Source organism: Bradyrhizobium nanningense, assembly GCF_004114535.1.
Taxonomy (GTDB): domain Bacteria; phylum Pseudomonadota; class Alphaproteobacteria; order Rhizobiales; family Xanthobacteraceae; genus Bradyrhizobium; species Bradyrhizobium nanningense.
On record NZ_LBJC01000020.1, the window covers coordinates 449,533 to 564,875 of the forward strand.

Annotated in this window: 96 protein-coding genes, 1 tRNA gene, 2 pseudogenes and 1 riboswitch (2 of these 100 only partly in view); of the genes and pseudogenes, 48 read left to right on the top strand and 51 right to left on the bottom strand. The window is 59.9% G+C overall.

All coding sequences use genetic code 11. The annotated features are described in order from the left end of the window. The 6 genes from XH84_RS15100 to XH84_RS15125 all read right to left on the bottom strand — a co-directional run. Positions 1 to 495, bottom strand: partial view of a hypothetical protein gene (locus tag XH84_RS15100; protein ID WP_181769499.1) — the 5' portion only. The gene continues 267 nt to the left of window position 1, outside the view; the window shows 495 of its 762 coding nt (coding positions 1-495); the start codon lies at positions 493 to 495; its stop codon lies beyond the left edge, outside the window. A 77-nt stretch (positions 496 to 572) separates the two neighbouring features. After that, the gene (clpS, locus tag XH84_RS15105) at positions 573 to 878 is read right to left on the bottom strand and encodes an ATP-dependent Clp protease adapter ClpS (protein WP_025034645.1); all 306 of its coding nucleotides are present in this window, start codon (positions 876 to 878) and stop codon (positions 573 to 575) included. A 43-nt stretch (positions 879 to 921) separates the two neighbouring features. Beyond that, entirely contained in the window at positions 922 to 1,263 is a 342-nt protein-coding gene (locus tag XH84_RS15110) for a DUF190 domain-containing protein (RefSeq protein WP_128916784.1), read from the bottom strand. 2 nt (positions 1,264 to 1,265) lie between these two features. Further along, a complete protein-coding gene (gene crcB / locus XH84_RS15115) occupies positions 1,266 to 1,691 on the bottom strand; it encodes a fluoride efflux transporter CrcB (protein ID WP_128916785.1) in 426 nt (141 codons plus the stop codon). 146 nt (positions 1,692 to 1,837) lie between these two features. Further along, on the bottom strand, positions 1,838 to 2,227 hold the full coding sequence (gene crcB / locus XH84_RS15120; RefSeq protein WP_245471729.1) for a fluoride efflux transporter CrcB: 390 nt from the start codon (positions 2,225 to 2,227) through the stop codon (positions 1,838 to 1,840). A gap of 16 nt (positions 2,228 to 2,243) precedes the next feature. Further along, positions 2,244 to 3,455 carry an MFS transporter gene (locus XH84_RS15125; protein WP_128916786.1) on the bottom strand — a complete coding sequence of 404 codons (1,212 nt, stop codon included), beginning with the start codon at positions 3,453 to 3,455 and terminating at the stop codon, positions 2,244 to 2,246. Between the two features lie 101 nt (positions 3,456 to 3,556). Then, a riboswitch (Fluoride riboswitch) is annotated at positions 3,557 to 3,634 on the bottom strand. A 271-nt stretch (positions 3,635 to 3,905) separates the two neighbouring features. Between XH84_RS15125 and XH84_RS15130 the strand changes: the two genes are divergently transcribed. Next, positions 3,906 to 4,769: a DUF1194 domain-containing protein gene (locus tag XH84_RS15130; RefSeq protein WP_128916787.1), complete on the top strand. Its 864-nt coding sequence runs from the start codon at positions 3,906 to 3,908 to the stop codon at positions 4,767 to 4,769. Between the two features lie 165 nt (positions 4,770 to 4,934). After that, positions 4,935 to 5,570, top strand: a complete 636-nt coding sequence (locus XH84_RS15135; protein WP_128916788.1) for a hypothetical protein — start codon at positions 4,935 to 4,937, stop codon at positions 5,568 to 5,570. A 3-nt stretch (positions 5,571 to 5,573) separates the two neighbouring features. Here XH84_RS15135 and XH84_RS15140 read toward each other — a convergent pair whose 3' ends face one another. Continuing rightward, a complete protein-coding gene (locus tag XH84_RS15140; protein ID WP_181769501.1) occupies positions 5,574 to 5,789 on the bottom strand; it encodes a hypothetical protein in 216 nt (71 codons plus the stop codon). A gap of 200 nt (positions 5,790 to 5,989) precedes the next feature. On the opposite strand from XH84_RS15140, the gene XH84_RS15145 reads away from it, so the two are divergent. Next, complete coding sequence (locus XH84_RS15145; protein ID WP_128916789.1) at positions 5,990 to 6,607, top strand: hypothetical protein; 618 nt, start codon at positions 5,990 to 5,992, stop codon at positions 6,605 to 6,607. Here the strand turns inward: XH84_RS15145 and XH84_RS15150 are convergent. Together XH84_RS15150 and XH84_RS15155 are read right to left on the bottom strand one after the other, a co-directional pair. Then, a complete protein-coding gene (locus XH84_RS15150; RefSeq protein WP_128916790.1) occupies positions 6,604 to 7,698 on the bottom strand; it encodes an Acg family FMN-binding oxidoreductase in 1,095 nt (364 codons plus the stop codon). The genes XH84_RS15145 and XH84_RS15150 overlap by 4 nt on opposite strands. An 85-nt stretch (positions 7,699 to 7,783) precedes the next feature. After that, positions 7,784 to 8,692, bottom strand: a complete 909-nt coding sequence (locus tag XH84_RS15155) for a GntR family transcriptional regulator (protein WP_245471730.1) — start codon at positions 8,690 to 8,692, stop codon at positions 7,784 to 7,786. Between the two features lie 90 nt (positions 8,693 to 8,782). Here XH84_RS15155 and XH84_RS15160 point away from each other — a divergent pair, with 90 nt between their 5' ends. Genes XH84_RS15160 through XH84_RS15180 form a run of 5 tightly spaced genes read left to right on the top strand, consistent with a single transcriptional unit; the run spans position 8,783 to position 13,717 of the window. Then, positions 8,783 to 9,718 carry a hydroxymethylglutaryl-CoA lyase gene (locus XH84_RS15160; protein ID WP_128916791.1) on the top strand — a complete coding sequence of 312 codons (936 nt, stop codon included), beginning with the start codon at positions 8,783 to 8,785 and terminating at the stop codon, positions 9,716 to 9,718. Next, positions 9,715 to 10,929 carry a CaiB/BaiF CoA transferase family protein gene (locus XH84_RS15165; protein ID WP_128916792.1) on the top strand — a complete coding sequence of 405 codons (1,215 nt, stop codon included), beginning with the start codon at positions 9,715 to 9,717 and terminating at the stop codon, positions 10,927 to 10,929. The genes XH84_RS15160 and XH84_RS15165 overlap by 4 nt, the downstream gene beginning before the upstream one ends. A gap of 42 nt (positions 10,930 to 10,971) precedes the next feature. After that, positions 10,972 to 12,018: an ABC transporter substrate-binding protein gene (locus tag XH84_RS15170; protein WP_128916793.1), complete on the top strand. Its 1,047-nt coding sequence runs from the start codon at positions 10,972 to 10,974 to the stop codon at positions 12,016 to 12,018. Then, a complete protein-coding gene (locus tag XH84_RS15175; protein ID WP_128916794.1) occupies positions 12,015 to 12,863 on the top strand; it encodes an ABC transporter ATP-binding protein in 849 nt (282 codons plus the stop codon). Before XH84_RS15170 ends, XH84_RS15175 begins: the two co-directional genes overlap by 4 nt. Before the next feature lie 2 nt (positions 12,864 to 12,865). Continuing rightward, on the top strand, positions 12,866 to 13,717 hold the full coding sequence (locus XH84_RS15180) for an ABC transporter permease (RefSeq protein WP_128916795.1): 852 nt from the start codon (positions 12,866 to 12,868) through the stop codon (positions 13,715 to 13,717). A 3-nt stretch (positions 13,718 to 13,720) separates the two neighbouring features. Here the strand turns inward: XH84_RS15180 and XH84_RS15185 are convergent, their stop codons facing one another. From XH84_RS15185 to XH84_RS15230, 9 genes are all read right to left on the bottom strand, one after another. After that, complete coding sequence (locus XH84_RS15185; protein WP_128916796.1) at positions 13,721 to 14,968, bottom strand: class I SAM-dependent RNA methyltransferase; 1,248 nt, start codon at positions 14,966 to 14,968, stop codon at positions 13,721 to 13,723. Then, a complete protein-coding gene (locus tag XH84_RS15190) occupies positions 14,961 to 15,695 on the bottom strand; it encodes a TlyA family RNA methyltransferase (protein ID WP_164935906.1) in 735 nt (244 codons plus the stop codon). Before XH84_RS15190 ends, XH84_RS15185 begins: the two co-directional genes overlap by 8 nt. Before the next feature lie 39 nt (positions 15,696 to 15,734). Beyond that, complete coding sequence (locus tag XH84_RS15195; protein ID WP_128916798.1) at positions 15,735 to 16,289, bottom strand: nucleoside 2-deoxyribosyltransferase; 555 nt, start codon at positions 16,287 to 16,289, stop codon at positions 15,735 to 15,737. A gap of 212 nt (positions 16,290 to 16,501) precedes the next feature. Next, positions 16,502 to 18,430, bottom strand: coding sequence for a 1-deoxy-D-xylulose-5-phosphate synthase (gene dxs, locus XH84_RS15205; RefSeq protein ID WP_128916800.1), 1,929 nt, complete (start codon positions 18,428 to 18,430; stop codon positions 16,502 to 16,504). Positions 18,431 to 19,026: 596 nt separating this feature from the next. Further along, entirely contained in the window at positions 19,027 to 19,278 is a 252-nt protein-coding gene (locus XH84_RS15210) for an exodeoxyribonuclease VII small subunit (protein WP_008132970.1), read from the bottom strand. Between the two features lie 74 nt (positions 19,279 to 19,352). After that, a complete protein-coding gene (locus XH84_RS15215) occupies positions 19,353 to 20,282 on the bottom strand; it encodes a histone deacetylase family protein (protein ID WP_128916801.1) in 930 nt (309 codons plus the stop codon). A 132-nt stretch (positions 20,283 to 20,414) separates the two neighbouring features. Next, positions 20,415 to 22,070, bottom strand: coding sequence for a bifunctional metallophosphatase/5'-nucleotidase (locus XH84_RS15220; RefSeq protein WP_128916802.1), 1,656 nt, complete (start codon positions 22,068 to 22,070; stop codon positions 20,415 to 20,417). A gap of 279 nt (positions 22,071 to 22,349) precedes the next feature. Next, positions 22,350 to 23,108 carry an enoyl-CoA hydratase-related protein gene (locus XH84_RS15225; protein WP_128916803.1) on the bottom strand — a complete coding sequence of 253 codons (759 nt, stop codon included), beginning with the start codon at positions 23,106 to 23,108 and terminating at the stop codon, positions 22,350 to 22,352. Positions 23,109 to 23,469: 361 nt separating this feature from the next. Next, complete coding sequence (locus tag XH84_RS15230; protein ID WP_128916804.1) at positions 23,470 to 25,248, bottom strand: acyl-CoA dehydrogenase family protein; 1,779 nt, start codon at positions 25,246 to 25,248, stop codon at positions 23,470 to 23,472. Between the two features lie 254 nt (positions 25,249 to 25,502). Here XH84_RS15230 and XH84_RS15235 point away from each other — a divergent pair. After that, positions 25,503 to 25,577, top strand: a tRNA-Gln gene (locus XH84_RS15235). Between the two features lie 7 nt (positions 25,578 to 25,584). Here the strand turns inward: XH84_RS15235 and XH84_RS15240 are convergent. Beyond that, entirely contained in the window at positions 25,585 to 26,820 is a 1,236-nt protein-coding gene (locus tag XH84_RS15240; protein WP_128948396.1) for a beta-ketoacyl-[acyl-carrier-protein] synthase family protein, read from the bottom strand. A 591-nt stretch (positions 26,821 to 27,411) separates the two neighbouring features. Here XH84_RS15240 and XH84_RS15245 point away from each other — a divergent pair. From XH84_RS15245 to XH84_RS15260, 3 genes are all read left to right on the top strand, one after another. Next, positions 27,412 to 28,329 carry a DUF6088 family protein gene (locus XH84_RS15245; protein ID WP_245471731.1) on the top strand — a complete coding sequence of 306 codons (918 nt, stop codon included), beginning with the start codon at positions 27,412 to 27,414 and terminating at the stop codon, positions 28,327 to 28,329. Beyond that, positions 28,326 to 29,387 carry a nucleotidyl transferase AbiEii/AbiGii toxin family protein gene (locus XH84_RS15250; protein WP_128948397.1) on the top strand — a complete coding sequence of 354 codons (1,062 nt, stop codon included), beginning with the start codon at positions 28,326 to 28,328 and terminating at the stop codon, positions 29,385 to 29,387. The genes XH84_RS15245 and XH84_RS15250 overlap by 4 nt, the downstream gene beginning before the upstream one ends. Before the next feature lie 801 nt (positions 29,388 to 30,188). After that, on the top strand, positions 30,189 to 30,776 hold the full coding sequence (locus tag XH84_RS15260; RefSeq protein ID WP_128948398.1) for a helix-turn-helix transcriptional regulator: 588 nt from the start codon (positions 30,189 to 30,191) through the stop codon (positions 30,774 to 30,776). 414 nt (positions 30,777 to 31,190) lie between these two features. On the opposite strand, the gene XH84_RS15265 is transcribed toward XH84_RS15260, so the two are convergent. The 5 genes and pseudogenes from XH84_RS15265 to XH84_RS41875 form a co-directional block, all read right to left on the bottom strand. Continuing rightward, positions 31,191 to 31,520: a PilZ domain-containing protein gene (locus tag XH84_RS15265; RefSeq protein WP_347338879.1), complete on the bottom strand. Its 330-nt coding sequence runs from the start codon at positions 31,518 to 31,520 to the stop codon at positions 31,191 to 31,193. 12 nt (positions 31,521 to 31,532) lie between these two features. Continuing rightward, a complete protein-coding gene (locus XH84_RS15270; RefSeq protein WP_128948399.1) occupies positions 31,533 to 32,699 on the bottom strand; it encodes a nucleotidyltransferase family protein in 1,167 nt (388 codons plus the stop codon). 229 nt (positions 32,700 to 32,928) lie between these two features. Beyond that, positions 32,929 to 33,507 (bottom strand): hypothetical protein, encoded by a 579-nt coding sequence (locus XH84_RS15275; RefSeq protein WP_128948400.1) that lies wholly within the window; start codon positions 33,505 to 33,507, stop codon positions 32,929 to 32,931. A gap of 70 nt (positions 33,508 to 33,577) precedes the next feature. Beyond that, complete coding sequence (locus tag XH84_RS15280; RefSeq protein WP_128948401.1) at positions 33,578 to 33,766, bottom strand: hypothetical protein; 189 nt, start codon at positions 33,764 to 33,766, stop codon at positions 33,578 to 33,580. A 451-nt stretch (positions 33,767 to 34,217) separates the two neighbouring features. After that, positions 34,218 to 34,544, bottom strand: a pseudogene (locus tag XH84_RS41875) (transposase); the annotation flags it as partial. 133 nt (positions 34,545 to 34,677) lie between these two features. Between XH84_RS41875 and XH84_RS15290 the strand changes: the two are divergent. Genes XH84_RS15290 through XH84_RS15305 form a run of 4 tightly spaced genes read left to right on the top strand, consistent with a single transcriptional unit; the run spans position 34,678 to position 41,438 of the window. Next, the gene (locus XH84_RS15290) at positions 34,678 to 36,207 is read left to right on the top strand and encodes a Wadjet anti-phage system protein JetA family protein (protein ID WP_245471732.1); all 1,530 of its coding nucleotides are present in this window, start codon (positions 34,678 to 34,680) and stop codon (positions 36,205 to 36,207) included. Then, positions 36,197 to 36,835 carry a DUF4194 domain-containing protein gene (locus tag XH84_RS15295; protein ID WP_128948403.1) on the top strand — a complete coding sequence of 213 codons (639 nt, stop codon included), beginning with the start codon at positions 36,197 to 36,199 and terminating at the stop codon, positions 36,833 to 36,835. The genes XH84_RS15290 and XH84_RS15295 overlap by 11 nt, the downstream gene beginning before the upstream one ends. Continuing rightward, positions 36,835 to 40,266 (top strand): SbcC/MukB-like Walker B domain-containing protein, encoded by a 3,432-nt coding sequence (locus XH84_RS15300; protein WP_283811950.1) that lies wholly within the window; start codon positions 36,835 to 36,837, stop codon positions 40,264 to 40,266. The genes XH84_RS15295 and XH84_RS15300 overlap by 1 nt, the downstream gene beginning before the upstream one ends. 2 nt (positions 40,267 to 40,268) lie before the next feature. Further along, entirely contained in the window at positions 40,269 to 41,438 is a 1,170-nt protein-coding gene (locus XH84_RS15305; RefSeq protein ID WP_128948405.1) for a Wadjet anti-phage system protein JetD domain-containing protein, read from the top strand. Positions 41,439 to 41,574: 136 nt separating this feature from the next. Here the strand turns inward: XH84_RS15305 and XH84_RS15310 are convergent, their stop codons facing one another. Continuing rightward, a complete protein-coding gene (locus XH84_RS15310; protein WP_128948406.1) occupies positions 41,575 to 41,907 on the bottom strand; it encodes a hypothetical protein in 333 nt (110 codons plus the stop codon). 397 nt (positions 41,908 to 42,304) lie between these two features. Between XH84_RS15310 and XH84_RS15320 the strand changes: the two are divergent. Beyond that, positions 42,305 to 43,306, top strand: a pseudogene (locus XH84_RS15320) (IS3 family transposase); the annotation flags it as partial. Here the strand turns inward: XH84_RS15320 and XH84_RS40800 are convergent. From XH84_RS40800 to XH84_RS15335, 4 genes are all read right to left on the bottom strand, one after another. Further along, the gene (locus XH84_RS40800) at positions 43,276 to 44,547 is read right to left on the bottom strand and encodes a recombinase zinc beta ribbon domain-containing protein (protein ID WP_245471733.1); all 1,272 of its coding nucleotides are present in this window, start codon (positions 44,545 to 44,547) and stop codon (positions 43,276 to 43,278) included. The pseudogene XH84_RS15320 and the gene XH84_RS40800 sit on opposite strands and share 31 nt — an antisense overlap. 56 nt (positions 44,548 to 44,603) lie before the next feature. Continuing rightward, on the bottom strand, positions 44,604 to 45,344 hold the full coding sequence (locus XH84_RS40805) for a recombinase family protein (protein ID WP_245471734.1): 741 nt from the start codon (positions 45,342 to 45,344) through the stop codon (positions 44,604 to 44,606). Then, complete coding sequence (locus tag XH84_RS15330; RefSeq protein ID WP_018273965.1) at positions 45,334 to 45,504, bottom strand: hypothetical protein; 171 nt, start codon at positions 45,502 to 45,504, stop codon at positions 45,334 to 45,336. The genes XH84_RS40805 and XH84_RS15330 overlap by 11 nt, the downstream gene beginning before the upstream one ends. Positions 45,505 to 45,648: 144 nt before the next feature. Then, positions 45,649 to 45,993, bottom strand: coding sequence for a hypothetical protein (locus tag XH84_RS15335; protein ID WP_128948408.1), 345 nt, complete (start codon positions 45,991 to 45,993; stop codon positions 45,649 to 45,651). A gap of 118 nt (positions 45,994 to 46,111) precedes the next feature. On the opposite strand from XH84_RS15335, the gene XH84_RS15340 reads away from it, so the two are divergent. The 9 genes from XH84_RS15340 to nolL all read left to right on the top strand — a co-directional run bounded on the left by XH84_RS15340 (position 46,112) and on the right by nolL (position 56,155). Continuing rightward, on the top strand, positions 46,112 to 46,462 hold the full coding sequence (locus XH84_RS15340) for a hypothetical protein (protein ID WP_128948409.1): 351 nt from the start codon (positions 46,112 to 46,114) through the stop codon (positions 46,460 to 46,462). 348 nt (positions 46,463 to 46,810) lie between these two features. Further along, on the top strand, positions 46,811 to 47,377 hold the full coding sequence (locus XH84_RS15345; protein WP_128948410.1) for a hypothetical protein: 567 nt from the start codon (positions 46,811 to 46,813) through the stop codon (positions 47,375 to 47,377). 498 nt (positions 47,378 to 47,875) lie between these two features. Beyond that, entirely contained in the window at positions 47,876 to 48,103 is a 228-nt protein-coding gene (locus XH84_RS39785; RefSeq protein ID WP_164937381.1) for a hypothetical protein, read from the top strand. Between the two features lie 59 nt (positions 48,104 to 48,162). Further along, on the top strand, positions 48,163 to 48,426 hold the full coding sequence (locus XH84_RS15355; RefSeq protein ID WP_128948411.1) for a hypothetical protein: 264 nt from the start codon (positions 48,163 to 48,165) through the stop codon (positions 48,424 to 48,426). Between the two features lie 20 nt (positions 48,427 to 48,446). After that, positions 48,447 to 48,812 (top strand): hypothetical protein, encoded by a 366-nt coding sequence (locus XH84_RS15360; RefSeq protein ID WP_128948412.1) that lies wholly within the window; start codon positions 48,447 to 48,449, stop codon positions 48,810 to 48,812. Between the two features lie 225 nt (positions 48,813 to 49,037). Continuing rightward, the gene (locus tag XH84_RS15365) at positions 49,038 to 50,333 is read left to right on the top strand and encodes a glycoside hydrolase family 28 protein (RefSeq protein WP_128948413.1); all 1,296 of its coding nucleotides are present in this window, start codon (positions 49,038 to 49,040) and stop codon (positions 50,331 to 50,333) included. 252 nt (positions 50,334 to 50,585) lie between these two features. Beyond that, positions 50,586 to 51,626, top strand: coding sequence for a pectinesterase family protein (locus XH84_RS15370; protein WP_128948414.1), 1,041 nt, complete (start codon positions 50,586 to 50,588; stop codon positions 51,624 to 51,626). Positions 51,627 to 52,073: 447 nt separating this feature from the next. Further along, the gene (locus tag XH84_RS15380) at positions 52,074 to 54,332 is read left to right on the top strand and encodes a hypothetical protein (RefSeq protein ID WP_245471735.1); all 2,259 of its coding nucleotides are present in this window, start codon (positions 52,074 to 52,076) and stop codon (positions 54,330 to 54,332) included. Between the two features lie 743 nt (positions 54,333 to 55,075). After that, positions 55,076 to 56,155: a nodulation factor fucose acetyltransferase NolL gene (nolL, locus tag XH84_RS15385; RefSeq protein WP_128948416.1), complete on the top strand. Its 1,080-nt coding sequence runs from the start codon at positions 55,076 to 55,078 to the stop codon at positions 56,153 to 56,155. A gap of 238 nt (positions 56,156 to 56,393) precedes the next feature. On the opposite strand, the gene XH84_RS15390 is transcribed toward nolL, so the two are convergent. After that, positions 56,394 to 58,001, bottom strand: coding sequence for a carbohydrate porin (locus XH84_RS15390; RefSeq protein WP_245471736.1), 1,608 nt, complete (start codon positions 57,999 to 58,001; stop codon positions 56,394 to 56,396). Positions 58,002 to 58,442: 441 nt separating this feature from the next. After that, positions 58,443 to 58,877, bottom strand: coding sequence for a hypothetical protein (locus tag XH84_RS39790; RefSeq protein WP_164937382.1), 435 nt, complete (start codon positions 58,875 to 58,877; stop codon positions 58,443 to 58,445). Positions 58,878 to 59,293: 416 nt separating this feature from the next. Here XH84_RS39790 and XH84_RS15405 point away from each other — a divergent pair, with 416 nt between their 5' ends. Further along, the gene (locus tag XH84_RS15405; RefSeq protein ID WP_128948418.1) at positions 59,294 to 59,812 is read left to right on the top strand and encodes a hypothetical protein; all 519 of its coding nucleotides are present in this window, start codon (positions 59,294 to 59,296) and stop codon (positions 59,810 to 59,812) included. 407 nt (positions 59,813 to 60,219) lie between these two features. On the opposite strand, the gene hemN is transcribed toward XH84_RS15405, so the two are convergent. Beyond that, positions 60,220 to 61,557, bottom strand: a complete 1,338-nt coding sequence (hemN, locus tag XH84_RS15410) for an oxygen-independent coproporphyrinogen III oxidase (RefSeq protein WP_128948419.1) — start codon at positions 61,555 to 61,557, stop codon at positions 60,220 to 60,222. Positions 61,558 to 62,834: 1,277 nt separating this feature from the next. After that, positions 62,835 to 63,551 (bottom strand): sulfite exporter TauE/SafE family protein, encoded by a 717-nt coding sequence (locus XH84_RS15420; RefSeq protein ID WP_128948420.1) that lies wholly within the window; start codon positions 63,549 to 63,551, stop codon positions 62,835 to 62,837. A 1,083-nt stretch (positions 63,552 to 64,634) separates the two neighbouring features. Here XH84_RS15420 and XH84_RS39795 point away from each other — a divergent pair. After that, a complete protein-coding gene (locus XH84_RS39795) occupies positions 64,635 to 64,772 on the top strand; it encodes a hypothetical protein (RefSeq protein WP_164937383.1) in 138 nt (45 codons plus the stop codon). Next, positions 64,769 to 64,930, top strand: a complete 162-nt coding sequence (locus XH84_RS15430; protein ID WP_128948422.1) for a helix-turn-helix domain-containing protein — start codon at positions 64,769 to 64,771, stop codon at positions 64,928 to 64,930. Before XH84_RS39795 ends, XH84_RS15430 begins: the two co-directional genes overlap by 4 nt. Positions 64,931 to 65,284: 354 nt before the next feature. On the opposite strand, the gene XH84_RS15435 is transcribed toward XH84_RS15430, so the two are convergent. The 9 genes from XH84_RS15435 to nodD1 all read right to left on the bottom strand — a co-directional run bounded on the left by XH84_RS15435 (position 65,285) and on the right by nodD1 (position 75,181). Continuing rightward, positions 65,285 to 66,010, bottom strand: a complete 726-nt coding sequence (locus XH84_RS15435) for an outer membrane protein (protein ID WP_128948423.1) — start codon at positions 66,008 to 66,010, stop codon at positions 65,285 to 65,287. A 770-nt stretch (positions 66,011 to 66,780) separates the two neighbouring features. After that, entirely contained in the window at positions 66,781 to 67,062 is a 282-nt protein-coding gene (locus XH84_RS15445; RefSeq protein ID WP_128948424.1) for a hypothetical protein, read from the bottom strand. A 1,024-nt stretch (positions 67,063 to 68,086) separates the two neighbouring features. Continuing rightward, entirely contained in the window at positions 68,087 to 68,449 is a 363-nt protein-coding gene (locus tag XH84_RS15455) for a NolY (protein WP_128948425.1), read from the bottom strand. A gap of 1,142 nt (positions 68,450 to 69,591) precedes the next feature. Further along, the gene (locus tag XH84_RS41395; protein ID WP_271526449.1) at positions 69,592 to 69,948 is read right to left on the bottom strand and encodes an ABC transporter substrate-binding protein; all 357 of its coding nucleotides are present in this window, start codon (positions 69,946 to 69,948) and stop codon (positions 69,592 to 69,594) included. Further along, positions 69,948 to 70,601, bottom strand: coding sequence for a branched-chain amino acid ABC transporter substrate-binding protein (locus tag XH84_RS41400; RefSeq protein ID WP_283811949.1), 654 nt, complete (start codon positions 70,599 to 70,601; stop codon positions 69,948 to 69,950). Before XH84_RS41400 ends, XH84_RS41395 begins: the two co-directional genes overlap by 1 nt. A 417-nt stretch (positions 70,602 to 71,018) precedes the next feature. After that, complete coding sequence (locus tag XH84_RS15470) at positions 71,019 to 71,732, bottom strand: MerR family transcriptional regulator (protein ID WP_208757090.1); 714 nt, start codon at positions 71,730 to 71,732, stop codon at positions 71,019 to 71,021. A gap of 122 nt (positions 71,733 to 71,854) precedes the next feature. Next, positions 71,855 to 72,064 (bottom strand): hypothetical protein, encoded by a 210-nt coding sequence (locus tag XH84_RS15475; RefSeq protein ID WP_164937384.1) that lies wholly within the window; start codon positions 72,062 to 72,064, stop codon positions 71,855 to 71,857. Positions 72,065 to 72,615: 551 nt separating this feature from the next. After that, positions 72,616 to 73,608 (bottom strand): transcriptional regulator NodD2, encoded by a 993-nt coding sequence (nodD2, locus tag XH84_RS15480; RefSeq protein ID WP_128948426.1) that lies wholly within the window; start codon positions 73,606 to 73,608, stop codon positions 72,616 to 72,618. 628 nt (positions 73,609 to 74,236) lie between these two features. Further along, entirely contained in the window at positions 74,237 to 75,181 is a 945-nt protein-coding gene (gene nodD1, locus XH84_RS15485; RefSeq protein WP_128948427.1) for a transcriptional regulator NodD1, read from the bottom strand. Between the two features lie 789 nt (positions 75,182 to 75,970). Between nodD1 and XH84_RS15495 the strand changes: the two genes are divergently transcribed. The 14 genes from XH84_RS15495 (at position 75,971) to XH84_RS15575 (ending at position 94,315) form a co-directional block, all read left to right on the top strand. Further along, complete coding sequence (locus XH84_RS15495) at positions 75,971 to 76,603, top strand: NodA family N-acyltransferase (protein WP_128948428.1); 633 nt, start codon at positions 75,971 to 75,973, stop codon at positions 76,601 to 76,603. Beyond that, positions 76,600 to 77,259 (top strand): chitooligosaccharide deacetylase NodB, encoded by a 660-nt coding sequence (gene nodB, locus XH84_RS15500; RefSeq protein WP_128948429.1) that lies wholly within the window; start codon positions 76,600 to 76,602, stop codon positions 77,257 to 77,259. Before XH84_RS15495 ends, nodB begins: the two co-directional genes overlap by 4 nt. Positions 77,260 to 77,274: 15 nt before the next feature. Beyond that, entirely contained in the window at positions 77,275 to 78,648 is a 1,374-nt protein-coding gene (nodC, locus tag XH84_RS15505) for a chitooligosaccharide synthase NodC (RefSeq protein WP_128948430.1), read from the top strand. A gap of 11 nt (positions 78,649 to 78,659) precedes the next feature. Then, the gene (nodS, locus tag XH84_RS15510) at positions 78,660 to 79,289 is read left to right on the top strand and encodes a nodulation methyltransferase NodS (protein ID WP_128948431.1); all 630 of its coding nucleotides are present in this window, start codon (positions 78,660 to 78,662) and stop codon (positions 79,287 to 79,289) included. Positions 79,290 to 79,302: 13 nt separating this feature from the next. After that, positions 79,303 to 81,012 (top strand): nodulation protein NodU, encoded by a 1,710-nt coding sequence (gene nodU / locus XH84_RS15515; RefSeq protein ID WP_128948432.1) that lies wholly within the window; start codon positions 79,303 to 79,305, stop codon positions 81,010 to 81,012. Position 81,013: 1 nt separating this feature from the next. After that, on the top strand, positions 81,014 to 81,934 hold the full coding sequence (nodI, locus tag XH84_RS15520) for a nodulation factor ABC transporter ATP-binding protein NodI (protein ID WP_128948433.1): 921 nt from the start codon (positions 81,014 to 81,016) through the stop codon (positions 81,932 to 81,934). Positions 81,935 to 81,937: 3 nt separating this feature from the next. Continuing rightward, positions 81,938 to 82,726: an ABC transporter permease gene (locus XH84_RS15525; protein WP_128948434.1), complete on the top strand. Its 789-nt coding sequence runs from the start codon at positions 81,938 to 81,940 to the stop codon at positions 82,724 to 82,726. 324 nt (positions 82,727 to 83,050) lie between these two features. Further along, a complete protein-coding gene (locus XH84_RS15535; protein WP_128948435.1) occupies positions 83,051 to 85,078 on the top strand; it encodes a carbamoyltransferase family protein in 2,028 nt (675 codons plus the stop codon). Between the two features lie 167 nt (positions 85,079 to 85,245). Further along, the gene (locus XH84_RS15540; protein ID WP_128948436.1) at positions 85,246 to 86,358 is read left to right on the top strand and encodes a nodulation protein NodZ; all 1,113 of its coding nucleotides are present in this window, start codon (positions 85,246 to 85,248) and stop codon (positions 86,356 to 86,358) included. A 692-nt stretch (positions 86,359 to 87,050) separates the two neighbouring features. Next, on the top strand, positions 87,051 to 87,887 hold the full coding sequence (locus XH84_RS15545) for an SDR family NAD(P)-dependent oxidoreductase (RefSeq protein WP_128948437.1): 837 nt from the start codon (positions 87,051 to 87,053) through the stop codon (positions 87,885 to 87,887). Positions 87,888 to 88,141: 254 nt separating this feature from the next. Continuing rightward, positions 88,142 to 89,893, top strand: coding sequence for a nif-specific transcriptional activator NifA (gene nifA, locus XH84_RS15550; RefSeq protein ID WP_430641901.1), 1,752 nt, complete (start codon positions 88,142 to 88,144; stop codon positions 89,891 to 89,893). Positions 89,894 to 90,430: 537 nt separating this feature from the next. After that, entirely contained in the window at positions 90,431 to 91,297 is an 867-nt protein-coding gene (locus XH84_RS15555) for an electron transfer flavoprotein subunit beta/FixA family protein (RefSeq protein ID WP_128948439.1), read from the top strand. A 1,192-nt stretch (positions 91,298 to 92,489) separates the two neighbouring features. Then, positions 92,490 to 93,650: a GFA family protein gene (locus tag XH84_RS15570; protein ID WP_245471739.1), complete on the top strand. Its 1,161-nt coding sequence runs from the start codon at positions 92,490 to 92,492 to the stop codon at positions 93,648 to 93,650. Further along, a complete protein-coding gene (locus tag XH84_RS15575; RefSeq protein ID WP_128948441.1) occupies positions 93,638 to 94,315 on the top strand; it encodes a 2OG-Fe(II) oxygenase in 678 nt (225 codons plus the stop codon). Before XH84_RS15570 ends, XH84_RS15575 begins: the two co-directional genes overlap by 13 nt. Positions 94,316 to 94,601: 286 nt before the next feature. On the opposite strand, the gene XH84_RS15580 is transcribed toward XH84_RS15575, so the two are convergent. The 3 genes from XH84_RS15580 to trpD form a co-directional block, all read right to left on the bottom strand. After that, the gene (locus tag XH84_RS15580) at positions 94,602 to 95,912 is read right to left on the bottom strand and encodes a preATP grasp domain-containing protein (RefSeq protein ID WP_128948442.1); all 1,311 of its coding nucleotides are present in this window, start codon (positions 95,910 to 95,912) and stop codon (positions 94,602 to 94,604) included. Positions 95,913 to 96,771: 859 nt separating this feature from the next. Further along, positions 96,772 to 97,035, bottom strand: a complete 264-nt coding sequence (locus XH84_RS15590; RefSeq protein WP_128948443.1) for a hypothetical protein — start codon at positions 97,033 to 97,035, stop codon at positions 96,772 to 96,774. 1,351 nt (positions 97,036 to 98,386) lie between these two features. After that, entirely contained in the window at positions 98,387 to 99,400 is a 1,014-nt protein-coding gene (gene trpD, locus XH84_RS15605; protein WP_128948444.1) for an anthranilate phosphoribosyltransferase, read from the bottom strand. A 1,809-nt stretch (positions 99,401 to 101,209) separates the two neighbouring features. On the opposite strand from trpD, the gene XH84_RS15615 reads away from it, so the two are divergent. From XH84_RS15615 to XH84_RS15625, 3 genes are all read left to right on the top strand, one after another. Continuing rightward, complete coding sequence (locus XH84_RS15615) at positions 101,210 to 101,416, top strand: hypothetical protein (protein ID WP_208757086.1); 207 nt, start codon at positions 101,210 to 101,212, stop codon at positions 101,414 to 101,416. 1,753 nt (positions 101,417 to 103,169) lie between these two features. Then, complete coding sequence (locus tag XH84_RS41880; RefSeq protein ID WP_430641902.1) at positions 103,170 to 103,577, top strand: DUF7694 domain-containing protein; 408 nt, start codon at positions 103,170 to 103,172, stop codon at positions 103,575 to 103,577. A 711-nt stretch (positions 103,578 to 104,288) separates the two neighbouring features. Continuing rightward, the gene (locus XH84_RS15625) at positions 104,289 to 104,981 is read left to right on the top strand and encodes a YopT-type cysteine protease domain-containing protein (protein ID WP_245471752.1); all 693 of its coding nucleotides are present in this window, start codon (positions 104,289 to 104,291) and stop codon (positions 104,979 to 104,981) included. A gap of 1,469 nt (positions 104,982 to 106,450) precedes the next feature. Here the strand turns inward: XH84_RS15625 and groL are convergent. Together groL and groES are read right to left on the bottom strand one after the other, a co-directional pair. Then, positions 106,451 to 108,091 (bottom strand): chaperonin GroEL, encoded by a 1,641-nt coding sequence (groL, locus tag XH84_RS15630; RefSeq protein WP_128948449.1) that lies wholly within the window; start codon positions 108,089 to 108,091, stop codon positions 106,451 to 106,453. A gap of 81 nt (positions 108,092 to 108,172) precedes the next feature. After that, positions 108,173 to 108,487 (bottom strand): co-chaperone GroES, encoded by a 315-nt coding sequence (gene groES / locus XH84_RS15635; RefSeq protein ID WP_128948479.1) that lies wholly within the window; start codon positions 108,485 to 108,487, stop codon positions 108,173 to 108,175. Positions 108,488 to 109,583: 1,096 nt separating this feature from the next. Between groES and XH84_RS15640 the strand changes: the two genes are divergently transcribed. After that, a complete protein-coding gene (locus tag XH84_RS15640) occupies positions 109,584 to 110,231 on the top strand; it encodes an FkbM family methyltransferase (RefSeq protein WP_128948480.1) in 648 nt (215 codons plus the stop codon). A 322-nt stretch (positions 110,232 to 110,553) separates the two neighbouring features. After that, entirely contained in the window at positions 110,554 to 110,787 is a 234-nt protein-coding gene (locus XH84_RS15645) for a hypothetical protein (RefSeq protein WP_128948450.1), read from the top strand. 460 nt (positions 110,788 to 111,247) lie between these two features. On the opposite strand, the gene XH84_RS15650 is transcribed toward XH84_RS15645, so the two are convergent. The 4 genes from XH84_RS15650 to XH84_RS15665 all read right to left on the bottom strand — a co-directional run. After that, on the bottom strand, positions 111,248 to 112,414 hold the full coding sequence (locus XH84_RS15650; RefSeq protein ID WP_208757088.1) for a flavin-dependent monooxygenase: 1,167 nt from the start codon (positions 112,412 to 112,414) through the stop codon (positions 111,248 to 111,250). A 94-nt stretch (positions 112,415 to 112,508) separates the two neighbouring features. Then, the gene (locus XH84_RS15655) at positions 112,509 to 112,697 is read right to left on the bottom strand and encodes a hypothetical protein (RefSeq protein ID WP_128948452.1); all 189 of its coding nucleotides are present in this window, start codon (positions 112,695 to 112,697) and stop codon (positions 112,509 to 112,511) included. Between the two features lie 1,654 nt (positions 112,698 to 114,351). After that, positions 114,352 to 115,095: a carbonic anhydrase gene (locus tag XH84_RS15660; RefSeq protein ID WP_245471741.1), complete on the bottom strand. Its 744-nt coding sequence runs from the start codon at positions 115,093 to 115,095 to the stop codon at positions 114,352 to 114,354. Positions 115,096 to 115,103: 8 nt separating this feature from the next. Continuing rightward, on the bottom strand, positions 115,104 to 115,343 hold the final stretch of the coding sequence (locus XH84_RS15665) for a thermonuclease family protein (RefSeq protein WP_245471742.1). Its footprint extends 516 nt past the window's final position; only the last 240 of its 756 coding nucleotides appear in the window; its start codon lies beyond the right edge, outside the window; its stop codon occupies positions 115,104 to 115,106.

Consider the following 115,343-nt stretch of genomic DNA (forward strand, 5'->3'; position numbering starts at 1 on the left):
CAGGGCGACCCTGCCGTTATCGCGTTCGGCGCGAACGATCATGAGCAGCACGATGGCAGCGATCCATGCGCTCCAGAATCGCCCGGGATGGGTGAACTGGTCGAACGCCATGCCGTCGAGGCCCGCCAAGAGATGATACGAAGTCTCGTAGCCGGCCGCTGCGGCGCCGAGCGCCGCCGCGATCATCACGAGCATGATCCGCCACAGGATCGAGAAGGAAAGCTTGAACTGCTCGCCCAATGTCAGCGTACCGAGCGAGGATTGGCCACCCGCCGCCTCGATCGATTGTTGTGCCGTCGCAAAGAAGGCCAGCAGCACCGCAATGTCCGCAACGATGATCGCGGGCAGCGCCGTCGCGCCGCCGCCGAACGCGATCACGCGCATCGCAGCCGCCAGGATCAGCCAGGGTAGGGCGTGCAGGAGCCTGAACGGACCGAACGAGGTTTCGGGGCGGGCCGGCTTGAGCGCGAGCTGTTTGCGTAGTGCGACCGTCATTGCATCGTGGTGACACAGGAGATTAAACCTGCGGTAGTGCGGATCGCTAAAATTGTCCCGAAGCGGGCAGGCGGCGCCTATTCCTCCGGCTCGGTCGTGAACAGCAATGGGTAGCCCTTGGCGCGGCCGGCGTCGGTGGCGCGCGTCGCCTTGGTCTCGGCGACGTCCTTGGTGAACACCGCGACAACGCAGGCACCCAGCTTGTGCGCGGTGATCATGACCTTATAGGCCTGATCCTCCGTCATGCGGAATTCGGCCTTGAGCACCATCGTGACGAATTCGCGCGGCGTGTAGTCGTCGTTGATCAGGATGACCTTGTGCAGCTTCGGCCGCTCGACCTTGGTCTTGGTCCTGGTTTTCGGCTTGGTGACGGTGTCGTTCATTCCGCCTCCTGGAATCGGCGGGCTCGGTTCCCAGCCGCGGCGATCAGCTCGCGGCCTTCGCACCATATTGCAGGACCTGGACCTTCTCCAAGGTGATCAGCCCGCTCGACATCATGCCGTCCAGGATGGGCAGGAATGCGTTGATGTTGTCTTCGCTGTCGACGATCTCGATCAGCAGCGGCAGGTCTTCCGAAAGCCGCAGGATCTTCGAGGTGTGCAGCCGGCTCGATTTACCGAACCCCATCGGCCCGCGCAGCACGGTGGCGCCCGCAAGGTGCCGCTCGCGCGCCGTCATCACGATGGCTTCATAGAGGGGCTTGCCGTCGAAGTGATCGCTCTCGCCGATGAAGATCCGGAGCAAAACGGCCTGATTGGGAATTTGCATGCTCAGCTCCTTGTCAAGCGGTTGTAGCGGCTCGCCATCATATGGCCGATCCAGACCGACACCAGCCAGCAGATCACGGATGCGACGATGTAGGCGAGCGCCGTGTATTTCATGCCGCCGTGGAACAAGCGGAAGGTCTCCAGGCTAAAGGTCGAAAAGGTGGTGTAGCCGCCGCAGAACCCGGTCATGACGAACTGCCGGTGCTCGGGCCGCGCCAGCATGCGGCCGTCGGGGCCGGTCAGCGTCGCGTAGAAACCGATGATCAGCGATCCCATCGCGTTGATGAACAGCGTCGCGACGGGAAAGCCCGGTCCGGTATCGAGCGCAAGCCCGACCAGATAACGCGTCAAGCCGCCGACGACGCTGCCCGCGGCAACCCAGGCATAGAGCATCGCAGTGCGCCAGCGCTCGGCGGAAGGGAAGTTCATCAGCCGCGGCCTGTTCTCCCTCTCCCCGCGCGCGGGGAGAGGGTCGGGGTGAGGGGGGCTCTCCGCGAGGGAGGTGAGAGTCGGACGCGCGGAGAGCCCCCCTGGTGAAGGCGCCGCACTGCCGATACGTCTCCAAATTCCATCCGCTAGCCTCCCAGACGATCCGCAAGGAGGAAGCCGCAACTGACGGCGGCAAGGCACAGCCCGACCGAGAACACGATATTGCCGAGCGCATGCGTCGGCTCGCCGCTCCGCGCGAGCGTCAGCGTTTGCAGGCTGAACGAGGACACCGTGGTGTAGCAGCCGAGAAAGCCGGTCACCGCGAACAGCCACGGCGTGGGCGCGGCGAAGGCCGAGCCGGGATGGGTCGCCAGCGCGCCAAAGATGCCGATCACGAAGGCGCCGGTGACGTTGATGGTCATGGTGCCCCACGGGAACGTTTCGCCCAGCCGCCGCGCGATCACACCGGAGACGAAATAGCGCGCGCAGCCGCCCAGGGCGCTGCCGATCATGATCGCGATTGCCCCGCTCAGCACGACGAACGCCCCCCCGTCATGATTTGTCCTCCGGCGCGAGACCGTCGCCGACGGCGAGCAACCCCAGTAGCGAGACCAGCGCGAAGCCGAGCCCCGCAAGGAACGTTCCCGCCGGACCATAGGCATCCCACAGCGCGCCCGCGATCACGCTCGCGGCCAGCAGGGCAAGGCCGGTGAACAGGTTGAAATAGCCGAACGCGGTGCCGCGCAGGCTGGGCGGCGCGGCGTCGGCGACGAGGGCCGAGAGCAGGCCTTGCGTCAGTCCCATATGCAACCCCCACAGCACGACGCCGAGTGCAAGGCCTCCCAGATTCGGCAGCAGCGCAAGCGCGAGATCGGCACCGGCGAGGAAGACGAGCCCGAGCGCGAGCAGGCCGGTCCGGTTGATCCGGTCAGAGAGCACGCCGGCCGGATAGGCCGACAGGGCGTAGACGATGTTCATCAGCACCAGCACCGCCGGCACCCACATCGCATTGAGCCCGATGTTCTGTGCGCGCAGGATCAGAAAGGCCTCGCTGAAGCGCGCCAGCGTGAAGACGATTCCGACGGCCACGACGCGCCAATAGATCGCTCCGAGCTGCCGCATTGCGGCGAGGTTGAGCGGATTCTCTGCGGGCTGCCGGCTCGGATCCGGATCCGGCTCGCTCACCGCGAACGCGATCAAGCCGAAGGACAGGAAGGCCGGCAGCACCGCCACCCAGAACACGGCGGTGAAATTGTCGGCGGTCCACCACATCAGGCCGATCGCCACCAGCGGCCCGACGAAGGCGCCGATGGTGTCGAGCGATTGCCGCAGGCCAAAGCTCGCGCCGCGCAGGCCGACGGGGGCGATATCGGCGATCAGCGCATCGCGCGGCGCGCCGCGAATGCCCTTGCCGACGCGATCGACGAAGCGCGCGGCCACCAGCCATCCGACGCTGGGCGCAAGCGGGAACAGCGGCTTGGTCAAGGCGGCGAGGCCATAGCCCAGTGCGGCGAGCAGCTTGCGGCGGCCGAGCCAGTCCGACAGCGCGCCGGAAAAGATCTTGGTGATCGAGGCCGTCGCCTCCGCAATGCCCTCGATGAAGCCGACGGTCAGCGTCGAAGCGCCGAGCACGGTGACGAGATAGACCGGCAGGAGCGCGTGGATCATCTCGGAGGAGATGTCCATCAGCATCGAGACGAAGCCGAGCACCCAGATTCCTCTGGGCAGCCCCGCACTCGCGGCATTCGGTGTCGTCGTCGTCACGTCTTCGCCTTCTCCGGCCTTCGTCGCCGGACAACAAAAAACCCGCCACGGGCGGGTTTGTCCAGGCTCCCGCCGAAGGCAGAGGCTCAAAGATTGCCCCTCCTCAAGCAGGAGTCATCAGCCCACAAGGTCATCGACCGCCGGGCGGTTATCGGGGAGACTCCTTCCCCATCTGTGCGGCCAACCTAGCACGGAAATCGCTTCGGACAAGTGGGCGGGGAGTTCTGTCCCCGTGCGCGTCGCTCCCGCTTCGCGCATCACGAGCCCGATGGCGCGAGCGCACGAGCGTGTTCCAGCGGCGCAAGCGCGGCAACACGGCGGCAGCATTGCGCAAGGCGCGTGTACGCCTAAGCCGCAGATCCTTAACTCGAATGTGAAGCGCAGGCGATCTTCGCGCTTTGCGGCAACGCGATTGCATGTCACCATCACGTCATACGACGGGAGGCTGCGATGCGCTTGCTGTTCTCGATCGGGGCTGTGCTGGTGGCCGGCATGTTTGCCGGAGGGGACGTCGCGGGCATCGCGGCACCAGGACCAAAATTTGAATCGCCCAAGAATCAGCCGCAGCGGCCAGCGGCCGACAGAGACGCGCAGACGGTCGATGTCGAGCTGGTTCTCGCGGTCGACGTGTCCTACTCCATGGACATGGACGAGCTCGCGATCCAGCGCGAGGGCTATGCGCAGGCGATCCAGTCGAAGGAGTTCCTCCAGGCGCTGAAGCTCGGTCCGAACGGCCGGATCGCGGTGACCTATTTCGAGTGGGCTGCCTCCAGCGACCAGAAGATCATCATCCCCTGGCGGCTGATCGATGGTCCCGAGACGGCGGATGCGGTCGCCGCCGAGATCCTGAAGACGCCGATCCGGCGCGCCTCGCGCACCTCGATCTCGGGTGCGATCACTTTCGCGATGCCGCTGTTCGACGAGGATCCCTATCGGGGCCTGCGCCGCGTGGTCGACATTTCCGGCGACGGTCCCAACAACAATGGCGGCCCGGTCACGGTGGCGCGCGATGCCGCGCTCGAGAAGGGCATCGTCATCAACGGCCTGCCGATCATGGTCAAGGAGCCGTCCTATTCGACCATGGATATCGACAATCTCGATTTCTACTACGAGGATTGCGTCATCGGCGGCCCCGGCGCCTTCGTCATCACGATCAAGGACCGCGGCCAGTTCAAGGAGGCGATCCGCACCAAGCTGCTGATGGAGGTCGCCGGCCGCACGCCGGAGCGTCCCGTGATGCGGGTCGCCGACAAGGAGCCGCGCGTCAGTTGCCTGATCGGCGAGAAGATCTGGTCGGACCGCTGGGGCCGCTGAGGCTCCGGCTGAGACCTTTTGCCCGTCCGTCCGATGCTCGAGCTTAACGGCTCGTTAACCGGTGCGTGGCCCTAATCGCATGGTTTCTGTTCGTTTCCGGTCGGCATCCTGACATTGCCGAAGCGAACGAAAGCGGGTTTGTCAGGCCCGTCTCCGAGCAATCCAATGGCCATCGTCTCATCGAGCACCAACCAGATTTCGCCCGCCAACGAGCGGCTGTATCACCAGAGTGCTCTGGTCGGCGACTGGAAGGGCAATTGGGTGGGCAACAACCAGCCCGTCGAATTCAAGGTCGTGAACATCCGCGGCGCCCGGGCGCAGGTCGAGTACACCCATAACGGCCACACCGAGCGCGGCTTCGCCGAGGTCAAGGGCACGCTTATCAACTTTGGCGGGCTCACGGTCGGGACCAAGGACGGCAAGAACATGGTGATGCTGTTCTCCTTCGGGGGCGCCGGCAAGCAGACCGCGAATCTCGAGAAGCAGGACCCGCCGGTCTCCGACAGCCGCCTGATGGGAAGCTGGGGCGGCTATTCCAGCGCCAACGGCAAGAGTGCGAGCTTCAAGGTGCTCTCGGTCGATGGCAAGGAAGCTCAGGTCAGCGTCACCACCGACGGCGTCACCCGTAAGGGCACCGGTTACGTCTACAAGAATGTCATCATGTTCGGGCAGGCGCAGATCGCGACCGATGACGGGCAGAACGGCAAGATCATCTACCAGGTCGGCACGAAATCCTTCATGGTGCCGGTGACGAAATATCCGCCGGCCGATTCATCGTCCTCCGTGGACCGGACCGCATAACTTTCACGACCTCGGTCCACCGGGCTGCGTCAGTGCCTTCAACTGCCGGTCGACCTGTCGCAGGATCGCGCAGGCCTGTGCGAAGCCGCCAACACCGATCAATCGCCAGATCTCGTCGGATTGCTCCACAAGGCGCGGGATCGTCAGCGGCAAGAGGGCCGCTTCGTGCAGCGCGCCCTTTTCGTTGATGAGATAGCGTTCGTTGAGCGCGAACAGCACCTGTGCGATGCACGCGATCGATCTGTAGAGAGATCCCGCGATGTGGGTTCGGTCACCGCGCGCAATGGCGAGCTCGGCGTTCGTGCGGCATCGGGTTCGGTTATCGGGGAGGCCCGTGGGCGTAACGTTGGCGCGGCCGCTGCGCTGGCATTGATGATATCAGGGGAGTATAATCTACAAAAGTGTTGACGGTAGCTTCAATGTCCAGCCTCGCCCGTTCTCCCGTTCTTGCAGCTCTGCTCTCTGTACTGTGCCTGACCGCAGCACCGGCTCACGCACAGGTCGCGCCGCTGAGATATTGGATCCCCGGCGGGCCTTTCGGCCTCAGCGGCGGCGCCGGCCAGAGTTCCGATACTTACGGCAATTTCACCAGCTTCAATGCCGGCGATGCGGACCGGCGCGGCGGCGCGACCAACGGCTTCTTCGTCGGCAGTCAGCGCGGCAGCCTCAATTGGAGCGGTCTCAGTCAGACCGGACTCAGTCAGACCGGACTTGCCGGCAATTTCAGCGCGCTCTCCTATGACAGCACGCAGTTCGGCTACACCACCAAGACCGCGGGCGGCTTGCCGGTGACGTTCTTTGCCGGTTTCGACACGTTGAAATATGGCAATGGCATCGGCAGCTCGGTTGCACCCCTGACCTCCGGCGCGGCACCCGGCTACAGCGCGTTTGCGGGTGTCGAATTCAAGCCGACCTCGAATCTCAGCCTGTCGTTCGGCGCCGGTTTCATCCAGCAGCAATCGGGGCGCATGGACAGCGATATCAACTCGTCGATGCTGCCCGGGGAGTCACCGGCATTGAGCGGTCTGCGTCGTTAGAGCTGCATCACGAGCTCCGGCGGACGCCGCAGCGATTTCGGCAGATCCGGGCCGGTTCCGAAACGCATCACGATATCGCACCGCCGTTCGCCGAGTCCGAGTGAGGTCGCAAATTGCGGCCTCAGCGTCGCCACCTCGACCGGTTGGTTGACGAAGGAATATTTGAGTCCCAGCGAGGTCGCCTGCAAGCCGAAGCGCTGGCAGGCGCGGCCGACAGCGATCCAATGCGACTTGTCACTGCGCTCGGCAGCGAGCACAACGACACCCGCGGAGCTGGCGAGCTGCTCGCGGTATTTCTTGTTTTCCCCGCTCTCGGTGAAGACGAGACCCATAAGCGGTCGCGCCAGCCATGACGGCAGGGAGGGATTTCCCGAGGCGGGCGCGAACAACCCGTCCATGGTCGCGAGCGCCTCCGCCTCGTTGAAGCGAATCCAGCTCACGAGCTCGCGCATGAAGGCCTTGTCGCGCATTTGCGCCGAGTTGCCTTCGAGCACGTAGTCGGTGACGCCGGCGATGGCGGCGCGCTCCGTCATCAGGATGGCCGTGACGTTGGGTTCGCGACAGGCGTTTTCGAGCCGGCGCAAGGTCTCCGGCGCGACCGGCCTGCCGTCGAACGCCGCGCGGGTGCATTGCCTGACCGGAATCGCGGCCGCCAACGCTGATGCCTCCGGCGGGGCTTGCTCGAGCGCGATCACGATCCGGTCGCCGTCGATGACCGGGTCGGCGTGCCAGCCCAGCGTGGAGGCAGCGAAGATGAGGTTTTCGGCGGCGCAGCCAAGACTGACAAAGAGGTGATGGTCGTCCGGATCGACGGCCGGACAGCGGCGCGAAAAATCCGGCGCAATCGCGATTTCGTTGCCACGAGCGGAGAACATCCACGGCTGGGTGTTATGGCTGTTGGCGGCGAGGGTGGCAAAGCGCACGAGCTCGCGATCCCGCGGCACGGTCCGCAGCGGAGCCCGTGACGCCGTCACCGCCTCGTCGTAGGTCATCGTTGTAGCAGCAGCAGGGAATCCGCTGACACCCGCCGCGGACAATCCCAGCGCGGTCGCGATGAACTGTCGTCGGTCAACCACAGGCGTCCGCTCCATGCCGTTGCGCAGGATACGTTTAAAGCAACGGACTTCAGAGCGATTGACCGGAATCAAAACCGGGTGGCGAATCCTGGTTCGGGTATCACGACAGACCCGCCACCAGCGGCCGTTGCAGGTGCCGGGCCATCAGGTCGGCCGCCTCGGTGTAGCGTCGCGTCTCCAGCACGTCGAGCAGGCGCAAATGCTCGCGCACATGCCGCCGCATGCCGTCGCGGTCGGCGAAGCTGCGATAGGCGAACAGACGTCTGATCGAGTTCACGCGCCTGAGCGCTTCGAGAAAGAATGGATTGCCAGCGCCGCGAATGATCTCTTCGTGGAATTCGCAGCCGGACTGAAAGATCTCGCCGATTGTCATCTTCTCGATCTCGTCTTCGAACACGCGTTGCTGGCGCTCGCGCAGGCGTATGATCACCTCCTGCGTCAGCGCAAAGCCGGGCTGCGCAATTGCCGCCGGCTCGATCACCGCGCGAAATGCCTTGGCCTGCGCCTGAGCCTCGGGACTTGAGACCGTCTCCGCAAAGCGCCAGCCATAGCCCGGCAGGCGCGCGATCCAGCCCTCGGCGGCGATCCGATCCAGCAGCCGCTGCAGTTCGGCGCGCGTGACGTCGTATCGGCGCATCAGCTCCGCCTCGGTGACGTCGGCCGGCAGCCGTGTTGCGAGCACGTCGCCGGCGATGGTCGCATAGACCTGCTCGTTGCGCCTGACCGCGGCGAGCGCGGGTTGGGCCGCGATGCTGGTTGGATTCTTCGCCAGCACAAAGCCGCGATGTGGCTCGCCGCGCGCCAGCCCTGCCGCTTCCAGCGCCTTGAGACCGAGCCGGATCGGCGCGCGCGAAAGGTCCAGCGCATCCGCAAGCCTTTGCTCGATCAGGCGGTCCCCGGCTTTCATGCCTTCGCGTCGGGCAAGCGCCATGATCAGGCCGGCGAGATGTTCGGCGCGTTCGGAACCGTTCTTGTCGCTGCGTGGTCGGGAACTGTCGGGTGGGCTCATTGCAGTGCACGCAAGTTTTAGGGCTTGACAGACTGTCCCACAGATTGTTCTTTTGTGCAACAATATACAATCGACGCAGGGAGAGAGCCGATGGCGCGCGCGCCCGATGTCTACATTTGCGAGGTTGCTCCGCGCGATGGTCTCCAGAATCTGGACATCTTCGTTCCGACCGAAGCGAAATGCGCGCTGATCGACGTGATCGCTGCCGCCGGCGTGCGCGAGATCGATGCCGGATCGTTCGTGCCGCCAAAGGTGGTGCCGCAGTTCGCCGACGTCGACGCGGTGATGGCGCATGCGCTCACGCACGAGATGACGACCATCGGCGCGCTGGTCCCGAACCCGAAGGGCGCCGAACGCGCCATCGCGGCAGGCGTCGACGCCGTCTATTTCGTCATCTCGGCGAGCGAGACGCACAACCAGGCCAACGTGCGCCGCTCGGTCGACGAGCAGATCGAAGCATTTCGCGCGGTCCGCGCCGCGATCGACGCCCGGCCCGTGGGCCAGCGACCGCAATTGATGGGCGCGATCTCAACCTCCTTCGGCTGCTCGTTGGAAGGTGAAGTGAGCGAAGCGGCCGTGTGCCGTGTGGCGCGCGCTTTTGCCGAGGCCCGCGCCGACGAGATCGGGCTTGCCGACACCGTCGGTTATGCGACGCCAAAATCGATCGGGCAGATCGTCACGGCGGTACAGCGCGAGGTCGGATCGCACATGACGCTGCGGCTGCATCTGCACGACACGCTCGGCGCCGGCCTCGCCAATGCGGTCGCCGGTCTCGAAGCCGGCATCCGCCGCTTCGACGCCGCGGTGTCCGGCCTCGGAGGCTGTCCCTTTGCTCCCGGTGCGCGCGGCAACATCGTCACCGAGGACCTCGTGTTCATGCTGGAGCGCATGGGATTGTCCACTGGCATCGACCTCGATCGCCTGATGCAGACGCGCGAGATTCTCGCCCGCCATATCCCGGCGAAACATTTGACCGGACATCTGCACGAGGCCGGCATCCCCAAAGTCCTGCGGAGCGCGGCATGAACAATGCTGCGCGTGAGACGGCTTCGGAGCTTCGTCCGCTGGCAGGCGTTCGGGTCATCGAATTCAGCCAGATGGTGATGGGACCGAGCTGCGGCTTGATCCTCGCCGATCTCGGCGCCGACGTGATCAAGGTCGAGCCGCCCAAGGGCGACCGCACCCGCACCTTCAAGGGACCTGCCGCCGGCTTCTTCGCCACCTACAGCCGCAACAAGCGCAGCATCGCGCTGGATACGTCGACCGCGGAAGGCCAGAGCGTCGCACGCAGGTTGATCGAGAACAGCGACGTCCTGATCGAGAATTTCCGGCCGGGCCTCTTGAAGCGGATCGGCCTCGACTACGAGAGCGTCGCGGCCTTCGCACCGCGCCTGATCTATTGCTCGCTCAAGGGGTATCTGCCGGGGCCCTACGAGAACCGCCTCGCACTCGACGAGGTCGTGCAGATGATGGGTGGCCTCGCCTACATGACCGGCTTGCCCGATCGTCCCATGCGCGCCGGCGCCTCGGTCAACGACGTCATGGGCGGCATGTTCGGCGTGATCGCGATCCAGGCTGCGCTCGCCGAGCGGCAGCGGACCGGGCGAGGTCGTTACATCCAGAGTGCGCTCTACGAAAACAACGTGTTCCTGATGGCGCAGGCCATGATGTGCGAGGTGGTCAGCGGCCAGCCGTCGATCCCGTATTCGATCAAGGACAGCCCGTGGCCGGTCTACGATCTGTTCGACACAAGGGACGGCTCGAAGCTGTTCGTCACCATCGTCGGCGAAGAGCAGTGGGAGGCATTCTGTCGGGCCTTCGATCGCCAAGCCTGGCTCGCTGATCCGCGCTTTGCGACAAGCAACGACCGCGTCGATCATCGCAGCTGGCTGATCCCCGAGATCGCGAAGATCTTCAAGCAATGGGACAAGGCCGATCTCGCCGCCCGTCTCGAGCAGCTCGATCTGCCCTACGCGCCGGTGAACAAGCCCGGCGATCTCTTCGATGATCCGCATCTCAACCAGTCGGGCGGCCTGACCGACATTCGTCTGCCTGACGGCAGAGAGGCCAAGACGCCGCTGTTGCCGATTTCGATGGACGGAAGGCGCCTGCTCAACCGCTACGATCCACCTGGGATCGGCGAGCACAGCGACGAGATCCTGAGCGAGATCGGCATGTCGTCGAATGAGATCGAAGCGCTGCGACAAGCAGGGACGGTCAAGGTCGCGCCGTCCTGATCGGTCGGCGCTATCGAACAAGAACCAAGGGAGGAGGAGCACATGAGCATCACCAGGCGCCAGGCGCTGATCGCGGGCTCCGCATGGGCCGGCGCATCGCTGCTGCCGGGACAATTGCGCGCCGAGGCCAAGCAGGTCTCGCTCGCTTTCGGACCGGTATCGCCGGTCTACGCCATCGGCATGATTGCGGAGCTGAAGGGGTACTTCAAAGACGAAGGGCTCGATTCCAAGCTCGTCACCGGCAATGCCGGCACATTCGGTCGCCAGACGCTGGCGGCAGGGCAGGCGCTGTTTGCCCATGGCGATGCCAGCCACCCACTCCAGCTCGGTGCGCGCGGCAAGCCCTGCAAGATCCTGCTCGCGACCGAGATGGTGTGCTCCTACGCCAACATCGTGGTCCGGCAGGACCTCTACGACAGCGGCATCAATTTGGTCGAGAAACTCGCCGACTACAAGCGCCCCGATGGCGCCAAGCCGATCGTCGCCGCGACCGCGATCGGGTCCGGCACCTGGGTGTTCGGCACTTATGTGTTCGAAGCGCGCGGGCTGGGCAGCAAGGTGAATTGGGTCGCCGGCGGCGGGCCCAACACGATGTTCCCTTCGCTCCAGACCAAGCAGTTTGACGCCATCATGGCGCCGCCGAGCTGGATCGTCGAGGTCGAGAAGAAGGGCTTCGGCAGGACGATTTACGACACGTCCAAGCCGGGCGTGTTCGAGAAGGATTTCGGCGGGACGCTGCCGGTTCTGGTGATCTACACGCTCCAGGACACGGTCGAGCAGGACAAGGCGATGGTGCAGGCCTATGTCAACGCGATCTACCGCGCCATGGCCTTGGTGAAGGCGACGCCGCTCGCGGAAGTACAGGCGCTGGTCACGCCGAAATATTTCTCAGGGATCGATCCCGACGCGGTCAGTGCCGAACTCGGCTTCGACAAGTCGACCTGGGCCTACGACGGTGTCATCGACAAGGCCGCGTTCGAACGCGGCGCCAAGGCCTGGTACCGCAAGGGCACGGATATTCCCGAGACCAAATACGAGGATGTCGTCGATATGAGCTTCCTCCAGGCGGCCAGGGCGAAATACAAATGATCGCCGCGCCAGGCCAAGGCCTTGCGATCGCGCGCGAGGAGGATCGAACATCGGCAGCGCGCACCCGCATCGCCGTGCAGCGTCTTGCCAAGCGCTTCAACGCGTCCGGCCGCGAGTTCGTGGCGGTGGATGACGTCTCCTTCGAGGTCAAGCAGGGCGAGTTCGTTGCGCTGCTCGGTCCATCCGGCTGCGGCAAGAGCACCATCCTCAACATGGTCGCGGGGCTGCTGCCGCGCTCCGGCGGACGCATCCTAATCGACCAGGACACGGTCGAGACCGGCAAGGTCAACCCCAGGGTCGGCTACGTCTTCCAGCGCGATACGCTGTTTCCCTGGCGCACCGTGGAGCAGAACATCGGCTACGGGCTGGAGATCGCCGGATTGCCCAAGACTGAGCGCACGCGGCGCGTTGCTTCGGCCGTCGAGAAGGCTGGTCTCTCGGGTTTTGGGCAGAGCTTTCCGCGCATGCTGTCTGGCGGCATGCGCCAGCGCGTCGCCTTGATGCGCACGCTGATCCTCGAACCTGAGATCCTGCTGATGGACGAGCCATTCGGCGCGCTCGACACCCACACCAAGCTGGAAATGCACAAGACGCTGCTGGAGATCTGGGAACGCGAGCGGCAGACCGTGCTGTTCGTGACGCACGATCTCGGCGAAGCCTTGACCTTGGCGAGCCGCATCATCCTGCTCTCGGCGCGGCCCGGACGTCTCAAGGAAGACTTCGACGTCGCTATCCCGCGTCCGCGCGACCCCGTTTCCGTGCGCGAGACCGCGGAATTCGGCCGCCTCTATTCGCACATCTGGCATTCCCTCGGCGAAGAGTTCCGCCGCACCAGGGCTGACTGACCATGTCCAACAGCCGCGCCGTCATCCTGTTCTGGCAACTGGCCATTCTCGCAGCTATTCTCGTCGTCTGGCAGTGGGGCTTCGAGTGGAGCAGGGCGCTGCTGCCGAAGGCCTACGTGCCGAAGGTCCTCGATCCTTATTTCGTCGCGAAGCCGTCGCTGATCTGGCAGAGTTTTTTGCGGCTCGGCTGCTTCGCCGATGCAGGCGGTTTCGCCACCTGCATCAAGAGCAACGACAACAATCTGTGGCTCGCCACGCTCGTCACCTTGAAGAACACCTGGTGGGGCTTTCTGTTCGGCGCGGCGAGCGGCATCGCGGCGGGCCTCGTCCTTGGCCGTTCGGATTTCCTTGCCCGCGTGTTCGGGCCCTACGTCGTGGCGCTCAACTCGATACCGCGCATTGCGCTGGTACCGCTCGTCATCCTGATCTTCGGCCTCGGCGACCTCTCCAAGATCGCCACCGCCTGGCTCGTCGTCTTCTTCGTGGTGTTCTTCAACACCTTCGAAGGGACGCGTGCGGTCGACCGCGATCAGATCGCCGCTGCCCGTCTGCTCGGCGCCAGCGAATTCACGGTGCTGCGCACCGTCGTGATCCCGTCCGCGCTGGCCTGGGTGTTCGCTTCGCTGCTACCGGCCGTGTCTTTTGCGCTGATCGGCGTCATCGTCGGCGAGTTCATCGGCGCCGAGCGCGGCCTCGGCAAGCTCATCATCGAGGCCGAGGCGCGGGCCAATGCCAGCGAGATGATGGTTGCCATCTTCGTCATGATGTTCGTCGGCATCCTGCTCGCGATCGCGGTGCGCTCGCTGCAATCCTATCTGCTGCGATGGCAGCCGCAATTTGAGCCGTCGGCGTAGAAGTTACCGGCTGAACCGCGCCACCAGCTCCACATGCGGCGTGTGGCGGAACTGATCGACCGGCACCACCGCCTCCAGCCGGTAGCCGCCGTCGATCAGCAGTCGCGCGTCGCGAGCGAAGGTCGCGACATTGCAGGACACCGCGACCACCACTGGCATTTTGCTTGCAGCGAGCTTCAGGGCCTGCGCCTGCGCGCCCTGGCGCGGCGGATCAAAGACCACGGCGTCGAAGTCGCGCAGCTCGGGAGGCACCAGGGGGCGGCGAAACAGGTCGCGCGATTCGCACTTGATCGGTTTCAGGCCTGGTGTGCGCGCTGCTTTCGCCAGTGCTGCGACGGCGCCGGCGTCGCTGTCGTACGCGGCGATGCGCGCCTTCTCGGCGAGCCGTAGCGCGAACGGGCCGACGCCGCAGAACAGATCAGCGACCTCCTTGGCCTTGCCGACGCGTTCGACAACGAGTGCGGCCAGCGTGTCTTCGCCCGCGACGGTTGCCTGCAGGAATGAGCCCGGCGGCAGCGTCACCTCGGCGCGGCCCATCTTCACAATTGGCGGCAAGCGTTGCAGCACCAGCTCGCCATGCCGCGTCAGCCGTGCCAGGCGATGCTGCTCGGCGACGCGCGACAGCGCAGTGACCAGCGGCGTCGGCAGCGGCCCGGAGCCGCGCACGTCGATATCGAGGCCGTTGGCGGTGGCGGTAACCTGGATGTCGAGCGGCTTGGTCACCGGCATCTTCGACGTCAGCGGTTCGGCGATCGCCCAGGCTGCATCGAGCGCGCCGTCGAGCGCGGGATCGAGGATCGGGCAGCGATCAATGGGAATGACGTCGTGCGAGCTCGTCGCGGAGAAACCGACCTTGAGGATGTCGTGCGTGCCGAACCGGCCGTGCAGGGTGATGCGCCGGCGGCCGGCGCCGTGGGCGTCGACCAGCGGCGCCACCTCACAATCGATGCCGGCCTGTGCCAGCGTCTCCACCACGATGCCGCGCTTCCAGGCGTGATAGGGCTCTGCCGCCCAGTGCTGGATCGCGCAGCCGCCGCAGACGCCGAAATGCGGGCAGAACGGTTCGATGCGTTCCGGGCTTGCGACCTCCACCGCGAGCAGCTTGCGGCGGTCGGGATGATGCCCCACGACGTGGTCGACCTCGACGGTCTCGCCGCCGAGCGTGTAGGGCACGTAGATCGCATCGCCCGCGGTGAGGCAAACGCCGTCGCCGCGATGACCGACATGATCGATGGTCAGACGCTCAACCACGGCGCGCGCCCAGGAAGAATTCGATATTGCCGTCACCGCCCGCGATCGAGGAGGGAAAGACCTCGATATCGGTGCAGCCGAGCGACGCGGCAAAGGCCGCGATGTCGTCGCAGATCTCCTGGTGCACGGCGGCGTCGCGGACGATGCCCTTCTTGTTGTGCTTCCTGTCAGCCTCGAATTGCGGCTTGATCAGCGCCAGCAGGCTCATCGGCGCGGCGGCGAGGGACAGTGCCACCGGCAGCACCGTCTTGAGCGAGATGAAGCTGACGTCGATGACGACGACATCGGGCCGCGCCGGCAGCCGCTTGCCGTCGTAGCTGCGGATGTCGGTCTCCTCCATCGACACGATCTTGGGATGATCGCGCAGCGAGGGATGCAGCTGGCTGGTGCCGACGTCGATGGCGAACACCAGGCTCGCGCCGTTGGCCAGCAGCACCTCGGTGAAGCCGCCCGTGGACGCGCCGACGTCGAGGCAGACATGATCCTCGATCTCGATTCTGTAGCGTTCCAGTGCGCCGGCGAGCTTGACGCCGCCGCGCGAGACGTAGGGGTGCGCCGGTTCGGCCTGGATCACGGCGTTCTCGGCAATCGTCTCCGACGGTTTTGAAACCTGCTTGTCGTCGGCCGTGACGAGGCCGGCCTCGATCGCCGCGCGCGCCCGCGCCCGGCTCTCGAACAGGCCGCGCTCGACCAGCAATACATCTGCGCGCTTGCGGGCAGGGGACATCACGCTCTCATGGTCCGCTTCTTGGGACGGTTGATGGGCTTATGTAGCCATCAATCGCGCGGCCGCCATCCGGACGCAAGCCTCGAACGCGGCCAGATCGTGCCAGACGTCGATCGGCATCACGGCCGGCGTCACCAGGGGGCAGCCATGCAGCTCCAGCGCATGGATCATCATGAGATTGTCGACGAGGCCGAAATCCTCGACGATCAGCCCCTGCGCGTCGACCAGCCGCCCGTCCTCGGACGTCACGTCCATGAAGCGGCCCACGCGGTCGGCATAGGTGGCGCCGTCGTTGGAATAGGCGAGACAGAACTTGCGGCGCCCGGCCATGTAGCCCAGCTCGTAGACGGTGCCGGGATCGGCGCCGGCGCCGCGGAACGGGGTGAGGTTGGCGATGATGGCATCGGCCTCGTCCATCATCGCCTCGTTGCCGCAGAAGATCTGCCGTGCGGCATCAGGCGCGGTGAGATCGATGGCGTTGTCGAGGGGATAGAGGCCGGTGAGGCCATGAGCCGCGCAAATCGCGACCTTCCGTCGGCCGATCTCGATCGCATCCGGCAGGAACACGTCGGGACCTGCCAGATAGATTTTCATGCGTCAGTACCGGAAAATCTGGGTCGAGGAGCAAGCCGGAGGGTGCCCGGTCTGCTCCCTCCCCCGCTTGCGGGGGAGGGGTGGGGAGAGGGTGTCTCAGCTAGCGAGACCCCCAAAGAAGAGAAAACCCTCACTCGGATCGCACTGGACGATGCTTCGCATCGCCAGGAGCGATCCGACCTCTCCCGCAAGCCGGAGAGGTGAACTCACTATCAGGCCAACTTGACCGTCTCGGCCTTCACGTCCTTGCCGAGCGCTTCGAACACCTTGGCGACGATGCCCTTGGCGTCGAGACCGGCACGGCCGTACATCGCGGCGGGCGTGTCGTGGTCCTGGAACACGTCGGGCAGCACCATCGAGCGGAACTTGACCATGCCGCTGTCGAGCACGCCCTGGTCGGTCAGGAATTGCGCGACATGCGAGCCGAAGCCGCCGACCGAGCCTTCCTCGATCGTGATCAGGATCTCGTGGTCACGGGCGAGCTTGAGCACCAGTTCGGTGTCGAGCGGCTTCATGAAGCGCGCATCGGCGATCGTGGTGGAAAGGCCGTGGGCGGCGAGCTCGTCGGCGGCCTTCTCGCATTCGGCGAGGCGCGTGCCGAAGGAGAGCAGGGCGATCTTGCTGCCCTGGCGGATCATGCGGCCCTTGCCGATCTCGAGCGGAATGCCGACCTCGGGCATCTCGACGCCGCGGCCTTCGCCGCGCGGATAGCGCAGCGAGCTCGGACGGTCGTCGATCGCGACCTGGGTCGCTACCATGTGGACTAGCTCGGCCTCATCGGCCGCCGCCATGATCACCATGTTCGGCAGACAGCCGAGATAGGCGTTGTCGAACGAGCCGGCATGCGTGGCGCCGTCGGCGCCGACGAGGCCGGCGCGGTCGATCGCGAAGCGGACGGGCAGGCTCTGGATCGCGACGTCATGCACGATCTGGTCGTAGCCGCGCTGCAGGAAGGTCGAGTAGATCGCGCAGAACGGCTTGTAGCCTTCGGTCGCAAGACCTGCTGCGAAGGTCACCGCGTGCTGCTCGGCGATGCCGACGTCGAAGGTGCGGTCGGGGAAGGCCTTGTTGAAGATGTCGACGCCGGTGCCCGACGGCATCGCCGCGGTGATGGCGACGATCTTGTCGTCCTTCTCGGCTTCCTTGACCAGGCTCTGGCCGAACACGTTCTGATAGGCCGGCGCGTTCGGCTTGGCCTTGGCCTGGGTGCCGGTGGCAACATCGAACTTGACGACGGCGTGGTACTTGTCGGCGGAGGCTTCCGCCGGGCCGTAGCCCTTGCCCTTCTGGGTCACGACGTGGACCAGGATCGGGCCGGTCTCCATGTCGCGGACGTTCTTCAGCACGGGCAGCAGATGGTCGAGATTGTGGCCGTCGATCGGGCCGACATAGTAGAAGCCGAGCTCCTCGAACAGCGTGCCGCCGTCCATCATGAAGCCGCGGGAATATTCCTCGACGCGGTTGGCGCGGTTGGCGATGATCTTGGGCAGGCGCTTGTTGATCTGCTTGGCCGCATCGCGCAGCGTGCGATAGGTCTTGCCGGAATAGAGGCGCGACAGATAGGCGCTCATTGCGCCGACCGGCGGCGCAATCGACATGTCGTTGTCGTTGAGAATGACGATCAGGCGCGAGTTCATCGCACCCGCATTGTTCATGGCCTCATAGGCCATGCCGGCCGACATTGCGCCGTCGCCGATCACGGCGATGACGTTGTTCTTGCCGCCGGAGAGGTCGCGCGCCACCGCCATGCCGAGGCCGGCGGAGATCGAGGTGGAGGAATGTGCGGCGCCGAACGGATCGTAATCGCTCTCGCTGCGCTTGGTGAAGCCGGACAGGCCGCCGCCGGTGCGCAGCGTGCGGATGCGGTCGCGCCGGCCGGTGAGAATCTTGTGCGGATAGGCCTGGTGGCCGACGTCCCAGATCAGCCGGTCGCGCGGCGTGTCGAAGACGTAATGGATCGCGGTGGTGAGCTCGACCACGCCGAGGCCCGCGCCGAAGTGACCGCCGGTCACCGAGACGGCATCGATGGTCTCCTGCCGCAGCTCGTCGGCGACCTGGCGAACCTGCTCGATCTTGAGCTTGCGCAGGTCGTCCGGCGTCCGGATGGTGTCGAGAAGCGGCGTTTTACTGTATGCGTTCACGGCGATTTCCAATTTGTCAGCCCCGGAAGGTCATTCCGGGGCGCGATGGGTTTGCACAATATCGGCGCAGCGCGAGTCCTAACCGTCGGAGCCACCTGCATGGGGCAAAGCCCCGTCTTCAAGCTTAGGTAAGCTTAAGTGCGCTCCGGTTCAGTCTCTGTGATCCCTGTCACTTAGATCGGCTTCGTCCGTCCCAAGCCAATTTCATTAGCAGTTTGAAGCGCTTGTCGTCGGTATTCAGTGCCCACGCAAGGCTTGCAAAAAGCCACACTCGGCGCAGCTTTACACCAAAGCTGGGGCCAAAGCCAACCCGCTGGACCGATTAGGGGTATGCAGATGCAACCGGCGGGCCAGAGTGGTTAACCGTGGCGCAGGACGTCTGGTTCCAGGCTTGCCTGGTGCTTGGTCAGGCTTTTTTGTGCAATTGGGGCCTCCCGGTGCCGATTCGGAGCCGGCCAATTCCCGATCCACAGCAATGGAACCGCGGCCCGTCGCAGAAGCGGCGCCGTGCGATCCTGAAAGCAATGGCAGACGCCGCGCTCCTAGCGAAGACGTTCCATGGGAGTGCGGTCAGAGACGGAGCGGGGGACCTCGGCCTACTGGACGTCGAGCGGAGCCGTGCCGGTGGCCTGGCCGCTGGCATCAGTGGTGATCTTGTCGACGCGCGCCTCGGCCTGGCGCAGCAACTCCTCGCAGCGGCGCTTCAGCGCCTCGCCGCGCTCGTAGATCGTCACGGATTCCTCGAGCGGCACCTTGCCATCCTCGAGCCGCTTCACGATCGTTTCGAGTTCCTCGATCGCGCGCTCGAAGGTGAGCCTGGAGACGTCGACTTGGGTGTTTTCGGCCATATCCGTTTCCGATTGCCCGATTCGCTTAGCCCACAATGAAGGCGGGTTTTGCGGGCTTTATGTGGCGAGTGCTTTCAAGCGCCCATCAGGGCGCCGACATGCGCCGTAACAGATTCTTTCAGTCCTTGCAGGTCATAGCCGCCCTCGAGCACCGAGACAACACGCCCTCCGGCGGTCTTGTCGGCGAGATCCACCAGCTTGCGCGTCACCCACGCATAGTCCTCCGCGCGCAAATTCAGCGAGGCCAGCGGATCGCGGTAATGCGCGTCGAAGCCGGCGGAGATGACGAGCAGCTCGGGGCTGAATTTTTCGAGCTGCGGCAGGATCAAATTCTCGAAGGCGGAGCGGAATTCCGGCCCGCCGTCCTCGGAGGCGAGCGGCGCGTTGACGATGGTGTCGTGATCGCCGCGCTCGCTCTTGGCGCCGGTGCCCGGAAACAGCGGCATCTGGTGCGTCGAGCAGTACATCACGGTCGGGTCCGACCAGAAGATGTCCTGGGTGCCGTTGCCGTGATGCACGTCGAAATCGACGATGGCAGCGCGTTTGATGCCGTATTTGCGCTGCGCATGGCGCGCGGCGATGGCGACATTGTCGAAGAAGCAGAAGCCCATCGGCTTGCCGATCTCGGCGTGATGTCCGGGCGGGCGCACCGCGACGAAGGCGTTGCGGTGCTCGCCCGCCATCACCGCTTCGGTCGCCGCGACCGCGCCGCCGACGCCGCGCATCACAGCTTCCCACGTGCCTGGCGACATCGACGTGTCGCCGTCGACATAGACCTGCCCACTGGTCGGCGCGATGTGGCGCAGTTCGGTGACGTAATGCTCGTTGTGACAGAGCGTGACGAGATCGAGATCGCCTTCCGGCGCCTGGTCGCGCGCCAGGAACTGGAAGCGCTCATGCGACAGCGCTTCCTCCACCGCACGCAGGCGATCGGGCCTTTCCGGGTGTCCCGGTGGGGTGACATGGTCGAGGCAGGCCTTGTGGGAAAGGAGAAGCGTGCTCATCAGGTCGGCCTCACAAGAAACGGGCTTTCGTCGTCGCTTGGCGCATCCGGCGCCAAAACGCAATGCAAAACCAATCTATGCCCTTGGGCGGCAATGGCAAAGGGGCGTGCGGGCCTGGTCGTTTGATCCCGATCAATTCACCCGCAGGATGCGGCTGGGCGGTAGCGGACCAATCGGTCCGTGGGCCCGGAAGAACGCGAACAGCGCGTCCGCGTCGTAACCGCCATATTGCGGCGAGGTGCCCTGTTTGGCGACGGAAAAACCGTCGCCACCGACGGCAAGGTAGTCGTTGAGGGTGACGCGGTAGCCGCTCCCAGGCTCGATCGGCCTGCCGCCCAGCGTCATCTTCTCGGGGATCACGCGCTCGCCGAATGGCTTCGACGCATCCCAGGCATAGCTGAATCCGTTCGAGACCTGGAGGATCCGCGGCCGCTTCGGGTCCAGCCATTGCTGCTCGAGCATGTCCTTGAGTTGGCTGCCCGTCAGCGTCATCGTAACGAGGCGGTTGCGGAACGGCTGGCTGGCGAAGACGTCGCCGAAGGAAATCGCGCCGTTCTCCTTCGGCACGATGTCGGTGCGGATGCCGCCGGGATTGGTGAGCGCGATGACAGCGCTGCCATCCTTGGCGTCTTTGGTCGCGGCGAGCTGCGCATCCGCGATGACGTCGCCGAGCGCGCTCTCGCCGGCCTCGTTCGGTACGCGCGACAGCGTCTGGGTCACCGATCCGGCAGGCCGGTTGGCGATCGGCGCCGAGAGCCTGTCATAGGCCTCGATCAGCGCGGTCTGCTCCGGGTCTCTCGCCAGCGAGGCATTGGCGACAAGTACGTTCTCGCCCCTTGCGCTGACGATGTCACGCGTTGCAGGATCGAGCTTCAGGTCGATTGCGGTGACCAACGTGCCGTATTTGTCACCGCTGGTGACGAGCCGCCCGTCGATGTCGCAGACATAGGCGCGGTGAGTATGACCGCTGACGACGACGTCGACGGCGCGGTCGAATTTCTTGACGATATCGACGATCGGCCCGGTGATCGCAGGGCATTCATTGTAGTCGCCGGCGGGCTCGCCGCCCTGGTGGATCAGCACCACGATCGCCTCGACGCCGCGCGCCTTCAGCTGCGGCACCAGCGCGTTCACCGTCTCGGCTTCGTCGCGGAATTCGAGCCCCTTGATGCCGGATGGCGAGACGATGCCTGCGGTCTCCTTCAAGGTCAGCCCGATGAAGGCGACCGGGATGCCGTCGAATTCCCTGATCTCGTAAGGCGGCAGCACGCTTCTACCGGTCGCGGTCTCGATGGTGGAGGCCGCGAGATAGCGGAATTTGGCGCCGGTGAAGGGATGCGGGCCCTGGCAGCCGTCGACCGGATGGCAGCCGCCATTCTGCATCCTGAGCAGCTCGGCCTTGCCCTCGTCGAATTCGTGATTGCCGACCGAGGTGATCGCAAGCCCCATCGTCGAGAGCGATTCGATCGAGGGCTCGTCGTGAAACATCGCCGACAGGAACGGGCTCGCGCCGATCAGGTCGCCGGCGGCGACGAAGATCGTGTTCTTGTGCCCTTCGCGTAGCTGCTTGACCAGCGTCGCCATGTACTCGGCACCGCCGGCCGCCACCATCACTTTTTTGCTTTTGTCCTCGGGATCTCCGATGCGGATGCCACCCGGCGGCGGCCGCAGATTGCCGTGGAAATCGTTGATCGCGAGCACGCGCAACTCGACGGGGGCTACGGTCTGGGCCGCGGCGGGGAGGGCGAAGGTGAGGGAGAGTGCGGCAAGGATGGATCGGTATCGCATGGAACCAAGATTAATCGTTCCGCGCGAAGTTTTCACGAAGCATTGTCGTGAACGCGCCGCGGCCGGATGAGGTTTCTGTGCCCGACCACGGTCTCGTACGGTGGGCAAAGCGACTTGTCCGCCGAAGCTCAAAGAGCGAAGGCGGAAGCGTGCCCACGTCTTTCGCCATCATCGGCAGAGGGTGGGCACGGCGCAAGTGCGCCTTTGCCCGCCCTACGATTCCGGACTCGCGGAGAAAGCTTTGATGCGTCTCCCGCACGGTGAGACGCAAAGTGCATTCTACCGCTTCTTCCTGTTCGCGAACGCGTTGAATGCCGCCACCGCCTCGTTCGACTTGAGCCGCTCGCCGAACAGATGGCCTTCCTGATCGATGCGGCGGGTGAGTTCTTCGGCCGGGGCGCGCAGCAGCTTGCGGGAGGTCGCGATCGCCTCGGCCGGCAGCCGGCAGATCTCGCGCGCCACCTTGCGCGCCTCGACCTCGGTATGTCCCGGCGACACCACGGTGTTGACGAAGCCGGCGGCATGCGCCTCGGCGGCGGAGAAAGTCCGCCCCATCACCAGCATGGCAAAGGCGCGCTGATATCCCATCGTGTTCGGCATCAAGAGGCTGGCTGCGCCGACCGGCACCAGCCCGAGATGAATATAGGGCGCGGAGAAGGTAGCAGCGTTCGAGGCCAGCACGTAGTCGCAGTGGAACAGCATCACCGTGCCCATGCCGATCGAGGCGCCGTCCACCGCCGCGATGATCGGCTTGACGTTGAGGGCGAGCGAATAGAGGAACTTGGCACCTTCGGACAGCATTTCGGGGCGTGAGGCGTCGGCGTGGAGAAAATCGTCGATGTCGTCGCCGGCGGTGAACACGCCGGAGCCGCCGGTGATGATCATGCAGCGGATATCGGAATTGTTCTGCGCGGTGTCGATCGCGCGGCTCATCTCCCGGTACATGTCCTGGGTGATCGCGTTCTTCTTGCCCGGGCGGCGCAGGGTGATCACGCGTGTTCCGCGCTCTTCGGTGACGATGATATTGCCATTCGGCATGACAGTCCCCTGCACTCGCCGCGATGCTCGCCGCGTCGCGAGTCCTCGCCAAGCATCAGCCTACATCATCTCGCAGGCGTGCCAATGCGCTGGGTCAAGCTTTTCGGCGCCGTTCCCGCATGGCACCATCGCGCATCGCGACAATTGGCGACAAAAGTAAAGAAAACCGGTGGTTGCCGGGGGATTACCTCTCGTGCCCCGGACGCAGCGCGGCGCTCCCCCGGCGCTGCGAAGCATCGTCCGGTTCAGCGCTGTGCTGCAGAGCCGGGGCCCATATCACCGCGATAGGCTCTTTTGGCCTGGGTCCCGGCTCTGCGCAGCGACGCTAAGCGTTGCAGCGCGTCCGGACACGTGGAGCAGCCTACCCCAACAGCACCGCATCCGCCGCTGCGACCGATTCCGCGCTCTCCGTCACGGTGCGCTCCAGCGCGCCGGCCTGCACGGTGATGTTCTCGGCGAAGAAGCGCGCGAGGGAGACGTAGCGCGCGGCGTCCGTGTTGCCGTCGGCTTTGGCGGCGAGCGCCTCGGCGGCGAGCAGGCAGCCGCCGAGCGTGGCGCCGAACTGCTGCAGATAGGGCGTCGCGCCGGCCAGCGCCTCGTTCGGTGCGGAGGTCACGCGCTCCAGCAGCCATTTGCTGCTGCGCGTCAGCGCCTCCAGCGCCTCGCGCAGCTTCGCCCCGGTGGTGCCGAAGGCGGGGTCGTTGGACGCCTCGACCTGCTTGACGGTTGCCGACAGCTCGTCGAGCAGCGCCCACACCGAGGCGCCGCCATTGGCCGCGAGCTTGCGCGTGACGAGGTCGATGGCCTGGATGCCGTTGGTGCCCTCGTAGATCGCGGTGATGCGGGCGTCGCGGTAGTGTTGCGCCGCGCCGGTCTCCTCGATGAAGCCCATGCCGCCATGGATCTGCACGCCGAGATAGGCGACTTCGTTGCCGATGTCGGTGGAATAGGCCTTGGCCATCGGCGTCAGCAACGCCGCGCGCGCGGCGGCATCGGCTCGCACCTTCGGGTCCTTGGCGCGTGTCGAGACGTCGATCGCGACCGCGGTCGCATAGCAGATGGTGCGCGCGGCGGCGGTCTGCGCCCGCATCCGCATCAGCATGCGCTTGACGTCGGGATGGACGAAGATGGCGTCCGAGCCGTCGCCCTTCTTGCCGACCGCGCGGCCCTGCTTGCGCTCCTGGGCATACGACAAAGCCTGCTGGTAGGCGCGATCGGCAACGCCGACGCCCTCGAGGCCGACGCCGAGGCGGGCCTGGTTCATCATCGTGAACATGCAGCGCATGCCCTGGTTCTCTTCGCCGATCAAAAAGCCGATCGCGCCGCCATGATCGCCCATAGTCATGGTGCAGGTCGGGGAGGCATGCATGCCGAGCTTGTGCTCGACGCCGCTCGCAAAGATGTCGTTGCGTGCACCAAGCGAGCCGTCGTCATTGACCATGAACTTGGGCACGAGGAACAGCGAGATGCCCTTGGTGCCGGCGGGCGCATCGGGCAGGCGGGCCAGCACGAAATGCACGATGTTGTCGGTCATATCGTGCTCGCCATAGGTGATGAAGATCTTCGTCCCCTTGATGCGATAGGTGCCGTCGGCCTGCTTCTCGGCGCGGGTGCGCAGCGCGCCGACGTCGGAGCCGGCCTGTGGCTCGGTGAGTTGCATCGTGCCAGTCCATTCGCCGGAGACGAGTTTTTCGAGATAGATCTTCTTCAGCTCGTCGCTGCCATGCGCGTCCAGCGCCTCGATCGCCGAGGCCGTCAGCAGCGGGCAGAGGCCGAAGGCGACATTGGCGGCGCTCCAGATCTCGGTGCAGGCGGCGTTGATCGCGATCGGCAGGCCCTGGCCGCCGAAATCCTCGGGGCCGGATACCGCATTCCAGCCGCCCTCGGTCCAGTGCTTGTAGGCGTCCGGCCAGCCCGGCGCGGTCGTGACCTTGCCGTCGTCGAGCTTGATGCCGTGCTGGTCGCCGACCTTGTTGAGCGGCGCCAGCACGTCGGATGCGAACTTGCCGGCTTCCTCCAGCACGGCCGCGACGATGTCCAGGTCGAAATCGCCGTAATGACCGGCCTCCACGGCAGCCTTGAGGCCGGCGCCATGGTTGAGCGACAGCAACATGTCATTGATCGGCGCGCGGTAGGTCATGGCTCACTCCCGAGGACAAATATTGGCGCCGTATTCTCATGAAACGGGGGCGGTCTCAATGGCCGTAAGGCCGGGCGGGCGCCCGCCCGGATCCCTCCGGGTTTCTCTATAAGAGTGAGACGCGGCGGATCGCCGGGGCCGTGTGGTATTTTGACCCTCCAGGCGGTTGAAATGCCGCGCCCATCCCTATAGACCGGCTGCGACCGAAGGGAATCTGCGGGTGCCAGTTCTTCCGTCATTCCTCGGTCGCCTGATGGGGCGTAGCCAAGCGGTAAGGCAGCGGATTTTGATTCCGCCATTCGGAGGTTCGATCCCTCCCGCCCCAGCCAATTGATATCACTCAACAATCGCGCTTTGTTCAGGGGGCTCATTCTGAACGCTGTTTTGCTGGTCATTCTGATTGTCTGTCGCTATTTCGTTCGCCAGCCTGTGCGCGTGCCGTTTGCGGGTTGCCGCCAGAACGCGTTTCTCGGTGCGCTTGGCGTAGCCGATGTAGCTCTGCTGCGTCCGGTGCGCTGATAGTGCGCGCCCCTGTCCGTCGGTTAGCTCTGCCTCTTCCAATTCGGTCATGCCGCCGTGCCGGCAGGCATCGAAAGTGAAGTGTGCCGGCAGCCCAAGCTTCACACGCATGCGCTGCACCTTGTGCTGCATCGTGCTGAAGGCGAACGGCTTAGCCTTGCCCGTTTCAACCTCGTAGAGGATCATAGGTGTGCCGAGGCGCTTCAAGTGCGAGAGCACCTCCTCGGCTTCCTCGTAGAACTTCACATTACCATCCTCGAGCGGATGATCGACGATCTCGCCGGTCTTGTGGTGCTCGATGCGGATGGTCGGGTTGGCCCCGGTGCGATAGCCGCTCCACTTGATGTGGCCAGCGATGACGTTCTCAGGACGCTGCAGCCACTCGAAGCAGATCACGGCAACGGCAGCCGCCTCGACCTCGCGGTGTTCGATACATCCATGCGCAAAAGCGTAGACCTCGTCTCGCGTCACGGCCGGCTTTTTCTTTTTTACACGGGTCTTCATGGTCACGCCGACCCAGGGGTTCGGAACGTCCTTCGGAAATTCGTCTGGGAATAGGCGACGGACGACACGCCACGCCTTGCGACAGAGCACGACCAGCTTTTCACCGGTCCGCAAGCGCTCTCCCTCCTCACGCTTGATAAACTTGTCGTATAGCTTGTCGGCGGCGCGGGGAGTGATCGTCTTCACAAGCCGATCGCCGATGCGATCCCCCTTGTTCGTCAGCGTGTTACACACCTGATCCATTGCCCATTCATAGTCATCGCGCGAGCGCACTGCGACCTTGTCGAGATAGGCCCTGCTGATCTTGTATTCGCGGAATAGCCAATCAACCGTGCCGTGCTTCGGCATGTTGGACGCGCTGATCGGGAGTCCTTTCCGCTGTGTATCCCACTCATCGAATTGGCCGTTCAAGACGCCAGCCCGCTTCGACATCAAGACGAAGTCTTTACCGAGCGGCTCGTTCTCGACCGGGCACTTCAACTTTCGGTATTTTGTTGGCACATTGTAGTAGTAGGCCGTCTCGCCGCCCGCGAGCGTTTTGGGGATCACGTGGCGCGGTAATTGCTCGGCTACAAATCCTCGGCGAGATCGCTTGGGACTATGTTTTGCGCTATCGCTGCGTCCAGATCGTCTATCAACCATAGCCGTCTACGCCCTTCTGCCACACGAGGCAGAGGATACTCCTTCCCGACTCGTTTGAGGAAGGCGTCTACCGTCGCCTCACCGCAATAACCTGCTGCCATTGCGGCGGACATACGGCGTGGCCACGAGCCCGCCGGAATGACTGACGAACGATTTTTGCGTGTCAAACCAACTGAACCTCTTGCGTCCTATCTCAGCGAGGGAGTTGCCCTGTGCACTTCGATGGTGTCCTGTCGGGTCCTTCAACAAAAACCGATTCGTGACACTCTCGATCAACGTGTTCACGCAAAATGCGCGTGTCGCATTGGCTTCCGTTCTAGAGAAAAGCTCCAGTCGCCTGATAGGCGGAAACACCAGAGGTGAAAAATCTACCGGTTGGAAGTTCATTTTTGGCTGAGACGGCATTTGGCGCCCTTGGCGCGGGAAAGGATTGTTGAGCCAAAAAAGCGAATGGGGAGGGAACCGGCGGTTCCAGGGGAGACTGTCCGAAATTTGTATATGAATTTCGGACCCTCGGCTTGCTCTTTGTCCGAAAAAGAGCTACAAATTTCGGACATGAGCAGCGACTCTGATGTGAAAGCAGCCATGCTCGAGCGCATCCGTGCGGATGCGCCGCGCAAGGTCTGGACGCCCAGCGATTTCGTCGATCTTGCCTCGCGGGACGCTGTCGACAAGACGTTGCAGCGGCTGACAAACGCCAAGATCCTCAGGCGGATCGATCGCGGGCTCTATGATCACCCTGGCTTCAACAAGCTCACCCAAAAGCCTACCCCGCCAGATCCGCGCTCGGTCATCGAGGCCGTCGGGCGCCGCGACCAGACCCGGATGCTTGTCGACGGTATGACCGCTGCGAACGATCTGGGCCTGACTGACGCGGTACCCGCGAAAATTGTGGTGCACACCGACGCCCGTCGTCGCGCGATCAAGCTCGGTAACGTGACGATCACCTTCCGCCCCACCGCGGCCAGCAAGCTGTTCTGGGCGGGGCGACCGGCGATGCGCATCGTCCAGGCGCTTTACTGGCTGCGCGATCTCCTGGCCCGTGAAGGCGAGAGCGATCAAGTCAAGCGTAGGCTCGCACGGCTTTTCGAAGATCCGACGGCGGGACCGCTCCTCACAGCCGATCTCGCTGCCGGTATGACAGCGCTTCCGACATGGATGTGGGTGTTTCTCAAGCCGCTCGTCGAAGGAGGTACCGGTGCTCGTCTTCGCCACGTCGATAACAATCGTGCTGCCGCCGATGATGCCGATGATGATGCTGATCATGTGAGCGCCAACCATGATCGTCGTCGACAACGAAGGGACGGTGATGATGATCAGCATCGCACTGCCGCCGCCCGTCCCAAGCGGAAATCGCTCTCCACCAGAAAGACACGAACCGTCAAGCGCAATGCAACCCGGAAGACGAAGACATGAATCCGGCTTTCGATGAGGTTCTCGAGGCCGGCTCGGACGCAATGTTGAGCGCCTTCGATACGACGGCACAACGTCTGGGCACAGCATCGCAGAATATCGAGAAGGACTTCTGGGTCTGCTGGACGCTTGATGTCCTTTTCAATGGCCTGAAAGAAGGAGGTCCCCGGCTCCTTTTCAAAGGTGGAACGGCATTGTCCAAGGGGGTCGGTCTGATCAACCGTTTCTCGGAAGATATCGACGTCACGGTATTTCGGGACGACATCGGTCAGCCAGCGACCATCGAGGAACTCGATGCGCTCGGCAAAAAGAAACGTCGTGCGCGCCTCGATTCGATCAAACACGCCTGCCAAGCCTATATCAATGGCCCACTGCGCGCTGAGTTGACGCAAATCCTGCAGGGCCGGCTCCAGGCGGCCGGCCGCGATGCCGGCGCGGCACGGGTGGATGCCGACGACGCGGATCCTGATGGGCAGACGCTGCTGATCTGGTATCCCGCGGCGACGCCGCGATTGGACTATGTGAGGGCGGCGATCAAGATCGAGTCCGGCGCGAAATCGGCCCTTGACCCAAACAGCGAAGTGCCGATCAAACCCTATGTCGACGATGATCTGCCGGCTCTCGATCTGACTGTGCCGGCTGTGCGCACAGTCGATCCCGAACGTACCTTCTGGGACAAGGTCGTTATTCTTCACGGCCTGCGGCGCTGGTTCGATACGCGCGGCGAGTTGCGCGGCGGCGGACAGCGGGTATCGCGTCACTACTACGATCTGCACCAGCTCGCCGCAGCACCTGTCGGGGCCGCTGCCGTTGCCGATACGGCACTCGGTGCGGACTGTGTCGCGCACGCCCGGATGTTCTTCAATAGGCCGGACTTCGAACTTGAGAGCGCCGCGCATGGCTCGTTTGCGCTCGTTCCGCACGATGAGATGATCGATAAGTTACGCGTCGACTACAGGGCGATGCAAGGCATGATCTTCGGCGATCCGCCGCCCTTCGAGGCCGTGCTCGACAGCATCAAGTTGCTCGAGAACCGCCTAAACGATAATGGCGCGGAGTGAAGTAGGGCAGGGCGATAAGCCATCAAGAACGCGATCAGTCCGTTGCCGATCTTGAAAAGGTTATCCTCAAACAGGGCTGCTCGATTTCCAAGGTCTGCTGAAAGACAAGCGTTTGCAAAGAAGTTCTCACGGCAGTGGGCGGAGAGGTCCCCGAAAGCCTCTTGACCATCCCTACTAACCTCCGCCGCGCGGTCAGCTGACCACGCTTTCTATCAGCCCCTAGCAAATCAGGGCTGAGGACTAAAAGGGCGGCAACGGCACGTTCTTCCGGACCGGAGCTGTCGGTCGCTCGATCGAGAGCTCTGTGGAGGGCGGAAGCGCCCCGATGTGCAATTGAGAAGCGCGCTCGTCGAGCTCTGCGCTCGTGCAACGTTGGTTGAGCCGCAGAAAATCGGCCCAGGTCGCTGTGCGGAATGCTTCAGCCTACCGAGAAGGGTCTAGAAGGTTGCGTAAGAGGGGCCACTGACGTGCGCCGATCCGACTTTGAGCGCGCCGGCGCTCGGATCGCTGACTTTGTACGGCGAGAAAAAGCGTGCCTGCTTCCTGCGCGACCGCGGCCCCAACGGCGTCGTGATCGTACGATCCGTACCGTCTTTCGATATCTATCTGGATGAGAGAGTATTCCGCGACTTCCCAAATGGGACTATCACTAGCGCTGCGTTTCACTAAAAGTTGACGCAATATGCCGACATTGGTGTCGCTTTCAGCCATGTGAAGCTTGGAGGAGGCGAGCACCAACTGATTTGTTGGATCTCAAATGCTCGATGCTCGCCAGGAAGCGTCCCTATCTACCAGTCGGCGATGACTCTCAAGGAGTACTCGAGCGTCCTCATTGCGCTCGACTTGATAAACCACCCCGCAATTTTGCTTGATCGAGACGGCGCAGTGTTGGCTGTGAGCGGCAAGGCCTCAAAGGTCTTTGACAGTGAGTTTTCCGTGCGTGGGCGGCGGCTCTATGTGGCAGACGGTCAATCGCGAACGAAGCTGGAAGCGCTGCTGGATCGCGCTCGGCTGGTCTCCGACAAGCAAGTGCCCTCAGTTTCACATCTCGCAGTCAATCGTGCCAGTCGTCGACCGATCGTGGTGGAAGCCATCCTGCGAAGTTCTGGATCGAGCAGCCTTCCTTGTGACGTGAGCCTTGTTCTTCTCCTGACGGACTTGGATGAAATGCCTGTCATTTCACGGGCGTCTCTCATGGAAGTCTTCGGCTTGACCCCGGTTCAAGCGCAACTGGCATCGTTGTTGGCAAAGGGAAAATCGGTGGAGGAAATCGCCCGCGAGATGAACATCTCTCCAGGAACTGCCAGAAACCACCTCAAGGCTGTATTTCTTCGCACCGCGACCAGGCGCCAGGGCGAGTTGGTCTCGCTGCTATCTCGGTTGCGATAAATACCTCAGATTCTGGCCACAACATAAAGCACACATATGCTGACCTACGGATAATGTCCGAGCGGAGCCGATGGCGGTTCCGACCTATGCCGACCAATTTATCAATTTCTTGCGCCGGGCGTCTCGTCTGTCCAGGGGGCCATGAACAAGCCGATTGATGGGGAGGAGCGTTCGCCTCCGGAGGACGACGAGTGGCACGATTGGCGTGATGGCTAACCGTGCGCGGGCCAGCGCCCGTCAGCTCACGCCGAACTTCGACACCGAGGCACTGACGCTCATTGTACTATTCAGCACAGCCGGCCTGTGTCGGTCGCTCGCCCTAGCTCTCTACTGGCCGGAAGTTACTGCCGGTTATCTAGGGCTGATCCCTCAGGGCGGCACCCGTGGTTGGAAGGCACACGGAAGAACGCGCTTTTATGGGGGGTGAGAATCAATGAACATGACGCCGATCCGTCTCTCTTTTCGCCAGACTATGCGGCAAGGCCGGCGAAGATGTTCAGCCTGAATAACTAACGCGAAAGTGTTCGGGAACCAGAGAGGACTGGCAATCTCGAAAGCAGCGCCGGTTTCGGAAAGGTTGCGGATCACGCAAGGCACGCTGCTACCTGAGAATTCGATAGTACCCGATTTGAGAACTCGACGCCTGAAGGAAATTCGATGCTCGTCCATGTGGGCATGCCGACGTGTCAGCAGCAGCACCGGCACGCCCGTCGCCGATGATGCGCGAAAGAGCCTCATCGACATGTCGAATTGGCATCACGGCCTTGGCGACGCCGTCGGTTTCGCAATTGAAACGCGCGCCAGAAGACCTTCCTTGCCTCCCGTAAGCCCGTACTCCTCTGCCGGCTTGCCGTCGAGTTTGGCCGCTTCGGCTACGCCCTTCGCGAGCATGTCGAAAGTATCGTCCGAAAGACGCAGGGCACCAACCCCAAGCCGTCGTCGCCATCTGGCTCCGCGTTCCCACGCTTCCATCCACGCAAAGCCTAGGTCGCTACTACGTTTGACGGCGTTGAATGCTTGAATGAGCGCGCCAGCCTGGTTGATGTCCTTTTTGGCCTTATCCGCAAAGAACACATTCCGTTTGGTTGCGATGATCAGTTTGTGGACGGCGTAGCGCTCCGGGGCCGGTACAAGGACCGGCACGCCGGCGTCGTGCAAGACCACAGCGCGGATGGGCTCATGGATCAGGTAGTCTAGGAACCGCAAAACCTGCGCCCCTACAGACGGCCCCAATGAAGGCATCTGCGTCAGTCTGGAGGAGTAGTCCTCGTCGCCACGGTTTGGTGTAAGGAATTCGACCTTGAAGCCGGTGGCATTGACAAAACCGCTGAACAGCTTGGTTTCATCAGGAGAGAATGAGGGCGCAAATGTCGGATCCACCTTTTTCAGGATCTCTTCGAGGTCGGGCATGCTTTCATCGATCGAGATCGAGATGCCGTAGAATTTCGCGATGTCCAAATCCTCGGTCGTCACGAGCTCGTCGGGCAGCTTGACGCCGAGTACGCCGCTGTATGTCTGATAGGCCATCGAACCGACGAGCGTGGCGCGAAGCCGGAAAAGTCCCGCGCGCGCGAGTTCGTTGACGACGAGACCTTCCATGTGGGGAGGGGCAGGGTAGCCGGCCCGCCTCAACTTCGCTGCCAGCTCGCGTCGCGCGCGATAGCCAATCTTGGTGCGCTGGAAAGCTTCCGCGCGTTTGGCAATCTCGGGATCATCGGCCGGACCGACATATTTGAGGGTCGTCTTCGTCGGTCCGTCGCCACCGGAGGGCTCGTAGGCCTTGTAGTAATAGTATTCGCGGTTGGCTCGCTTCTGTTTGAGAAAGGTCCCGTTTTCCGGGAAGTTCTCGTCGAAATCCGCGTCCGTCGCCTTTTGAACCAGGTCGGAGAACATGACTTGGTCGATGTTGGAAAACTGCTTCATAGGTGTTTGTTACCATTTTGGCGAAGTGGTAACAATGACTTTGTATCCATCCTGCCAAAATGGTAGCAAAGCCTTTGTATCCCTTTCGTCATAATGGTAACAATAATGAATTCAAGGGCTTGAGCCGATTGTTCCGCTTCCAGGGTCCGAAATCTACCGTTGGAGCCTCGACAGGGATCGAGCTGCCAAGCTATGGTGCTGTCCTAATTAGGACACCCGCGAGGGCAGATTAGGACACTGAATCCCGAATATAGAGGGACTTCAGAATCAGGAACATCGCCATCGGATCGCGCCGTTCGGACAACAGCCATACCATGATGTCATGCTCCAAATCCGAAGTCAGGCGGAATTCGAATTTTTGGCATTTATCGTCGCGTGAGATCTCAAAGGAATTGATTACGGCGACTACAAACTGGAAGGCAAAAAAGGTTCCGCGCCCCGCGTTGATGTCCAGCCGCGTTTCTCGCATGGCGTCCGAGGAGCCCGCAAATTCACCCTCATCATGTCCGCCGGTAGGGTCATATTCTTCCAGTTCCTGCACCCATTCGACGGATGCCAGGCTAACCAATAGGATCGACATGATCTTGAGGTGAGAAAGACCATTAGAGTCTTTCATCACGTAGTTACTTTCCCAGAGCTGACACTCCGCGCACCAACCTGCATGGGCTATTTTCAGCTTAGGGAAATCAACGTGCGGGTAGTATCCGCACCCCTTGGAGAGGAAATAGACATAATGCAAAAAGTCGTCCTTGAAAGCATCGTAGCTTCCAAGCCAATTCCCCAAACAATTTTCATCTAAATTAAGCATGACGATAATTCGCCTTTTCGACGAGTCGTCATGCCTACACGTCAGCGTTGCGCAATGCTAGTGCGGGAACCTACTTTTCCTCACATCGCAGCGCGGTAATGCGCTCACTGATCAGCACGCGAGTAGGCTGCGTGGAGACAGGCGCAAGCTTCCCGCCCGGAATGTGCGGGCGGCCATTGGTAAACAATAATTTAAAGCGCTCAGTATCCCGAGGCACCGCACGGGAAACAGAGCTATCAATATGCATTTTCTCGGCCATTTTGGCCTCTCCGACGCGTGACCCTTGACAGAGTCCGGATTGATCCTCGTTCCTTCCGCTCAACAAACGCTTAAGACTTCCAAACAAATTACCACGGAAGGCGTTCCTCCCCTGCGGTTTTTTCTCGATTCTTTGGCTGTCAAGCCTTGACAAAAAATATTCCCCGTGACCGTGACAGGAAAATCGGCGTTGCAGGTTGCCGTTCTTCCCATCAGAGCCACGCTAAGTCAAGGTCGGAAGCCCTTGTGGAATCGCGTCTTTTAGGCCCTCTGACGCGCTTCATCTTCGCTAACTGTGCGTAAACATGGGAAGATTTAGGAACTGAACAAGAATCCAATAAATAAAATTTCCCACACCTTTAGATAGTGGATTCTAGGCTTCTGTTGCAGGTTTCACACAATATCTAGTGGTTCCGAATCGCTCCGAAAAATATTTTCAATGATTCGTGATTCTACCGCTTCCCACCCGTAATTACACGGAATTTGCGCGTTACCCGAACCGGCCGGTTCGGCTCCAGCGGGAGCACCGCATCAATTAGGTCCCCAATCGTCCAGACCCGATCAGCGACACCAAGTGCGACGGCTGGCGTGGTCCGCAGCGCCTCATGAACGCGGCAGAGGTTGTAGTGGGACACGTAAAGGCTGACCGCCGCCGCGTGATTAGTGAGCTTCTTTGAGAAACCGTTGGTGAGGCGGGCGAACCGACGCTGCGTCATCCGCAGGGGTCAAGTTCTGGCGCGCTCAACGTGGCTGGTCGAGATATGGGCCGGGATGCCGCTCTATATTAGAACATACTAGGAACAGACCTTCCGGTTGTATTTTCAAGACCCACTCTCAATAACAATGTTGTCCGGCACATCATGCGTTTAGTGTCGCCAACTCAGGATAAAGTCGGGCCCAGGAGCCGCGTCATTGACCTTGTTTCGCCATTTGCATGACGACGCGTTTTTGGCCTTTTCGCGCGATCACAAGCACCTGTACGCGGCCTGTCTGCTCGACCTCCATGAACGCTTCTTTTCAGGCGCGCCGTCGTTTCCGACCCCGCAGCAGGTGGTCCATGCCATGTACGACGTCATGCGCGCCAACCCCGCCCTCTGGAATGAGGGCGATGATTTCGGCAGCCTGCCGGAAATGATCTCCGCGGGCCGCCGCCGCATCCGGAAGGCCGACGTCGCGCTCGCTTCCGAGAAGGGCGACAAGGCGCTCGGTCTTGCCCGACAACTGTACGCCCGGCTGCTCGCCTGGGGATGGCTTGAAGAGGAGGAATACGGGCTTCGCGTCACTGTGGACATGGCTATGGGACCGCTGCTCGTCATCCAGCGGCTCGCGAGCCTCAACAAGGATCTCTCGCAGCGATTCGGCGGCTTGATCGTGCAAATCCGCCTCAACCTAGAGGCCGTCGAAAAACTGAGGCCCGAGATCACCGACCGCAAACAGCGCGAAGCCGCGCTCGCCGTCCGCGAGGCGCGCAATCAGGCCGACCGGTTCACTAAGAGCCTGCGGGCCATTCTGGCCGACCTGAAGCGCGTCCGACGGACCGTCATGGAGTCGAAAACAGTCGCTACCCGGCTGGAAGCCTTTTTCGAGGAGTTCGTCGAACAGCTTCTGCTGAAGGATTTCGAGTCCATCCTCACCGTCAACCATCCGTACCGCTTCCGCGACGCCATCGTCGATCTCGCGCGGAGGATCTCCTACACCCCGGAGACCATGCAGGTCCTTGCCGAGGAGTACACAGCTTCCAGCATGGCAGCCGACATCGAGGACGGTCGAATGGCCGCGGCCGACGACCTGCTGGCCATCGAAAGCATCTTCGATCAGATCGGGGAGATGTTTGATAGGATCGAGGCCTTCCGCAGGCAGCTCGAAGCCAGGGTCCGCAACACCATTAAGTACGCCGAGCGGGGCGGCCAGGGACTCGTCGGCCGGGCCAGCGACCTGGTGCGGCGGCTGGATGCCCTATTGCGGGACGGCAGACACCACAACGCGACAATCGAATGGAGCATCGAGCCGCTGCGGTCGCCCTGGTCGGAGCACCATCAGGCGCCGGCCAGGCAGCCGCGCCGTCCCGTCGAAGCAAGGGAGCTCGCCGAGCCGCCGTCGGACCCGCTGTACGAACTGCGCAAGAAGCTCCGCCTCGAGTACATCGCGCGCATCGCGCCCCGCCCGGAGGATGTCAGACGATTCCTCGAGGGCCAGGTGCCTCCCTTCGCGACCAGGGAAGCCCGCTTCATGGAAATCGATACCGTGGACGACTTTCTCGCCTTCGATTGCGCCCGCCGATATGCGCTGACGGGCGAGATTCCGGTGCAGGTCGCGGCCGGGTTCGAACTCGAACCGTGCCCCGACACGCCACCACACGACAGCGAATGGCTCCGTTGCGCAAACTTCCTGGTCAAGCGATCGGGCGCACTCCGGAAGGCGAGGGTGGCTCATGCTCAGTGAATTCGAAAACGTCGAGCGCTCCCTCGGCGCGGAAAAGGCAGCCGACCTCCGCAAAGCGCTGCACTTCCTGCTACGGCGGCAGTTCGTGTTCGCGGGAGACCCCCGGACCGGGACAGTCTACAACACGATCATGGACGGCCGCTTCCGCGACGTGGTCGATGGTTTCTTCGATAGTTGCGGATACCGCGTCCATCGCGATCCGGAGGCGCAGTGGGCCGGCATCGTCGCCATAGACGAGGACGTGCCGCTGCCCCGGATGAAGCTCGACGAAACCATCGTCATGCTGGTGCTGGCGGCATACTGGCAGCAGGAGGTGAACGTCGGAGCAGTCGAGGACCGGGCTGTCGTTGTCGCCACCTTGAACGACCTGTTCGACCGGTACCGCGAGATGGCGCAACACGGCGGCGGAGGCGCGATCTCACCCGCCCGCTTCCGAGACATCCTGCGCGAGGCCGCCCAACGCAGTTTGGTCGAGATCGGTGATTTTGACGACGAGCAGCAGGACTGCGAGATCAGGATCCGTCCGATGATTAAGCTGATCAGTGGCGGCGATGCCCTCCAACGGCTTGAGCGCTACGTCCGTAGCGAGGAGGCGCGGTTTCCGCAGCCCGCAGGAGACGAGGCATGATGGAGCTACGCCACCTGACGATGGTGAACTGGCACCTGTTCGACGTCGCCGACATCGACGTGACAGGACACGTCGGGGTCCTGGGCGAGAACCGGTCCGGCAAATCCACAATCCTCGACATGGCGCAGGTCGTTCTCACCGGCGCGAGCCGGCGGTTCTTGCGCCTGAACGCGGTCGCCGGCGACAGCGGAAAATCGCGCAGCGGCTCGAAGCGGAGCGTCGTCGATTACTGCCTTGGGACGCTCGGCGAAGACCAGCGCCGGCGCGACGAGGCGCGCACCTACATCGCGCTAGGTTTCGAAGACACGGAAGGCGCCCGGCCACCGGTCACGATCGGCATGGCGCTTGAGGCGCGCAAGTCCGACAGCAGGGAGACCGTGCTGGCACTGTTCGTCGCCGTCGGGACCGTTCTGAGCTCCAAGGACTTCATCGAACAGCGAGGAAAGTCGCAATTCCCGGCGCCGTGGGAGGACGTGCGCGCCCGGATCGTCGCGGCGGTCGGCGAAGGGAACTTCGTCAATCATCGCGACCGGGCGAGCGACTACGTCCGAGAGTACATGCGCCATCTTCTGCCGCATTCGCCCTATGGCGAGCAGAACGCCAGCGCCCTGCAGAAATCAATCGTCAACGCGATGACGCTCGACCACAACCAGACGGCGACGCAGTTCGTGCGGAACTACATCCTCGAGGACAGTCCGATCGGCATCAAGGAGCTGCGCGAGTCGATCCAGACATACCGCAACATCAGCGAAACCATCCGAAAGATGCGCCTCAGGCTCGAAGCCCTGAGGGCGCTTCGGGTCGTCCTCGGCAAGCTTGAAGAGGCGCTCGAGACCAAGTTCAGGGAAGAGTGGATCGCAAAACGCGCGACTTGGCTCGCGGCGCGCGCGACAAACCTGGACTTCAAGACCAAGCGGCGTACCGAGATGGCGCGCCGGGACGCGGCAGCAAAAGAACTCGAATTCATCGACGGCGATGTCAAGGCCATCGATAACGAGATCGAACGTCTCACGGCCGCGATCGCCGAGCACGATGCCAAGACCGGCAGAAAGTCCCTGCAGCAGACCGCCGATGTGGCCGGGCAGGCGGCGCACCGCGCCTCGGCGGACTTCAACGCTCGCATGGAGAACATCCGTCGCCTGGAGCCGCTACGCGCAATGTGCGCGGACGGTTTCGAGGACTTCGTTCCTGCTCTTGAGCGTCTTGTGACCGCCACCGCCGGGGCCGACATCGGGGGCGTCTCCAACGAGGTCACCGCGGCCGAGAAGTCCTTCGCGGCAAGGGGCGCCAAATGGCTGCCGAAGATCGACGAAGCGCGTCAGACGATCATCGCGGAGCTTTCCGGGCTCCGAGGCCGGCGCGACGAGGTGCTCGAACGCATTCGACAGCACGCGGCGGGAGGGGCGCGCGCCTATCTTGGCGACGACACTGAACTTCTCTGCCGCAGGCTGCGGCAGAGGGGAATGGTCCCGCGCGTGCTCTGCGACATCGTCGAAGTCGCCGAACCCGAGTGGGTGGGAGCCGCCGAGGCGCTCCTCGGCCGCGACCGGGAAGCTGTGTTCGTGGACAGAGCGGATATCAGCGCCGCCACGTCAATCTTCAAGGAAGGTCGCCGCGAGTTTCGCCACGCATCGCTCGTGAGCCTAAACAAGCTCGAGCAGTTCAGGGCCAAGCCGGAGCGCGGCACTTTCCCCTCGATCTTCCGGAGCCAGGATCCGGATGCGATGGCCTTCATCATGCGCCGCTACGGCACGGTCCGCCTCGCGGACACGCTCGACCAGTTCAACAGGCCCGGCCGGGCTATCATGAAGGACGGCCTCTACGATGACGGACTCGTAAGGACCCATCGCTGGATCGAAGCCTCGCAGCACAAGATTGGAAAGGCGGCCCAGGCGAACGCCCTGCGCTCCCTGCAGGATCAGGCCGACGAACTGGATCGGCTCCAAACGGAAAAGAGCAAGCAGGCCCAGGCGGCAGAGCAGGCCTTCGCCGCTCTGAAGAATATCTGCGAGGGACGTGACGATCTGAAGGCTTGCGCCGCTGCCTTCGCAGCCGCGCAGACCGAGATCGCCGAAGCCCAGGCGAGGCTCGAAGCGCTCGACGGCGCGGGCGACGGCGGGCTTCGCGACAAGAAACGAGCGCAGCAGACGCTAAAGGTCAAGAGGCTCGACGAACGAAAGATCCAGCAGAAGGCGTTCGGCGAGCATGACGGTGAGGTCAGGTCGGCGGAGAGGAGGCTCGGAGAGGGCGAAAACGTGCCCGGCTCCGAGCTCAACCTGCGGGTCGCCCGCTCGATCTATCGCAGGACCTTCCCGCTATACTCCGCCGCGAAGGGCAGGATCGTGTACCGCGAGCGCCTCGATGCTGCAGCCCAGAAGGGCTTCGCGGAGAAACACCGCGCTATCGCCGACAGAGCGCTCAAAGATGCCGACGCTTCGGACGCCGAACGTCTCCGGATCGAGCGACGGGTCCGCGAACTCCTTTACGATTACTTCGACCAGTTCGGGATGAGCTCGCAAGTCGGCGCGGAGAGCGAGCCGCTGCGGGAGGTGAAGCCATGGATGGAACAGCTCATCTCGGATATCGAATCCAATGAGCTGCGCCAGTACGAACGGCAGGCGCGGGATGCGGCGGAAAAGGCGTCCACCCTGCTGCGCGGCGAGTTCATCAATGCGCTCACGGCCCGCATCGGAAAGATGGAGCGGGAGCTGCAATCGTTGAACCGTAGCCTCTACGCACATCCGTTCCATAACGAGCGATATTCATTCCATCGCACCCAGATGGTGGAATTCCAGCCCATCCTGAAGATCATCGAGATCTCCAAAACCTCTCCGGAGGCGCTCGATATGCTGTTCCGGGGCGACGTGCCCGACGACTTCCCGCACAAGGATACGATCGTCGCACTCGAGGCGCTGCTCGAGGACCCCGACAAGGATTTCACGCAGTTCGAGGACTACCGCAACTTCTACACCTTCGAGATCCACATGGAGGATGTTGCCACCGGCCGCTCGACCCGCTGGGAGCAGCGGCGCGGCACCGGGTCTGGCGCTGAACAACAGGTGCCTATCTACGTTGCCATCGGCGCTTCGCTGGCCGCCGTCTACGGCAGCGCGGAGCGTCGTGCCGGCAAGCCCGCCGGTTTCGCGCTCGCCATGTTCGATGAGGCCTTCTCCAAGATGGACGGCAAGAACCAGCGGCAGATGATGAGCTTTTACAAAAACCTCGGCCTGCAGTTCGTGATTGCTGCGCCATTCGAGAAGCGGGTCGCCGTGCTCGAGCACATGGACACCATCGTGGAGGTGGACCGGATCGGCGAGCAGTCCAGGGCTACCGTGGTGGAACTGAAAGAGAAGGCCAAGCGCGAGCTGATGGCCATCGATCCGGACCTGATGTCCGAAGATGAGCTCGCCACCCGTCTGGCCGCCGAGTAGCCATGGCTCGGCGTTTCACGGATGCGATCGGCCTGCTGAACGACCTGCTCAACCGCTTCGAGGCCGGGGCCGCAAGCCCGATCGCCCACCCGGACTACCCCGCCTTCCCATCAGTAGTCGCGGCGGACGCCTTCCTGAAACAAATCAGGGAAGCCGAAAGTGCCGGCGCGGTCTCCATTCGCTGGGGGCGCGGCGCCAACCGAGACCAAATGGCGCACGTGCGGTTGGTCTCGGCGGAGATCTTATACCAATATCTCGGCCGCACCCCGGCCTCGCGCATCGCGGAGCATGCCGCCGTGCGGCTTGTAGCCGGAGTGGCGCTGCACGAGTCCCTGAAGAACAGCGGCTCTCAAATCGCAGAGGTGTGGGCGCGGGGTAAGACGTGGCATGGATTCGGTTCGTCCGACGTCGACACGCTGCGCCACGCATTCGTTCTCGCCCAGGCGATCCTCGATAACAAGCATCTGGACGTCGATTACAAAACTTTCTCGCGACGTACGGTGGGGCACAGCAAGATACTCGAGCGCATCGAGGGTGCCGTGGTCCGACTTTTGAGCGGCATGATGGACTTTCCGCCTGGCGCCCGCCCCCGCGAGGCACTGCGAGCGATCGGGCTGGAGCGCTTCGCGCCGCCCCTTCTGATCGCGGGCAAGATCGACCTCGACGGAGCCGATCTTTCCAGGATATCTCCGCATTATCTCGGAATCACTCCCAAGGAAGCAGATCGCGTCCGGTTCCGGGAGCCGCCGGCCTACGTCCTAACGATCGAAAACTTCGCAAGCTTCAACCGGCACATTGCCGAGGCGGACCCCGGCCGATTAGGAACGACCATGTATGTCGGCGGGTACCCCTCGCTTGCCACCCAGCAGGCGCTGCGGACAATCGCAGGATTGGTATCCGAACAGACGCCGATCTTTCATTGGTCGGACATCGATCCGGACGGCACCTGGATCTTCCACACCATCGAGCGCGCCGTCGATCGACCAATCCGTCCCCACCTCATGAGCGTCGAAGTTGCCGAGCGTTTGGGACAAGTGCCGTTCAAAAAATCGGCGCCCGCTCGATGTCCACCGCACTCCGGTATCGCAGCTCTGGCAGCCTACCTGGCGAAAGATGGAGCCAAGACGCTCGAGCAGGAAGAACTCGATCCAGTCCTGCCAGAGTTTCATTAGGCTAAAATGCGCGCGGACGCTCGTGCTTGCGGCTTTGGCTGTCTCGCTCAAGACGTCGTTTGTTTCAAGCGCGACAACAGCACCGTCTGCAACTACGTGCTGCGGTAAAACCGACATCGTTTCTTCATAAAAACGCTCAACCGGCATTGGCATGCCGGTTGCTTGAAAATGTACGAAACCAGCTGTGACTATGATGCTCGTTCAGCATCCGGTTGAGGTATTCAGATGAAAGTTGTCCGCTTGATCGATGGCAGAGGTCTCCCCATGCGCTTTCCCAACGTGCTCCTGCCTTCGCGAACTCTGCCATCTTCGGATCGCGCTCCGGTTTGCCGGGCAGAAGCCGATTGTCTTGTAAGGGGGCTCGCAACGAATGGTGGTTCTCAACAAGAACGCCAGCGTAAAAGGCGTCCTCAGGACGATCGCTTGGCATCGCTTTAGCCCATGGCTCAGGGTGGGGCATCCGCGACATGCGGAGCCTGCGTTCTTGAAGCTAAGTGCCCGCCTTGCATCGGGGCTTGCAGATGGTCAATGAGCTAATGCAGAACGATTGGGATCTTGAGAAAATACTCAGGCAACAGGACGAGCTCAAGGTCAAGCTGCTTCGCGCCCAATCGGTTGTCGCCGAATGTAAGGCAGGATTGGCGTATCTGGAGCGGAGGCTTGAGCGTCGAGCGGTCTCATCGTCGATCGATGAACGCCAGCGCAGCTCTGCGCCAAACAATTCAATACGCAACGCACGACCGCCCAAATCCCGAACCGTCGATGATCCTGTTGACCCGGATGCAGCCGTGGCGTTTCCGCCTCGATCATGGGACCGTTGAAAGCTGCCGCCGCGCACGTTGACGGCGACAGGTTTGGTCACGGACCTGGCGAAGATCTGCCGCAAGGCCGGGATCAGCCAGGCGACCTATTTCAACTCGAAGAAGAAGTATGACGGTCTGCTGCCGACCGAGATGCGCCGACTGAAGCAGCTCGAGGAGGCGAACGGCAAGCTGAAGAAGCTGGTCGCGGACCTGTCGCTCGACAAGGAGCTGCTGCAGGACGTGATCCGCCGAAAGCTATGAAGCCTGGTCGGAAGCGCATGCTGGTTGACGCGGTCCGCAGCGAATGGCAGGTCTCGATCCGCAGGGCCTGTGACGCTCTCGAATTTGACCGCTCGACCTACCACTACAAGTCCCGTCGCTCCGGCCAGGCTGCCCTCGAACAGAAGATCAAGGAGATCTGCCATGTTCGTATCGCTACGGTTATCGTCGTGTTCACGTCCTGCTGCTTCGTGAAGGCTGGCGCCATGGCCAGAACAAGACGCGGCGCATCTATCGCGCATTGGGCCTGCAACCACGCAACAAAACGCCCAAGCGCCGGGTCAAGGCCAAGCTGCGCGATGATCGCAGGCCGGCCACACGATCGAACGAGACCTGGGCGATGGACTTCGTCCATGACCAGTTGGCGAGCGGACACAAGCTTCGCGTCCTTACGATCATCGATACCTTCTCCCGCTTCTCGCCGGCGCTGGCGCCACGATTCACCTTCCGCGGCACCGACGTGGTGGAGGTGTTGGAAAGGGCCTGCAAGGAAGTGGGATTCCCGGCAACGATCCGCGTCGATCAAGGCAGCGAGTTCGTGTCGCGCGATCTTGACCTGTGGGCCTACCAGCGCGGCGTCACGCTGGACTTCTCGCGGCCCGGCAAACCGACCGACCACGCGTTCATCGAGGCCTTCAACGGCCGCTTCCGAGCCGAATGCCTCAACACGCACTGGTTCCTCAGCCTTGCGGACGCCCAAGAAAAGTGGAGACTTGGCGCAGATACTACAACTGCGCATCAGAACACCCATCTGGCTATGTGATTGAAGAGAAGAGATTTTGTTGAGCGGGATGCGATCCCGCGGGGTATTTTGGGTTCTGTCGCGCTCGTTCGGCGATAGATTGAGCAGCAGTTGTTATCAGCCAGGTGCGGGCGAGGATCCAAGGACCATCCGGCAGAGGATGGATGGATTCGATCTCGCCGGCTTCAGCGGCCAGTCGGAGCGTCTTGGGCGCGATCTTCAGGAGCTTTGCGGCGTTGCCAAGGTTGAGCCATGGCTCGATCCCGTCCTCGGCGGGCTTGAACACCGGGATTTGGAAGTTCGAGCGCATTGATGTGACGCGCTCGCGGGTCCAGCGATTGCCGTTACCGGTCTTGAGGCCGTTGCGATTGAGGAGGCCGGCAATCAGATCGTCGCTGGCGATCAGCACCAGTTGACGCACGGCCTGGACGATATCGGCAGAGGTGCTGTTGCGCTGTCCGCGCCGGCGCTTCGGCAAGCGCAACTCGCTGTGGGCGCCCCCCACCCAATGGACCACGAGAATGATCTCCGAGGCAGGGTCGTCGATATCGGCCACGACCTCATGGATGAGGGTGCGCACAATGCGCTTCTTGAGGCGAGCATCCGTCGTCGGCGCATCCCAGACCGTTTTGAGGTTCGAGGCCAGAACGCCGAGCGAGGCTGGATCAGCAAGGCGGGCGGGCATCGCCGCATCATGCATGGCGATCTTGGCCTCAACCTCCGCCGCGTGAGCGAGCGCTCTGTTCCAGCGGGCTTCCAGCTCACCGGCCACCAGCCGGTTCGCGGGATCAGCGGCATCGTATTGCCGGAAAGCCCTGTCGGCGGCATAGCGCGCCGCTTCGAGGTCGCGAGTGAGGGCATCGCGTACCTGATCGCGCCGTTCCCTGGCCCCCTTGGCGGCAGCGGTTGCGGCAGCGACAGCGCCCGGACCGACGACTCCAAGCAGTGCTTCCTCGATGGCGTCATCGACGCGCAGTCCGCCGAAGGCGATGCAGTGGGCCCCGCCATTGTCCATCCAGGCGCGGCTGCAGCTGTAGCGCGGGATATGGTTTTCCATGCCGGAGTACCGGAGTGTGAGCTTGCGACCGCAGCGCTTGCAGCGGATCAGACCGGCCAGCAGCGCGTCACCATGCTTGGGCGCGCCGTGATGCCGACTGGTGGGAACATTGCTGCTGATCATGGTGCGAATCGCCTCGAACTTCTCCCAGCTCACATAACCTTCGTGAGTGTTGGGCTTCAGCGTCAGCCATTCGTTCCGCGCCTTGCGACGGATCTTCGCGCTCACGCCCGCGGTGCTGTATCCCGCCGCCACAGCTGTCTTACCATAGGCATAGGCGCCGCCTAGACCGGGTTCTCAATGATCCGGTGGATGGCAGAGTAGTTTGGTCGCCGCCAGGCCGTGTCGCCGTTGGTCTGCTTCACCGGCAGATCGAGATTGTACTCGTGGAGCCAGCAGAGCGCCTGTCGCGCGCTGCCCAGTTCCTCGACCTTGTCGAACACCAGCTTGATCGCTTCCTGGACGCGCCGATCCGGATCTTTCTCATAACGGTCGCCGGCCTTCACGAAGCCGACCGGCGCTGTCACAACCAACTCGCCCCGGCGCGCCTTCTCGTACCGGGCCGAGAGCGAGCGCTGGCGCAACAGATCCAGCTCGTACTCGTTGAGGCTGCCCTTGAGCCCGAGCAGCAGGCGGTCGTTGCCGTGCCTTGGCGCATAGACGGTCTCTTGATCGACCAGAACGGTATCGACCACGCGGCACATCTCGATGAGTTGCTGCCAATCCCGGCTGTTGCGGGCGAAGCGCGAGACCTCGCGGGCGCAAACCGCACCAACCTTGCCGAGGCAGACCTCCGCCACCATTCGCTCGAATCCGGCGCGTTGTATGCCGCCGGCGGCTGAACGACCGAGATCATCATCGATCACTTCAATCTCTGACCACCCGAGTGCCGTCAGCCGGTCTCGCATGGCGTATTGGAGCGCGCTGCTCTCGCGATTGTGCAACACCTGATGGGCCGAAGACTGACGCACGTAAAGAATCGCCTTGCGCTCCAGATGATGAGGCCTGACCTTGTCAGAGATCATGATCGACCTCCTTCGCGGGCGGCGTCGCTGTCATCGCTGCATGGTCGAGGATCAACTGCGTCATCAGGCTCGTGAGCGCTGCCCGCGCTTCTGCGGGCAGATCCAGCCATGTCGGCGCGCCGATGGCGCCGTTCGATAGGCCACTCCCGAACAGATCCATCTGCTGCTGCGGCCGCGGTTGTCGATTGTGTCGGTATCCGCTCGCTGGCACTGCCGTCTGCCGTGACATGAGTCTCTCCCCGATTCTGGTCGTGAGAGGCTCTGGATGCGCCAGAAAGCAGGGCAGCTAATGGCGTTCGATCCTTCAACGCCAGATCGAGAAGCGTAGAGAGCGCCGCAAGTGCTTCGATGCTGACAAACGGCTGAGCTGCCAAAAGCTCGGCGTCAGGGCATGCTGCCCGATCGAACATCCATTCTGGAACCTCCAACCATCGATCCGCTTGCGATCCATCCAGAGAGCAGCGGAAAGCGACATCATCAGCCTTCCCGACCGTTCCATGAACGCAAACTCGGCGACCAAACCAAGGATGAAATCGATAAAGAACCTCGCGAAGAACGGTTTTGTGGGCGTTCTTGAGTCTTGTTGTACAATGAAGAGCGGCCCCATGGCGCGATCGGCAACAGGCCGCCGATTTTGCTGCAAAACCACGTCGGCGCATCCAGCCCGGCAACGTGATCACGGCGAAAAACTCTAGTTCTGGATGGTCCAAAGTTCGGCCTCGCTGCAACCCCAACGGGGACTCTAACTGCGGCTGGATGAAACTTCGGTGGCAGGTCATGTCGCGAACGGTATGAGCGTGACGCCGTCGCTGAAAACTGAACTCACGCGGAGATTGTGTCGGCTGTGGCCTTCAGCCGCTTGGCGGCTGCGTGGTCGAATTGGAGCGCTGATTGCTGCCGCCTTCTATGATCCTATGATTCGTGAGTTGCGCGCGTTGTTGTCCAACCGTTGGCTCCTGCACCATGGGGCCGGGACCATCGTCGCACAGATCAAAAGCCCAGATCTGACCCGTTCGATTCTCGCGGATTTTCTTGCCGGAGATATCGATCATCTGCTCAATCTTGCCGAGATGCAGCCTGCAGTGAGCGCAATCGGTAATGAAGCTCTCGGCATGTAGGTCACTCGTGCCTGTCGCGACGGTGCGTCCGAAAAGGACCTGGAGGCAATATCTTCACTCATCGGACATTTAGATCCGACACAGCTATCCGACGAATGTCTGCTGGCGGTCGCGCTTGATGAGTGCTTGCCGATCTACATGCGTCTGGAAGCTTTCGCCCTTCGTTCCACACCAGTGGACCCGCGAGCCATGCAGCAACAATTTGAAGTGACCGCAAACCGAAGATGCTACCAGGAGGCGCGGCAGACCTCCCCTCGTCGGCCACAAAGCAGTACGTTCTATGCTTGAAAGGCCCGCCCTGTGGTCTATTGTCCTTAGTCCTAGGACAAAGGACGGAAGCGAATTTGCATGAAAAGTCAAGACCTTGTTGTATTGCTTAAGCTCGTGAGCCTTGAGCAGGCCAAGAATGAGCGCGATGCGCATCCTGGGGACGCTGCGTATCACGCTGACCCTTACTCAGTACGCAGCCTGGAATCAGCCCTTGGTATCAGCAAGACAGAGATCAATGCCTCGATCAACCGGAGCCTTTCGTCGGGACTTGCAGTCAAAGATCGGGAATCCGGCCACGCAAAGCCTAACCGCCGCAATCTCCATAATTTTGTGGTGCACGGATTGAAGTTCGTTTTTCCGGCTAAACCGGGTGCGATGACCCGGGGCATCCCCACCGCCTTTGCAGCCGCCCCCCTTAAAAATCTTCTTATCAGCGCAGGAGAGTACATTTATGTCTGGCCGTACGCAAAAGGCAAAGACATGGGGCAGGCGGTAGAACCGCTGTACAAAAGCGTACCCCAGGCCATTCAAAAAGACGATCGTCTGTATGAATATCTGGCCCTTATCGATGGTGTCAGGCTTGGAAATCAAAGGGAGGCTGGGTTCGCGGCCGAGCGTCTATCGGAAAGGCTTCTCAGAAAATGACCATTTCCTCGACGGGAATATCAAGGGACCTGAAGGCCGGGTCGATATTGCACGAGAGCGCTTTGTCGCCATAAGCCAGAGCGATGCTGGCGAGTGAGAGGGGAATGGAGATCAACTGGCGCAGTGAGCAAGGAAAGAGGACGCGCGATAACCGGGATTGCGGGGGAGTCGGAGTGCGCGCCGATGCCGTGTTATTTCTCCTTAATGTCGTAGATTGGTACGTCGCCACAGACATGCCGCAACGATAGAAAGCCTCAGCGCGTAGTTGCGCCGCACTCATCGCAGTTTATCTCCGCGGTTTCCGCGCGACAGCGCGAGCTACGTGCTCACCCACTTAGCGAACAGAGGGACGGCGCACGCTGGCGATTGTATGTTAGGAAGCCGCGAGCAAACCGGCGCGGTACATTGGTTCACCAAGCCGCATACGCTGGCCAATCCGATAGGTGAAGTCCCGTTTGACGAGATTGCCAGGAGTCCTGCCAGTCCGGCATCGCGTGAATGATACTGGCTGACGATGTCTCCCAAGCGGTCGGCTCCGCCGAGGTCGATCTTGCCCGCGATCAGCAGGGGCGGCGCGAAGCGCTCCAGCCCGATCGCTCGCAGTGCCTCGCGGGGGCGGGCGCCAGGCGGAAAGTCCATCATGCCGCTCAAAAGTCGGATCACGGCACCCTCGATGCGCTCGAGTATCTTGCTGTGCCCACCGTACGTCGCGAGAAAGTTTTGTAGCCGACGTCCAGATGCTTGTTGGCGCGGAGAGCGAGCCGCTGCGGGAGGTGAAGCCATGGATGGAGCAGCTCATCTCGGATATCGAATCCAATGAGCTGCGCCAGTATGAACGGCAGGCGCGGGATGCGGCGGAGAAGGCGTCCACCCCGCTGCGCGGCGAGTTCATCAATGCGCTCACGGCCCGAATCGGAAAGATGCGGTCCTGGAGGTGTCGGCTAACGGCGGTCAACTTAAGTCCGGACGTCAGGCGGAGCGTTGCCGGTGCGAATGCAATCCAGTCGTCAGCTTTTCGAAAGCTTCTCCGAATACGCACAGCCCACTGATCTCAGGACGGGAGGCTGGCGTGGACTCGCACAATTTCGCTATATCCAATGCTGCCTCTCCGCCATCGGGACAGCAAGCCGTTCTAGACGATCAGCAAGCGAACCAGGCGGAAGAAGATGCCTTTGAGCAACAATTGGATTCAGCACGCGTGGGCGATCCAATCGGCCTTGCCCGGCGCCCCGGCCGCAAACCGCGGTTGAATGTCTCGCGCGAGGATCATGATTACATTCAGCTCGCTAACACGCTCTTGAAGCAGAACAAGCACGTAGGTATGGCCTTGCGACCGCTTCAAGAACAGCGCGGGGTCAACAGCAACAGTCAGGGTCAGGCGCTTGCGTGCTTCGGCTCCGGGCCGTACTGGGCGCGCGCCAGTTGCTCCAAGTGACGCGGATGCGCCGCTTAGCGAACTCCTCATCCAGCAGCCGGCAAAGCTTCTGCGGTGTCTAGTGCAGTGAGCGCCCCTGTCGGTTCTTGCCGGGTGTTTTCGGTCGAATAAAGCGCAAAGGGTGCGCCTGCGCGGGCCAGTGACGCGCGCGGCGGCTCGATCGAGTTAGCGCTCCATACCAGACAGGGACGGGGCGGGGATGCGTGACAAAGTACGAGGAGGTCAATGACAAAGCGTTTTCGCAACTGGGCCCTACTGTCCACACTTATCTCCATGGTTGTCGTCCCGGCCGCGAAAGCGCAAGACCGCCGGATTATCACCGAACCTGTTGCACCTCATACGGTGTGCGATCGCCCCGTTCCGTCTGGCAAGGAAGATACGACCACGTTGCAAGATGCAATCGACCAATGCCCCTCCGGGGCCGCTGTGTATTTAGGGCGTGGCGAGTTCCGGTCGGGCCCACTTGAGATGAAATCGGGCGTGACCTTATGGGTGGGGCGCGGTGCGATCCTGATCGCCATTCCCGAGCCTGCTGCTTACGACAAAGGCCTCGGACAATGTGGTCGCGTTGCAGGCAAGGGTGACGGTTGCCGGCCGTTTATCAGCTTTTCCAAAACGCGTGGCGGTGGCATCTACGGGGAGGGCATCATCGATGGTCAGGGCGGCGCAACGATTGGCGGCGGAGCGGAAACTTGGTGGCAGCTGGCGCGCCGCGCCCAAGCGGAGGGCGGCAACCAGAACGCGCCGCGCTTGATCCAGATCGATCATGCGCAGGATATTACGCTGTCCGGTGTCACCTTGCGCAACTCTCCGAATTTTCATGTCGCGATGAACCGGGTCGAAGGTGCCACGTTTTGGGGCCTCACGATCGATTCACCGGCGGATGCCCGCAATACGGATGGTATCGACCCTGGCGCCAGTCAGGATGTAACCATCACCCATAGCTCAATCCGTACGGGTGACGACAACGTCGCAATCAAGGCCGGCGACAATGGCTCGAGCAGCCATATCTCGATCATTGATAATTATTTCGGCTGGGGGCATGGCATGTCGATCGGCAGTGAGGTGAATTCCGGGGTCAGAGACATATTGGTGCGAAATCTGACGCTCGATGGTACGACGTCGGGCCTGCGCATCAAGAGCGATGTTAGTCGAGGCGGTCTCGTCGAGAGCGTGACTTATGAGTACGTGTGCCTGAGGGGCAACCGGTGGCCGCTAGCTTTCGATACAAAATATGATCCGCGCGCACAAGGCACGAGGGTTCCGGTCTATCGGCAAATTGTTCTCCGTCACGTGCATGGCGATACTGGTGTGTTGCTGATGCGCGGCTTAGACGAGGGGCATAAACTTGACGTAACACTCGAAGATGTCCGGTTTGCCAATTCCGCGACTTGGCAGGTTGAACATGCCAAGGTCACCGCAAATCACTCTGACGTATCGCCGCCGCTGCCCGGCCGAGCTACACAACCGCTGCGCGGATCGGAGGTATGTTCCAGGGCATTCCGCGATGGCAATCGGTAAGCACTACCCCCGGCGCCGAACTCAGGTGGTGAGTTCCGCGTCCGGGCCGGGCACTGGTGTTGACGAAGGTCGGCCTTATGTCCCGAGTTGGTTGCAATTGGCCGACGATTGCGGAGGGCCGAAAAATGCGAAGGTGACGTGCAGGTTCTGATTTGGTGATGAAAATCTCTTGTCCAATGTGACGGCTATCCTGCTGAGATACGCTCTATCGACTGCGTCGAGCGTGCCGCTGGCTCAACGAGTGTAGGATCCATGCGTATTTTCGTTTCCTCCGCTGTGCTTCTGGCGGGATGTTTCTGCATCCCCGCGGCGTGCGCTGAGCCACTGTTGGTGTCGCATGCCGGAAGTGCAGACTATCACTCCGTGCAGCAGGCCATCGACGCATTGCCGGCGGAAGGCGGAGATGTCCAGATCGCGCCAGGCATCTATCGCGAGAAGGTCAAAATCTCCAAATCCGGTGTTCATCTCTCAGGGACTGGTAGCAATCCGGAGGATACCGTTATTGTGTATGGCGACAGCGCGATCAACGTAGGAGGAACCGCCCGCTCGGCTACGCTGGATGCCACTGGCGATGACTTTCGGCTCGAGAACCTGACCATCCAGAACGACTACGCCCTCAATCCGGTCAATCCACCCTCGCAGGCGGTCGCGCTGTCCCTTACCGGAGACAGGGACGTCGTTACGCGTGTCCGCTTGCTCGGAGCCCAGGACACGCTGTTTGCCGGCAAGGGACCAAACGGCAGAATGTCACGGCAATACTTCTCGAACTGCTACATCGAAGGGCACGTCGATTTCGTATTTGGCAACGCCAAGGCCTGGTTCCGGCGGTGTGAGTTACACGGCATCGCCAATCAAGCGGTCGTCTTTACCGCTCAGAGCAAGGCTGCACCGGATGAGGACAGCGGCTATGCTTTTGATCATTGCACCTTAAGTGCCGACCCTGCCGCGCGCTATATCGCGCTTGGCCGCCCCTGGCGGCCGTACGCCACAGTGGTCTTCCTGTGGACAAAGATAGAAGCACAGGTCATTGCGGAAGGCTGGCGCGAATGGACTCCCGGCAAGACCAGCAACTTGAGCACCAGCTATTATGCCGAATATAGATCCTTCGGGGTCGGGGCTAATCCCTCAGGCCGCGAACCTCACTCCCATCAACTGACGGATGGCCAAGCCGCGAGATGGTCGCTGGGAGCGTTCTTCGGGGGTGCCACAGATTGGCTGCCAATGGAACCATATCGATGGAAGAAAAAGCAAACGCTCACGGTGGGGGGACGACGGCGATCCTCGGATGAATGATGGAGGCGAGCGGACATAATTGAGAGTGGTGTGCAGCAACGAAACTGCTGGGAGTGTGAGGGGCAGCGCTTCGGCTGTTACGCCACTTTTAAGAGAGCTCGTTAAGACGCTCCATCTGCCAGCGCGCGTTACATCGGATCGCGGCTGAGTGAACCCGGCCGTGATGCTTGAATTCCTCGCACAAGCGACGGGCGATCCATCGGTCTTATCGGTTTACGAATTTCGGCGATTGGAACAGGCCTGCGAAGAGGTGCGAAAAATTGGAGTGCCCCGTCCTGTCGCCAGGCGGCGCCCATGCGAGGCTGTTAATCGCGGAGCAATGTCCTGATCTCGTCAGCTTTCCGAAAGGTTGCGGCTACAACAATCGACAATCGTTTTCTTCGTAGACGATCTGCTACCAGGCAGTACCGATTGCTGTAGGGCTTATACAAACATGAGGAGAGCAGGGTGGATCCGGTTGACCCATTCTTCGATTTAGGAGCCTGGATGCGGGAGTACGCCGCGCTGCAGGGGCGGACCGCGCAGCGAGGGGACAACTTAAGTGAGCACGGTGATTTTGAACGGCAGCTGGAGGGTTTGCATCTCGATCCCTCTGATGAGAGCAAGTCAAGTTCGCCTGATCGGGCTCCCAAAGGAGAGGGGCGAGCAGTCGGGCGGGAGAATTTCGGCGGGTCGATGCGGGTGCCGCCGCACTCGGCTTTTAGAGAGAGTGCGCTGGGCGACAGGCGCCGGAGCGTAGACATTCCCAGCTTTCAGCTTCCCGCTTCGGCGCAAGTGCCGCAGCCTAGTTTGCGAGATGATCTGTTCAGCAGCGCTCGCTACAGCTTTCCGTACGCAGAGTCTGCCGCGTCGGCCAAGAGCGGAAAAAACGGCGGATTATGGTCACGCTTCAAGTCGGGAGTCGGCAAGGCTTTTGGCGGGAGCAGCAGCGAAAAGTCCTCGCGCGACGCGGGACAGGCGGACACCTTTTCCACGAATCTTCGCATTGACTACGCTAGGCAGCCGGGCCGGACGCGCGGGGCGCCTGTCCCTGACGCGGACGAGGTGCTGATAAAAGATTTCAGAAACAAGGCGGCGGGTAACCTCACCGACGGCACGATCAAGAATGCGGCAGCCGAGCTGCGCCATTTGAGTGTGCGCCTGAGCACGGCCGGCAGGCCCTCAATTGCGGATCGAATTCGGCGAGAATTGGAAAACGCGCAGCAGGACAACCCGCAGGTGGAAAACGAGCAGCTAGAAGCTGAACTCGATCAGGATGTCGATACCTATGCAAAGGACCGCAGCACGCGCATCAAGGCGGCCTTGAAGAAGCTCCGTGAGGTCGTTGCCGGAAATGCCCTGGCGCCTGATCTCCGCCGACTGGCTCCTCACGGCGCGGACGCAACCCTCATCGGCATGTGGGCGGCGGCAGAAAAGGCAACACGCAGGATCGAGCCGGAGACGATCGACAGGCAAGCTCGCCGTATGTCGAGGCTGAGTGAGTGGCTGCAGACGAATAATAGGCCACCGATGGCCGGCCGACTTTCCACCCCCGCGCTTGTCCGGGATCTCGAGGAGTACAGGCGCGAAACCAAGGATAAGAAGATCAACGCTGATCTGGTCAAGCTTGGCCAATACGCGCAAATCCTGGAGGCGAACAGGGCGCTTGGATTGAGGCCTCCTGAGGATCCGGGCCAGCCTTCTCGGCAAGCTGCTCGACAGCCGCATTCACTGCAGGATCCTCCCGCAACGCGGGCTAGCCCGAGCGCGGGAGCCTGGGATTGGCGTGGCGAGCAGGTCCACGGGCCCAACATCTTGATGCCACCGCCGCCCAGCCATTGGCAGGCCGGTTCGTCGCAGCAGCTTCCCGCAACCCCGGCGACGCCGAGCGCCGGAGCCTGGAACTGGCTTGGCGAGCAGATCCACGGACCTGCCTCACCAGAGCCAGCGCCGCACTGGGCCGCGCAAGCGCATCCGCCACTTGAGCTTCCTGCTACACCGGCCACCCCCAGCCAGGGAGCCTGGGCCTGGCTTGGGCAACAGATGCAAGACCCCGCATCGCCGTCGTCCGTGAGGCCTCGATCGTCAAACATCTACGGCGGTCTGGATTCCTTCGTTGATCTGGATCCACCCACACCGCACGACTTGCGTGACGATGCGCGCTCTGCGCCAGCATCTGAATTTGCAGCCGCTTCGTCGTTCGCGGGACCGCCGGGGGCGGCTCCGGAGCTGCGGGATATTGGCGCGATCGTTGGCGCCGGCTGGCGCCACGGCTCTCAGGCGGCTTCAGACGTGTTGATCGATGTATTGGGCAATATCCATCTGCTGCCAAACCAGTTCGGGCCAAGTCAGTTTGTGATCAATGGGGAGCGCTATTCGGCGACGCTTGGACCGGGAGGCCGCAGGGATGTTCGCCTGATCCATCATCCCCGCCTGAGCCAGCCGGATGAACCTGGCCCGTCTCGGTCGCTCCATCGTCCCCGGCCGATCGTGCCAGCGGCGCAATCCGGTGAGGGGCCCGTTGATCTTGGGTATCTGATCCGCGGGGGATGGGAGCACCGCGAGCGATTCCTGCCGGATTATCTTGTCCGCGCCCTCGAAGGCCAGCGCATCATGCCCGAAGTTGGGCGCCCAACCTATTTCGAGATCCGCGGAGTGCCTTACAGGGGCGAATTGGTGGAAAGCGAAGGCCGCCAGCGCGTACGCATTTATCCTGAACGTGGCTGAAGAGGCAGCAGGGCGGCAATCGGGCTTTCGGCGGGGCAGCTCGCGTAAGGCGTTCTATGCGAGGCCTTTGGCAGGCGATGGATCGGTTGCAGGGGCACGGCCTGAACCGTCCTGCCTCCTCTTTGTAGAATCTGCCAAGGAATTCTACGAATTTGGTGCATGCCCGGACCTGCCTTCTGCATCCCTGATCCTTTCACATAGTCCGACAATTCTTGTCTTGAAAACCGCAGCTACTACAGATCGAACGAATTCGTGATTGATGGAGCACCGCGCCGAGTGCAGGCGATGGACAAGCGCCAAGAACATGGCCACCAAACGAAAGTTTGCTGACGAAGGCGTTTCCTGATGGCGGCCCAAATTCTTCGGCGGGCGCGGTACTTCGCAACGCATAGCTTAAGCCTTCACGCGCAGCTCAGTATTGCGCTATGTAAAGTCTCCTCGCGCTGCGCTGCAAACACCTGGCCTGCTCGGGAGTAGAGTGCAAGGTCCCGCTGGACCGGGGAAGCCGATGAAAGCGAGCTTGGTGCGACAAAAATCGATAAACCATCGTATAGCTCGTTTCCCCCTTCCTTTCGGTCTTTATCGCACAGTCAGCTATTGGAGCGTAGACTCTCGGTGACAATTATCTCCGCTGTCATCGGATATCTCGATTTCCATGCAAACAGACTACGCAACACGTGCCCTTAACAATAGGTGTTGGCCAACCCCAGCATGTATTCGGCTGGTTGGATAAGTGTGCCGAGATGTTGATACGTCATGCAACAGGAAAGGTTGTGCCTGAGACAGCGTACGATCGCGATCTCGCTTTGGACTTCATCAAAGGAGTGCTCATCATTTTAGTGATCGTTGGTCACCTGATCCAATATATCCTCTATCAAAACGCAGGATTTTGGGATTCGGCATGCTTCAAATGGATCTACATGTTTCACATGCCCCTCTTTATGGCGATAAGCGGTTATCTTTCTTGCCCAGCGCTACTGGTAAAGTCGTTCACGCAAGCTGTCGGCGATCGTGCGACGCAGCTCCTGGTGCCGATGCTGTTTTGGTGCTCTCTTCTGGAGTCATTGAAGTTTACCGTGTTTCCCCGATCGACGGACGCACCAGGCACCGTTTTGCAGTTCCTGAATGAGTTCGTCGGCACATACTGGTTCGTCTGGGCCGCGTTCATTTGTTTTATTCTCGTTAAATCTATTTCGATCTTCAATCGTTGGTCGCCCTGGGCCTTGTTCGTATCCGTCATTCTGGTCGTGCTTGCGCCTCTGACTTTTTCTATATTCCCTCTCATAAAGTATATGTACCCGTTTTTTTGCCTGGGATTCTCATTTGCGCAGTCGAGAGAACGGTGGACGAGCATAATGCGCTCTCACAGGCCGTTCTTGATTATGTCTGCCCCAATAGCGGCTATGATGTGCTCTCTGGCCTGGCGTAACGACACTTATGTCTACAACAATCTCGCTTTGGTCCAGGATTTGCAGTCGGCAAAAAATGTGCTCCTGATGTTTCTCGGCTCCGCAGCTGCCTCAGCGGTAATGATTGAGGTCATGCTTCGATGCTGGAATATTGGTCGCTCAAATCGGGTGGTCCGCTATATCGCCGCGAAACTGGGGCCGAGCACGCTCGTGCTGTACTTGATTCAGGGTACGGTATTCCGTCTCATGGATTCCATACAGTATGGAGAACTTTGGGACCCCACAATGAGGTCTGCCGCGGCTGCATTTCTCGGGACAATGATTGTTGCCGCCGCGCTAGCGGTTCACTGGAGCGTGGGCGACATTCCTTATCTGTCCCAGCTCATGCTCGGAGTGCCACCCCGCTCACACTGAGTAGCTGTAACCGAGATCTGATCGGGAGGCTCTCGCAAACCATCCTAGATTGCAGGGTGTGAACCTGCTGTCAGGCGAGACAATCTGGAAAAATGTCCTCGAAAAAAGGGTCGTTGCTCCACGTAATTTGCTTCCCTCGAACGTCCAGCGCAGATGCGGCCGATCCCTTCAAGGGGAGCGCGAAGGTCCGATCCCAATGCGTCACGATAACGTCGGAGCAGAACGGCGCTTGCGATGATCAGAAGAATATCAACGTAGATACCAACAGATTGAGAGCGTGTTCCGTTTGGGGCGTGTGTGTGATGCTTGTCGGGTAATGAATGTATGACAGTCCGACGCTTGCATATATCCCCGGAGCGAGATGCGCGATGTATGTTCCCGTGACTGCTGTGCTATCGCGGTGCGCAAGCTGGCCTTTAGCCAGAGCAGCATCCACTGCAAGCTTACTCCAGGCCGTGTTGGTCGCAACGAGAGCAATCAGATCACTGGGCCGGTTATCAAAAGGTCCCTTCGCATAAAGACGAAGCTCGCAATACCGGCTGATCCTGTTGCGCTCAGGTGGAGCTCCCATAACGGAAAAGCCGCCGTAGATGCCGCGAGACGGCGACCCAAGGGCGTCACTCTGCCAGAGCTGCCTGTCCGCAGCGATGTAGTGAAAATTATTTCCGGTCTCCCTTTGTTGCTTGGGATCCGCCAAATTCGTGTAGCGGCTACTGTTCAAGCCAACGCCCGCCCGCAGCCACGTGTCGGGTACGCCGGGAGCAGCCTTGCTCTTGTAGCCGGCTTCTTCGACGACAAGGATGCCTGCATTGGCCGTGCTCCAGTTCAAGCCGGTGGGATTCTCGGTTATATGGGCATAGGCACCATCTGGACTGATTGAGCGCTGGACGGAGACCTTGCTGTACAAGCGAGCGTCAAAATTGTACTTCAAGTTGGCCGCGGGCGTCGGCGCGGCATTGGTGCTCATCCCAGCCTGGAACAAGGCAGACATGTTCGATCCTGTGATCCCTCCGAACAATGTGCCGGTGAATTCATTCTGGTTTCTGAGGTAGCCAAGTTTGAGTTCTAGTGTCCTGTCGAAGAAGGTCTGATAGTAGGCGAGCGTATTGAGTCCCACTCGATCTGGCCCTGGGCGATCCCACGTCCAGTATTGCTGCTCGGCTCCTACGACAATCTGTCCGTCGGCAATGCCAAACCGGCTCAGATCGTAGGTGACGATCATGAAGTTCGCCGACGCGAAAGTCGGATTCTGGCCCATATAGAGCTGGTTTGCGATAGTGCTTCTGGCTGCATGCGGTAGCTGGTTGCTCGCAAAGGAGTTATGTGTCCACCCGATATAGCCGATGCCGACGTCCGCCAGCGCAGATCTAACGCCCCCCTTGTCCTGATCAATCGTATCTGCAGGACCAGGGATGGGGAACCACAACCCTTTTTCACGCAGATTGTCGTACCTTTGGAAGGGATCGACGGTTTTTTGCGGTCTCGTCTGAGTAACCCTGTCCGCATTGGCGCGCTTCTCGAAACGCACTCCGGGACCTGCTGCTGGCGCCGGGGCAGGAGGGCGGATTGCCTGACGGATCAGGTCGATCGGGAGCTTTGCGGTCCGGTCGGGAGTCTTTCCTCTTTTGCTGGCCTGATCCAGAGGGTGGTTACTAGGATCAAGTCCGCTCGCGGTTTGTGCCAGTACGGAATTGCCGACCAGACAAGCCGCTAGCGACACTGCGATAACAAGCCCAGATTGCTTTCCCCTTGGTCTGAAATGAAAAAAAAGTGCCGCCGTAGCCGCGTATGTCCGGGGCGAGGTCGTCGCAAGAAGGCAATCAGGCATGGCGTAGTTCGGGTCCATGTCTGCCGGCCATGAATAGATTGAACTGCGGCCTGATTGGCCCGGAGCGAGCTCCCGGCCCAGTGTGGCACGCGCCTGCTTCCACATCGTCATTGCGAGCGCAGCCAAGCAATCCAGAACCCCTCCGCGGCGGGGCGGTCTGGATCGAGCCGTCGCCAGCGCTCCTCGCAATGACGAGCAAGCGGCATCGCCGGCGTCGTTTCGCGTCCGAGGGTGAGGGGGGCACGCCAGAACTCGATCTATCCGAACAGAGCCACTCAGGCGTCCTGAACCTCTCAGCTCGCGGCGCGATGATGATCTGGTCCGAAACTTTGCTTGTGCATGACGCCGGTGCGCCGAGAGCCAGCGGAGAGCGCTGGCTCGGCAAATGCTCGCGAGCGCGCGGGGGCTTGCTGCCCTGGCCACCAGAACATTGCGAATGTCCACCTTGCTCATCGTGAGTCAGGCGAGTCTGGCGGTGCCGCGCATCTGCATCGAAGGCGGCTTTCTGGACCAAACGGCAGCTACCAGAAAGCAAGGTTCGCCGTGCAAGAGGCTTGGCTTTACGCAGCGCTTCATTGGTATCGTTGTCAGCGAAACACGAGACGATCGGCGGGTTTGAAGGCCAAAGAGCCTTTGAATTTGCGCACGCGGCAACCACACCACAACGTCCAACGTGATGGCCCATGAGACCAGAGGAATCAGCCATCGAGCAGCTTTGGCGGATATCGGCGAGTAGTTGCTGGCTGCCGTCGGCGCGGCAAAACCTGTCTTGCATCCAAAACCTTGATGTGCGCGGCGTTCGTCGGTCACGCTTGCCACGTGCTCGTCATCTCGAACAACCTGCCGGAACTGGTAGTTGATCAGGTGCAATGTTTGCCGGTCCAATCGCGCCATTGCGGCTCGATCAGCCGTGGCGCTTACGTGGCGCGTCCCAGACAAAGTTGCTGGTCTGGACAATGCGTGAGGCGGGCTCCATCGAACACTTGCAGGAATCAGTGGACGGTTTGCATTCGTGCCGGGGCACACAGTAAGAAAATCTGCAAGGTTCTTCTGAACGATGAGAGAATGCTGCGCCATCGCCGACAAAGTCGAGAACCATTGCTCGCTGGTGGCGCTATCATGGAGAACGTGCGCAAATTGTCGCGCTGCGTTGCTCGAGAAGGAGCGTTTCATAGGAGCAGGCGAAGCCGATCGGGCAACTCGCCAAGATTGATTATTGTCGACGCTGGCAGCTCCTGGAGCGCGGGAGCATCGCGGGCTATCGCGTCGACAAAATAAGCCTGCTGGCATGGGATCTTGAGCGAGGGACAATGGACTTGATTGATCTGGCGGCCGCTGCAGACTTGCGGCCGCTCTTGCGCGGGCCGTCAAGACGGATTCTCCCGGTTTTGGTGCTCCCGCTTATCCTCGTCGGCTCGTGTGCTGCCGGCGCCTGGCTTTGGGCTAACCTTGAAGAGCCTGTCGAGACGCCGGAAAGCAGCGAAGTCGCTTCAACGATGAGCCTGCCTCCGGAGGACAGGGCATCCTTGTCCGAGATAAAGTGGGCACAGCAGAAAACTGGTGATGAGATCGCAGAACTCAACCGCCGGATCGATGCCCAGCGGGATGTCCTCAAAGGGATCCTGGATCAGATCACCATGCTGACTTCGCGGATCGATGCGCTGCAGAGTTCAACATCTGTCCCTTCTGCTGCTTCCGAGCCTCCTTCTTCGCCAGGGCCGGCTGTTTCGAGCGTCGCCAGGAAACGCTTCGGGCGATCCAAACCACAGGGACCTGTTTCCGTCGGAGGCGCGCCAGTGATTGTCGGACCGAAGACACCCGATCCTTGAGTCTGAGACACTGCAGGCGTGGTCGAGTGTCCAACGGTGCTCGAGGAGGTGGACCGTAGCTTCGCAAAGCTGCGTCCAGCCGTAAAATTCTCGAAACTGGTGCGGGCGCCGGCGTCTCCAGCGGCACGTCGCTGAGGCCGTCACCATTATCAAGAGCGCTCAAGGGGAGGCGGGGCAGAGCCCTTTCGGCATGATCGAGCCGTGGCCCTGAACGGCGGAATCCGCTGCGCCTCTCCTTCAAATCGGCTTCCTTTTAGTCAGCCCTCCCGGTTTGGGACCATATCTGAGAGGTCGTTGTCGTGACACCGCCGCTCCATCCTCGAAATCTGGCCTGTCTGCCGGAGGTGCCTCTTCAGATCATTCCGTTCGAAGAGCTCAAATGTTTGAAATCTGCTCACATGCGCGGCTTAGTTAATAGGGGTACGGTCGAGATAGGTGTCGAATGCGGCAGCAACAGCACGAATGAGAAACCGGTGTTCCTGCTTGACCCGAATGAATCCCTCTTCAATGTCCACTATTCCGTCTTCGGCGAGCATTCCCAGCCGGTTGGCCGAATTGAGAAGAGGAATCGGATCAAATCCGTGAGCAGCACAGATCGCTGGTACGTCGGCCTGCAAATCGCACATCAGACGCTCGATAATTGCGGCGCGGAGGCGATCTTCGGGGGAGAGGCAGTAGCCTTTTGAGGTTGCCGGACGACCAGCCTGAATGTGTTCGTGATAGGAGGCGGTTGCGATCTCGTTCTGGACGTAACCCTCACGCAGACGGCCGATGGCTGACGGACCTAAGCCGATTACGGTTTTGCAGGTATCAGCCGAATAGCCTAGGGAGTTGCGGCGCAGCCGACCCGATTTCTGCGCGAGCGCGAGCTCGTCGTTGGGCAGGGCGAAATGGTCGAGCCCGATCTGGCGGTAGCCGGCCGAGACCAGCGTATCTGCAATGGCCGCAGCTTGCTCCGCGCGGGCGACATTGTCCGGCAGCGCCGTCTCATCGATCTGGCGCTGGCGTTTCATATAAGAGGGGACGTGAGCATAGCCGAAAACCGCAAGCCGGTCTGGCCGCATGGCCAGAGCCGTCCGTGTAGAGTCCACGCAAGACCGCACCGTCTGATGTGGGAGTCCGAAGAGAAGGTCGAAATTGATGCGGCTTATCCCATGCTGGCGAAGAGTTTCGACGACAGACACCGTCTGCACCTCGCTCTGCACGCGGTTCACCGACCTTTGAACCACCCGATCGAAGCTTTGCACGCCGATGCTCGCGCGATTGACGCCGGCCACTTGTAATGTTTCGACCATCTCGGCCGTGAACGCACGCGGGTCGATTTCTATGGCGATGGTAGCTGATTTGCTGAACGCGAAGCAGCGTCGCAGGAGTCCCATCAAGGCGAGGAAATCGGCCGGTGCAACGGTGGTCGGCGTCCCGCCGCCGAAATGCACGTCGCTGACCGGCAGAGCGCGAGGCGCTTGCTCTGCGACCAAACGTATCTCGGCATGCAACGCCGCCAAGTATTTGCGAATCGGTCGCTCGCTGCGAGTGAGGCTTGTAGGGAAGCCGCAATACGAACAGATAGAACGACAGAACGGAACATGGATGTATAGCGACACGGGATCGTCGGGCGGCAGCCGCCTCAACCACGTCTCACAAATCTTGGCACCGACAGTCGCGGAGAAATCCGGTACGGTCGGGTATATGGTGTACCAAGGCAGGCGAGCGTCGCAATATTTGTTCAGGAGAGACGTCTGCAAAGCCTAACTCTCTCGTGGTCAAGCGGCATGAAGCTGACCGATGCCCACTGTTATGTCTTTGCGCTATGTCAAAGGGGTCTAACGGTCCCTGAAGTTTGGCCTGCTTTCGATGTCACTGCTAAACGCAGCGTAGGGGTTCAGGCCTGGAAGTGAGAGCCGCTCCTCCGCGATTATTTGTACGTTTATGGTGGCATATGAATTTCTGCGAGGACGCTCGAATTGGCGCGGCGTGCCGCGGCTAGCCGCGCGCAGCATCAATCGCTCATCGGGCAGCGTCGTTTCCGCATTCCCTGGCGTGCTACCTCTTTGCGACGCAAACAGGGATCTTAAAACCTCAGCAGGGCAGCTGAGCTTGTTGCTGTTCAACCCGGCTTTCCGAGGAAAGGTCGACGTGGTTGCTCTGCAATGCCGTTCAAGGCCGGAGCGTCACGGAGATAAGTGACTTGCTAGATCAGAGCGCGATTTGCGATTGCAGCACATGACGTTACGTGCGATTCAAGTCTTTTGGAGCAGCTCAGAAAAACGTTTTTTGGTTTCAAGCATAAAATCAATGAGCCTCAATTCCGCCACGCTGCTTGTCTCATTGCGGGAAGCATCATCACGGATGTACTGATGATGTTGGGGTGGCCCCGGCGCACTTTACCGCCCCCCGCGAGGTGCGTCGGGACGCCTTGGTTCGCCGGCGTCTCGTTCAGATCCAAATACATGTCACCAACTCACAACGACTTGGACGTCGTGCTGATGGCAAACGCGAGCTCGGAACGATCTGCTATACGTTCTATTCTGCTTCATCGTTGAGGCGTTTCGTTTCTGATAACACCGTTGCAGCTGTTGATCGGCCAGATCGGATATCTGTGTAGTCTTCATTGGCGTCGCATCAATGCGATGAACCTCCAGATTCAGTTCCACATAAGCCTCCTGGTGAGGCGTCGCCGATCTCGGCTATGGCCTGGCGAGGCTTCAATCAAGTGTGCCGAACGAAGAGCACCTGATGGACGGCCTCGTTTGCTCGCCCGGCCTGCCCGACGTTGATCCTCCCGTCGATTGGAAGCGCGAACCGGATGCGATCTAGTACTGACCGTCCGGCTGAGGACCATCAGCCGGAACGCGCTCGGATCCGCCTCACCGTCGCTCGACCCTACGGCTTTTCGCCATCGTGTTGGCGGCTTTCAGAGTTGGGCAAGGCGCTCGGACCAGGCTTGAGCCGCGGCTTGCAGAAACCTTGTACTTCGATTTGACCGCGCTGGGATCCCCGCATGAAAGATGTCGTCTCGACTTCAAGCGCGAACCAATTGAATGCCGGCAACGAGCAGAACCGCCGCCTGTATGAATCTGATGGCTGTCTGGCTCAACCATTTCAGGCCGATTACTGTTCCGGCGACCGCACCCACCAGCACGGCGATTGCGTAAAGAGTCAAATCCGGGGAAGGAAATTGGCCAGTGAAAAGAGCTCCGACGAAGCCGACTGTGGAGTTGGCCAGGATAAAAGGGGGGGATAGCGCGACGGTCTGCCTCGGTGATGCCCAATTCAGTGCGATGAGCGTCGGGGCGAGGAACACACCGCCGCCCACCCCTGTCAGGCCGGAGACGAGGCCAAGGACCGCGCCAATGCTCACGCTTGCCCGGAGCGGAGTTTCGCCGACGCGATCGACGGCTTGTCCCCGGTGCATGATCATTACTGCGCTCGCCAGAAGAAGAACGAGCCCGGTCAGTGTTTTGTACATCTGCTCCTCGAGCACAATCAAGCCACCGGCAAGTGACGCTGGCATCGACGAAAAAAGAAGAGGGCGCAGGAGTGTCCAGTCAACGACCTTGTTGCGGTTGAACAGCCAAGTAGAATAGGTCGCGACAACAATGTTGAGACCAAGCGCCGTGGGGCGCATCTCTGTCGATGACATACCAAAGAATGCCATCAGCGAGAGGAATGCAGTACCGCCAGCCTGGCCAACGCTCGCATATAGCAGGGAGATGATCGCGAAGAGCAGGGAAGCCATGCTTCACCGATTTTGGCGACGACCTTCGCCCTGTTTTACCAAGCCCATCATGATTGGTGCATCTGGTGCGGCTCAAATTGTGTTTCCGATCGGGGGCGGCTCTAATCGTTTCCCCGAATCGCGCGGCCGGAGGTGCAGTCAGTTCAAGTTCCTTAGCGAGTGCCATGTGTGGACCCTCCCATCAATTGCCGAGGTTGGTGGTTGACTGGGCCCCAATAGGGGGGTGAGTCCCTGAGAGGACGGCACTCGAGGAGGGGGCGGCCGAGGTGAGCTGCATTTCTTGCTGTAGCTCACCTCGTGCCGCGGTTCGCGATGGTGCTGTCGCCTTCCCTCCCCATGTCATGAATGCTTCGAGGCACCTACCTCGCAACGAACCGTCCGCGTTCGAAGCCCTTCTGCGACGATTGATTTTGGCGAAATCAACAGTTGGTATGGCACTTGCTAGTCCGATCCGGGGGGCTTCCTTCTGGAGATGCGCATGCAAAATGTCTTCCGCATCAAGCAGGTCTCGCGACTGCGGCTATCTCTTGTTGCGCTTTTGACGTGGCCCTTTTCTGCCCGTTCGGTTCGTTTGTCCCGGGCCTGCCGGACGGGTCCGATGAAGCGTCGGACAACAATGTGGAGAGCATGGCGTCTGCATCGGATCTTCCGTGCTGCTCATCGATCGCGTCACCGGCGCTGTCACACGCCGACGATCAGCGACAGGTTAGCGATGGGCGATGTGAAAGATTGGGAAAAAAGATGACGCTTCTGTTGTCTTCATCTGAAAGCAGGGAATTGGTACTGACAAGACGCAGATCGAGTCCCGCACCGAAACGCGCGTGCTCTACCTTACGTGTATCGCGAAGTTCAGAGCCCAGGATCGCCGTGCTCGCATTCGAGAGAAAGCGAAGCGTCGTTCGGACGCAACTGCGTTTTCTCGCCATGCAAGCTAAACAGACCCAAGCATCTAGCCGTTAGTGCTGCTTGGTTCTTGTCGCCGGCACAGTCCCGGGGGCCCTCGGACCGTCTATCACTAGGGGCATGAGTAAGGTGGAGGCATCTTTGTGTTCGCACCGATTCGATCCACAAGGACGACAGGCGATGATCTCCGATTTCGCCAGCTCCGCCATCAGCGAGTACTTTGTCGATCGCCTCGGAGCAAGGATGATGACGCTATCTCGGCTGCCTGACGATGCGATCATCCTGGCGCAGTCGCCGGCAGAGCAACGAATGCGGTGAATGGCGTCGGAGAGGGAAAATCGTCATGGGAAATTGGGATGATCGTGGGAATCAGCGACAATGCAGTCATTTTTCATGTCGAGAATACGATGGGAAAGCTGGGCGCGACCAGCCGGATTCAAGCAGTCGCGATAGCTATTCGCCTCGATGTTCTTTGAATTCAGTTAAGGAACGAGCGCCAACTGTCACATCTTTGGCTCCCAGTTTCTGGCAAGTTGACCATGGCGCTTTCGGCGAACTCGCAGATATAACGCTCCTTTGGGCAAGTCTGCATCTCGCGCTGGGTGAGGCTCTGGGGCTTCGTAGGGTCGGTGAGATGTGGAATCGGCGGATCTAATGCTCACTGGTCGGAGCATGGCGGCCTCTCTCCATCGAGCGCGTGATCCTTTGCTCAGACGCGCTCGCAATCCTTGCTCCGGAAGTAGGACAGGGGTCCCTAGGGAGAGGGACAGCTGAGGAAAGAACCCCGACCGCCGGTCGGGGTCCCGATTCAAGCAAGCGCGGGGGGACCTTTATCTGGCAAACGGCGAGCCAAACTTGTAGTTGAGCCGTGCCGTGATGAGATCGATGTCCTGGTGCACGCGATCCGCGCCAAGGGCCGCTGGGAAGCTTATGTTGCTGCGCTGCATGAACAAGTGGTTATACTCGACGCCAGCCGACCAGCTCGGCGTGAGGCTGACTTCGGCACCGGCGCCCAGCACGCCACCCCAGCGAACATCACTGTTTTTGCCAATCTCTGTGCCAGTTGCCACCGAGTTGACGTGATAGGTGTTGCTGGTCAGCGCAGCGCCGCCCTTGCCATAAAGGAGGATAGCATTGAACGCGTATCCAATATGGCCCGTGAGTAGACCGAATGCATCTGTCGTGGTGCCAACGGTGTCTGCCGGGAAGGCGGTGCTGACATTGGAGCCGCGGAAGTCGGCCCAGTTGCCCTGGCCTTCGAGGCCGTACACCATGTTGAAGATGTGCCAACGATAGCCGATCTGGCCGCCAATCGTACCGCCAGTCGAATTGTGGCACCCCTCGGAAGCGACGCCATTGAAATCCCAGCAATTGCTGCTCGTTCCCCAGCCACCATTGGCGCCGATATAGTAGCCGGACCAATCGATGATCGGGGCTGCGACCGGCAGCGGTGCCGCCTTGACCTTGACAGGCTGCCCGGCCAGGTCCGTGCCGAATGAGGGAGTGGCCGCACCGAGTGCGCCCATAATGGCAGTCAGAATCAGAATCTTTTTCATTCGAGTGTCGTTTCCTTTCGGTGCCCCCCGGCGCCGTGCGTTTAACAACATGAACGCGAATTGCTGTAACTGCCGCACCACATGTCTTCGAAAGAAATGTCACCAATCGTACGTGGCGTCAGATTGCGGAGCCCGCAGCTTGCCGCTGTTCCGCTTCTACGGAGACGCTACGGCTCGGCAGTGGTTGCCCCGCGCGGATTGTTCTTTGACATGATCGTTCATGATGAGCTACGACGCGAAGCAATCTGGGAGGTGTTTGGCTCCTTCTGTCGCTAAGGAGCGACAAACCCAGGCCGCGCCCTACAATGCTGGACCGATGGCCCGCCTCGGGCGCTCAAGGTCATTCTTTCGGCACGGTGTGCTATCGCTTGAGCGATGCCGGCCGTTGCAGGCTCGATCGCTCTGGCTCGGGAACTACCACAAATCTAGCTAGCTCGAAGTCCGTAACTCTACCACCGATCGATGGGTCGCGAAGCCTGCTGTGGCTATGCTAGACAATGCTCTTGCTTGAAATTGCGCAAGCCCGGGCCGAGCTCAAGGTGAGGCAGAAAAGGGTGGTCGGCTTCCTGGCGCGAGGAATACTAGCGCGGCCGCCCCGTCTCGCCCCCGATTGGGCCTGTATTCAGCTTACTGGTCTTGCGGTCGCCAGAGGAGCGGCAGGCCTCAGCTTTCGGGAACGTTCTCGTCAACGGGGCCGCACATGAGCAGAGAAAAGTCCGCTCGACCACGTGCTGACCCGATTGTTCTACGATAAAGGCGCCCTAAATACCTCAACGGCGCCGGACGCTCTCGCCGGTCCATGTACAAGCGCCTGGTTGCTCGGGCGACAGCGCCAGTTCAGCCCGCAAGTTGCGTATCGCCTCGTTTGCCAGATTCAGAGTATTCCTTTCTCCGTTTCTTATCAAATGCTCGAGGTAAGTGCGCAGTCGGCTATGAAGGACGGCCTTGCGATTATGTGCCAGCAGCGGATCCTTCTCGACAAAGCTCCAAGCCTTCTCAAATGCGACGCTCACGACGGCATCTGGCACCTGCTGGGAAGAGAACTGATCCATTCAAACACTCCTCGACATCCTGAAAGGAAGTACCTTCGCAAAAGCAAACCGAGATTGTGTTGCATGTCTAAGCAAGAAAGACATCAGCTCTGCAAGACTTTCTACCGAGCTGCTCTCGGCGCTTTCAGGAGAGGATAAAGATGCTTGTTGAAGTTGTGATGACCGAACGTCGTGACGGGCACCATTCGAATAATTCTGAAACGAGTGAGACGAGTACGGGTTACCGTGCACTTCATTGCCGCAGTGGTCCTGTTGGTAGGTCACGAGTCACAAGTTGTGGCTCCTGTTCATTTACTCGGAAGATCGGCGCCCACCAGTCGCGACTAAAGCCGAGCATGATGAATTGGACCGCGCGCTCATTTTCCACCCTCAAGCCAAGAAGCGTCCAGACCGCAATAGTCCTTGTGATGTCGAATTGTGGATCATGTAGCGTGTTCCGGATGTGACTTGTCTGTCGGCTTTTTGACATGTCTCGATGGCCCATTGCCGGGTGAGTCACCTGCGCATGGCCTCCTGCTCCGGGTGTGGTGTTTGTTACCGGTCAGTCGCCCTAGAGAGGAGCGAGATGCAACGGCAATGGCGATGCTCCCATAATGGATTCTTTGTCGTCTGGCAAAGACGGTTCGGCCCCGTTCGCTGCGGGTTTGAGACAGACCGGCGTAGGGAAGCCGGCGCAGCGAGGGACCGGAAGCGGCGGTAGTCATCCGAGGTCTCGCACGTATGTGTTGGGTTGCGCTTCCGAGCTCTCGACCCCTGCAGCTGGCCACAGACGTCGAGAGACAGCAAGGTCCAGCTGGATGGAATATAATGTGTCGTCCGCGGCGCAAGATAGAGCGAGCCTGGTTTCGAACGTGGTGGCGAGCAGTTGCTATATGGCAAGCCAGCGGGAGCGGCGCGCCTACGGATGGTGAGCCCATAAATAGAAAATGTCGATCGCTGGTGCGTACGGCCTTAGCGCAACCGTCAGCCCAGCGATAAACGTTCGGTCAACGCCGTCAACCTTCAGAAAAAAGCAAATTAAATCTCAGTCCGCTGCTGCACGTGAAAAAATGAGTTTGGCGATCGTCATTCGATTGGCGGAAGTCCGCAGCGCGGCCGGTAATGCCGCGACAGTCTGATCAAATAGGCGTCCCAGAACCTGAAGGTCCTCGGGGTGGTAAACGCCACGGTCTCGCGACAGTCGCATTCGTCCGTCGCCGGTTCTCGTGTCGCCAAGCCGGCCGAGCTCCAATTCCGCCGTAATCATTTGGCCTATGAGCGCATTAAGTAATCGGATCGCTTCGAGCTCGTTATCTTCTTCGCGCATGAGGGCAGCCACGATCTCGAGTTGCAGGTCGATGCGATCCTCGAGGTTCTGTATGCGTGAATTGGAAGGGTCAAGTTCCACGGTATTTCTCCAAAGTGGTGAAATGCAGGACAGGCTGAGTAGAGGTATCGTTTCCCGTTCGGCAGATGCCCGACGCTTCGCTGGACGTGATTGCTGCACAGGAGGTGCGCTCGGTCCCATAGAGGCGGGCACACATGTGCCGCGAAAGGACTGCAAAGGCGGATGAGGGTCTAGGGAAAAACGAAGAGCGTTGTCGTTGGCGCGGGATTTGAATGGATTGTCGCGCTGTCCAGCGCGTCCGGCAATGGCACCGACTCCGTTGGGGGGCCAACAGCTGATGGTACTGCTTTGCTTGGAGGCCGCCGCGGGGGCATCGGATTGTTGACGCTACAGGCCTCGTCAGAGCGAAAAGTCCAGCCTGCACCGGTGGAAAGGGCAGCTCACCTGCCTGAGTTCTATGCTGCGGACGCATTTACCATCGCCGAACAGTGTGCGTGAGAGCTGTCTTCTTGGAGTCTTCAAGTATCGTGCCAAGGGGAGAGGCGACGACGTGATAGATTCCGCGCGAACTGCGATTGGTCATCGCACTGCATTCGTGCCCCGCGTGTCTCGCTGTCAAACATTGCTCGATGCAGCCACGACAGACCTGGGTGGCGCTGCGACCAAGCTGAAAAGGATCCATTATCGCGCGACATTCGTGAACTTTGCTTTCCGTAAGCCGGCGACCGACTTATGCGGTGATTGGGTTGAATTAGTAAAATAGAAAGTGTTGATGGGATGCATCCAGCTCGTTGATAGCGCCCGTGAGCAGCCTCAGTGCCTTCATCGGGAGTCGGTTAATTGGTGTTTCCTACGGTCTAGGTCTAGCGTGCATAAGGAATGCTGGGCAGCGCTGCTGATCTGCTGATGCCCGATCGAAATTGACCGGCACGAAGTTGCGGGGCGAATAGCGTTGAATCCAACCCTAAAACCCTGGATACTCCCAAGCCGAAGTCAGACAACGGTGCTGCTATTTGTCTATCATCGGATGTAGCACCTCCGGCAGCTCGACGCTGCGTAGCTCTGCGAGCGCCGCAGCGAGAGCGAAAAACGCTCCGAAAGCGGCAAGTATAAAAGAGCTAGCGAGTATCGCTGCAATCAAGTTCGGAGGACGTCTCATCTTGCGTATACTTTGCGGTCGGGAACGCGGCGTTCCGTGCAAATCAGTACCTCGTGACGCGTTCAACATGGCCGTTGCGCCAGCGGTAAACCAGAAATCCAGAAGCCGAGTTGTCTCCTTTTTTGTCGAACCGGACCGGGCCAACCACGGTATCGATCGGCCGTGAACGAAGTGCGCTGGCGACCCGCGCAGGGTCGAAGGAGCCGCTACGGTACACCGCCTCTGCCCAGGCTTGCACAGCTGCATAAGCGTATAGCGTGTAGCCTTCAGCGGACCGGCTGGAAGCTTTGAGGCCGGCGACCGCGCCGGCCGCGTTGGCATTCCCGGCGGGATCGGGCATGAAGGTAAACAGTGTGTCATTCCCAGTGCTGCCGGTAATGGCCCAGAATTCGGAGGTCATCAGGGGATCGTTCGCCATACTCTGAAGTCTGCTTTTGCTTCTGATGCCTGGCGTAGAAACAATCCAATTTCGGTATGATAACCGCCGATATAGGCGACGCGCACCCGATCCTTCTTCATTCTTGAGACCAACGCTCTGAAGTCCTTTTCGCCGGCAACATAGCTTTGCCGAGTGACTTGTCGTCCGAATCGATGAAGCCGGGCTTCAACCACGTCGGCAATTCGCTTGCCAGCAGTGCTCTTATCGTCGAGCACCGCGATATTCTCGTTGGGATAATTCATGTGAATGTACTCGGCGGCAACGGTTCCCTGTTGGTCGTCGCGGCCGCAGATCCGAAAGACAGTCTCAAGGCCGCGATCTGTAAGCTGAGGAGTTGACGAGCCTGGTGACACCTGAACGATGCCTGCTTCGGCGTAGATGTCGGAGGCGGGGATCGAGGAAGAGGAACAAAAGTAGCCAACCACCAACAGGACCCGCTCTGTCGTGAGCTTATTCGCGACTGCGACAGCTTGCCTGGGGTCGCAGGCGTCGTCAGCGACACTCAATACAACCTTGGCGTTATCGGGCAGTAGGCCCGAAACATTCAAGACTTCGACTGCCGCAGCCGCACCATCGCGCATTTGGGCGCCGAACGCGGCGCTGCTTCCGGTCATTGGGTCAGCCACGGCGATCTTTATTTCAGAGCCGCGCGCAGACGGACCGGCGAGAGCGCAGAAGAGAAGCGCTGCACTCGCAACAGAGGCGGGCCGCCTATTCACCATTGTAGAACTTCCAATGCTCACCTGAAGTGAACCACAGTTAGTTGTAAGCTTGCACGTCGGCAGGGCGAGGTTGCCTGCCGAGCAGACGTGCGATGGCTCAGTGAGCTTCCAACTGGAAGGTCTACAACTTGACGTTACGTGCGGATCAAGCCCTTTCGGGAGGGAGCGATGGAGCTGTCAGGGAAGCGAATCGATGGGCGATGACCATCTGCCCATTCCCTGAGACTCTCAGCCGCATCAGAGAGCGGCCGGTTAACCTAGCGCTTCTAGAGGTTGTCCCGGAGACGTGTGGAACCGGCCTTGAACGCGTCAGTACGGCTGATCCTCCAACCCGCTAAGGGCGAGATCGAGATATTGCATCAGGCAGGGATCCCAACCAGCCAGACTGCGGGGGGCGCTTAATCGTGCAAGTACCTTCAGGATCATCGAAACGCGTGAATCGGCGCCGGCGATTTCGCTGATCAGCAAGCGTGCTGCAACTGCGACAGTCTTTGCGCGCTCGCCGCAAGGGTGCTCGCCCCGATCCATGCAGTCGCGAAGGTCGTCGCGGATTCGGCGCCAGCGGTCCTCGCGCTCCGCAGCTAAATTGCAGGTGCATTCGGACGTCTGACTACGCGTCTCAACCCGCGACATGGCATTCAGGGTGGCAGGCAGCTCATGCACACTTACCTGCGCCTCGCCGTCGATGGTCATGTTGCGCAAACGGTCCCGTAACAAAGTTGCTCGCGCGACTTGAAGTTCTATGCGCTCTAGGTGTTTGCGCAGCAGGTCCGTGAGTGAGGTCGTGCCTTCCATAGCTTTACGGATCTCGATTAGCGAGAAGCCAAGCTCACGCAGCGCGCGAATCTGGTGAACCCGCTGCACGCTTTCGCGGTCATACATCCGGTGACCGCCGTCAGTACGCTCTGTGGCGGCTAGGAGTCCAGTGTGCTCATAATGGTGCAGCGTGCGTACCGTTACTCCGGTCGCCTCTGCAAGTTCGCCAATGCGCCATCGACGCCTTCTTGGTGTAGCTCTGTTCATGTTGTTCAATTTCAAAGCCTACAACCTGACGTCACGTATGATTCAAGCGGCTTTCTAAGCTCCAGCTGAATCGTCTTCCACCCCGACACGCGAGTGGTGACTATCCTTAGAATGGCGGCCGATCAACCCTTAGGGGAAATGGTGATCAACAACTTCGTCAGGCGTGCCAGTTGAGCCTCGCCAGCCGCTGTGCGCTCCAGGATGAGCTTGGCGATTGCCGTGCGGTTCTCTGGACTCCGCATCGATGGAGGAAGCGCGTTGACGGCGCCGTCATAAAGTCGTCCGAGGGCAGAAAGCTCTTCTGGATCGAACACCCCGCTGCAAAGCTTCAACGTTCAGCTCCTTGTTTGAAATTGGTCAGCGCAGCGCACGTCGTCAAGACGTTTGGCTGCGGTAGGGCCAAAACAAGTCATACCTGCGGCGCGGAGCAATGAAGGTGTGATGTACTGCTGGGTGATGCGCTAGCGCCACACGCGTGCGCGATGCTTGCTTCGACTGCGCGGCTGGTCCGACGATCTCTATGCGAGCAGTGGATGTTGGTAGGACTCCGAAGACGCTGATCGTCTCCGTTCATCGGGAGCAACGACTGACTGACACGACAAGAGCTGCCTGCCTGTCCTACCTCCTTGAGACAGGTGCGCCCGCACCCGCAGTTGCAACGGAAGCGCCTAGCTTCAACGCGAGCTCGTCGGTTTGTCCCCGTCCACGTCGCTAAAATCAGGCCGGCAGTCTGCCGCGCCTAGGCGAAGATGCGAGGAACTACATAACGTCCTACGAGCCGGTGGGTCGCGAGGAGCTTTATCCTCCGACAATGAGAGCAAGATACGCGAGGTGTGTTGAGACAAGTGTTGGAATGCGAGGACCGTAGACTTTACGGATGGGCTTACGGCAACGGGGAGACAGATCGTACGAGATGTCCCGCGGTGTCTGCTTCTTCCGAGAGGCTGGTGACAGGGAGCTCTTGTGTAGTTGCCATGCGGGTGGCCTCCTGCAACAATATATCCCTCATCCACAGACTTCCCGGGTCGCTGTTCTGAAGCGCGGGCCATTGGACCGCCTCAGTGAAGGCGGGGAATGGATGCGGAAGCTCGACGATCTTAAGGGGCATCGTTCTTTGGAAATGCCTCACGAGCCCTAACGGCATGGTGCCTATGCGGTTCGTCCCAACCAGGAGGGGCGGGATCATACTGAAGCTCTGCACGAGAATGTCGATGCGCCGAGTGGGGCCGAGATCCATTAAGAATGAATGCTCAACTGGCGTTTGGGGCGCACCTTCGTGCTTAACTGCAACGTGACCCATCGACATATATCGATCGAATGTAAGCCGGCGTTGTAATTCCCTGTTGGTGCAGCAGCCTACGCAGACGAGTCTCTCCTCGAATAGGGCCGCTCTTGGGTGCGTGCTGGACATGAAAAAATCTGGCAAGATAACAAAATCGACTTCGCCGCGGCGGAGGAGCTCCTCGTGCTCATCGGTCGGCGCCTCCAGTTGGAAGCTGACGGTGGGGGCTTCTCGCGTGACGCGCTCTACGACATTTCGGAAGAATACAACTGTTATAAAATCCGAAAGGACGATCTTGAATCGGCGGTTCAATCGAGCTGGGTCGAACGCATCCCGCGCCATAATCGAGAGTTCAATGTGCATTAGAGCCTCGCGCACAGGAGCCGCCAGCCCTTGCGCGCGTGAGCTCAAGACAAGTTCGCGCCCCCTCATTCCAAACAGCTCATCACCGAAATAGGAGCGCAGCCGGGCAACGGCCGCGCTCATGGCCGGCTGACTGAGATTGATCTTGCGTGCCGCTGAGGAGAGGTTGCGCTCAGCTATTAAAGCGTCCAGCGCGACGAGAAGGTTTAGATCCAGACCTTTGAAACGCATCTCTTCCTATCCGGCAGAAACGTCCTTGCTACGCAAAAGCGTGCCGTGACGGCTGCGTCTGGAGCAATCGTCTCGACTCGCCCGAGTTGACATCGCGCAATCCTGCTACCGCGAAAGGAAGCTCGCGAAATTCCGCAAGAATGGAGAGCGAACGCTAGGCCAATCGGCAGCGGCGCGTAAGCGTCAGGAGCCTCTCAGCTGATTGGTCTCGCCGGTTTCTGCCCGACAACGCAGCTGAGTCCGGTCGTTCGCTAATGGCAGATCAACCCACAGTCCGCGAGCTCGCCAAAGCGACCTGTCGAGGCTGCGTCGTGCAGCGTTAGTCACGACGGTGAACCTACAACCTGACGCAATGTGCGATTCAAGCCATTTTATTCGCGAAGCTATACATTTTTTACTGGAGGCATGTCCGGCCGCGACAGCGGCTGGCGTAGCCTGAATCCGGCGCAAGCGCATCAAAATAGACCTTCAGTTACCACGCTCACCGGGGAAGTCTTCGCAAGCGATTGCCGCAATTGCGAGGTCTGTGGCGGTTTCTCCGCAAAGGACCCTGAAGCGAGGAAAGGGACCGAGCACGTCGGAGGGGCAAGCGTGCCTAGGATGTCCAAAGCGTAGCTTGCGGGTAAGCCTAACAGCGCCTGCGAGCCGGAGGCGTTTGCTCCCCAGATGCCATGTTGGATGCCTCCTCGAGCAATATCCGCCGCATCCAGATGCTCGCCGGGTCGGTGTTGTGGAACGACGGCCACTGCACGGCCTCTGTGAATGTGGGGAGAGGGAGCGGCGGTTCGATGATCCGCAGTGGCATTCGCTTTTCGAAGTGTCTGGCCAGCCGTAAGGGCATCGTGCCGATGCGGCTCGTGTCTAACAATATGGGCGGAATCAGGCTAAAACCCTGCACAACGACCTCGATTCGTCTCCTCAGACCGTGCTCAAGCAAAAACCATTCTTCGAGGTTCGGTCTCAGGGCCCGTCCGAACTTGGCAGTAACGTGCCCCATCGAGATGTATTTCTCGAACGTAAGCTGCCGGGATAGCTGCTTATTCGTGCGGCATCCCACGCATACGAGGCTCTCATCGAACAGCGTCGCCTTAGGGTGCGAGCTCGACATGAACAGTTCCGGCAGAATGAGAAAGTCGACCTCGCCCCGCCGCAGCAGCTCATCCGGTTCATCAGAAAATGGCAGCAGTTCGAAGCGCACTGCGGGAGCTTCTTGTGCCATGCGGTCCACAATTCTGCGAAAGAAAACGATCGTCATGAAATCTGAGAGAATGACCCTGAAGCGTCGACTCGACTGAGCCGGGTCGAACGCGTCCCGTGATATGATCGAGAGTTGGATGTGCAGCAGGGCCTCGCGAACCGGGCCTGCAAGCGCCTCCGCGCCAGGTGTCGGGACGAGCTCGCGACCTCTCATAGTAAATAGTTCATCGCGGAAATAGGTGCGCAGCCGTGCGATCGCAGCGCTCATAGCGGGCTGACTCAGGTTAATTTTACGAGCCGCCGCTGTGAGGTTGCGTTCCGTCATCACGGCGTCGAGCGCAACGAGAAGATTTAGATCAAGTCCCTTGAACCGCATGCTGTCAGTCTATCCATCGCGTGGATGTGTTGCATCGAAACAATCGATTTTACCAAACTGCGGGAAATTGGATAGCAAACTGAAGTTTGCAAAAGTAATTGGGCGCGCCACGATGCTTTCCGATCGTTCACGTGAGCTAAGAGAAGAGCGTCCAGACGTGCGAGCGCACCATGGGCGCGCGCTGTTGCTTCTTCTTCTTAAGCTCGCCCGTAACGCCAAGCGCGTCCCGATAAACGTTGGTATGCGGATTTCATCCGTTTCCATATTTGACGTTTACCCGCGTACAATTGAGCGCGCGTTCAGCCTCATTCTAGTGTCGAGGAATAGCGGCAGACGCAGATTGCGGATGCCAAGAATTCCAGGCGCCGCTCCAAATGGCTCGGCTGTCCAGTGAATGCGGGGCGTGTCGAAGATGTATAGAAGCCAGTTTGATCCGATGCCGCTCCGATGCGCCATCGATGAGGCTTGCGCGTCGATGGCCAGCCCTCAGACGTCGAAGCGCCGGAAGACGATGCGACAGCAGGCGCAAAAGCTAGCTGATGCAGACAGGTTCTGGCTAGTCCAACCGCCTCGTCGGCACCTTCCGATTTATAGCGCGCGCGGCATTAACCGGACGAGCGTGCAATCAAACGATCGCTCCATCGTGCAAAGGCCAGCGGCGCGGAGCAGGCGAGCGGTGCCGAGCTCCGACAGAGCATGGCGGCGCATCTCAGCATTGATCGGCGGTTCGCCGAATAGCGAATTCACGTGACCATCCCTCTTAATTCCACCGGCGCAAGGAAGCTCGCCATGAACATTGCCGTGTCCCCGACTGCGGAAGTGCCTTCTGCTCGCGCCCAAGTGCAGTGGAGCCGTCGTTGGGAAAGTGAACTTCAGCTCTCCGATCATGCCGAGCTCGCGGAGTTCTTCCGCAAGAGCTACGGACCGACGGGTTCGTTCAATGCGCAGCCGTTTGAGGGGAACCGAAGTTGGGCCGGCGCAAGACCCGAGCTCCGCGTAATTGGTTACGACGCGCTCGGGGTAGCGGCTCACATCGGGCTACTGCGCCGCTTCATCAACGTTGGTGGAGCCGATCTCCTTGTGGCCGAGCTGGGGTTATATGCGGTGCGCCCGGATCTCGAGGGTCACGGGATAAGCCACGCAATGCGCGTGATGTATCCCGCACTGCAGGAGCTGGGTGTTCCATTCGCCTTTGGCGCGGTTCGCTCGGCGCTTGAAAAACATTTGACCCGACTGGTCGAAAGGCAGGGGCTCGCCACCCTGATGCGTGGCATTCGCGTCCGCTCCACCCTGCCGGACGTCTATCCAAATTTATCGCCGACGCGCATCGAAGACGTGATTGTCGTGGTGTTTCCGGTCGGACGCTCGATAAGCGAATGGCCGGCCGGGACTGTCATCGATCGGAACGGGCCTGAGTTGTGACAGAGCGTTCTACCCTATCTATTGTCCGCTGCGACTACGCTGACGCGGGCGAAAGTCGAGCTGTCTATTTGACCTTTGACGATGGGCCAAATCCATTTTGTACGCCAGGGGTGCTCGATGTGCTGGCGCAACATCGGGTCCCCGCGACATTCTTCGTCATCGGGACGTACGCTACGGAGCATCCTGAACTCATCCGACGAATGATTGCGGAAGGGCATGAGGTTGCGAACCATACGATGACCCATCCTGATCTATCCAGATGCGGACCTGCGGAGTTACACGACGAGGTGCTGACGGCGAGCGAGGCCATCCGTCTGGCGTGCCGGAAGGCCTCGCCCAGGCATATGCGAGCGCCTTACGGCAAATGGACGCAAGAGGTGCTCGCAATGGCGGCGAGCGCTGGTCTCACGGCTCTGCACTGGTCGGTCGACCCTAGAGATTGGTCCCGCCCCGGGGTTGATACAATTGTGAATACGGTACTGGCGAACGTTCGCCCGGGTGCAATTGTGCTCCTGCACGACGGATATCCTCCCGATGAGGAGAGACTGTGCGGTGATGCCACGCTGCGCGATCAGACCAAGACGGCGCTGGCATATCTGATTCCCGCACTGCAACGGCGCGGGTTTGTAATCCGTCCACTCCCTCAACTCCACTGAAAAAAACGACACCCCATGGACCTGCTCGCGACAACCAGTGCTGCCGCCGTTTCATCTTATGCGCTCCTCTCGACTATCTATAAGAGCGTGCAAGCGCTGTATGCCCAGCCGGCGATCGACTCATCGTTGGACGACCTTGGACAAGCAGAGGTGGTCCTTCCTGCTGTGGACGTCATCGTACCGTGCTTCAACGAGGATCCAAACACACTCGCCGAATGTCTGGAGTCGATTGCCAGTCAAGACTACGCCGGAAAGATACAGGTCTATGTAGTCGATGACGGATCGGCAAACCGCGACGTTGTCGCTCCTGTGCACCAGATATATGCGAGCGATCCGAGATTCAGTTTCATCTTGTTGGCAAGCAACGTGGGAAAGCGCAAGGCGCAGATCGCAGCAATACGCAGCTCATCCGGTGATCTGGTTCTCAACGTCGATTCCGATACGATACTTGCGGCCGACGTCGTCACGAAGCTTGTATTGAAGATGCATGACCCGGCAATCGGTGCGGCCATGGGTCAGCTGATAGCAAGCAATCGCAACCAGACCTGGCTGACCAGGCTGATCGACATGGAATATTGGCTCGCGTGCAACGAAGAGCGCGCGGCACAGGCGCGCTTCGGTGCCGTCATGTGTTGCTGCGGCCCATGTGCCATGTATCGGCGGTCCGCACTCACCATGCTTCTTGATCAATATGAAGCCCAATTCTTTCGTGGGAAGCCGAGCGATTTCGGCGAAGACCGCCACCTAACGATACTCATGCTCAAGGCGGGGTTTCGAACCGAATACGTTCCGGACGCGATAGCAGCCACAGTCGTCCCGCACAGTCTTCGGCCATATCTACGACAGCAACTCCGCTGGGCGCGCAGTACCTTTCGAGATACGTTTCTTGCTTGGCGCCTGCTGCCAGAGCTCGATGGTTATTTGACGCTAGACGTTATCGGGCAAAATCTCGGCCCATTGCTCCTCGCCATTTCATCACTTGCTGCGCTCGCACAGCTCCTGATCGACGGCTCTATACCCTGGTGGACCGGATTGACGATTGCTGCAATGACTATGGTCCGGTGCAGTGTGGCAGCGCTTCGTGCTCGCGAGCTGCGGTTCATCGGCTTCTCGCTCCACACACCGATCAATATCTTTCTCTTACTGCCTTTGAAGGCCTATGCGCTTTGTACATTGAGTAATAGCGATTGGCTATCGCGAAAAGTCACCGATGTGCCGGCGGAAGAGGAGAAACAGCGTGTCATTCTGCACCCTAATGCCGGACGAGGTGCGGCTGGTGTGGGGGTGGCGCCTGCTCCTATTCGTACGGCGCCGTTATCGCAGCCTCCGTCGAGCCTGGCGGCGACGGAGAGTGTTTCCGGTCGCGATCGTTCGACTGTCTACAAATAGGTGGTCGGCTCATGACTCAGGACGCAAACCATCAACTATTAGAGCGAGAGTTGGCTGTCGACGACCCATGGTGCCTCGACACTAGTGCGTTCGAGCAGGAGCGATACGCGCAAATGCTCCGGATGTCGCGTTGCAACGGAGATGCGGGGTCTGCCCTCGAGGTCGGATGTGCAGCCGGTGCATTCACCGAGATGCTGGCGCCGCTATGCGTGCGACTTACGGTCGTGGATGTCATGCCGCAGGCAATCGAGCGAGCGCGACTGCGGACTGGGAAGTGGTCACATATTACTTGGGTCGCCTGCGACATTCAGCGGTTCTCGACCACTGAGCAATTCGATTTGATTGTCGTGGCCGAGGTTCTTTATTACCTCAAGGACGTGGTCGAGATGCATGCGGCTATCCGCAACCTAGTGAGTATGCTTGCGCCAAGTGGCACTCTCATTTTCGGGTCTGCGCGCGATGAAATATGTCAACGCTGGGGGCATGCTGCTGGTGCCGAAACGGTGATCACTCTCTTCAAGGAGAGCCTGTCGGAGATCGAGCGTCGGCACTGCCGCACCGGGTCGGCGAACGAAGACTGTTTGATCGTCCGGTTTCGGAAGCCGAGCGACCCCTCAGAACAATCAAACGTTGGCCATTAGGCCAGGAGGACGTATGCGCATCTGCGGAATAAAGTTGACACATGACGGAGCAATTGCTGTCGTCGAGGACGGTCGGCTTCTTTTTTGCGTCGAGCAAGAGAAGCGCGGCAACAGTCCACGCTATCAGTCCGTCGACAATCTCGATGCAGTCGTGCGCGCCTTGGCGGAGCATGGCCTGGATCCGCGCGACATCGATCAGTTCGTGATTGATGGCTGGGACGGGGAGAATGAATCGCAGTTCCAGCTCCTAAGCGGAGAGTTGCCGGTCGCGCTAAAAGGCGCGCCATATGTCGAGCGTCATGCTGAGGGCCTCCTCGATTCCGTCGACGGCTTTGGCCTCATCCTCGAAGGCGAGGAGTTTCCATATAAGAGCTACCCGCATGTCACGGGCCACGTCGCGTCAGCATATAGCACCAGTCCCTTCGCCAGCGCGGGGAAACCCGCGTTCTGTCTGGTATGGGACGGCTGTATCTTTCCACGCCTTTACTATGTCGAACCTCAGGGGGCGCGGCTCATCGGATCGCTGTTTCCGATGATTGGCCATGCCTATGCTGCCGCGGGCCTTCACTTCGGGCCATACCGGCAGCCGAACCGCTCCAGTTGGGATTTGGGCATTGCTGGCAAGCTGATGGCCTACATCGCGCTTGGCTCCGTGGACGAAAGCATCGTGGAAGTGTTCCAGGAGCTTTATGAAACGCGGTTGGCGGCTGACACGGAGCAGGCCCGTCGCTACCGCGAAAACATCAACAATGCGGAAGCGTCCCTTGCAGCCATTCACGACTTCTTCGAGGCAAGCGCATTGCGCCTGACGGCCAAGCGCGCGGAAGACGTCCTTGCGTCCTTTCATGTGTTCTTGGAACGTCTTCTTGTTAAGGAAATCGCGATGGTTCTGCTGCGGTACTCGTCGCTTCCGGGAGCGCGAAATCTCTGCATCGCCGGAGGTTGCGGTCTCAATATCAAATGGAATAGCGCGCTTCGCGCGACGGGACTGTTCGATGATGTCTGGGTGCCGCCGTTTCCGAATGACAGCGGCTCGGCAATCGGGGCGGCGTGCGGCGCTATGGCAGCGCAGGATGGCTTCGGGCCGTTGGAATGGTCAGTTTACAATGGTCCGGCCTTGCAGGAGAGCGAGGTTCCGCCGGACTGGGAGGCGGCACCCTGCAGTCTGCGTGAACTTGCGTCGATTCTTGCCGACAACAAGCCCGTCATCTTTCTTTCCGGGTGTGCCGAGCTTGGGCCGCGGGCCCTGGGGGGTAGAAGCATTCTTGCAGCGCCGACGTGCTCGGCAATGAAGGATCATCTCAACGACATCAAGCGTCGCGAGCACTTCCGGCCCGTGGCGCCGATCTGTCTGGAAGATCGGGCGCCGGAGATCTTCAGCCCGGGGACGCCAGATCCTTACATGCTGTTCGATCACCAGACCCGGGCGAATTGGCGCGACAGGGTCCCCGCGGTGGTCCATCTTGACGGCTCGGCGCGGCTGCAGACAATTTCCCGCAACTCTCCTCACAAAGTTGCTGCGCTTCTCGTCGAATTTGAGCAACTCACGGGCATTCCGCTGCTCTGCAACACGAGCGCAAACCTCCACGGACGCGGCTTTTTCCCGGACGCTGCGGCGGCCTGCCAATGGGGGCTTGTCGAGCATGTCTGGTGCGAAGGCATCCTCTGGAGCAAAACGTTCGTCAAGATACCGTCGTCCACGGAACGACTTCTGTCAGCCTAAGATGAACATGTCCACTGTGGCAATCGACTTTTCCGGCGTGAAAAAGTCATTTGGCGACAAGCTCATCGTCAACGACTTGTCGTTCTCGGTTGCGCGCGGAGAGTGCTTCGGACTGCTGGGGCCCAATGGAGCTGGCAAAAGCACGATTGCACGCATGCTCCTCGGCATGATTTCGCCCGACGTTGGCGAGATTACAGTCCTCGATGAGCCTGTGCCTTCCCGCGCTCGTGCGGCGCGTGTGCGCGTCGGCGTGGTGCCGCAGTTCGATAATCTTGAAAATGAGTTCACGGTACTAGAGAATTTGCTTGTGTTTGGCCGCTATTTCGGCATGAGCGCTCGCAAGATCGAGGCGGTTGCGCCCTCGTTGCTCGAGTTTGCGCGCCTTGAGGCCAAAGCGGACGTGCGCGTCTCCAAGTTGTCCGGTGGCATGAAGCGGCGGCTGACGCTGGCGCGTGCCCTGATTAATGATCCGCATTTACTCGTGATGGACGAGCCGACGACTGGTCTGGATCCGCATGCACGTCACCTGATTTGGGAGCGCCTGCGGGTTCTGCTTGCACGTGGCAAGACGATCCTCTTGACCACCCACTTCATGGAAGAAGCCGAACGCCTGTGCGACCGGCTATGCGTGCTTGAGAGTGGATGTAAAATCGCCGAAGGCAAGCCAGACGCTTTGATCGACGAACATATTGGCTGCAACGTGCTCGAAATCTATGGCGGTGATCTACATCAACTCCAAGAGCTGATCAGGCCTTATGCGCGGCACATCGAAGTCAGTGGTGAGACGCTTTTCTGCTACGCGCAATATCCGGAGCAAGTCTGCGTGCATTTGCGCGGGCGAGCGGGCCTTCGCGTTCTGCAGCGCCCCCCGAACCTCGAAGACGTGTTTTTGCGGTTGACCGGGCGCGAGATGGAGAAATGAGCAATGAATGAGAGTTATGCGTCGGTGATGCCGGCTAACGCTTACAACTGGATCGCGGTATGGCGACGAAACTTCATGGCATGGAGGAAAGTCGCGCTTGCATCGATTCTCGGCAATCTCGCAGACCCCATAACCAATCTGTTTGGTCTTGGCTTTGGCCTCGGACTCATCGTGGGACAAGTTGAGGGAACTTCGTACATTGCTTTTTTGGCAGCGGGTATGGTCGCGGTCAGCGCGATGACATCCGCGACCTTTGAAACGCTATATGCAGCCTTTGCTCGCATGGACGCCAAGCGCACTTGGGAAGCAATCCTTTCTACTCAGCTCACGCTTGGCGATATCGTCCTGGGTGAACTGGTGTGGGCGGCCAGTAAGTCCGTTCTGGCCGGAACAGCGATCGGAATCGTCGCCGCCACGATGGGCTATACGTCATGGCCGTCCATTCTGTATGCGATGCCCACAATCGCCCTTACTGGCCTCGTATTCTCGAGCCTTGCGATGGTCGTCATATCTCTCGCACCAAGTTACGATTACTTCGTGTTCTACCAGACACTTGTCCTCACTCCTATGGTGTTCTTGTGTGGCGTGGTCTTTCCGACGAGCCAACTGCCCGGTTCATTTCAGCACGCTGCCGCCATGCTGCCGCTCGCACATTCGGTCGACCTTATTCGTCCAGCGATGCTTGAGCGCGGCGCCGACAGTGCTGCCCTGCACGTAGGTGCGCTCTGCGTATACGCGGTCTTGCCCTTTTTCGCGTCGACAGCGCTATTTCAGCGCCGGCTTCTGCGTTGACATGACATGAGCGAAACGGAGAAGGTCGAATCAATGCAGTGTCATGGTAGGTACCGCGGTAGCTCGCGAGTGACCTGGTCTGTGACAGCTTCTGCAATGACCTTAAGAAGCCACGATCGACCCAGCTCTACGGCCGCCTGTTCGGCCGATCGGTGTCGGACGTCAGCACCCTTATTTATGAGCTCCTGTCGCTCGGCGCCGAGACGGACCTTACAAAGTCGTGTTGTGCTGTCTGGCTTTCGCACCTGCGGAGCGTGACAGTACAGGTTAGATCGGTGGGACGGTGCAGTTTGGCCTTCCCGCCATGGCTAGTTGGAGAACGCAATGTTGTGCCTGGGACTGAGTGGCGGCCTTGACAGAATCTATGAAAGCTCTCCGGAGCTGCCGAATACATTTCTTCACGATGGCGCTGCGGTTCTTGTGCAGGATGGCCGCGTAATTGCTGCTGTCGAAGAGGAGCGCCTCAACCGCATCAAGCACTCCAACAAGTTCCCTAGCAATTCGATCCGGTACTGCCTTTCTACCGCAGGAGTCGAGCTCGGGGACATCGACCGTATCGCGTTCTACGCGACTGAAGCCTACTGCAAAACCATGCTCGAGCGCCTTTCTGTTTCTCAGCCCGTTCCGTTGGACGCCAAACTGTTGCTGCAGCAGCTGCTGGCACGGGAGTTCGGGGCTGAGATCGATTCGTCCCGGCTTTCCTTCGTGAATCACCACGAAGCACATGCCGTGAGCGCGTTTGCCATGTCCGGGTTCGAGCAAAGTCTCGTCTTTGCGATCGACGGAGGTGGAGATTTTCTCTCAGGCTTATTGGCGGTAGGGTCTGGCACCGAAATTGCGGAACTTGTAAGTTTCCCGGAACATAACTCCTTGGGGCTGCTCTATCTTGAGACGATCCGATATCTCGGCTACGGGATGTTCGACGAATACAAAGTGATGGGGCTCGCACCGTATGGTGATCCCGATCGCTATCGCGAACTGTTCGCGCAGTTCTACGAGCTGTTGGACAGCGGTGGCTATCGCGTTCACCTGGACCGAATCGGACCGGCCCTGGTCCGCAACATCCAAGTGCGGCGAAAGGGAATGCCATTCACCCAACAGCATCGAGATGTCAGCGCGTCGCTGCAGGAAGCACTGGAGCGGATCGTCCTTCACACCCTGCGGCACCATCGTGAAGCGACAGGCATGAAACGCTTGTGCCTAGCTGGCGGGGTGGCCCATAATTGCTCGCTCAATGGTAAGCTGCTTTATTCCGGACTATTTGACGACATCTTTGTTCAACCAGCGGCGCACGACGCTGGTTGCGCACTCGGCGCTGCATTAATGGTATCAAATGAGCTAGGTAGGCCAGCGCCGCGCGTGCGACTGCCGGACGTTTATTGGGGGCCCGATCTGGGGAACGAGCAAGCCGTAGAGCTTGAGCTCAACGCATGGTCAGGCCATCTCGACATTCAACGCAGTGATGACATAGCATCCAGTGCGGCAGACTTGATGGCAAATGGCGCTGTAATCGGCTGGGTTCAGGGCCGCTCTGAATTCGGCCCACGTGCGCTTGGTAACCGAAGCATTCTTGCCGACCCGCGTCCTGCGGAGAACAAGGACCGCATCAACGCGATGGTCAAGAAGCGGGAGGGCTATCGCCCCTTTGCGCCATCTGTACTGGAGGAAGATGCGAGCGAGTTCTTTGAGCTCCCGGACGGCGCGTGGCAGCTCCCCTTCATGAACTTCGTGGTTCGTGTGCGTGAAGCCAAGCGTAACGTGCTCGGTGCGATCACGCACGTTGATGGGACGGCTCGGCTGCAGACCGTATCGCGCAAGACAAACCCCGCCTACTGGGATGTAATTAATGCGTTCAAGAAGCGAACGGGCATTCCGATTCTTCTAAATACCTCATTTAACAACAATGCCGAACCGATCGTGCAGTCCGTGTCGGACGCGATCACCACGTTCTTGACGACTGACCTGGACGGACTTGTTGTTGGGCCGTTCCTCGTCAGGAAGCGACCAACATCACTGGAGGATTGGAGTGCGCTAGGCGTTTCATTGCCGCCGTATGCATCCCTTCATCGTGTTCGCTCCCACACAGCGCCAGATCGTCAGGACACGGTCTGCGAGATCCGCACGGGACATTCCGCCCACTCGAGTATGCGTATCTCACCTGAGCTTTTCGAGATGTTGATGCGAATCGAGGGCGAGGCGTCGCTCGGGTGGCTTTTCGAACCAGCCATGCTGGACCAGGCCAAGCGTGAAGATCTTGTGAAGGAATTGCGGCTCGTATGGGAACGGCGGTGCATTCGCCTGCATCCGCCGCGCGCGGCTTGCGGCCACAATGAAGTGCAAAGCGGAACATAGCCGTAAGTCATGAGCACGGCTATGCCTATGCGTGTATGTGAGGGGACCAGGCCATCCGATGCACAGCGGGCCATTGGGCGTCTGGACTTCGGGCTGGTCGATGCAACACCGCTGAAGAAAGTACGGAAAGTATTGAGAGAACGCGGTTCAGCACGGATAACCCCGCTATGAAGTTCTACCGACGCAGCTCGCCGGTACTGCGATCGCAGGCCCTGACGTCGGGCGAGAAGATGCCCGAGATGTCTGTGTTGACATCTCGTGTCCAACCAGGAGCGCACGAAAAGGCAAGGCAGATGGGTAGCGATTTGAGGAAGGATCGGTTCGTCGTGTCCCGGCGACGTACGGGGTTCGGCGACTGTCTGTGGTCACTGGCGGCAGCCTGGCGTTTTGCAAAGCAGACAGGACGGACGCTAGCCATTGATTGGCGGGGATCTTGTTATCTTGATGAACCATTCACCAATGCCTTTCCAGTTTTCTTCGAACCGGTTGATGACATTGCAGGTGTGCAGATAATTTGCGATGACGACATCAATCAACGTTCGTTTCCGGGCCCATTCTTTCCGGCATGGTGGAATAAGCCATCTATCGATTGCGTCTATCGCCCGGACGAGCAGATTTTCCGGGAACGCGACCAACTCGATCAACTATTCCAAAGTCAGAGAGATAGCGACGCTAACACGGTTGTCTGTGATGCCTGCCTGATGTGGCGCTGCGATCAGGAGGCGGAACGAGAAATCTTCCGGAGTATCAAGCCGCGACCTGAAATTCAGGCTCGGATTGATGCTATCTACCGCGAGCACTTTGAGCCGTACAGCGTCATCGGCATTCATGTCCGGCATGGCAACGGCGAAGATATTATGGGGCATGCTCCTTACTGGGCTGACGCGGAGCGCGCCTTGCAGCAGGTCTGTAATGCCATTGATAAGGCCAGGGGTTTGCGCCACGCAAAACCTGTGAGGGCGTTCCTGTGCACGGACAGCACGTTCGTCCTTGAGCAGGTTTCGGCTAAATTCCCTGATGTTTTCGCGATCCCAAAGCAATTCCAGGCCCCTCAAGCCGGCCCATTGCACAATCCGGCCCTCGGAGCCGAAGGTGGCTTTGCTGCCCTCACCGAGATGTATCTCCTAGCCCGCTGCGACACCGTGATCCGTTTTCCCCCGACGAGCGCCTTCACGCGCTATGCGCGTCTTTTCGCCCCACGCGTTATAGAATTCGATTTGAACGATCCGGGCCGCTTGATCCTCATTGAGGAAGACTCGCAAGAGCTCATGGCTTTATGAAAGTCGCAGACCCGCTTGATCGATCTGTCAGCCGCTCTGTACATCCAAGAGTGCTGGAAGATCTTTCCGTGCGACGATTTTTCTGCCCGTGTTGCAGTTGCCGCAAACTTTCAGCGGCGAAGAGAACGAAGCGGGGGGCGGACGCCCTCGGCTGAGGCGCGACTTCGACAAGAACGGCCCTAAACTGCTGCTTCAGCAAAGGAGGAGCACGTCGTCGTCTTCTTTTCGGGCGGGCCACAAATGGAAGCTAATCGGCGCTCAATCACGGATGAACATTTCAGCACGCCAGCTCGTGTTTGGAACCGACACGCCCGATCCCAGTGCTGCTCAGAGCATCGCGCGATAAATCAAAATCGACCGCCTGCCGAATCTAACGTGCAAGCCTGGTACGTCAGTTTTTCCCGAGCGATCTTTGACCTCGACGAGAGGTGCCGGCCAGCCGCAGGCTCGTACGGCTGCGCGATCAAGAGAGCGAACGCGGCTGGTCGCCCTTTCATGAAGGAGGCGAGTGTGCTCGCAAACTTACGTAGCGAATTCACCATCGCTGTCGGAAAGCTCACCGCCGCTGTCTTGAATCCGCCAAGCATTCCGCGTGCGCGACATTAGGACGCGAAACGGAAGTGGATTTACGTGCATCGCAGTGGCGCAAATCCTGCTACGGGTGCGCGGGAGCAACAGTAGAGGAGGCGGCTGTGGGTCTCGATCTGCCAAATGACAAACTGATCAGAGGCCCGCTGCCCGAAGCACATATGGATCGCCTCATTGAGGCTGATAAAGCGCATGTTGATCGTGGTGAACCGAAGGCGATGTTGCTCACCGGGGCATCGCGCGGAATTGGCCATGCCACCGCCAAGCTATTCTCGGAGGCGGGCTGGCGCATCATTTCTTGCGCGCGCCAACCGTTCGACGGTGAGCGATGCCCCTGGGGGGCTGGGAATGACGATCACTTCCAGATCGACCTGGGCGATCATCGAATGCTGCCGCGCGCGATCACCGAGGTCAAGAAACGCTTGGCCGGTGCGCCCTTGCACGCGCTGGTGAACAATGCCGGTGTCTCGCCGAAAACGCCCACTGGCGATCGGCTGACATCGTTGACCACGTCAACCGATACCTGGATGAGGGTCTTTCACCTTAATCTGGTGGCTCCGATCCTGCTGGCGCAGGGTTTGTTTGATGAGCTAAGAGCCGCGTCAGGATCGATCGTGAATGTGACGTCAATTGCGGGCTCGCGGGTGCACCCATTCGCCGGTAGCGCCTATGCGACCTCGAAAGCTGCGCTTGCGAGCCTCACACGCGAGCTGGCCCACGACTACGCGCCGCATGGCATTCGCGTAAATGCGATCGCGCCCGGCGAAATCAAAACCGACATGCTATCGCCGGAGACGGAAGCCCGTCTCGTTCCAAGTATCCCGCTGCGCAGAGTGGGGACCCCGGATGAAGTGGCCAAGGTCATCTTCTTCCTGTGCTCGGATGCGGCGAGTTATGTCACGGGTGCTGAGGTGCCGATCAATGGTGGGCAGCATCTGTGAATCGGCCGGCGCGGCGGCGAGGCTGACTTGAACTGCAGCAACCGCACTCGTGTTCTCCGCTGACGGCGCGCATACAATCAACAAAAAATGAATCGAAGGCACACCGCAAGTTTACTGTCGTGCCATGAAAAAGTGTCACGGTTCGATGTCATCTCGTCAACACTTGGCGCTAGATCGAGAGTGACATGCAAAACGAAGCTCGCCAATCCGGACATTGCTCCAGGGAGGATGATCAAGACAACGGAGACAGGCTCATGCTGCACATTCCTTCCTCGAGCGAAAGACCTGCCTCGCAACCAGAGCCGGAGCGTAAGCCCCCGGGGGAGCCGTCGCATGAAAGCGCGCTGACCGGCATCTTCGAAATATCGAACATACTCAATGCTCCTGGTCGGCTCGAAGTCACTTTGGCCAACGTCCTTGCTGTTCTGCAATCGTTTGTGCCGATGCGACACGGCATCGTCTCACTGTTCAGGGATGACGGCATGCCAGAAATTACAGTCGGCGCCGGCTGGAGCGAAGGCACTGGCGAGCGCTACCGGAGCTGCCTGCCGCAGAAAGCAATCGACGAGATTGTGACGACAGGTAGGCCTCTTGTCGTCGAGAACGTAGCCGCCGAGCCGGCCTTCAGCGCTGCCGACCGGGAGGTTCTCGGCGCCTCCGAGAGTATGCCGGTAGCATTCATCGGGGTTCCGATTAGTATTGATCAGGGGGTCGTTGGCACGCTGACGATCGACCGTATCCCGGAAGATAGTTCAGGTCTCCGGCTCGAGTACGATACGCGGCTGCTCACCATGGTCGCCAACCTGGTGGGACAAGCAGTAAAGTTACATCGCGTGTTCGCCAGCGATCGCGAGCCATTGTTAGTGGACAAAGACCGGCTAGAGAAGCAGATAGTTGACGGTGGGCCGCCCGCTCGCGAGCGCAAAAAGCTTCACGCCCACGCGATCATTGGCGACAGCCCGGCGCTGAGCGGGCTGCTCGAGAAGATTGCGGTTGTAGCCAGATCAAACAGCACGGTTCTGCTGCGCGGCGAATCGGGCACCGGCAAGGAGCTCGTAGCCAAGGCCATTCACGAGTCCTCGGCCCGTGCTAAGCGGCCGTTCGTTAAGCTGAATTGCGCGGCGCTCCCTGAGACGGTTCTGGAATCGGAACTGTTTGGCCATGAGAAAGGTGCCTTTACCGGTGCTGTCAGCTCCCGCAAGGGGCGCTTCGAACTTGCCGATAAAGGGTCGCTATTTCTTGACGAGATCGGCGAGATCTCAGCTCCGTTCCAGGCGAAGTTGCTGCGAGTTCTGCAAGAGCAGGAGTTCGAGCGCGTCGGCAGCAATCACACGATTAAAGTCGATGTTCGAGTTATAGCTGCGACCAACCGGAACCTTGAAGAGGCCGTGGCACGGAGCGAGTTCCGCGCGGACCTCTATTATCGTATTAGCGTAGTGCCCTTGTTGTTGCCGCCGCTGCGCGAAAGACGCAGTGATATTCCGCTGCTCGCCAGAGAGTTCCTCAGAAAGTTCAACAGCGAGAACGGCCGTACGCTCACTCTGGAGGCGAGCGCGATCGAAGTACTGATGAGCTGTGGCTTTCCGGGAAATGTCCGCGAACTCGAAAACTGCATCGAGCGAACAGCGACGCTGTGTGCCGGATCATCGATTGTGAGAAGTGACTTTGCATGCAGCCAAGACCAGTGCCTTTCCACGATGCTGTGGAAAAGCACATCGCACGGCAAAACAGACCAAGCGGCACCGATGCAACCGATGCCTGCAAAGCCTATCATTCCGCTAGCTGAAACGACCCCGCCGCCGCAGTCTGGCTGCGAACTGGCCTCACTGGCACCTCCTGGCACGGTTCTCGTTGGTGGTGCGAGGATGGCCGATCGCGAGCGGGTCATTGCGGCCATGGAAAAATCTGGCTGGGTCCAGGCCAAGGCAGCGCGCCTACTTGGACTAACCCCGCGCCAAATCGGCTACGCGCTGAGGAAATACGGAATCGAGATAAAGCGGTTCTGAACGACCACATCGGTCGGAACTGATACCGCCAAATCGATAGGTGAAGACGATCCGCCTAAGCCAGTCCATGCAATCTGAAGGGAATGGGTCCGTCCGCGGCGACGACCTGGCTGCGAGCGCTGCGACCGCGAGGAGGGCTGATCTGTTCGGTCAGAGATGGAGCGTGCGCCATGAGAGCCTCGCCTGCGGGTCATACAATCGCGAACCGCCGGTTGCTCGTCACGAAGAGCTATCATCCCGGTGCTCAATCAAACCGGATTAGCGAACCAAATGCTTATTGACCCTCGATCGGTCTGATGCGCGCAGGTGATTAGCGGCAGTCATCCCGCAAGCAGCCGTCATTTGCCTGGCGTGCGCTGCGGAACACGCTGTGTCGGAGCCCTGACTTGTGTCGTCATTCGTTCGTCAGGAAGAGCAGCCTAGAGAGGCGCATTAGCCGGTTTGAGCCTTTGTGACCGCAAGCCGAGTCCAAAACCGCGGGGATGGTACAACACTTGCTGTTCTCTTCGCAGCTGACGCAACTTTAGGAGCAACCCCGTGCATAATGTTGTCTGCATCAAACAAGTTCCGGACTCGGCGCAGATCCGCGTGCACCCCGTAACCAATACAATCATGCGTCAGGGAGTGCCGACCATCATCAACCCATATGACCTCTTCGCGCTCGAGGCCGCGCTGGAGCTGCGCGATCGGTTCGGCGGTGAAATTACCGTGCTTACCATGGGACCGCCATCGGCCGAGGAGTCCTTGAGAAAGGCACTGACCTATGGTGCTGATCGCGCCGTCCTACTCACCGATCGCTGCTTTGCGGGATCCGATACGCTGGCCACAACGTATGCACTTGCAACAGCGATCCGGAAAATTGGTAAGGAATATGGCCGGACAAACCTCATCTTCACGGGAAAGCAGACCATCGACGGCGATACTGCGCAGGTCGGTCCCGGCATCGCAAAGCGACTGGGCGTAGGCCAACTAACTTACGTTGCGAAGGTCAGATCCCTGGACGTCGCCAATCAAACAATAGAAGCTGAGCGACGCTCGGAAGGTGGTGTGCAGGTTCTGCACACCAGATTGCCCTGCCTCATCACCATGCTTGAGGCGACGAATCAGATTCGTCGTGGCGCGATGCCGGATGCCTTACGTGCCGCGCGTGCCCAAATCGTGAAATGGAGCGCGCAAGATGCCGGTATCGAAGACATCTCCAAATGCGGGCTCAAGGGCTCGCCAACTGTCGTCAAGCGTGTGTTCGCTCCCTCTGCGCGGGCCGAGAAGGCGGCGTTGGTCGAGTGCGCCGAGCAACCGGCGCAGGCGTTGATAGACGCAATTTTCTCGCATCAACCGAAGCTCGAAACCGATCTTGCGGCGCTTGCTCGTGAGGCTCGATCTGGAGAGTCCAGGCAATCGTAGCAGTTACGCTCCAAGGAATGTATCAATGCCGCGCCGTGTCGATGAGCGCGCAACATGTACCTAGGAATCTCGACCAGCTGCCAAGAGAGTCTGCTATGGCGTCCGTCGATCTCGCGATCAACCGGGGCCGCATGGTCCGTAGACGACGCTATGGTTACGGTCGATGCCCGGAATCGCACGGGTTTGTCGGGATACGGCCAAACGTGCCTGGGCATATTCCAGATCCTCCGTTCGGTCGTGTTCGACGGCGAAGGCCACTGCTTCCCCTTTAACGATCGCGAGCGAAGACGGAATACGTCAGCGACCCTCGTCACCATACTAGCGCAGCGCTGTGCGCGCCAAAAGCGCTGTCGCTGGCTTTAGGGCGCAAAGCCAATCTATGCGGCGCACTCGAGGCAATCTCCACGGTTCAGCAGCCCCGTACGCATGTGAACGGCTGCTGGCCGTTCGCTGTTTGGTTCCTAACGGCGGTGCGCAGCCTCTCAAGTGCCATGCACTTGCAATGAGGAGAGGTCACGAGCGTATAGCAACCTCTTCGGACTCTTGCGAACCGAATTCGAGGGTTGGCATGATGATTGCTGTGAGCCAGTAACAACTAAGAGGTGGTGATCGCGAACCCGACCCACCAGAGACCGGAGGCCATATGAGCTCGGTAGGTACGAATTGGATTTGCAATGCTGTACCAAGCTGACAGCGCTTCGATGAAATGGCAGCAGCAACCGCGAGGGCTTGGCTCATTCGCCCCGGATCGCGAAAGCTGCAAGCTCGCCGAGCGAGCAGATGCGCTACTCGCGCACGCGACATTAGCCTCAGCATGGCGTAGGCGGCGAAGTATCCACGATGAGCCTCCACGCGCATGCTGGCCGTGGCTGGCATTGCCGCATCGGATTGCTGGTGGACCGGAAACCAACGGATCCTCGCCGCTCCATCAATGAACGCATTCCGTTCGATGTGCATGAGCAGGACAGAGCATGCCGCTGTCTGCCCCGCCAAGGAAAATACGAAAGTCCGCCAGAAAGGTGAACGCAGTCATAGGCCCTTCGAAGTCAATGAACTCAGGACGGTTAATAGTGGGCCTGGATACGGAGTTGCTTCGTCAACGACCGGTTCGCTTCTCATCTGCAAGGGTCAAATGACATCTCGAGCGTCTCAATTTGCACCGGATCAGCCTCCGAGGATATCCTGCGAGTACTTGACCGAGCAAGCGCAAGCCTTGTTCGGTCCGCATCCGTTCGCTTCGCAGATGTCCAAAGATCAGGTCGCCAGCCTGCTGCCTGAATACCTGGCGATGTCACAGGCGTTCCCGTACCTACAGGCAGGGTCCCAAAGGGATCTCATATTCGATGCGATGAATCAAAATCGGGATCTTGCGAGGGACATTGAATTAACCAGCGTGGTCGCCAATTTTATCTGCTGGGATGAGACCGGCGGCCATGGCCGGATTCTCCAGGGCGGCAAGGCGGCGCTACCCGATATTCTTTTGACGGAATACTTTCACTCCAACCTCTTGAGAAAGGATGCCTCGCAACTACTCGGCAGAGCAATACTGCCCAACTATAGCGACAGGACGAAGCAGTACCTGCATTCTCTCTATGCCGGATTGTCATCGAAAGACGCCCTGGTTCGTTGCGCCTACATGGTCGCGTTTGAACTCCATGCTGCGGATATGATCCAGTCGCTGTGGACCAGTCTGGTAAAGACCTTCGAGGCGCGGCCGGACGATCTCGAGTATTTTCGCGTTCATGTCGGTGGAGAGGATCCTGCGGAGAGGTACCACGGAGAAATGACAGGCCGGCTGATTGGTAAACTCGTGCCGGCTGGGAGTAGTGATCGCTTTTTGGATGAATTCGGTCGAGCCTATGAGCTCAGCGTCCAGTGGTGCCGCGATCTGCTCGGAATGGCCGTGCGCACGGGAGATGATCACTCCGAGATCCAACATCGTGGGCGTTGTCATTGTGGCTCTATCAAGTTCCACGTCAGTGCGCCCCGAGAGCTGTCCGCAGTTCGATGCAATTGCTCAATTTGTCAAATGTCTGGATTTGTCCACTTGCTCGTAACTGGCGATAAGCTACGCATCGAGTGCGGTGAAGAATTCCTCACTACGTACCAGTTCAACAAGAACATTGCTCGGCACACGTTTTGCCGGCTTTGTGGCGTAAAGCCATTCTATAGGCCGAGGTCGAGCCCCTCCGGGTTCAGCGTAAATGTTCGATGTCTAGATAGAAGGACGATCGAGCGCATAAGAATAACTGAGTTCGACGGCGAGCATTGGGAGCAAGCATTCGCGTCAATGCACCGGGACCCGGAGTCATGCTTCGAAAATCAAAGGAGTGAGCTCGAATGGCGCGCGTAATGAATGATAAATCCCGTCTGCTTACAGAAGAAGTCCTGACAAAGTACCGCGTAGAGCTGTTAGTAAAAGGGACGGTCGTGATCGCCCCGCAGATATTATTCACGCAAGACGACTTGGCCAAGATCGATCAGCTGCAGGCTGATATCCCGGAAGAAGAAGTGCGGGAGGGAGATGCCGGCGACTTGCACAGGGTCTTTGTCAAGCGCGTGAGGGTAGACCCGCCGGGCCGCGCGCCTAGCAACGTGAGTGGGACAGCTGCACGGCAGATCATGGAGCTACTCGAAAGTAAAGACCGCAGCTTCGCGCTAAGCAAGATATTCGGAGCATCCTCGGATTACGTGGTTCGCCGATGCCAAATGCATCGTATGCCGCCGGGGTCCTTTGTCGGCATCCATTTGGACGCGGAGAGTGATCCGGATTTCGAGTACTCGGTGATTGTGCAGCTAACGAGAGACTTCAACGGCGGCGAATTCGTGGTATATCCAACGGGGTACGAACAACACGTATTCCGACCGCCATTTGGCGCCGTGATTGTCACAACATGTAAGGTGCGGCATGAGGTAAGGCCGGTGTTGAGCGGGGAACGCCGATCCCTCGTGTACTTCTGTTCGAAACGCGGCGGCGCGAACCGCCGGGTCATCGAAGGTCCTACCGCTCGGCTTTAGGGTGGCGCCTGATATGGTTCTCTGAGAATCGGGCGGCTCTCCGGAGAATTAGATTGCTTTCCCATCTTGTGGTCAGACTGACCTTCGTAAGGTCTGGGACAATTCTTGTCGGAAGAGATGGCTAACATTGATCTCTGTACGGCCACGACACATCATCCGACCAAAGCTTACTAGGTGCTTGTGGCCATCTTCGTCGCTGCGTGAAACCACGGGGGGGCGCGTCGGCGGTGCGCGATAGTGTACCCCCGGGCGGCGGCGCCAAAATGAGCGGCTGTCGGTTTGTTTGCTAGGACCTCAACAGTCGGTGTTGCTGATCGTGGGCCGCGGGCCTGTTGGGCGCAATCACAACACACTCCACAGTGCCAGCCTCTTCGTCGGCGGCAAGTGGGATCACGCCCTCCTTACGGGTGCGGTCAAATATAAGTCCGTCTTTGACGAAACGATCATGCGCGGCTTGGAAGGATGGTGATCGGACATTTCTTACTGACAAAACAACGTTGGAACCGGAATAGTCGAAGCCTAGCAGACGAATGGCGATGTCGTGTAACACCGAGCCGCCACCCCAGCGGCCGTTCGCTTCATTGAACAGCAACCGTCCATCTTTAGCGAAAATGGCGTCGATGTTGATCATTCCGCGATATCCCAGGTCGCGCGCTAGTGCCACAAATCGGTAGGCATGCGCCTGGGCAGCCAACCATTGCTCATTCTCCAGGTCGCTAGGAAGCTCGAGCCCGGTCCAGATCAGAGCTCTTTCGGATCGGTCTGTGCTTTTGCGCAGACGTATGCTTCCACTATTGATAAAGGCGATTGATGCATCATCCTGGATTGCATACTCGAGATAGAACAAAGATTGGGCCAAGTGGTACGATTCCACGACAAGCGTCTTACACGAGGCTGTTGTCATCTCAGACCAAAGTGCTTCGGGATCAAACGACGGCCACGAAATCCACCTTGTATCCCTGGCTCCAGGTAGCGGATCGCTCTTATTGCTGGTCAAGATGACATTTCCGACTCCACCAGCTCCATTATCCAACTTTACAATGATCCTGCCGGTCTCGGATTTGAGGGAGGTGACGGCTTCGAATAGTCCATTTGGGTCTGTCGCGACCGACCCATGAGGGAGCGGAAGTGCGACGCTGGTTGCCAATTGGCGGAAGTGGCTCTTGCGATTCAACAGATCAGGCCCGCGCTGCAAAGCAAACTCGTCACCGGTGTTCGGTATGCCTAGCATGGCCGCCAGGCGTGCGACGCCTTCGGTCGGGTAGCAGGGATACAATCGCCAGGCTGATTTCTGACGAAGATGTCTTTTGATTCGCTCGACAACAGTCTTGGACAGCAACGTACAGTCATCGAGGATCGTCGATTGGCGGCTCGCAGGTACAAGCAGGCGAAGACTCGATACATCGAAATCGAGCGTCCCGCCAATGAAGGATAGCAGATCCGCCGGGATGACGACCGGGGAGACTATCAGGTCGCCCTCCTGAGCAAACCACGCTGAACGATATGCCGAGTTGGCGGCCAGCGAAAGTTGAGCTTTTGTTAGATGGGCGCCCGACATCTGAGGCGTACCGGCATTCATAATTATGATTCGCGGCATTCTCGACTCCGGGTATCTGGACGTGATCAGGATGGGATCGCATGGCAACCATGATGTCTTTGCCATGCCGTGGTGAGGCTCTGAGAGAGGAGAGGTTTTTGCGCCGTCTCGAGTCACCTACGATGTAGCGCGAGAGAACGGCTTGTTTCCGATCTGCAGATTTCGCTTGACAGCTTGGTCGCGTGGCAAGTCGCTTCAGACGAGCTTTACGTCGCCTAGCGCGGTGTTCGGAGCCGTTCGCGTGAAATGATGTCGCGGGGGACACTAGAATGGGTTGTGACCTAATAGGTGCGATCAGCGCTTCCTCGATCCTGCCGCCCCGTTGCTTGGTCACATAACCGCCCGGTGCTTCTTCCCAGCGCGCATCGGCTCGACCGACCAGCTGCATTCGGCTGCAGCTGGATATTCCGTAAGCGCTCGCTCTATTCTTGCTATATGGATATTTTCGCTTGAAATAGTCGAGTGTTGTGTTGCCGCCGTGAAGCGGAAAAGTTCCATCGGTGTCGTAGCATTCAATGTCCCCGGCGACGCTGGGAATCTCGGGTCGGTCTCCTCTCTGGACACCAAAGCGGCTTTCGAAGGTACGAGAGGCCCGCTCTATGTGTCGACTGACGACATAGCTGGGCGTCTTCCGGTCGAAATGGATTACGGTCTTGTCGAGAGTATACGTATTTTGTCGCTCGACCAGGGTCGAGCAATCCAGTCGGCTATTCATGTGTATCAGGTCCGCACATTATGTCTGCGCCGACGCGCTTCAATGGAAGCCCGGATCCTGGCGATGCCCGGGTGATATGCTTCGGTTGCCCCTTGTACACGCTATGATCACAGCGTCTTGGCAGAACCCGGCTCTTGATGGCTGTCATGGGGTGCGACGGACGGATATCGCTCGAGGTAGATCTGCCGATCGATCACTCACTTCGCTCTGCTCTGCTGCGCTCGTGTGCATCTGTCGGTAATGATAGGCGCACCACGAAGAGGTTTTCTTGCCGCGCCTTTGATATACGGGCTCGCCGCACATATAGGCCGCTCTCATATCTTTATCCTGGAAGCCGATGATGTAACGGCACTGGCCTTCAATATGATCAATTAACAGGACCTTCTTAAGGCCGTCCGGGTCTTTCAACGTTCTGCTCCAGCATGCCAAGCAATGTCTTCGGTGCCGCGCTGGTTGCGCGAAGTCACACGCGCGGGTCACTCCTCGAAAACCTGCGCCGGCTCACGATCTGGCACACCTTGCGCGATCGAAATGCCTTGCCAGGTGCGGGAAGGCTTTTGAAAGTAGTGGGTTCGGCAAACTGATTTTTGCGTTGCTGCGCGAGACGAGGGGCTTGCTAGCAAAGCAGCGCCACCTAGGGCCGTAGGATAGAGTTCCACGCCGACAAATGCTGACCTTATCGGCTCTCTGGCGGAGCGGTCGTCGACAGCCGCATGGTTCGGATCAGAAATGCCGAACCATTTATGGCTACGTGCGAGCTCTGCCGCCGCACCTCGCTGCACAGCCCTCCCGAGCGACGGGTTATAGAGAATGAGGAGCATGAGCGGCCATCGGTCCGCGGATCTGACCAGCTGAGGCATTCGAAGTCCTTCAACACCCAGATGGGTGTCACCCCAAGAGCCTACGATTTAACGCTACGTCAGATTCAAGCCCTTTTTGGCGGTCTACGGGAAAGTGGCCAAGCTCACGCTGGCCCAAGCAGCCCGCCAAGGGGCTGTCGCAAGCAATCAGCGCTGCCCTGGTTGGGGTGTAGCCCTGTGAGGACTTTGATGAGAGGTTCGACGAATGCGCCGGCGGCTTTTCCAACGCACGTTGGTCGCCGACTTCCGACGAAAGTTAGAGTTTCGCACGGGGCGTATGCGGGAATCACCATCGGCGGTCAGTCTGAGAAGGGCGAGAGTTGCGGCGCGTAGCAATCTCGATTGGAGCCACCGCTGGACGAGCGAGCAGATCGAAGCCTGGCTTAGCGGCAAGTGTCTTAGGCGTCTGCGTAAAGCACGATGTCGACCTGGCAGTCTCTTCGACATGTCGGATCGGCGCGCCTAATGCGCTCTCAGGAGAACACGCCGTTTTGCCTCGAGAAGATGCTCATCCAGGGTCTCGTGCAGCGCACGCCGCAGCTCTGGCGGGATCGAGCTATCTGTATCGATCAATTCCCGAAACTTCCGAATGATGTGCTCTATCGTTGCGATCGTTCCGAGTGCTTCAGTCCTTTGCCAAGGCATCACCGATTATCTCCTTTGGCGCGCAACGCACGTTGCGGCGCGAGTCCTCACCTCAGCGACCTGGCCTCGAACAGCCTCTAGTAGATGAAGGGGTGGCTGTCGGGTCACGTGCTTAGCGCGAGTTGTTTTGACAAAGACTTGCGTCGGTGGGCTCACCCAAATTCCGCAGAACTGACGCGTATTGCGGCTGCAATATTTTCGCGCGCGTAAGCTGCACCTTGACGGCATTGATCAGGCATCAGCCAACTCGGATCTCAGGCGTTTGAAACCGCGATCAAGCGATTCAGTCGGGCGGCTGCCGCGCCGCGATCAAGTGCTTCTTGTCCAAGTGCCACGCCTTCCTGTAGGTTCGAGGCACGCCCGGCCACGACCAGTGCCGCCGCCGCGTTCAAAAGTGCGGCATCACGAAAACGTCCTGGCAAGCCATCAAGCACTTTTTGTAACGCAGCGGCGTGAGCCTCAACATCGCAGTTCTCCAACGCATCCGCGCGGTAGCGGGGGAGCCCGGCTTCTTCCGGCGTCACTTCGAACGTGCGGACTGTACCGGCCTCAACCGCAGCAACGAAGCTTGTCCCGGTGAGGGATATTTCATCGAGCCCGTCCGAGCCATGAACAACCCATACCGAATCGGCGCCCAGGTTGTTCAAGACGTACGCCAGAGGCTGCACCCATTCGGGAGTGAACACTCCAAGGATCTGCCGCTTGACCCCGGCCGGATTGGACAGGGCCTCGATCAGGTTGAACATCGTGTGGGTTCCAAGCACGCTCCGGATCTGGCTGATACGCTGCATCGCAGGATAGCCGGCTGACGCAAACATGAAGCCAATGTCGGCTTCGTGCACACAACGTGCAATCGCGTCAGGCTTGAGATCGACCTTTACGCCGAGGCGCCCCAACACGTCTGCGATGCTCGAGCGCAAGGATGCAGCGGGGCTGACATTCTTGGCGACGGGAACGCCGACCCCGGCGACGATGAAAGAGGCGCACGTCGATACGTTGAGCGAACACATAGCGGTATCGCTCGTGCCAGTGATATCGATGGGGTCGCATCGCATTTCCACCTTGGGCATTATATTTCGCATTGCGGATGCGGCGCCGGTGACTTCTTCGACTGTCTCGCCGCGGACCCTCATCCCAATCAACAAGCCACCGATTTGCGAGGGAGTTGCGTCACCCGTCAGCATGCTGTCGAACGCTGACGCAGCCTCTTCACGCGTCAGAGTGGCGCCGCTGGCAACTTTGGCGATGATCGACTTGAGCGGTTCCATCGAGCTTTACACGTTCCTTTGTCCAATCTGCGGCCTGACCGTTCAGCCAACGCGCCTTTGCAAACCGGATGCCTTGTCGCAGCTGCCGGTCTATTCGCACGCGCAGTGTCGCACTTGTCCTTGAGGCGGCCGTCAGCTGAACGTGGGCATCGGTGGCGACGCTACAACCTGACGCTACGTGAGGGTCAAGCTCTCTCCATCGATGGTGCCGTCGATAGGATAGTGGCGGCTAGTCTTGGCTTTCCGGGCGCCGGCGTAGCGGAGCCGCTGATGGGCTTCCCACGCACTATGAGTATATCGTGCTGAAGAGTTCAGGCCGAGCTCAGCTGGCTCTACGAAATAAATTCGCCGGGCGCAAATGAGCCTGTGCGCGACAGCCTTCAAGAAGCGAGGACGCGTCCTTGATCCGCCCGCATGAAGAGGTGAGCCGCCCGGCGCCCCTCGAGTGACGTGTTGCATGTCAAGCTGGGGCGACGTCTTTGGAGAGGAGGCGGACGGACAGGTCTCAGCATCTTCATTTCGAGCCGCTGCTCTTATTGCTGATGTCCCGCCCGGAGATCACGTCGCGACATTGCTGACTGAGGCGATCTTGCCTGGATCTGAGGCAGGCAGTGATAGCGGTGCGATCTGGTATTTGACTACTACAAAGGCGGAACACGTCTTCCATGCAGGCCTCTTTCTCCTCTGCGGTCGGCGTTCGATCACGCGCGTTGAGCGGCCCGAGCATTACAGTTGTCATTGCCAGGCCAAGAGCGACGGGGCGGTAGGAGAGTCTGAGGCACGAAGCCAACTGAATTCGTTGTTTTCGATTCATGACATTTCTTTGATTCGGTGGAGCTACTTATTGTTCTTCCCCGCGGAGCGATCACCTGCCAACCGTACGGAGCTCGTCATCTGTCCAGCATGACAGGGACGACACCTTCCATACCGGCAGAGCCTCACGAAAGGGGGAAGTACTAGCGGTTGCGCCGACGCAGCAGATGATCGTTTTGGAGCTGCTAGTGGTTGTGCGGCCGGTGCATGCCTCGATGTCTCGCGGCATTGCTTGGGCCCGCCTGACATGACCTGAGGGACTATGGGGCGGCCTAATCGTAGGCCGATGAGTGACGGAGGACTCGGCGCGATGCCGGCTCGAAGCGGCACAGGCCAGCTCTGGCGAGGCAAAGAGATCAGGCAAACCAGATGTGCTTAGGTCGTTGTTGATGGCGCATTCGGACTTGCAAGCGCGACGATGATGACGCGCTGAGACAATGTTTAGTATCATCGCCCTTCTGTTCCACTTTATGTGAAGAGGTTGGGTGGGGTTGTCTGTGAGGTAGGTCTCGTCTTGCGTTGGGTCAGGGGAGACTGCGGTGATAGGAGTCCTGCCGTGCAGACCCCGCAACGCGCGATTTCGTCCAGCAGAGACAGGAATAGCATTCGATCAATCGCGGGCAGGTCTGCATCGGAATGATGTTAGGCTCTCTATTCGATCGTCCTGGGCGAGTGTAGGTACTTGAGACATTGGCAATTCTCGTAAACTGTCAGGAATCACGCGATTGTCAGAGGTGATCTCCACTTGTCTAGAACCCTACAATCTGACGCTGCGCGCGATTCAAGTCTCTTCTCGGGACCGATGGTCTTAAGATGTCGGTGCCTGTGCATTGTTCCTACAAGGATCGTCTGCAACGCGTACTTAGCCGTTTCTGAATTATTAGCCTGGACTGGGCCTGACTGCTTCGGAAGCCGCGGCGGCGAGCGTGGCTCCTACGTGATGATACGGAGCGTCAGTGTCGCAATTCTTTGATCTACGAGTTGCATGCTCTCGGCATGAATTCGAAAAGCAAACTCTACCAGCCCGATCACTGGCTAGGCCGCGCGGAAGCAACGCGAAAGAAAGCGGCAGGGCTCGATGACGGAAAAGCCAAAGACAGGCTGCTTAAGATCGCCTTGGAATACGACAAGTTAGCGCGGCGTGCCCTCGTGTGGCAGATGCGCAAAAACGAGGACGATACGTGGCCTGAGCAAGAGCTTTAGAGCGTCGCTACCGCACATAAGGGCCTCAGCCTGTTATACCCGCTCCAATGGCTAGGCAGACATCGCTCAGCAAGCGAGTCAATCCCGCCTGCAGGGGCGTTGCGGGAGCCGGGACCTTTCACATGATGGGAATGGGGAGTACTCGTTCTCACTTGCAGTCAATCCGTTGCGCCTAACGAGGACGCCAAGATGCCAACTGCGTACGGACGCATTGACCTGCTACTGGTCAATGTTTGGCACTTGGTCGCGGCTGCAACGCATGTCAGTGTCGCCAATTTGAGCCATCGGGGTTATGCGTCGACCTTCCCTTTGCGACCGCCGGAGCAGCGCATTCTATATCCAGGTAGCAGTGAAATGCGCACTGGCATCAGCCCTGGTTGCCGCGGCTTGGGATAGGCCCTAGGAGCCGCCTCGCGCGGTTGCCACGCGCGAGATTCTTTCAGAAGAACGATGTGATGACCCAGTAGATTCCAGCCCAAAGCAGCGCATTTATGAGAAGTGCGGCGCAAAGGCCCCAGTTCAACCTCTTCCGGGGTTGCAGGGAGGGACGATCGGCGCCGAAATGCTTGACCATTGAGTGCCTTGTTGCGCGCCAATGTGTCGTTTCATCGCGCTCCGCGCCGGTCGACAGAAATATGCCAAGCTTTGCATGCCTCCTATCACTCATAAGTTAGCAGTCCTCTTTCGTAGGCAGTATGAGAATCGATGATAGTTGCCTGACGACCACTCGGCCGATTGATTGCTCATGCATCCTTGGTACAGCAAGGTCGCGTTCTGGCAGCACAGCAAGCGACATGCCAGGAGGTAGAACTGTCGACAGCGCGTTTGATGAGATGGGTTCACACACGAAGCAGTTGCGCGACGTCGAAGTCGCGACATTTATGTCGGAAACGACACCCCCATTATCAGCAAAGGGTGAGCGCTTCGCGAGTGACATGCCCTAGACAACGCGTTAAGAGCTACATCTTAGTGGCGCGGAAAAGATCGGGCGATACTCGCCGTTGCAGTCAATGAGATGACTATCCATTGTTCCTGACCGTTAGCTTACGACCAAGATCGCAGGCGACCCGCTGGATGTATCAGTTCGAAGAAGGGGCGTGCCAGACGTCCGCGGCTATCTGCACCGAGTTGGACGCCATAGAACTGAATCATTTTCACATAAGTGGCGCATTAGGAATGCTGAGCCTTGGCGAGGAGGCCGCGAGTCAGGAAGTACTCCCTCACGAAGCAAGTGGCCCCCACCTATCTGGTGCCGCTACTGGTGTTGCCAGCATCATGAGATCTAAATGTCGCCGCCAATCGGGGCGCGCCATGGTGAAGGCCAATTCGTTGAAGAGGAGGTGGAGCCTCAACAGCCGCCAACTTCGTGTGCTCGAGCGCGATGTGCGCTCTGCCGGCGATGAGCAGTGAATGCCTGGCAGCGATGGCAAACTGCTTCGCCTCGGAGAGGCTCAATGACGGATTTACATAAGCCGCAGGAAGATCCGATCGGTGGGTCAATTCGCCCAACGCGCAGACCGTGCTACCGCCCATGCTCGGGCAACCAGCGGCACCGAGGCCGCAATTCGAGCACGGGAGGAATAAGAGGCGCGTGAATGACGATAGACATCTACCGCTTTTGCGGATGGTGCGCTGTAGACTGATCCAGGAACGCTGGGCCGAGAACCGAGAAGCTTGACTTGTTGTGCGACAACGTCATCTACGTAGAGCTTAGTGCGATCCAAGACCCAAAGGAGCGGGCGTGCGAGCGCAGATGATAGACAAGCTGGAGGCTGGCCGTGTGCAACATGGCCAGTTCGCTACTGCTCCGGGATCAGGACCTTGCGGTGTGTTCTTTGTACAGGGGCCCTGCGGGTGTGAACTCGAGGTAACTGCATTTGTCCATCCTGGCTTGGAGCATGTCGCTGTTTCGACCCCGCGGCGTCGTCCAAACTGGGAGGAGATGTGCTTTGTCAAAGACCTGTTCTGGGATGAAGAGGGGAGCGTCATGCAATTGCATCCGGCACAATCGCGGTATGTGAATAACAGCCGATATTGCCTTCACTTGTGGAGACCCACTTATCGAGACATTCCGATGACGTCCCCGAGCTTCGTAGGCGTCGTTGGATTAAGTCCCTCAGATGCGGCAACGTTGTTCGCGCCGATCAGCGCGACAGCATGACGGGCTGAGTTAACAACGTTCGAGCAGACATGTCGGGCGGTTGCAGGAGCACAGGTTCCGCGTCCCGAAATGAGGTGTCACAAGCGGGTGCATGTCAGGCTCGCTCGACTGTTGCATTGTGCACGGCGGGCTGCTCTGAAATGCCGCTGTCAAACAGGAGCTGCTAATGCACCCTGATTCGGGGGGAATGTCTGCGCCATTGTTATAGAGAGACCGATAGATCGTAATTTGGGTCTTGGCCGGTTCAAACCAGTTTTTGCGGATCTGCGCTGAAGGTGCCTGAGCGGCAGCAACGGCATCTCGCTGGCCGATGGCCGATCACGGAGCGATTTGAAAGACGCGAATTGCGCACTCTTTGGAGGCGAAGTTGTGCCGGCCGAGCGGCGCCCGCGTCACTGTGCAAGAGTAACTAGCTGGTCGACCACTGCCTCAATGAAAGGGACTGCGGCGGTAGCTTCCGCAAGCTTGTTTGGTGGTCAGCTCTTCGTCAGTTTGCCGCGATATCAGCCGCAGGAAAGCTGCGCGCTCCCTCTGAGGACGCGTGCGCCGAAGAAGCAGGTGACCAGCATGTATAATCGAGTCGATGGCGAATACACACGCCCTGGCCAAGCTGATGAATTGAGTAGGCCCGCAGACAGTAGCGAATTTGCGCAAACACTCACCGAAGTCGCACGGCGGGAGAGCCTGCCTTCAGACGAATCGGTCGACCGAATGGGGCTCTGCTTCAGCAAGCCACATACCTCAGATGCAATCGATTCTAGTCCAAGCACCTCGCGCCACAGCACATCCTCTCTGTCCTCCAGCTCGGAGCTATCCTCAGCCGGTAGTCCTGTCCGTGATCTGTTCGATTACAGGACTGCTGAATTGTCCGAAGCCAATGTCAGCGGAATTTGTGTTGGATTGGTAGCGGAGTGGCTCCTTAGTCTCCCAAGCAACCCTTCATCCCGAATGAGGGCTCTGCTCCCGGGGACTGAAAATCACAGCTCAGCGGCAAGGCGGCAGGGGGAGTATGAACGGGTCTTGACTTCATTGAAAGAGGATACGGCGGAAGGGTCTCACAACCTCCAGGCAAAAAGCACGATGTTACGCAACGCCGGCCTAGAACCGTCTGGTGAACAGACGGGATATAGGTTTGGTACATCTTCGCGCATTGACAAGATCGTGAAGGAGGTCACCCAGGATGCGTCCCGCTATTGGGTCCGCTTGAATTTCGTCGGGGGTGGCGGCCACTCGATCGCGACGGCGACGTCGAATGGAACGACGACCCTCTTTGATCCCAACTATGGGGAATTTGCTGTTGCGTCAGATCGGGTCGGAGGGTTGTTCAAGAGTCTGGCGGAGCGTTACAGCAGCCCCCCGAACAACCTTGATATATCGACTGTCGTCACACAAAGGATAACGTGAGGGCTTCCGACGTTGCAACGGACTTGCCCGATGCCGCGCGGAACCTCATCGGTCGATGCGGGACAGTCGCATCGCCAACCGTGATGCACCCGCCGCGGTTCTGACGATGTTCAGTCGGTGTTTCTAGACGGAAGCTCTCTGGACGTAGTGCGGAGAGGGGCGAATGTTCAGCGATATAGGTTGGCCGATTACTCAAGTTCGTGAGCCCGCCCTCGCCCTTCAAAGCCTCAATCGCCTGCGCTTGCACTCAGGCACGATCGGCGGCCCGTTTGGCGAACCTGTTTCGTTACCTGCGCGCAATCGCGCGCTCAGGAATAAGGTTGGGACCAGGCATCCACAGTCGGCACGAAGCTCTAGTTCGTCTGCATCGGAATCGTCGCTTCTATAGTGGGTTCGTCAACCAGACAGCTGCTGCTGGGCACATCCGCATGCCCTCGCACCGGCGCACAAACCCAGTCCTCGCTCGCTAGGAGCTCCGCGACAATCCGCGTCTTCTCCTCGTTGCTGCACTTGACTTCTGGCTTCGGTGAAGGCCTCATCCGCGATCTGACTCAGTGATCTTACAGCACCCTTCTCGTTCGAAGCGTCTCAATCGAATTGTGCGCCGAGCTGGGCTACAAAGCCATTTCAGGATTAACTTGCCGATAATCGGAATGACATCCTGAAGCTAAGACTAGGAGCCCTCTCGGCCGCAGCGAGCGCAAGCGAGCTATTAAGTTGATTTGGAAGACCGTCGCCTGTGTGGATCTGATCCCAGTCTCACGGAAGCAGCGCGGGCGCGACTCGGCGCTGGTCGGGCTGGATGGACCAGACGTTATCTCTGCCACGCCCGCACTACTGGTTGAAGTTAGCAGAAACGTGACTCGGCGCCGAAATCCCCACGCATACTCGGGGCGAGCGCTGTCCCTACCACGCGCCGCTAACTTCAAGATCATTATACACCGACTAGCTGTCCAAAAGCTGACGGACCCGACGCGATGCATCAGGCGTAGCGGCCTGTGCGGATCGATGCCCTCCTGCCTTGAACCCTGCTGTCCGCCTAGCGGACGACTGGCTTAAGGGTATAGTCGAGCTAAGCACAAGCCCATCCCTTCAATGAAACTGGCATAGTGCCATGTGTCAGCGAGAAGTGGCAGGATGAAACATAACTAGCCCAGCGCTATTGGATCGCGCGGCTCCGCTGTATCAGCTACGGCAGAAAATGATTGTCTCTGTGACTTTCGGGCTAGGCGAGTCCATACGATCAGCATCGACAACGAATCCACCAGCACGTCCGATGGACGATCTTCCACTCTCGCTCAGTGCCCGAAGGAATGGTCACAAGAAAATTGCGTCCGAGTCCAGCCGCGGCGCACATGGATAGGCCGATGGCCCAATCCTTCCGCGGCTGGCAGGCTACAGGCCGCTCGATGCAAAAGCCCTGACATTATTGCCAGGGTTTCACATGTCATCGAGAACTTGAGAAGGGATCAGAAGTCCATACCGCCCATACCGGGGGCCGCCGGAATTGCTGGACCAGCCATCGCCTTCTTCGGCAGCTCGGCAACCATCGCTTCCGTCGTGATCAGCAGCCCGGCTACCGAGGAGGCGTTCTGGACCGCGATGCGCACGACCTTCGCGGGGTCAATGATGCCTTTGGAGAGAAGGTTGCTGTACTCGCCTGTCTGCGCATCAAAGCCAAAAGAGTACTGCTCGTTATCGAGGACCTTGCCGACCACTATCGAGCCGTCTTCGCCGGCGTTGATCGCGATCTGGCGGGCGGGCCAAGACAGCGCCTTGCGAACGATCTCGACTCCGGTCTTCTGGTCGTCGTTATTGGTAGGCAGGCCCTTGAGCTGCTCGGAGGCACGGAGCAGGGCGACGCCGCCGCCGGGGACGATGCCTTCCTCGACCGCCGCGCGGGTCGCATGCATCGCGTCATCAACGCGATCCTTGCGCTCCTTCACCTCGACCTCGGTCGCGCCGCCGACGCGGATCACCGCGACGCCGCCCGCGAGCTTGGCGAGACGCTCCTGGAGCTTCTCACGGTCGTAGTCCGAGGTGGTCTCCTCGATCTGCGCCTTGATCTGGGCCACGCGCGCCTCGATGTCGGCCTTCTTACCGGCGCCGTTGACGAACGTGGTGTTATCCTTGTCGATCGTAACCTTCTTGGCGCGACCGAGCATGTTGAGCGTGACGTTCTCGAGCTTGATGCCGAGGTCTTCCGAGATCGCCTGGCCGCCGGTCAGGATCGCGATGTCCTGCAGCATGGCCTTGCGGCGATCGCCGAAGCCCGGAGCCTTGACGGCCGCGACCTTCAGGCCGCCGCGAAGGCGGTTCACGACCAGGCTCGCGAGCGCTTCACCCTCGACGTCCTCGGCGACGATGACCAGCGGCTTGCCGGTCTGTACCACGGCCTCCAGCAGCGGCAGCAGCTCATTCAGCGAGGAGAGCTTCTTCTCGTTGATGAGGATGTAGGCGTCGTCCATCTCAACGCGCATCTTGTCGGCGTTGGTGACGAAGTAGGGCGAGATGTAGCCGCGGTCGAACTGCATGCCCTCGACGACGTTGAGTTCGGTCTCGAGGGACTTGGCTTCCTCGACGGTGATGACACCATCGTTACCGACCTGCTTCACCGCGTCGGCGAGAAACTTGCCGATCTCGGCATCGCCATTGGCCGAAATTGTGCCGACCTGGGCGATCTCCTCATTCGAGGTGACCTTCTTTGAGTTCTTCTGCAGGTCAGCAACGACGGCCTCGACTGCGAGGTCGATACCGCGCTTGAGGTCCATCGGGTTCATGCCGGCGGCAACCGACTTGGCGCCTTCACGCACGATCGCGGCGGCCAGGACGGTCGCGGTGGTGGTGCCGTCGCCGGCTGCATCCGCGGCCTTCGAAGCCACTTCGCGCACCATCTGGGCGCCCATGTTCTCGAACTTGTCGTCGAGCTCAATCTCCTTGGCGACGGTGACGCCGTCCTTGGTAATCCGAGGCGCACCGAACGACTTGTCGAGCACGACGTTGCGGCCCTTCGGGCCGAGCGTGACCTGCACGGCATTGGCGAGAATGTCGACGCCTCGCAGCATGCGGTCTCGCGCGTCCACTCCGAACTTGACTTCTTTGGCTGACATACAAATTCCCTCAATTCCTATTGATTCATCCTTTAGCGCGCCCGGTGGGCTCTCCTCAGGAGGGCTGCTGCGAACCCTGTGTCAGGCGGCTTTCTTCTTCGAGAACACCTCGGTGAGAACGCCCATGATGTCGCTCTCCTTCATGATTAACAGGTCTTGCCCATCGATCTTGACTTCGGTGCCGGACCACTTGCCAAACAGCACTCGGTCACCGACTTCGATGTCGATCGGAATCTGCTTGCCGCTATCATCGCGGCCGCCCGGGCCAACCGCAATGACCTCGCCCTGCGATGGCTTTTCCTTCGCTGTGTCCGGAATGATGATGCCGCCTGCGGTCTTCTCTTCGGCGTCGATGCGCTTAACCACGACGCGGTCGTGAAGCGGTCGGAATTGCATAGAAGTCTCCTGATTGAACAAGTTGGCGTTAGGCACAATGTGACCAGCAGCCTGTAGCAAGAGTCAGGCCAGAAATGCGCTGAGCGATCTATCCTTCCAGTTCTGCTGAAGCATTGACCGGACTGCGTGTGTGTTTGTCCGGAAGCAAACGTGCAGAGGAGCACGGCCGCCCTGCTGTCGTGAAATTGACATTGCGTTTCTTCGAGACACCTGCATCGGTCCTTGGGATACTTCAACTTTGCTCGGTTGGCGTTGCACCGACCGAAACGCCGCCGGTCGAGGACGGTGCCGGGATTGCACATGATGACCTGACGCATCATCTAGCAGCTGGGGTCGGCGCAGCGTGCAGTCCACGAGTAATATCGAAGAGCGCCTCGTCAAAGCTGTCGTAGTCGTGCATGCGAAGAAGTTTGAAACGATCTCGAAAAACCGAGAGCTGTTTCTTGTAAGACGCGGCGTGCTCCAAGCCAGGTCACCATCGTAGCGAATGATGCGTGTCCGGCCGCGGCGCGCCGCTCAAAGCCTATTGAGTTGAGCCTGGTTATCCCAGGGCCACAGCATTTTAAGAAATTTGAAAATGCCGCGAAAGCAGGATCACGCCTAGCAACGCGTGGGCCGGTGCTTTCACCGACTTCACTTCCTCACCGACGATTCCGAGGAAGGGATCGCCGGGAGCTACCGTCAGCCAATCTGAGGTGGCGGCCGTCAGTGGGCAAGGCACATTTTCGCACCACTCGTCATCGAGCGGAGTGGCTGTTGCTCTGCACGAGGGGCACTCTGATCGGCACGCGCCAGAAAACATTTCCGATAGGTGACGCTCGGACCAAGGCGCTCTTTCGGAAATTGGAAAAGTAGGACGACGATCTGGCTCTCCGAGGCCGCATTTTTCCGACGATAAGTTCGAGAATTGCATCGCGAGCTGTTCGACAGGCTCTCCGCTTGATGTCGATGGCATCCAAACGGCTGTCGTGGATCAAGGGGTGCTGGCGCATATATGAACTTTATACCTTGATATACGTTGTGCAGCGGCTTCTGACGTGTGATCGGTTTCGAAGTCGAAAATCATCCGATCTCCGCGCACCATGGAAGAGCAGCTGTGTCGTCCGTAGAAGTACATCAGCACATCCTCTCACTTCTTCAGAAGCCGAATCCGGTCATCCTGGATATTGGCTGCAATGATGGGACTGATACGAAAAAGTTTCTCGAGCTGTGCCCGCAACCCAGGCTCTACTGCTTTGAGCCGGACCCCCGAGCGATCGCGCGCTTCAAGAGGAAGCTCGGTCCATCCCTCGACAGGGTGAAGCTGCTTGAAATCGCCATCAGTGATCGAAACGGGACGATCGACTTCCATCCGAGCAATGCAGATGGGGATGCGAAGGATTGGGACTTATCCGGTTCAATACGCCGCCCAAAGAACCATCTTACCGAGTATGATTGGGTCCGGTTTGATCACCCTGTCTCGGTTGAAACACGGCGGCTGGACGACTGGTGCAGCGAAGCCAACGTGGACGCAGTCGATTTCATCTGGATGGACGTTCAGGGAGCCGAAGCCGACGTTATCGCCGGCGGAATGCGGACCTTGAGCAATACGCGCTTCATCTACACCGAATATAGTGACCGCGAGCTCTACGAAGGGCAGTTAACCTTGCAAGGCATTCTCAACTTATTGCCATCATTTGAAGTGGCGGCTCACTACCCGCGCGCAGTGGAAGGTGATGTATTGCTCAGGAATACGCGTCTCTAGCAGCTACTCATATCGAGCGTCTCATTAACGGAAGGCTTGGCCAGCGGGCTCTATGATGGTCGCAGCTGCACAACGGTGATCGTCAAGGCGAGCGGCCATCGCCAGCCGGACAGCCAGTGCGCAGGCTGGCATTGGGCCGGCGTGCACGTCGGCCGCTCGATCGGGGGCGGCCAGCGCCATGGCAGTCCTCGGGTCCACGCGGTCCCGAGCAGGCAGGCCGTGGTGCTGCCGCTGCGATCGAACGGGCGATGTAGCAGCGCGGCGCGCGCTCGTGGCGCCGCTATGTCGGTTCCGCTCTAGCGACAGTCGCTACGATTTAATGTTGATCAAGCCGAACCTGATCGCGCGACTTCACCGGCGCAGCCCGAACCGGTCCAGCTTGCCGATATCGCTCGATCGCAACGGCAGAGGGCTGGCTGTATTGGCGGCCAACATGGATCTCTTCAGCCGCAAGATAGCCGGTTGGGCGATGCGCGACCTCATGGGCCGCAGCTTCTCTTGCGCGCCGTCGATGCTGATCCGCCAGCAGCCGCCAAGGGCCGAATTGATCCATTAATTCCGATCGGCGGTGTACAGTACGCTTCATATCAATGTCGCACGGCGGTTGCCAGCGCGTTGGCGTGCCGCATCGATGAGCGCAAGGGTGAGCGCAATGCAGAGCGTCTTCCGCACCGTGCGCCCAAGCGGCGAGTAGGCAACGGGTGAGAATCGAGCCGCGCGCGCGGTCATTTGCAAAGTTCGTGAGTTGAACCGCGAGTCGTTGCGCAGAAGTTCAGGTGGATCCCGCTCGGCACGTCAATGATGGGGCAGGGCTGTAGAGGCTTATAAAGGCTCGCTATGTTTGGACAACGAACCTGCGCTCCAGGATATGAAGTGGGATTTTTGAAGAGGGACAGCCCAAAGCTGTCTTTGTCCACATTGAAACAAGGCGCCAAGTCCTCAGCGGCAGACCACATCATGACGCCGGTCCGGTAGTTCGTCCGCGTGGCGTGTGGCTTGCCCGTACGTGACCCACTTCATGGAAAGCCCGGCTGTATTGCAGTGCCGAGCAGAGCGCGGCCAGCGCTCTGAAGCGTTCCCTCGTTTAAAGCTGCGTGCTGGGCAACCACGAAGCTGTCGCACATGGCGCGTGCTAGATTGCCGGTGGTATAGAGCGCCTCAGTTCCAGCAAGGCCGCTCGCAATCCTGCAGACCTCAGCGCCCTGCCGCGCGGCGTTCGTCGCGGCGAGCCGCATCAGCATCGTGGTGCTCAGATTTACCTCACCCGTGAGCGCTTGCTTCCACAGCTCCTCCGTGACCTCGTAAAAGAAGGAACGAGCGGAACGTAGCATGGCTTCGGCTTTAGCGATCTCAAGCTGGACATAGCCGCGCTCAGCCATCACAGGCGCTCCAGTGATCGAGGCGCGGCTTCCGGCCATGGCGATCACCTCGTCGATTGCGGAACGTGCAATCCCGATGCCCACAATCGCATGGGCCTGCGCGGCAAAAGCCACGGATGGATAACTGTAGATCGGCCCATCAAGTGTCGCCGGACCACCGCGGATCAAGGTCCATTCCTCTGGCACAATGACGTCGCTGACAACAACGTCGTGGCTTCCAGTGCCTTGTAGTCCGATGACGTCCCAATTGGGCCGGATTGTTACCTTCTCGGCCGGGATCACCGCTACGCGCGGGAGGTCTCCGGTCGGATCGCCTTCCACTGTGATACCAACTCCTATCAAATCCGCCCCCGGCGAGCCGCTAGCGAATGGCCACACTCCGTTCACGACAAATCCATCGGTGCATCGCTTGGCGGGCTGGAGCGGGAAAAGCGCGCCCGCCAACACGACGTCCGGCCCATTGGCGTACACTTTTCGAAGCGTGTCGTCCGGAAGAGCAGCGAGGTAGCGAGCCCCATCCCCGAAGCTGGCAACCCAACCGGCGGATCCGTCGGCCTCGGAGATGCGCTCGATCAGGCGACAAAAATCGGCTGGCGTTCGCTCCTCGCCGCCGAATCGCTTGGCGACCATAGCCCGATAGACGCCGACACGCCTGAAGCCGTCTATGATCTCTTTTGGAATTTTCTGCGCTCGGCCAAACTCATTGCGACGCGCACGGATCTCGACAAGTAGGGGCGACAGATGAGCCCAGGTCGAAGCCGCAGCGTGGGTTTCGGGAGTTCTCTTTTCTGGTGGTGCGTTCATAAAACGTCCTCCGTGTCTTGTGCCGATCATTACCGCGCGTCATTCATACGCGCGCATGGCGAAACCGCGTGATTTGATAGCGAGGAGGGCATCCCTAAAGCTGTATGGAATGCATGAGATTGCGCACGGTAACTTCCTGGCTTAACGGCGCGGAAGCCTGACCGAGATATAGCTGTTGCCGTTGGTATTGAGGCTGGCTGGCAAAGCAGCCGATAGGCGGCGACATCGATCCGTCTTTGCCGCACTGGGTCTCCGGCGTTTGATCGGGCGCATGCGGCGTCATGTCTTCTCCACGGACGTGTGTCACACTTATGACAAGCCGGGTCAAACGAGGTTTGGAATTTCCGAGTTGTGCTCGGGAGGGCGCCAAGCCCGCGTCTTCTTTTCCATCTTCCCAGCAATCGACGTGCCATTAAGCATGTCTGCCGTCCCTGTCTGAATTGCGCGGGCCCCCACCGGCGTGCCGTGCCAGCGCATACTCGTGTCTTCATGTCCACTTTCAGGCGCGAATGTCATGAACTCAACAACCCGCAAGCAAAACGACAGAGGCGGACCTCTAGCGCCGACCGGATTCAATGTTTTTGCTAAAATGGGGGCCCGCTCCGATCTCCCGACGCGACAAAGTCCAATTTGCTTTTCGTGCGACTGCGGGAGAGCGCCTGGTTAGAAGAGGACCTCCAGACGGCAGGTATTCAACCGCACGGAGCTCAGGAGGTTGTAATTTCGCGATCAAGCCAGGTTCAAGGTGACTGCAAGATTGCCCCTCACATGCAAGCGAAGAGGAAGCGCTTCGGACAGGTTTAGGGAGTATTCGAGAGTCGCCAGCAACACACGAGCTATCTACGTTCTGTCGTACCGGACGCAAGAAATCGACGCAGATTCCTTTTCCTGGTGGACCCTTTTGCGGCCGCTGGCGCCTCTTTCTTCGGCGGGTTTCCAATGCTTCCGATCTTGGCCGAGCTTGCCAAAGTCGCGCAGCCACTATCCCCGCACGACGAGCGTTGCGACAGACCAGGCGCCCTACGTTCTGAAGCTAGTGCTCTGTTTCGCACTGAGCGACTTTCTGGCTGAAGAGCCTGCTTCCGGAAGCGCTCGGTTGCCAGATCATTTCCTGCTGCAGACGCGGTGTGCGACGCTTAAATCATTGTTGCTGGCCCACCGAATTCACCTAGGCGGATAGATCTGGCTCATTTGCCGAGTCCCGCAGGGACTAAGAACCTGAGAGTCGAACTCGTCATGGAGGACGGATAGTAGATTGTCCAAGTGGTCGGTCGTGCGATTGCGTGGAATGTCAAGCAGAGCGTATGCGAAATCGTAGCGAAAACAGCCATGCCTTCAACGGCATCATCAATGTGGGCCGCATCCTTGGCGACGAACGAGACGACCTAATAAATGATTGATGAGCGGCTGACTTTTCGAGGTCGACGTCTCCTAAATCGCTCAAGACTGGCTGTCCGGTCCTGATGCGGATGGCATGTTTCTTTACAGCCCCAGGGCTGCCAGTCGTGCTGGTGGTTCTATCTGATGTTCAGCCCTGGCTGAGCTTGGTAAAGCAGGACCATGGATGGTTTGCCCGATCTGGGCTGAGAAGCTCTCGTAATCGTCGCGTGCTCGGGAGTTCAAAGGCCAATGCTTTTCATTGTGATCTGCTGGCGGAACCACCTCTATTGGGTTGGCAACTCAATCTCGAGGCATGAATGCCGTCGGACGCGGTATGTGCGTTTCTTGATGCGGGCCGCGCGTTGCCAGCATGAGTGCGTAGAACAGGAACAGAATTAAGAGGCCACGCATACCGAAGGACTTCCCGAAGCGATGAATGTTGTGGAGCGGATGGTATCCGGCGCATGTGTTGCAGGCGATGGACCAACAGAGCAGCGCAGAAGAGAAGTTCTGCATCAGACGGCAGATAATTTGCCGCGGGTGTGAAGGTGCAAGCGTCAGCTCACAATATCGACCTTGCCGGTGTCGATCCGATACAGGCCCCCGACGACCTTCAGTCGGTTCTGCTCGACTGCAGCGTTCAGAATCGGGCCCGTCGATTTAAGTTTGTTGACATTATCAATCACATTTTGTCGGGTTGCGTGAGCGAATGTGTCACCGGCTTGCTGTAGAGATGCTTTCACTGCAGGAGCCAGTGCGGCGACCAGGGATGAAATGTGCCCCGGCGGCGGCTTATCTTGATGGAGAGACTTGATCGTGGCGTCGATCGCACCGCAATGATCGTGGCCGAGTACAAGAATCAGCGGCGTGTTCAGTGCTGCGACCGCATATTCCATACTGGCGAGCGTATCATCATTAGCGAAGTTTCCGGCGACGCGGCAGACAAACAGATCACCTAGTCCGCTGTCGAAGACAAGTTCGGGCGCCACGCGAGAGTCGGCGCAGCTCAGAACCGCCGCATATGGATTTTGGCCCTCAACTAAGACCGGACGCTCGCGCCTGAAATCGTCGACTCGTGATGCGCCCTGGACAAAGCGATCGTTCCCCCTCAGCAGCCGCGTCAGGGCAGCATCTGGCGCCAGCAGGTTGTCTGGCTTGGGCGGGCCTTTTGCTTCCTTCGCATCGACAATGCCATTGCCGAACCGCAGGGAAACTGCCAAAGCCGCGAACACCAACAGCGACCGGCGCGAACGCGCTATCTTGGTTAAATGGTACATGTTTGGAGTATGGGCTGCATGCATGTGTCGCCTCATCGCACGGCCTTACGCCACCCGGTGGCTTCGGCTTCCGCTTCGCTACAGAGCCAGCGTTCGCCGCGCCTCTTCGTCATGTCGATTTGGTCGTAACTAGGTTGCCCTGGCAGGTGATAAATGCGCTCGCCGCTGCGCTCGAGAGTGCCTTTTATCAGGCACTCGGGGGACGGCGGTTCCGATAGCAGATCGGATCCGAGAAGGACTTCCTGAGCGTCGATCGGAACCAAGGTCGCGCC

What these genes read in the sequence shown, in the direction of transcription:
- XH84_RS15345 (WP_128948410.1), top strand. Translation starts at nt 46,811, where the DNA reads ATGAAAAGTCAAGACCTTGTTGTATTGCTTAAGCTCGTGAGCCTTGAG.
- XH84_RS15300 (WP_283811950.1), top strand. Translation starts at nt 36,835, where the DNA reads ATGGAGCTACGCCACCTGACGATGGTGAACTGGCACCTGTTCGACGTC.
- nodD2 (WP_128948426.1), bottom strand. Translation starts at nt 73,608, where the DNA reads ATGCGTTTCAAAGGTCTGGATCTAAACCTTCTCGTCGCGCTGGACGCT.
- XH84_RS15260 (WP_128948398.1), top strand. Translation starts at nt 30,189, where the DNA reads ATGACTCTCAAGGAGTACTCGAGCGTCCTCATTGCGCTCGACTTGATA.
- XH84_RS15575 (WP_128948441.1), top strand. Translation starts at nt 93,638, where the DNA reads ATGGCGCGCGTAATGAATGATAAATCCCGTCTGCTTACAGAAGAAGTC.
- XH84_RS15370 (WP_128948414.1), top strand. Translation starts at nt 50,586, where the DNA reads ATGCGTATTTTCGTTTCCTCCGCTGTGCTTCTGGCGGGATGTTTCTGC.
- XH84_RS15135 (WP_128916788.1), top strand. Translation starts at nt 4,935, where the DNA reads ATGGCCATCGTCTCATCGAGCACCAACCAGATTTCGCCCGCCAACGAG.
- trpD (WP_128948444.1), bottom strand. Translation starts at nt 99,400, where the DNA reads ATGGAACCGCTCAAGTCGATCATCGCCAAAGTTGCCAGCGGCGCCACT.
- XH84_RS15245 (WP_245471731.1), top strand. Translation starts at nt 27,412, where the DNA reads ATGAATTTCGGACCCTCGGCTTGCTCTTTGTCCGAAAAAGAGCTACAA.
- nodC (WP_128948430.1), top strand. Translation starts at nt 77,275, where the DNA reads ATGGACCTGCTCGCGACAACCAGTGCTGCCGCCGTTTCATCTTATGCG.
- nodI (WP_128948433.1), top strand. Translation starts at nt 81,014, where the DNA reads ATGAACATGTCCACTGTGGCAATCGACTTTTCCGGCGTGAAAAAGTCA.
- nifA (WP_430641901.1), top strand. Translation starts at nt 88,142, where the DNA reads ATGCTGCACATTCCTTCCTCGAGCGAAAGACCTGCCTCGCAACCAGAG.
- XH84_RS15580 (WP_128948442.1), bottom strand. Translation starts at nt 95,912, where the DNA reads ATGCCGCGAATCATAATTATGAATGCCGGTACGCCTCAGATGTCGGGC.
- nolL (WP_128948416.1), top strand. Translation starts at nt 55,076, where the DNA reads ATGTTGATACGTCATGCAACAGGAAAGGTTGTGCCTGAGACAGCGTAC.
- XH84_RS15295 (WP_128948403.1), top strand. Translation starts at nt 36,197, where the DNA reads ATGCTCAGTGAATTCGAAAACGTCGAGCGCTCCCTCGGCGCGGAAAAG.
- XH84_RS15655 (WP_128948452.1), bottom strand. Translation starts at nt 112,697, where the DNA reads ATGACGCCGCATGCGCCCGATCAAACGCCGGAGACCCAGTGCGGCAAA.
- XH84_RS15280 (WP_128948401.1), bottom strand. Translation starts at nt 33,766, where the DNA reads ATGGCCGAGAAAATGCATATTGATAGCTCTGTTTCCCGTGCGGTGCCT.
- nodD1 (WP_128948427.1), bottom strand. Translation starts at nt 75,181, where the DNA reads ATGCGGTTCAAGGGACTTGATCTAAATCTTCTCGTTGCGCTCGACGCC.
- XH84_RS15435 (WP_128948423.1), bottom strand. Translation starts at nt 66,010, where the DNA reads ATGAAAAAGATTCTGATTCTGACTGCCATTATGGGCGCACTCGGTGCG.
- XH84_RS15160 (WP_128916791.1), top strand. Translation starts at nt 8,783, where the DNA reads ATGGCGCGCGCGCCCGATGTCTACATTTGCGAGGTTGCTCCGCGCGAT.
- XH84_RS15145 (WP_128916789.1), top strand. Translation starts at nt 5,990, where the DNA reads ATGTCCAGCCTCGCCCGTTCTCCCGTTCTTGCAGCTCTGCTCTCTGTA.
- XH84_RS15330 (WP_018273965.1), bottom strand. Translation starts at nt 45,504, where the DNA reads ATGGATCTGTTCGGGAGTGGCCTATCGAACGGCGCCATCGGCGCGCCG.
- groL (WP_128948449.1), bottom strand. Translation starts at nt 108,091, where the DNA reads ATGTCAGCCAAAGAAGTCAAGTTCGGAGTGGACGCGCGAGACCGCATG.
- crcB (WP_128916785.1), bottom strand. Translation starts at nt 1,691, where the DNA reads ATGAACTTCCCTTCCGCCGAGCGCTGGCGCACTGCGATGCTCTATGCC.
- XH84_RS15155 (WP_245471730.1), bottom strand. Translation starts at nt 8,692, where the DNA reads ATGAGCCCACCCGACAGTTCCCGACCACGCAGCGACAAGAACGGTTCC.
- XH84_RS15190 (WP_164935906.1), bottom strand. Translation starts at nt 15,695, where the DNA reads ATGTCCCCTGCCCGCAAGCGCGCAGATGTATTGCTGGTCGAGCGCGGC.
- XH84_RS15445 (WP_128948424.1), bottom strand. Translation starts at nt 67,062, where the DNA reads ATGGATCAGTTCTCTTCCCAGCAGGTGCCAGATGCCGTCGTGAGCGTC.
- XH84_RS15175 (WP_128916794.1), top strand. Translation starts at nt 12,015, where the DNA reads ATGATCGCCGCGCCAGGCCAAGGCCTTGCGATCGCGCGCGAGGAGGAT.
- XH84_RS15130 (WP_128916787.1), top strand. Translation starts at nt 3,906, where the DNA reads ATGCGCTTGCTGTTCTCGATCGGGGCTGTGCTGGTGGCCGGCATGTTT.
- XH84_RS39785 (WP_164937381.1), top strand. Translation starts at nt 47,876, where the DNA reads ATGATACTGGCTGACGATGTCTCCCAAGCGGTCGGCTCCGCCGAGGTC.
- groES (WP_128948479.1), bottom strand. Translation starts at nt 108,487, where the DNA reads ATGCAATTCCGACCGCTTCACGACCGCGTCGTGGTTAAGCGCATCGAC.
- XH84_RS15165 (WP_128916792.1), top strand. Translation starts at nt 9,715, where the DNA reads ATGAACAATGCTGCGCGTGAGACGGCTTCGGAGCTTCGTCCGCTGGCA.
- XH84_RS39795 (WP_164937383.1), top strand. Translation starts at nt 64,635, where the DNA reads ATGATCTCCGATTTCGCCAGCTCCGCCATCAGCGAGTACTTTGTCGAT.
- XH84_RS15405 (WP_128948418.1), top strand. Translation starts at nt 59,294, where the DNA reads ATGGACTTGATTGATCTGGCGGCCGCTGCAGACTTGCGGCCGCTCTTG.
- XH84_RS15305 (WP_128948405.1), top strand. Translation starts at nt 40,269, where the DNA reads ATGGCTCGGCGTTTCACGGATGCGATCGGCCTGCTGAACGACCTGCTC.
- XH84_RS15390 (WP_245471736.1), bottom strand. Translation starts at nt 58,001, where the DNA reads ATGGACCCGAACTACGCCATGCCTGATTGCCTTCTTGCGACGACCTCG.
- XH84_RS15420 (WP_128948420.1), bottom strand. Translation starts at nt 63,551, where the DNA reads ATGGCTTCCCTGCTCTTCGCGATCATCTCCCTGCTATATGCGAGCGTT.
- XH84_RS15250 (WP_128948397.1), top strand. Translation starts at nt 28,326, where the DNA reads ATGAATCCGGCTTTCGATGAGGTTCTCGAGGCCGGCTCGGACGCAATG.
- nodS (WP_128948431.1), top strand. Translation starts at nt 78,660, where the DNA reads ATGACTCAGGACGCAAACCATCAACTATTAGAGCGAGAGTTGGCTGTC.
- XH84_RS15275 (WP_128948400.1), bottom strand. Translation starts at nt 33,507, where the DNA reads ATGCTTAATTTAGATGAAAATTGTTTGGGGAATTGGCTTGGAAGCTAC.
- XH84_RS15470 (WP_208757090.1), bottom strand. Translation starts at nt 71,732, where the DNA reads ATGAACAGAGCTACACCAAGAAGGCGTCGATGGCGCATTGGCGAACTT.
- XH84_RS15195 (WP_128916798.1), bottom strand. Translation starts at nt 16,289, where the DNA reads ATGAAAATCTATCTGGCAGGTCCCGACGTGTTCCTGCCGGATGCGATC.
- XH84_RS15615 (WP_208757086.1), top strand. Translation starts at nt 101,210, where the DNA reads ATGAATTCGAAAAGCAAACTCTACCAGCCCGATCACTGGCTAGGCCGC.
- XH84_RS15215 (WP_128916801.1), bottom strand. Translation starts at nt 20,282, where the DNA reads ATGAGCACGCTTCTCCTTTCCCACAAGGCCTGCCTCGACCATGTCACC.
- XH84_RS15225 (WP_128916803.1), bottom strand. Translation starts at nt 23,108, where the DNA reads ATGCCGAATGGCAATATCATCGTCACCGAAGAGCGCGGAACACGCGTG.
- XH84_RS15365 (WP_128948413.1), top strand. Translation starts at nt 49,038, where the DNA reads ATGACAAAGCGTTTTCGCAACTGGGCCCTACTGTCCACACTTATCTCC.
- XH84_RS15625 (WP_245471752.1), top strand. Translation starts at nt 104,289, where the DNA reads ATGGGGCTCTGCTTCAGCAAGCCACATACCTCAGATGCAATCGATTCT.
- XH84_RS41395 (WP_271526449.1), bottom strand. Translation starts at nt 69,948, where the DNA reads ATGACCTCCGAATTCTGGGCCATTACCGGCAGCACTGGGAATGACACA.
- XH84_RS15270 (WP_128948399.1), bottom strand. Translation starts at nt 32,699, where the DNA reads ATGAAGCAGTTTTCCAACATCGACCAAGTCATGTTCTCCGACCTGGTT.
- XH84_RS15540 (WP_128948436.1), top strand. Translation starts at nt 85,246, where the DNA reads ATGAAGTTCTACCGACGCAGCTCGCCGGTACTGCGATCGCAGGCCCTG.
- XH84_RS15110 (WP_128916784.1), bottom strand. Translation starts at nt 1,263, where the DNA reads ATGCAAATTCCCAATCAGGCCGTTTTGCTCCGGATCTTCATCGGCGAG.
- XH84_RS41880 (WP_430641902.1), top strand. Translation starts at nt 103,170, where the DNA reads ATGATAGACAAGCTGGAGGCTGGCCGTGTGCAACATGGCCAGTTCGCT.
- XH84_RS40805 (WP_245471734.1), bottom strand. Translation starts at nt 45,344, where the DNA reads ATGATCTCTGACAAGGTCAGGCCTCATCATCTGGAGCGCAAGGCGATT.
- XH84_RS15495 (WP_128948428.1), top strand. Translation starts at nt 75,971, where the DNA reads ATGAACATTGCCGTGTCCCCGACTGCGGAAGTGCCTTCTGCTCGCGCC.
- clpS (WP_025034645.1), bottom strand. Translation starts at nt 878, where the DNA reads ATGAACGACACCGTCACCAAGCCGAAAACCAGGACCAAGACCAAGGTC.
- XH84_RS15150 (WP_128916790.1), bottom strand. Translation starts at nt 7,698, where the DNA reads ATGGAGCGGACGCCTGTGGTTGACCGACGACAGTTCATCGCGACCGCG.
- XH84_RS41400 (WP_283811949.1), bottom strand. Translation starts at nt 70,601, where the DNA reads ATGACCGGAAGCAGCGCCGCGTTCGGCGCCCAAATGCGCGATGGTGCG.
- XH84_RS15210 (WP_008132970.1), bottom strand. Translation starts at nt 19,278, where the DNA reads ATGGCCGAAAACACCCAAGTCGACGTCTCCAGGCTCACCTTCGAGCGC.
- XH84_RS15265 (WP_347338879.1), bottom strand. Translation starts at nt 31,520, where the DNA reads ATGTCGATGAGGCTCTTTCGCGCATCATCGGCGACGGGCGTGCCGGTG.
- XH84_RS15355 (WP_128948411.1), top strand. Translation starts at nt 48,163, where the DNA reads ATGGAGCAGCTCATCTCGGATATCGAATCCAATGAGCTGCGCCAGTAT.
- nodU (WP_128948432.1), top strand. Translation starts at nt 79,303, where the DNA reads ATGCGCATCTGCGGAATAAAGTTGACACATGACGGAGCAATTGCTGTC.
- XH84_RS15660 (WP_245471741.1), bottom strand. Translation starts at nt 115,095, where the DNA reads ATGCATGCAGCCCATACTCCAAACATGTACCATTTAACCAAGATAGCG.
- XH84_RS15180 (WP_128916795.1), top strand. Translation starts at nt 12,866, where the DNA reads ATGTCCAACAGCCGCGCCGTCATCCTGTTCTGGCAACTGGCCATTCTC.
- XH84_RS15170 (WP_128916793.1), top strand. Translation starts at nt 10,972, where the DNA reads ATGAGCATCACCAGGCGCCAGGCGCTGATCGCGGGCTCCGCATGGGCC.
- XH84_RS15310 (WP_128948406.1), bottom strand. Translation starts at nt 41,907, where the DNA reads ATGTCGCGGATGCCCCACCCTGAGCCATGGGCTAAAGCGATGCCAAGC.
- XH84_RS15525 (WP_128948434.1), top strand. Translation starts at nt 81,938, where the DNA reads ATGAATGAGAGTTATGCGTCGGTGATGCCGGCTAACGCTTACAACTGG.
- XH84_RS15230 (WP_128916804.1), bottom strand. Translation starts at nt 25,248, where the DNA reads ATGACCTACCGCGCGCCGATCAATGACATGTTGCTGTCGCTCAACCAT.
- XH84_RS15220 (WP_128916802.1), bottom strand. Translation starts at nt 22,070, where the DNA reads ATGCGATACCGATCCATCCTTGCCGCACTCTCCCTCACCTTCGCCCTC.
- XH84_RS15650 (WP_208757088.1), bottom strand. Translation starts at nt 112,414, where the DNA reads ATGAACGCACCACCAGAAAAGAGAACTCCCGAAACCCACGCTGCGGCT.
- XH84_RS15535 (WP_128948435.1), top strand. Translation starts at nt 83,051, where the DNA reads ATGTTGTGCCTGGGACTGAGTGGCGGCCTTGACAGAATCTATGAAAGC.
- XH84_RS39790 (WP_164937382.1), bottom strand. Translation starts at nt 58,877, where the DNA reads ATGGCGCGATTGGACCGGCAAACATTGCACCTGATCAACTACCAGTTC.